The organism is Bradyrhizobium sp. 147 (genome assembly GCF_023073935.1).
Taxonomy (GTDB): Bacteria; Pseudomonadota; Alphaproteobacteria; order Rhizobiales; family Xanthobacteraceae; genus Bradyrhizobium.
In genome coordinates this window covers 1-111,453 of sequence record NZ_JADPKL010000055.1, presented here as the reverse complement: position 1 = coordinate 111,453, position 111,453 = coordinate 1, and the positions used below count along the sequence as shown (strand labels likewise).

General features: G+C 63.6%; 104 protein-coding genes and 6 pseudogenes (1 of these 110 only partly in view). 61 read left to right on the top strand and 49 right to left on the bottom strand.

Features of this window, described 5'->3' with window-relative positions:
- The 7 genes from tolB to ftsH form a co-directional block, all read left to right on the top strand.
- Positions 1 to 177, top strand: partial view of a Tol-Pal system beta propeller repeat protein TolB gene (gene tolB / locus IVA87_RS12890; RefSeq protein WP_247333758.1) — the 3' end only. 1,191 nt of this gene lie to the left of the window's left edge; the window shows 177 of its 1,368 coding nt (coding positions 1,192–1,368); the start codon falls outside the window, past its left edge; its stop codon occupies positions 175 to 177.
- A 242-nt stretch (positions 178 to 419) separates the two neighbouring features.
- The gene (locus tag IVA87_RS12885; protein WP_247333757.1) at positions 420 to 2,750 is read left to right on the top strand and encodes an EAL domain-containing protein; all 2,331 of its coding nucleotides are present in this window, start codon (positions 420 to 422) and stop codon (positions 2,748 to 2,750) included.
- A 155-nt stretch (positions 2,751 to 2,905) separates the two neighbouring features.
- Positions 2,906 to 3,640, top strand: coding sequence for a hypothetical protein (locus IVA87_RS12880; protein WP_247301624.1), 735 nt, complete (start codon positions 2,906 to 2,908; stop codon positions 3,638 to 3,640).
- A gap of 268 nt (positions 3,641 to 3,908) precedes the next feature.
- A complete protein-coding gene (gene pal / locus IVA87_RS12875; protein WP_247333756.1) occupies positions 3,909 to 4,397 on the top strand; it encodes a peptidoglycan-associated lipoprotein Pal in 489 nt (162 codons plus the stop codon).
- Between the two features lie 188 nt (positions 4,398 to 4,585).
- Positions 4,586 to 5,647 (top strand): tol-pal system protein YbgF, encoded by a 1,062-nt coding sequence (gene ybgF, locus IVA87_RS12870; protein ID WP_247301543.1) that lies wholly within the window; start codon positions 4,586 to 4,588, stop codon positions 5,645 to 5,647.
- Between the two features lie 82 nt (positions 5,648 to 5,729).
- Complete coding sequence (tilS, locus tag IVA87_RS12865) at positions 5,730 to 6,788, top strand: tRNA lysidine(34) synthetase TilS (RefSeq protein WP_247301544.1); 1,059 nt, start codon at positions 5,730 to 5,732, stop codon at positions 6,786 to 6,788.
- A gap of 291 nt (positions 6,789 to 7,079) precedes the next feature.
- Positions 7,080 to 9,002, top strand: coding sequence for an ATP-dependent zinc metalloprotease FtsH (gene ftsH, locus IVA87_RS12860; RefSeq protein ID WP_035998585.1), 1,923 nt, complete (start codon positions 7,080 to 7,082; stop codon positions 9,000 to 9,002).
- 132 nt (positions 9,003 to 9,134) lie between these two features.
- On the opposite strand, the gene IVA87_RS12855 is transcribed toward ftsH, so the two are convergent.
- Complete coding sequence (locus IVA87_RS12855; protein ID WP_247333755.1) at positions 9,135 to 9,992, bottom strand: EamA family transporter; 858 nt, start codon at positions 9,990 to 9,992, stop codon at positions 9,135 to 9,137.
- 72 nt (positions 9,993 to 10,064) lie between these two features.
- Positions 10,065 to 10,601 (bottom strand): TetR/AcrR family transcriptional regulator, encoded by a 537-nt coding sequence (locus tag IVA87_RS12850; protein ID WP_247301627.1) that lies wholly within the window; start codon positions 10,599 to 10,601, stop codon positions 10,065 to 10,067.
- Positions 10,602 to 10,836: 235 nt separating this feature from the next.
- Between IVA87_RS12850 and IVA87_RS12845 the strand changes: the two genes are divergently transcribed.
- Positions 10,837 to 11,748, top strand: a complete 912-nt coding sequence (locus tag IVA87_RS12845) for an arginase family protein (protein WP_247301546.1) — start codon at positions 10,837 to 10,839, stop codon at positions 11,746 to 11,748.
- Between the two features lie 43 nt (positions 11,749 to 11,791).
- On the opposite strand, the gene IVA87_RS12840 is transcribed toward IVA87_RS12845, so the two are convergent.
- Positions 11,792 to 13,282, bottom strand: coding sequence for a hypothetical protein (locus IVA87_RS12840; protein WP_247301547.1), 1,491 nt, complete (start codon positions 13,280 to 13,282; stop codon positions 11,792 to 11,794).
- A 390-nt stretch (positions 13,283 to 13,672) separates the two neighbouring features.
- Here IVA87_RS12840 and IVA87_RS12835 point away from each other — a divergent pair, with 390 nt between their 5' ends.
- On the top strand, positions 13,673 to 13,837 hold the full coding sequence (locus IVA87_RS12835; RefSeq protein ID WP_247280192.1) for a Flp family type IVb pilin: 165 nt from the start codon (positions 13,673 to 13,675) through the stop codon (positions 13,835 to 13,837).
- A 269-nt stretch (positions 13,838 to 14,106) separates the two neighbouring features.
- Here IVA87_RS12835 and IVA87_RS12830 read toward each other — a convergent pair whose 3' ends face one another.
- The gene (locus IVA87_RS12830; protein WP_346657747.1) at positions 14,107 to 15,876 is read right to left on the bottom strand and encodes a hypothetical protein; all 1,770 of its coding nucleotides are present in this window, start codon (positions 15,874 to 15,876) and stop codon (positions 14,107 to 14,109) included.
- On the opposite strand from IVA87_RS12830, the gene IVA87_RS12825 reads away from it, so the two are divergent.
- Entirely contained in the window at positions 15,875 to 16,555 is a 681-nt protein-coding gene (locus IVA87_RS12825) for a TetR/AcrR family transcriptional regulator (protein WP_247301549.1), read from the top strand. The genes IVA87_RS12830 and IVA87_RS12825 overlap by 2 nt on opposite strands.
- Before the next feature lie 147 nt (positions 16,556 to 16,702).
- On the opposite strand, the gene pyk is transcribed toward IVA87_RS12825, so the two are convergent.
- Together pyk and IVA87_RS12815 are read right to left on the bottom strand one after the other, a co-directional pair.
- Positions 16,703 to 18,139, bottom strand: coding sequence for a pyruvate kinase (gene pyk, locus IVA87_RS12820; protein ID WP_247301550.1), 1,437 nt, complete (start codon positions 18,137 to 18,139; stop codon positions 16,703 to 16,705).
- The gene (locus IVA87_RS12815) at positions 18,136 to 18,726 is read right to left on the bottom strand and encodes a DUF1036 domain-containing protein (RefSeq protein WP_247333754.1); all 591 of its coding nucleotides are present in this window, start codon (positions 18,724 to 18,726) and stop codon (positions 18,136 to 18,138) included. Before IVA87_RS12815 ends, pyk begins: the two co-directional genes overlap by 4 nt.
- A 190-nt stretch (positions 18,727 to 18,916) precedes the next feature.
- On the opposite strand from IVA87_RS12815, the gene IVA87_RS12810 reads away from it, so the two are divergent.
- The 3 genes from IVA87_RS12810 to IVA87_RS12800 all read left to right on the top strand — a co-directional run bounded on the left by IVA87_RS12810 (position 18,917) and on the right by IVA87_RS12800 (position 21,527).
- Positions 18,917 to 19,222: a DUF1244 domain-containing protein gene (locus IVA87_RS12810; protein ID WP_247301554.1), complete on the top strand. Its 306-nt coding sequence runs from the start codon at positions 18,917 to 18,919 to the stop codon at positions 19,220 to 19,222.
- Positions 19,223 to 19,409: 187 nt separating this feature from the next.
- Entirely contained in the window at positions 19,410 to 19,682 is a 273-nt protein-coding gene (locus IVA87_RS12805) for a DUF2312 domain-containing protein (protein WP_247301556.1), read from the top strand.
- Positions 19,683 to 19,763: 81 nt separating this feature from the next.
- Complete coding sequence (locus IVA87_RS12800; RefSeq protein WP_247301557.1) at positions 19,764 to 21,527, top strand: adenylate/guanylate cyclase domain-containing protein; 1,764 nt, start codon at positions 19,764 to 19,766, stop codon at positions 21,525 to 21,527.
- A gap of 53 nt (positions 21,528 to 21,580) precedes the next feature.
- On the opposite strand, the gene IVA87_RS12795 is transcribed toward IVA87_RS12800, so the two are convergent.
- The 3 genes from IVA87_RS12795 to IVA87_RS12785 all read right to left on the bottom strand — a co-directional run bounded on the left by IVA87_RS12795 (position 21,581) and on the right by IVA87_RS12785 (position 27,524).
- Positions 21,581 to 23,197, bottom strand: coding sequence for a DUF882 domain-containing protein (locus IVA87_RS12795; protein WP_247301558.1), 1,617 nt, complete (start codon positions 23,195 to 23,197; stop codon positions 21,581 to 21,583).
- Positions 23,198 to 23,473: 276 nt separating this feature from the next.
- Positions 23,474 to 25,681, bottom strand: coding sequence for a L,D-transpeptidase family protein (locus tag IVA87_RS12790; RefSeq protein WP_247333753.1), 2,208 nt, complete (start codon positions 25,679 to 25,681; stop codon positions 23,474 to 23,476).
- A 346-nt stretch (positions 25,682 to 26,027) separates the two neighbouring features.
- Positions 26,028 to 27,524 carry a sigma-54 dependent transcriptional regulator gene (locus IVA87_RS12785; RefSeq protein ID WP_247301562.1) on the bottom strand — a complete coding sequence of 499 codons (1,497 nt, stop codon included), beginning with the start codon at positions 27,522 to 27,524 and terminating at the stop codon, positions 26,028 to 26,030.
- Between the two features lie 127 nt (positions 27,525 to 27,651).
- Between IVA87_RS12785 and IVA87_RS12780 the strand changes: the two genes are divergently transcribed.
- The 12 genes from IVA87_RS12780 to IVA87_RS12725 all read left to right on the top strand — a co-directional run bounded on the left by IVA87_RS12780 (position 27,652) and on the right by IVA87_RS12725 (position 38,568).
- Positions 27,652 to 29,589: a M3 family oligoendopeptidase gene (locus tag IVA87_RS12780; RefSeq protein ID WP_247301564.1), complete on the top strand. Its 1,938-nt coding sequence runs from the start codon at positions 27,652 to 27,654 to the stop codon at positions 29,587 to 29,589.
- A gap of 87 nt (positions 29,590 to 29,676) precedes the next feature.
- On the top strand, positions 29,677 to 29,901 hold the full coding sequence (locus IVA87_RS12775; RefSeq protein ID WP_124162834.1) for an AbrB family transcriptional regulator: 225 nt from the start codon (positions 29,677 to 29,679) through the stop codon (positions 29,899 to 29,901).
- A 10-nt stretch (positions 29,902 to 29,911) separates the two neighbouring features.
- Positions 29,912 to 30,307: a type II toxin-antitoxin system death-on-curing family toxin gene (locus IVA87_RS12770; RefSeq protein WP_247301566.1), complete on the top strand. Its 396-nt coding sequence runs from the start codon at positions 29,912 to 29,914 to the stop codon at positions 30,305 to 30,307.
- A gap of 96 nt (positions 30,308 to 30,403) precedes the next feature.
- Positions 30,404 to 30,556 carry an aa3-type cytochrome c oxidase subunit IV gene (locus IVA87_RS12765; RefSeq protein ID WP_008136857.1) on the top strand — a complete coding sequence of 51 codons (153 nt, stop codon included), beginning with the start codon at positions 30,404 to 30,406 and terminating at the stop codon, positions 30,554 to 30,556.
- A gap of 138 nt (positions 30,557 to 30,694) precedes the next feature.
- Positions 30,695 to 31,822, top strand: coding sequence for a Re/Si-specific NAD(P)(+) transhydrogenase subunit alpha (locus IVA87_RS12760; protein WP_247301568.1), 1,128 nt, complete (start codon positions 30,695 to 30,697; stop codon positions 31,820 to 31,822).
- An 11-nt stretch (positions 31,823 to 31,833) separates the two neighbouring features.
- Positions 31,834 to 32,151 (top strand): proton-translocating transhydrogenase family protein, encoded by a 318-nt coding sequence (locus IVA87_RS12755; RefSeq protein ID WP_235543528.1) that lies wholly within the window; start codon positions 31,834 to 31,836, stop codon positions 32,149 to 32,151.
- Positions 32,152 to 32,190: 39 nt separating this feature from the next.
- The gene (locus IVA87_RS12750; protein WP_247280178.1) at positions 32,191 to 33,588 is read left to right on the top strand and encodes an NAD(P)(+) transhydrogenase (Re/Si-specific) subunit beta; all 1,398 of its coding nucleotides are present in this window, start codon (positions 32,191 to 32,193) and stop codon (positions 33,586 to 33,588) included.
- A gap of 210 nt (positions 33,589 to 33,798) precedes the next feature.
- Positions 33,799 to 34,596: an alpha/beta hydrolase gene (locus IVA87_RS12745; protein WP_247301569.1), complete on the top strand. Its 798-nt coding sequence runs from the start codon at positions 33,799 to 33,801 to the stop codon at positions 34,594 to 34,596.
- A gap of 97 nt (positions 34,597 to 34,693) precedes the next feature.
- Positions 34,694 to 36,028 (top strand): sodium:proton antiporter, encoded by a 1,335-nt coding sequence (locus IVA87_RS12740; protein WP_247301571.1) that lies wholly within the window; start codon positions 34,694 to 34,696, stop codon positions 36,026 to 36,028.
- 49 nt (positions 36,029 to 36,077) lie between these two features.
- On the top strand, positions 36,078 to 37,175 hold the full coding sequence (locus IVA87_RS12735) for an ionic transporter y4hA (protein ID WP_247333752.1): 1,098 nt from the start codon (positions 36,078 to 36,080) through the stop codon (positions 37,173 to 37,175).
- Positions 37,176 to 37,197: 22 nt separating this feature from the next.
- A complete protein-coding gene (locus IVA87_RS12730) occupies positions 37,198 to 37,482 on the top strand; it encodes a cupin domain-containing protein (protein WP_247301575.1) in 285 nt (94 codons plus the stop codon).
- A 93-nt stretch (positions 37,483 to 37,575) separates the two neighbouring features.
- The gene (locus IVA87_RS12725; protein WP_247301576.1) at positions 37,576 to 38,568 is read left to right on the top strand and encodes a hypothetical protein; all 993 of its coding nucleotides are present in this window, start codon (positions 37,576 to 37,578) and stop codon (positions 38,566 to 38,568) included.
- A 21-nt stretch (positions 38,569 to 38,589) separates the two neighbouring features.
- On the opposite strand, the gene IVA87_RS12720 is transcribed toward IVA87_RS12725, so the two are convergent.
- Both IVA87_RS12720 and rpsU read right to left on the bottom strand, forming a co-directional pair.
- On the bottom strand, positions 38,590 to 39,240 hold the full coding sequence (locus IVA87_RS12720; RefSeq protein WP_247301578.1) for a tetratricopeptide repeat protein: 651 nt from the start codon (positions 39,238 to 39,240) through the stop codon (positions 38,590 to 38,592).
- A gap of 256 nt (positions 39,241 to 39,496) precedes the next feature.
- Positions 39,497 to 39,793, bottom strand: coding sequence for a 30S ribosomal protein S21 (gene rpsU, locus IVA87_RS12715; RefSeq protein WP_008546194.1), 297 nt, complete (start codon positions 39,791 to 39,793; stop codon positions 39,497 to 39,499).
- Between the two features lie 262 nt (positions 39,794 to 40,055).
- Here rpsU and aqpZ point away from each other — a divergent pair, with 262 nt between their 5' ends.
- Positions 40,056 to 40,778: an aquaporin Z gene (gene aqpZ / locus IVA87_RS12710; protein ID WP_247301579.1), complete on the top strand. Its 723-nt coding sequence runs from the start codon at positions 40,056 to 40,058 to the stop codon at positions 40,776 to 40,778.
- A 34-nt stretch (positions 40,779 to 40,812) separates the two neighbouring features.
- Here aqpZ and IVA87_RS12705 read toward each other — a convergent pair whose 3' ends face one another.
- On the bottom strand, positions 40,813 to 41,919 hold the full coding sequence (locus IVA87_RS12705) for a 5-(carboxyamino)imidazole ribonucleotide synthase (protein ID WP_247301580.1): 1,107 nt from the start codon (positions 41,917 to 41,919) through the stop codon (positions 40,813 to 40,815).
- Entirely contained in the window at positions 41,916 to 42,404 is a 489-nt protein-coding gene (purE, locus tag IVA87_RS12700) for a 5-(carboxyamino)imidazole ribonucleotide mutase (RefSeq protein WP_247280168.1), read from the bottom strand. Before purE ends, IVA87_RS12705 begins: the two co-directional genes overlap by 4 nt.
- A gap of 141 nt (positions 42,405 to 42,545) precedes the next feature.
- Between purE and IVA87_RS12695 the strand changes: the two genes are divergently transcribed.
- The gene (locus IVA87_RS12695; protein WP_247280167.1) at positions 42,546 to 43,256 is read left to right on the top strand and encodes a GGDEF domain-containing protein; all 711 of its coding nucleotides are present in this window, start codon (positions 42,546 to 42,548) and stop codon (positions 43,254 to 43,256) included.
- Positions 43,257 to 43,258: 2 nt separating this feature from the next.
- Here IVA87_RS12695 and IVA87_RS12690 read toward each other — a convergent pair.
- The 3 genes and pseudogenes from IVA87_RS12690 to IVA87_RS12680 form a co-directional block, all read right to left on the bottom strand.
- Positions 43,259 to 43,509, bottom strand: a pseudogene (locus IVA87_RS12690) (hypothetical protein).
- A gap of 21 nt (positions 43,510 to 43,530) precedes the next feature.
- A complete protein-coding gene (locus IVA87_RS12685; protein ID WP_247280165.1) occupies positions 43,531 to 43,749 on the bottom strand; it encodes a hypothetical protein in 219 nt (72 codons plus the stop codon).
- A gap of 114 nt (positions 43,750 to 43,863) precedes the next feature.
- Positions 43,864 to 44,070, bottom strand: coding sequence for a DUF465 domain-containing protein (locus IVA87_RS12680; RefSeq protein WP_008546179.1), 207 nt, complete (start codon positions 44,068 to 44,070; stop codon positions 43,864 to 43,866).
- Positions 44,071 to 44,400: 330 nt separating this feature from the next.
- Here IVA87_RS12680 and IVA87_RS12675 point away from each other — a divergent pair, with 330 nt between their 5' ends.
- The gene (locus IVA87_RS12675; RefSeq protein WP_025034152.1) at positions 44,401 to 44,580 is read left to right on the top strand and encodes a DUF465 domain-containing protein; all 180 of its coding nucleotides are present in this window, start codon (positions 44,401 to 44,403) and stop codon (positions 44,578 to 44,580) included.
- Positions 44,581 to 44,747: 167 nt separating this feature from the next.
- On the opposite strand, the gene IVA87_RS12670 is transcribed toward IVA87_RS12675, so the two are convergent.
- Complete coding sequence (locus IVA87_RS12670; RefSeq protein WP_247301581.1) at positions 44,748 to 45,851, bottom strand: NAD(P)/FAD-dependent oxidoreductase; 1,104 nt, start codon at positions 45,849 to 45,851, stop codon at positions 44,748 to 44,750.
- 202 nt (positions 45,852 to 46,053) lie between these two features.
- Between IVA87_RS12670 and IVA87_RS12665 the strand changes: the two genes are divergently transcribed.
- From IVA87_RS12665 to IVA87_RS12645, 5 genes are read left to right on the top strand one after another with little or no spacing between them, the layout of a single operon-like run.
- Complete coding sequence (locus IVA87_RS12665) at positions 46,054 to 48,741, top strand: EAL domain-containing protein (RefSeq protein WP_247301582.1); 2,688 nt, start codon at positions 46,054 to 46,056, stop codon at positions 48,739 to 48,741.
- Positions 48,742 to 48,776: 35 nt separating this feature from the next.
- Positions 48,777 to 50,255 carry a glycerol-3-phosphate dehydrogenase gene (locus IVA87_RS12660; RefSeq protein WP_247333751.1) on the top strand — a complete coding sequence of 493 codons (1,479 nt, stop codon included), beginning with the start codon at positions 48,777 to 48,779 and terminating at the stop codon, positions 50,253 to 50,255.
- A 52-nt stretch (positions 50,256 to 50,307) separates the two neighbouring features.
- Positions 50,308 to 51,480, top strand: a complete 1,173-nt coding sequence (locus tag IVA87_RS12655) for an ABC transporter ATP-binding protein (protein ID WP_247301584.1) — start codon at positions 50,308 to 50,310, stop codon at positions 51,478 to 51,480.
- Entirely contained in the window at positions 51,477 to 52,391 is a 915-nt protein-coding gene (locus IVA87_RS12650; RefSeq protein ID WP_247333749.1) for an ABC transporter permease, read from the top strand. Before IVA87_RS12655 ends, IVA87_RS12650 begins: the two co-directional genes overlap by 4 nt.
- Before the next feature lie 4 nt (positions 52,392 to 52,395).
- A complete protein-coding gene (locus IVA87_RS12645) occupies positions 52,396 to 53,208 on the top strand; it encodes an ABC transporter permease subunit (protein WP_247301586.1) in 813 nt (270 codons plus the stop codon).
- 123 nt (positions 53,209 to 53,331) lie between these two features.
- Here IVA87_RS12645 and IVA87_RS12640 read toward each other — a convergent pair whose 3' ends face one another.
- The 4 genes and pseudogenes from IVA87_RS12640 to IVA87_RS12625 all read right to left on the bottom strand — a co-directional run bounded on the left by IVA87_RS12640 (position 53,332) and on the right by IVA87_RS12625 (position 57,942).
- On the bottom strand, positions 53,332 to 54,198 hold the full coding sequence (locus IVA87_RS12640) for a carbohydrate ABC transporter permease (protein ID WP_247301587.1): 867 nt from the start codon (positions 54,196 to 54,198) through the stop codon (positions 53,332 to 53,334).
- Positions 54,195 to 55,067 (bottom strand): sugar ABC transporter permease, encoded by an 873-nt coding sequence (locus IVA87_RS12635; protein ID WP_247280158.1) that lies wholly within the window; start codon positions 55,065 to 55,067, stop codon positions 54,195 to 54,197. Before IVA87_RS12635 ends, IVA87_RS12640 begins: the two co-directional genes overlap by 4 nt.
- Before the next feature lie 94 nt (positions 55,068 to 55,161).
- Positions 55,162 to 56,547, bottom strand: a complete 1,386-nt coding sequence (locus tag IVA87_RS12630) for an ABC transporter substrate-binding protein (protein ID WP_247333748.1) — start codon at positions 56,545 to 56,547, stop codon at positions 55,162 to 55,164.
- A 403-nt stretch (positions 56,548 to 56,950) separates the two neighbouring features.
- Positions 56,951 to 57,942, bottom strand: a pseudogene (locus IVA87_RS12625) (LysR substrate-binding domain-containing protein).
- 104 nt (positions 57,943 to 58,046) lie between these two features.
- On the opposite strand from IVA87_RS12625, the gene IVA87_RS12620 reads away from it, so the two are divergent.
- Together IVA87_RS12620 and dctA are read left to right on the top strand one after the other, a co-directional pair.
- Entirely contained in the window at positions 58,047 to 59,120 is a 1,074-nt protein-coding gene (locus IVA87_RS12620) for a 4-oxalomesaconate tautomerase (protein WP_247333747.1), read from the top strand.
- A gap of 54 nt (positions 59,121 to 59,174) precedes the next feature.
- A pseudogene (dctA, locus tag IVA87_RS12615) lies at positions 59,175 to 60,560 on the top strand (C4-dicarboxylate transporter DctA).
- A 95-nt stretch (positions 60,561 to 60,655) separates the two neighbouring features.
- Here the strand turns inward: dctA and IVA87_RS12610 are convergent.
- On the bottom strand, positions 60,656 to 62,548 hold the full coding sequence (locus tag IVA87_RS12610) for an AsmA family protein (protein WP_247333788.1): 1,893 nt from the start codon (positions 62,546 to 62,548) through the stop codon (positions 60,656 to 60,658).
- A gap of 287 nt (positions 62,549 to 62,835) precedes the next feature.
- On the opposite strand from IVA87_RS12610, the gene IVA87_RS12605 reads away from it, so the two are divergent.
- The 4 genes from IVA87_RS12605 to IVA87_RS12590 all read left to right on the top strand — a co-directional run bounded on the left by IVA87_RS12605 (position 62,836) and on the right by IVA87_RS12590 (position 66,783).
- Complete coding sequence (locus tag IVA87_RS12605) at positions 62,836 to 63,573, top strand: CoA transferase subunit A (RefSeq protein ID WP_247301594.1); 738 nt, start codon at positions 62,836 to 62,838, stop codon at positions 63,571 to 63,573.
- Entirely contained in the window at positions 63,573 to 64,223 is a 651-nt protein-coding gene (locus IVA87_RS12600) for a CoA transferase subunit B (protein ID WP_247280156.1), read from the top strand. The genes IVA87_RS12605 and IVA87_RS12600 overlap by 1 nt, the downstream gene beginning before the upstream one ends.
- A 22-nt stretch (positions 64,224 to 64,245) precedes the next feature.
- Positions 64,246 to 64,881, top strand: a complete 636-nt coding sequence (locus IVA87_RS12595) for a GNAT family N-acetyltransferase (protein ID WP_247301596.1) — start codon at positions 64,246 to 64,248, stop codon at positions 64,879 to 64,881.
- A gap of 225 nt (positions 64,882 to 65,106) precedes the next feature.
- Positions 65,107 to 66,783 (top strand): mucoidy inhibitor MuiA family protein, encoded by a 1,677-nt coding sequence (locus IVA87_RS12590; RefSeq protein WP_247333746.1) that lies wholly within the window; start codon positions 65,107 to 65,109, stop codon positions 66,781 to 66,783.
- Between the two features lie 70 nt (positions 66,784 to 66,853).
- On the opposite strand, the pseudogene IVA87_RS12585 reads toward IVA87_RS12590, so the two are convergent.
- The 4 genes and pseudogenes from IVA87_RS12585 to IVA87_RS12570 form a co-directional block, all read right to left on the bottom strand.
- Positions 66,854 to 67,656 (bottom strand): annotated as a pseudogene (locus IVA87_RS12585) (heme ABC transporter ATP-binding protein).
- The gene (locus IVA87_RS12580) at positions 67,653 to 68,738 is read right to left on the bottom strand and encodes an iron ABC transporter permease (protein WP_247333745.1); all 1,086 of its coding nucleotides are present in this window, start codon (positions 68,736 to 68,738) and stop codon (positions 67,653 to 67,655) included. The pseudogene IVA87_RS12585 and the gene IVA87_RS12580 overlap by 4 nt, the downstream one beginning before the upstream one ends.
- Positions 68,735 to 69,688, bottom strand: coding sequence for a hemin ABC transporter substrate-binding protein (locus IVA87_RS12575; RefSeq protein WP_247333744.1), 954 nt, complete (start codon positions 69,686 to 69,688; stop codon positions 68,735 to 68,737). Before IVA87_RS12575 ends, IVA87_RS12580 begins: the two co-directional genes overlap by 4 nt.
- A gap of 5 nt (positions 69,689 to 69,693) precedes the next feature.
- Positions 69,694 to 69,900: a hemin uptake protein HemP gene (locus IVA87_RS12570; protein WP_247333743.1), complete on the bottom strand. Its 207-nt coding sequence runs from the start codon at positions 69,898 to 69,900 to the stop codon at positions 69,694 to 69,696.
- 262 nt (positions 69,901 to 70,162) lie between these two features.
- Between IVA87_RS12570 and IVA87_RS12565 the strand changes: the two genes are divergently transcribed.
- From IVA87_RS12565 to IVA87_RS12540, 6 genes and pseudogenes are all read left to right on the top strand, one after another.
- Positions 70,163 to 72,514 carry a TonB-dependent hemoglobin/transferrin/lactoferrin family receptor gene (locus IVA87_RS12565; RefSeq protein ID WP_247333742.1) on the top strand — a complete coding sequence of 784 codons (2,352 nt, stop codon included), beginning with the start codon at positions 70,163 to 70,165 and terminating at the stop codon, positions 72,512 to 72,514.
- A gap of 90 nt (positions 72,515 to 72,604) precedes the next feature.
- The gene (locus tag IVA87_RS12560; protein ID WP_247333741.1) at positions 72,605 to 72,940 is read left to right on the top strand and encodes an antibiotic biosynthesis monooxygenase; all 336 of its coding nucleotides are present in this window, start codon (positions 72,605 to 72,607) and stop codon (positions 72,938 to 72,940) included.
- Between the two features lie 25 nt (positions 72,941 to 72,965).
- Positions 72,966 to 73,482 (top strand): annotated as a pseudogene (gene hutX, locus IVA87_RS12555) (heme utilization cystosolic carrier protein HutX).
- A 26-nt stretch (positions 73,483 to 73,508) separates the two neighbouring features.
- Positions 73,509 to 74,285, top strand: coding sequence for a tonB-system energizer ExbB (gene exbB, locus IVA87_RS12550; RefSeq protein ID WP_247333739.1), 777 nt, complete (start codon positions 73,509 to 73,511; stop codon positions 74,283 to 74,285).
- Between the two features lie 4 nt (positions 74,286 to 74,289).
- On the top strand, positions 74,290 to 74,736 hold the full coding sequence (gene exbD / locus IVA87_RS12545) for a TonB system transport protein ExbD (RefSeq protein WP_247301611.1): 447 nt from the start codon (positions 74,290 to 74,292) through the stop codon (positions 74,734 to 74,736).
- The gene (locus IVA87_RS12540) at positions 74,736 to 75,569 is read left to right on the top strand and encodes an energy transducer TonB (protein ID WP_247333737.1); all 834 of its coding nucleotides are present in this window, start codon (positions 74,736 to 74,738) and stop codon (positions 75,567 to 75,569) included. Before exbD ends, IVA87_RS12540 begins: the two co-directional genes overlap by 1 nt.
- Positions 75,570 to 75,698: 129 nt before the next feature.
- Here the strand turns inward: IVA87_RS12540 and IVA87_RS12535 are convergent, their stop codons facing one another.
- From IVA87_RS12535 to IVA87_RS12515, 5 genes are all read right to left on the bottom strand, one after another.
- The gene (locus tag IVA87_RS12535) at positions 75,699 to 77,054 is read right to left on the bottom strand and encodes an esterase-like activity of phytase family protein (RefSeq protein ID WP_247301614.1); all 1,356 of its coding nucleotides are present in this window, start codon (positions 77,052 to 77,054) and stop codon (positions 75,699 to 75,701) included.
- 85 nt (positions 77,055 to 77,139) lie between these two features.
- Positions 77,140 to 78,039 (bottom strand): carbohydrate ABC transporter permease, encoded by a 900-nt coding sequence (locus IVA87_RS12530; RefSeq protein WP_091888289.1) that lies wholly within the window; start codon positions 78,037 to 78,039, stop codon positions 77,140 to 77,142.
- The gene (locus tag IVA87_RS12525; RefSeq protein WP_247301616.1) at positions 78,032 to 78,988 is read right to left on the bottom strand and encodes a sugar ABC transporter permease; all 957 of its coding nucleotides are present in this window, start codon (positions 78,986 to 78,988) and stop codon (positions 78,032 to 78,034) included. The genes IVA87_RS12530 and IVA87_RS12525 overlap by 8 nt, the downstream gene beginning before the upstream one ends.
- A gap of 140 nt (positions 78,989 to 79,128) precedes the next feature.
- Positions 79,129 to 80,478: an extracellular solute-binding protein gene (locus tag IVA87_RS12520; protein ID WP_247301617.1), complete on the bottom strand. Its 1,350-nt coding sequence runs from the start codon at positions 80,476 to 80,478 to the stop codon at positions 79,129 to 79,131.
- An 84-nt stretch (positions 80,479 to 80,562) separates the two neighbouring features.
- Complete coding sequence (locus tag IVA87_RS12515; RefSeq protein WP_247301619.1) at positions 80,563 to 81,606, bottom strand: C-terminal binding protein; 1,044 nt, start codon at positions 81,604 to 81,606, stop codon at positions 80,563 to 80,565.
- Positions 81,607 to 81,838: 232 nt separating this feature from the next.
- Between IVA87_RS12515 and IVA87_RS12510 the strand changes: the two genes are divergently transcribed.
- Positions 81,839 to 83,524: a methyl-accepting chemotaxis protein gene (locus IVA87_RS12510; RefSeq protein ID WP_247333728.1), complete on the top strand. Its 1,686-nt coding sequence runs from the start codon at positions 81,839 to 81,841 to the stop codon at positions 83,522 to 83,524.
- A 177-nt stretch (positions 83,525 to 83,701) separates the two neighbouring features.
- On the opposite strand, the gene IVA87_RS12505 is transcribed toward IVA87_RS12510, so the two are convergent.
- The 3 genes from IVA87_RS12505 to IVA87_RS12495 form a co-directional block, all read right to left on the bottom strand.
- Positions 83,702 to 84,679 (bottom strand): tripartite tricarboxylate transporter substrate binding protein, encoded by a 978-nt coding sequence (locus IVA87_RS12505; RefSeq protein ID WP_247333726.1) that lies wholly within the window; start codon positions 84,677 to 84,679, stop codon positions 83,702 to 83,704.
- Positions 84,680 to 84,776: 97 nt separating this feature from the next.
- Complete coding sequence (locus IVA87_RS12500) at positions 84,777 to 85,712, bottom strand: DMT family transporter (protein ID WP_247333724.1); 936 nt, start codon at positions 85,710 to 85,712, stop codon at positions 84,777 to 84,779.
- Positions 85,713 to 85,891: 179 nt separating this feature from the next.
- Positions 85,892 to 86,824 carry a DMT family transporter gene (locus IVA87_RS12495; RefSeq protein WP_247333722.1) on the bottom strand — a complete coding sequence of 311 codons (933 nt, stop codon included), beginning with the start codon at positions 86,822 to 86,824 and terminating at the stop codon, positions 85,892 to 85,894.
- A gap of 423 nt (positions 86,825 to 87,247) precedes the next feature.
- On the opposite strand from IVA87_RS12495, the gene IVA87_RS12490 reads away from it, so the two are divergent.
- Positions 87,248 to 88,540: an adenylosuccinate synthase gene (locus IVA87_RS12490; RefSeq protein ID WP_247333720.1), complete on the top strand. Its 1,293-nt coding sequence runs from the start codon at positions 87,248 to 87,250 to the stop codon at positions 88,538 to 88,540.
- Between the two features lie 37 nt (positions 88,541 to 88,577).
- Positions 88,578 to 90,194 carry a hypothetical protein gene (locus IVA87_RS12485; protein ID WP_247333718.1) on the top strand — a complete coding sequence of 539 codons (1,617 nt, stop codon included), beginning with the start codon at positions 88,578 to 88,580 and terminating at the stop codon, positions 90,192 to 90,194.
- Between the two features lie 183 nt (positions 90,195 to 90,377).
- Here IVA87_RS12485 and IVA87_RS12480 read toward each other — a convergent pair whose 3' ends face one another.
- The 3 genes from IVA87_RS12480 to IVA87_RS12470 form a co-directional block, all read right to left on the bottom strand.
- Positions 90,378 to 90,644 carry a hypothetical protein gene (locus tag IVA87_RS12480; RefSeq protein ID WP_247333716.1) on the bottom strand — a complete coding sequence of 89 codons (267 nt, stop codon included), beginning with the start codon at positions 90,642 to 90,644 and terminating at the stop codon, positions 90,378 to 90,380.
- Positions 90,645 to 90,903: 259 nt separating this feature from the next.
- On the bottom strand, positions 90,904 to 91,128 hold the full coding sequence (locus tag IVA87_RS12475; protein WP_247333714.1) for a hypothetical protein: 225 nt from the start codon (positions 91,126 to 91,128) through the stop codon (positions 90,904 to 90,906).
- A 31-nt stretch (positions 91,129 to 91,159) separates the two neighbouring features.
- Positions 91,160 to 91,402: a hypothetical protein gene (locus IVA87_RS12470; protein ID WP_247280132.1), complete on the bottom strand. Its 243-nt coding sequence runs from the start codon at positions 91,400 to 91,402 to the stop codon at positions 91,160 to 91,162.
- 145 nt (positions 91,403 to 91,547) lie between these two features.
- Between IVA87_RS12470 and IVA87_RS12465 the strand changes: the two genes are divergently transcribed.
- Both IVA87_RS12465 and IVA87_RS12460 read left to right on the top strand, forming a co-directional pair.
- Positions 91,548 to 91,973, top strand: coding sequence for a DUF5413 family protein (locus tag IVA87_RS12465; RefSeq protein ID WP_247333713.1), 426 nt, complete (start codon positions 91,548 to 91,550; stop codon positions 91,971 to 91,973).
- A gap of 61 nt (positions 91,974 to 92,034) precedes the next feature.
- Positions 92,035 to 92,577 carry a DUF4112 domain-containing protein gene (locus tag IVA87_RS12460; protein WP_247333712.1) on the top strand — a complete coding sequence of 181 codons (543 nt, stop codon included), beginning with the start codon at positions 92,035 to 92,037 and terminating at the stop codon, positions 92,575 to 92,577.
- A gap of 111 nt (positions 92,578 to 92,688) precedes the next feature.
- Here IVA87_RS12460 and IVA87_RS12455 read toward each other — a convergent pair whose 3' ends face one another.
- The 5 genes from IVA87_RS12455 to IVA87_RS12435 form a co-directional block, all read right to left on the bottom strand.
- Entirely contained in the window at positions 92,689 to 92,973 is a 285-nt protein-coding gene (locus tag IVA87_RS12455) for a hypothetical protein (protein ID WP_247280129.1), read from the bottom strand.
- Between the two features lie 214 nt (positions 92,974 to 93,187).
- Complete coding sequence (locus tag IVA87_RS12450; protein WP_247298884.1) at positions 93,188 to 93,352, bottom strand: DUF3309 family protein; 165 nt, start codon at positions 93,350 to 93,352, stop codon at positions 93,188 to 93,190.
- A 100-nt stretch (positions 93,353 to 93,452) separates the two neighbouring features.
- Positions 93,453 to 93,872 carry a peptide-methionine (R)-S-oxide reductase MsrB gene (msrB, locus tag IVA87_RS12445; RefSeq protein ID WP_247298881.1) on the bottom strand — a complete coding sequence of 140 codons (420 nt, stop codon included), beginning with the start codon at positions 93,870 to 93,872 and terminating at the stop codon, positions 93,453 to 93,455.
- A 30-nt stretch (positions 93,873 to 93,902) separates the two neighbouring features.
- Positions 93,903 to 94,613 carry a peptide-methionine (S)-S-oxide reductase MsrA gene (msrA, locus tag IVA87_RS12440; RefSeq protein WP_247333711.1) on the bottom strand — a complete coding sequence of 237 codons (711 nt, stop codon included), beginning with the start codon at positions 94,611 to 94,613 and terminating at the stop codon, positions 93,903 to 93,905.
- A gap of 251 nt (positions 94,614 to 94,864) precedes the next feature.
- On the bottom strand, positions 94,865 to 95,980 hold the full coding sequence (locus tag IVA87_RS12435) for an ATP-dependent RecD-like DNA helicase (protein ID WP_247333710.1): 1,116 nt from the start codon (positions 95,978 to 95,980) through the stop codon (positions 94,865 to 94,867).
- A 171-nt stretch (positions 95,981 to 96,151) separates the two neighbouring features.
- Between IVA87_RS12435 and IVA87_RS12430 the strand changes: the two genes are divergently transcribed.
- The 7 genes from IVA87_RS12430 (at position 96,152) to IVA87_RS12400 (ending at position 101,679) form a co-directional block, all read left to right on the top strand.
- Positions 96,152 to 97,357, top strand: coding sequence for an LLM class flavin-dependent oxidoreductase (locus IVA87_RS12430; protein ID WP_247280125.1), 1,206 nt, complete (start codon positions 96,152 to 96,154; stop codon positions 97,355 to 97,357).
- Positions 97,358 to 97,568: 211 nt separating this feature from the next.
- Positions 97,569 to 98,063, top strand: coding sequence for a septal ring lytic transglycosylase RlpA family protein (locus IVA87_RS12425; protein ID WP_247466076.1), 495 nt, complete (start codon positions 97,569 to 97,571; stop codon positions 98,061 to 98,063).
- Between the two features lie 21 nt (positions 98,064 to 98,084).
- Positions 98,085 to 98,378: a hypothetical protein gene (locus IVA87_RS12420; RefSeq protein ID WP_247333708.1), complete on the top strand. Its 294-nt coding sequence runs from the start codon at positions 98,085 to 98,087 to the stop codon at positions 98,376 to 98,378.
- Between the two features lie 504 nt (positions 98,379 to 98,882).
- Positions 98,883 to 99,842 (top strand): DUF3618 domain-containing protein, encoded by a 960-nt coding sequence (locus IVA87_RS12415; RefSeq protein WP_247333707.1) that lies wholly within the window; start codon positions 98,883 to 98,885, stop codon positions 99,840 to 99,842.
- A gap of 12 nt (positions 99,843 to 99,854) precedes the next feature.
- The gene (locus IVA87_RS12410) at positions 99,855 to 100,535 is read left to right on the top strand and encodes a hypothetical protein (RefSeq protein ID WP_247280121.1); all 681 of its coding nucleotides are present in this window, start codon (positions 99,855 to 99,857) and stop codon (positions 100,533 to 100,535) included.
- Positions 100,532 to 100,948 (top strand): phage holin family protein, encoded by a 417-nt coding sequence (locus IVA87_RS12405; protein WP_247333704.1) that lies wholly within the window; start codon positions 100,532 to 100,534, stop codon positions 100,946 to 100,948. Before IVA87_RS12410 ends, IVA87_RS12405 begins: the two co-directional genes overlap by 4 nt.
- Complete coding sequence (locus IVA87_RS12400; RefSeq protein WP_247333701.1) at positions 100,945 to 101,679, top strand: hypothetical protein; 735 nt, start codon at positions 100,945 to 100,947, stop codon at positions 101,677 to 101,679. Before IVA87_RS12405 ends, IVA87_RS12400 begins: the two co-directional genes overlap by 4 nt.
- Before the next feature lie 115 nt (positions 101,680 to 101,794).
- Here the strand turns inward: IVA87_RS12400 and IVA87_RS12395 are convergent, their stop codons facing one another.
- The 4 genes from IVA87_RS12395 to IVA87_RS12380 all read right to left on the bottom strand — a co-directional run bounded on the left by IVA87_RS12395 (position 101,795) and on the right by IVA87_RS12380 (position 104,451).
- Entirely contained in the window at positions 101,795 to 102,058 is a 264-nt protein-coding gene (locus IVA87_RS12395; RefSeq protein WP_247280118.1) for a GlsB/YeaQ/YmgE family stress response membrane protein, read from the bottom strand.
- A gap of 41 nt (positions 102,059 to 102,099) precedes the next feature.
- Positions 102,100 to 102,555: a YidB family protein gene (locus tag IVA87_RS12390; RefSeq protein ID WP_247333699.1), complete on the bottom strand. Its 456-nt coding sequence runs from the start codon at positions 102,553 to 102,555 to the stop codon at positions 102,100 to 102,102.
- Between the two features lie 145 nt (positions 102,556 to 102,700).
- Positions 102,701 to 103,180, bottom strand: a complete 480-nt coding sequence (locus IVA87_RS12385; RefSeq protein ID WP_247333697.1) for a DUF2269 domain-containing protein — start codon at positions 103,178 to 103,180, stop codon at positions 102,701 to 102,703.
- Positions 103,180 to 104,451: an SDR family oxidoreductase gene (locus IVA87_RS12380; protein ID WP_247333696.1), complete on the bottom strand. Its 1,272-nt coding sequence runs from the start codon at positions 104,449 to 104,451 to the stop codon at positions 103,180 to 103,182. The genes IVA87_RS12385 and IVA87_RS12380 overlap by 1 nt, the downstream gene beginning before the upstream one ends.
- A gap of 387 nt (positions 104,452 to 104,838) precedes the next feature.
- Here IVA87_RS12380 and IVA87_RS12375 point away from each other — a divergent pair, with 387 nt between their 5' ends.
- The 4 genes from IVA87_RS12375 (at position 104,839) to IVA87_RS12360 (ending at position 108,019) form a co-directional block, all read left to right on the top strand.
- The gene (locus IVA87_RS12375; protein WP_247333695.1) at positions 104,839 to 105,192 is read left to right on the top strand and encodes a DUF2200 domain-containing protein; all 354 of its coding nucleotides are present in this window, start codon (positions 104,839 to 104,841) and stop codon (positions 105,190 to 105,192) included.
- Positions 105,193 to 105,376: 184 nt separating this feature from the next.
- Positions 105,377 to 106,153: a helix-turn-helix transcriptional regulator gene (locus IVA87_RS12370; RefSeq protein ID WP_247333694.1), complete on the top strand. Its 777-nt coding sequence runs from the start codon at positions 105,377 to 105,379 to the stop codon at positions 106,151 to 106,153.
- A 173-nt stretch (positions 106,154 to 106,326) separates the two neighbouring features.
- The gene (locus IVA87_RS12365) at positions 106,327 to 106,695 is read left to right on the top strand and encodes a hypothetical protein (RefSeq protein WP_247333693.1); all 369 of its coding nucleotides are present in this window, start codon (positions 106,327 to 106,329) and stop codon (positions 106,693 to 106,695) included.
- A gap of 1,099 nt (positions 106,696 to 107,794) precedes the next feature.
- Positions 107,795 to 108,019, top strand: coding sequence for a hypothetical protein (locus IVA87_RS12360; protein WP_247333692.1), 225 nt, complete (start codon positions 107,795 to 107,797; stop codon positions 108,017 to 108,019).
- A gap of 703 nt (positions 108,020 to 108,722) precedes the next feature.
- Here IVA87_RS12360 and IVA87_RS12355 read toward each other — a convergent pair.
- The 3 genes and pseudogenes from IVA87_RS12355 to IVA87_RS12345 all read right to left on the bottom strand — a co-directional run.
- On the bottom strand, positions 108,723 to 109,469 hold the full coding sequence (locus IVA87_RS12355; protein WP_247333691.1) for a C13 family peptidase: 747 nt from the start codon (positions 109,467 to 109,469) through the stop codon (positions 108,723 to 108,725).
- 292 nt (positions 109,470 to 109,761) lie between these two features.
- A complete protein-coding gene (locus IVA87_RS12350) occupies positions 109,762 to 110,889 on the bottom strand; it encodes a beta-propeller fold lactonase family protein (RefSeq protein WP_247333690.1) in 1,128 nt (375 codons plus the stop codon).
- Between the two features lie 139 nt (positions 110,890 to 111,028).
- Positions 111,029 to 111,372 (bottom strand): annotated as a pseudogene (locus IVA87_RS12345) (integrase); the annotation flags it as partial.
- Between the last annotated feature and the right edge of the window lie 81 nt (positions 111,373 to 111,453).

Sequence of the window (111,453 nt, the reverse complement as noted above, 5' to 3'; positions counted from 1 at the left end):
CCGACCTTCTCGCCGAACGGCCGCGTGCTGATGTTCTTTCGCGACCCGGGCGGCAACAGCGGACCGTCGCTGTACAGCGTCGACATTTCGGGGCGCAACGAGCTGAAGGTGCCGACGCCAGGCTTCGCCTCAGACCCGGCGTGGTCGCCGCTATTGTCTTCGACGGCGGGCCAATAAAGAATTACGCGGTTAGACGCGCAACGTTGTCGAAAAGGCGCGCAGATTTTTTCGGCTTCGCTGAGGAAAGCAAGCTTTCCTTCACCTTGCGCTCGGCAAGGCTTGCCTAGTCGCTTGAAATATCAGTAGAAATAGGTTCGCCATTGCCGCAAAACAAGTCGACTTTAACGATGTTCCCTCAGAAAGGCTTCATCTGGGTTGAGTAAAACTACGCGCCAAACAGGACGCGCGTACAAACACCAATGCAGTTCGCAAGCCAGAGCGGAGAACCTGAGGAGCAGGCCTCGCCGACGATTTCGGCGGCACTGACCGATTCGCTGTTCGAGGCTCCTGGCACGGTGCTTACCGGCATCATCTTCTCGGCGTTCGCGGCATCCTTGACAGCGCTGAAGACGGGACAGACGCTGATTTGGGGGTTTGTTCCTCTTCTCGTTCTCGCAGGAGCTATACGGGCCTTCGATTTGAGCCGGTACCAGGCTCGAAAATCGGTCCTGAGCGCGGAACAAGCAGCCAGTCTGCAAATGCGCTACCAAGTCGGCGCGCTCATCCAGGCCGTCGTGATTGGTCTATGGTGCTCCACGACGCTGCTGAGCAATGACGACGCCATCGCTCACATGATTGCCCTCTCGGTCACCACCGGAATCGTGGCGGGAGGAGCGGGGAGAGCTTACGGACGGCAGTCGATATTTCGTCTGCAAGCCACGTTGATATTCGGCCCGGCTGTGGTCGCGCTGGCGCTGCGCGGCACGCCCTATTACGTGGCAATGTCCGTCGTGTGCGCCGCGTTCCTCCTCTCGGTCATGCGGCTCTCCGGCAATCTGCACAAGATATTCCTGCGCGCGGTTATCGCACGCGAGCGCGAGGCTGCGCTCGCCGGCCAGTTCGACACGGCCCTCAACAACATGCCGCACGGGCTCTGCATGTTTCGCATCGACGGCCAACTCGCGGTGATGAACCACCGCTTTGGCGCGATGATGGACCTGCCCGACAATCTCGCCCAGAACGGCACGAGCGTGCGCGGCGTCATCGCAGCATGCGTCGAAGCGGGATCGATATCGGCCGCGAGCGGCGACCTGATCATTGCCGACATCGAAACCGCGCAGGCGAAGGAAATCATCACCACCGACCCCGATCCGCGAAGGAACCGTTCGCTGTCATGGACCGTCCAACCGATGGCTGATGGCGGCGCGGTGGTACTGCTCGAGGACATCACCGAGCGGCGCAACGCCGAGGCCAGGATCAGCCATCTGGCCCGCTACGATGATCTCACGGCGCTGCCGAACCGTGTCAATTTTCGCGACGAGATCGAGCGGTTGCTCGCCGTCGCGCGGGATTCAGCGCGTCTATCCGCTCTGCTCTTCGTTGATCTTGACCAGTTCAAGCAAGTCAATGACACGCTGGGCCATCCCTGCGGTGACCAGCTCCTGTGCGCGGTGGCCAACCGTCTGCGCGAGATGCTGCGCCCCGAGGATTTCGTCGCCCGTTTCGGCGGCGACGAGTTCGTCGTGTTTCAGCAGAACCTCTCTTCGCCCGAGGACGCAGCTGCGCTGGCCCGCCGCATCGTCGAGCGGCTGAGCGAGCGCTATCGCATCGACAACCATCTGGTCGAGATCGGCGCCAGCGTCGGCATCGCACTGACCTCGCCGGATGGCACCAGCGCCGATACGCTGCTCAAGAACGCCGACATGGCGCTGTACCGCGCCAAGGCCGACGGCCGCGGCACCTTCTGCTTCTTCCGCGACGAGATGGCGGCGACGGTCGAAGCCCGCCGCATTCTCGAGCTCGACCTGCGCAAGGCGCTCGCTCACGAGGAGTTCGAGCTGTTCTATCAGCCGCTGGTCAATCTGAAATCCGGCAAGATCACCACCTGCGAGGCGCTGCTGCGCTGGAATCATCCGGTGCGCGGCACGGTCTCGCCGGTCGACATCATCCCGGTTGCCGAAGACATGGGCCTGATCGTCGATCTCGGCCGCTGGATCCTGCGCCGCGCCTGCATGGAATGCGCGAAGTGGCCGGAGGGCGTCAGCGTCGCCGTCAACTTCTCGCCGCAGCAATTCCACCAGCGGGACGTGCTGAGCGAAATCCGCTACGCGCTCGAAGTGTCGGGCCTGCCGGCGCATCGGCTGGAGATCGAGATCACCGAGTCCTCGCTGCTGCGCAACACCCAGCTCACGCACGACATCCTGTCGCAACTGCATGCGCTCGGCGTGCGCATCTCGCTCGACGATTTCGGCACCGGCTACTCCAGCCTCAGCTATCTGCACAATTTCCCGATGCAGAAGGTGAAGATCGACCGCTCCTTCCTGGAGGGCATCGACACCGACCGGCCGCTGACGCTTTTGCGCGGCGTGGCGAGACTGTCGGCGGACCTCGGCATGTCCGTCGTGGTCGAGGGAATCGAGACCAACGAGCAGCTCGAGCTGATTAGTGCCGACGGTACGGTGACCGAGGGACAGGGTTATCTGTTCAGCCGGCCGGTACCGGCGGTGCGGGTGCGCCAATTGCTCAATGCCTCGCACGGCATTCGCGGCGGCAAGGATCAGGTGGTCGCCGTATCGCGATCGATCGCCTGATTTCCAGTTCTCAAGATTTCCCTTCGTTTCAGCTCGCTCAGGCATCACCGTAGTCGTACGGGGTTAACCGTATCCGATTCAAGTCTTTGCAATTCCGTTAAGGAACCATTAATCTCTACCTACTCGCAGAGGTTGTCGGAGCGTAGAGATTGCAGATGAAGTCAGGGGCCGAACCGCAGACGGCGCTCCTTCCGCGCGGAGCCGCGCTGTTCGATCGCATCGACTATCGCCTCCTCGAAACGCCGGAGGACAATGAAGCGCTGTATCGGATGCGCTACCGCGCCTATCTGCAAGCAGGACTGATCCCACCGTCCGAGTCCCAGCGGGTAACTGATCGCTTCGATAGCGCGCCCAACGTTTGGAATTTCGGCGTCTACGTCGCAGACGAACTTTGCGCTGCCGTGCGCATCCACGTTCTGACCTCCGACTGGCGGATGTCCTACACCACGGAGGTGTTCGGCGACGTCCTGCATCCTCGCCTGGACCGGGGCGAGGTTTTTGTCGATCCGTGTCGATTTGTTGCCGATCCCGAAATGCAGCAGAGGTTCCCTGAACTGCCCTATCTGACGGTGCGGCTGCCTTTCGTAGCTTGCGAGCATTTCAATGCCGATGTCGGACTTTCGATGGTGCGGACCGATCATCAGGCGTTCTACCGCCGCGTGTTCCTGTCCGAGACTCTCACTGAGCCGCGTTCATTTCCGGGCTGGCCGACGAAGAAAGCCGTCCTGATGGCCTCGAATTATCCCGAGGTCCGGGAAAAGATCCTGACGCGTTTCCCGATCATGCGCTCGAGCGCGTTTGAGCGGCGGATGCTATTTGAACGGGGCACCCACCGGATCGCCGCATCCAGGCCGGTTCTTGTTGCCGGCGCTGTGGCCGCCCAAGCCTGATCCCTCCAGCTCGTTTGTGGTTTCATGTGGTTTCAGCCGCTGGCAGCCGGGTTCTATCCTGGTGCAAGCGCGCGTTCTGGCCATGAGCACCGCTTGCCTTCACCCTTGCGCCACATTTACAACCCATTAACCATAATGGGTGCTTTTCGCTGGTTGGGGGCATTTGATCGGCTGAGGCAAGGTTCCGTCAAGGTTGACGGAACGTTCGCTTAACCAACCCCCTGTAGACCGGACGGCAGTGGACTAACGCGAGCGTGGAGGCTCCGGAATGAAACATCCTATGCGTATCCTCCAGGGATTGAAGCTGGTCGCGGTGCTTGCCGTCGCGCTGTCGATGGGCGCCTGCGCCAACAAGAATGCTGCGACGGATGCGATGGCCAACGCGGCGACGCCGGGCAGTCAGCAGGACTTCGTCGTCAACGTGGGCGACCGCGTGTTCTTCGAAAGCGACCAGACCGATCTGAGCCCGCAGGCGATCGTGACCCTGGAGAAGCAGGCGCAGTGGCTGCAGACCTATCCGCGCTACAGCTTCACCATCGAAGGCCATGCCGACGAGCGCGGCACCCGCGAATACAACATCGCGCTCGGCGCCCGGAGAGCCCAGTCGGTGCGTTCGTTCCTCGCCTCACGCGGCATCGATCCGAACCGCATGCGCACGATCTCCTACGGCAAGGAGCGGCCGGTGGCCGTCTGTAACGACATCTCCTGCTGGTCGCAGAACCGGCGCGCCGTCACCGTCTTGAACGCGAGCTCCTGACGCTTCAGTCAGGTGCCGTTCAGCTTCAGAACTCGATTATGCCGGCGCCCTCTCGGGCGCCGGTTTCGTTTCAGCATTCTGTGACAGAAACCCCTTGGTACCAGTCACATTTTTGGCGTACTCCACTTCAATGTGTGGCGCGTCGAATGTTCCGTTGCAGGCCATTTCGCTTTTGTCGTCAGGGCAAGATGTCATCCAGATTTAAGGTCTTTACCGGCACCGCGGCGATTGCCGCGCTGCTCTCTTTGTGCTCGCCCGCACTTGCGCAGTCGGTCTTCGCGCAATCGGATGATGCCGACCCCGAGATGCGGATCGAGCGGCTGGAGAACCAGCTGCGCCAGCTCACCGGCCAGAACGAGCAGCTGCAATATCGCAACCGCCAGCTCGAGGAGCGGCTGCGGGCGCTGGAAGGCGGCGCGCAAGCCGCGCCCGGACAGGCGCCCAGCGTCGCGGCGATGCCGCCTGCCCAGATCGCACCGAGCCAGGTCGCGCCGGGCTATCGCCAGCAGCAGCCGCAACAACAGGCCGTGCAGCCGAATTACGAGCAGCCGCAGATCGCTGCTCCCGCGCCGATCGTTCAGGAGCAGCCGGCGCCTGGCGCACCGGGCACGCGCCGCCGCGGCGATGCCTTCGATCCGAACCAGAACCCGACCGCGCCCGGTGCGCCACGTGCGCTCGGCGGCGGGCAGCAGCCGATGCCGGCAGGGGCACCCGGCGGACGCGGTGCCGGCGAACCGCTCGATCTTGCCAACACGAGCCCCCGTTATCAGGCCGCTCCCCCGGCCGCCCAGCCCGGCTATCCGCCGGCCCAATCCGGCTATCCCCCGCCATCAGGCGGCGCTGGCCTGACGACGCTGCCGCCCTCGGCAACGCCGCGCGACGAGTTCGACCTCGGCATCGGCTACATGCAGCGCAAGGACTATGCGCTCGCCGAGCAGACCATGAAGAATTTCGCGCAGAAATATCCGAGCGACCCGCTGCTCGGCGATGCGCAATACTGGCTCGGGGAGAGCTACTTCCAGCGCCAGCAATATCGCGATTCCGCGGAAGCCTTCCTCGCCGTCACCACCAAATACGAAAAATCGGCCAAAGCGCCGGATGCCCTGCTGCGGCTCGGCCAGTCCCTCGCCGCGCTGAAGGAGAAGGAGGCCGCCTGCGCCGCCTTCGGCGAGGTCGGCCGCAAATATCCGCGCGCCTCGGCCGGTGTCAAAGCCGCGGTCGATCGCGAGCAGAAGCGGGTGAAGTGCTGACATCTGGCGTTTGAGTCCTGACAATGCGGATGGTGCTGCGCTAAACATCGCAATCATCCGCTGACGATTGCTGGGCCGCGTCATGTCAGACGACGACAATTCTCCGATCTCGGCACGCGAGGCGAGGCGGCTGTTCGCCGGCCTCAAAACTGCGCCGGCGCTGGTGCTCGCGGTCTCGGGCGGGCCCGACTCGGTCGCGCTGATGTGGCTCGCGGCCCGCTGGCGGCGCAGTCTTGCGCGCGGCCCGCAACTCACCGTCGTCACCGTCGATCACGGCCTGCGCCCGGAAGCGGCCCGCGAGGCGCGCGAGGTCAGGCGTCTCGCCGCCGACCTGGGATTGCCGCACCGGACTTTGCGCTGGCGCGGTGCAAAGCCGAAGACGGGACTGCCTGCCGCGGCGCGCGAGGCCCGCTACCGTCTGCTCGCACAGGCCGCACGCGCCGTCGGCGCAAGTCATGTGCTGACCGCCCACACCCGCGACGATCAGGCCGAGACCCTGTTGATGCGAATGCTCCGCGGCAGCGGACTTGCCGGGCTCTCGGCGATGGCTGGCGTCAGCGAGCGCGATGGCATCGTGCTGGCGCGTCCGCTGCTCGACGTCCCGAAGGCGCAGCTGATCGCGACCTTGAAGCGGGCGAAAGTCGGCTTTGCCGATGACCCCTCCAACCGCGACACCGCCTTCACCCGGCCGCGGCTGCGCGCGCTGCTGCCACAGCTCGCGGCCGAGGGCGGCGATGCCCGCACGCTGGTGCGGCTCGCGTCAAGGCTGGCGCGCGCCAATGCGGCGGTCGAGGTGCTCGCCGACGGCGCCGAGCGCTTCCTCCGCTTGCGGGATCGCGACGTTGCGCCGCAGGCGGGTGTTCGGAGCTTCGAGGCCTTGGCATTTGCCGCCCTTCCGGACGAGGTCCGGCTGCGGCTTCTGCTGCGGGCCATCGACGCGCTCGGGCACGAGGGGCCGGCGGAACTCGGCAAGGTCGAAAGCCTGCTGGCCGTGCTCGATCGGGCCATCGCCGCAGCTCCCCGTGCCGCCGCAAATGGCCGGCCGGTTCTGAAGCAAACGCTCGCGGGAGCCTTGATCAGCCTCGCCGGCGGGCGTATCCGCATCGCGCCGGCGCCGCCGCGGCGGCGCAAGGGCGCCTGATAGTGTGTATGAAGGCTGCATGAGGTCGGGATCATGACACCGGCCGGTTCGGCTCTGCGCCCTCAGGCGACCTTAACCAGGCGGGAAAAACCCCGGCTCGGGCGCCATTATTTCAGCCGGAATCGCACTAAGATGGGATAAATAGTCCCATCTCGTTCCCTTGGCAGCGACCGGGGCGGCACCTAAATTGTATGCGTCTAACCGAGAGGATTCCTTGGGATTTCCTCGCATTGACCAAAGTAACTGCCCAAGGATCACGGCCGCGATCCGCGCGACCACGAAGGAAGATCGATGAACGCCAATCTGCGCAATTTCGCCCTCTGGGTCATCATTGTCTTGCTGCTGTTGGCGTTGTTTACGCTCTTCCAGAATCCGGGTCAGCGCGCTTCCTCGCAGGACATCGCCTTCTCCCAGCTGCTGAGCGAGGTTGACCGCGGCAATGTGCGCGACGTCGTGATCCAGGGTCCCGACATCCACGGCACCTTCACCAACGGCTCCAGCTTCCAGACCTATGCGCCGAACGACCCGACGCTGGTGAAGCGCCTCTATGATAGCAAGGTGCAGATCACGGCGAAGCCGCCCGGCGACAACGTGCCGTGGTTCGTCTCGCTGCTGGTCTCCTGGCTGCCGTTCATCGCGCTGATCGGCGTCTGGATCTTCCTGTCGCGGCAGATGCAGGGCGGCGCCGGCAAGGCGATGGGTTTTGGCAAGTCGCGTGCGAAGATGCTGACCGAAGCGCATGGCCGCGTCACCTTCGAGGACGTCGCCGGCGTCGACGAGGCCAAGCAGGACCTCCAGGAGATCGTCGAGTTCCTGCGCGACCCCGGCAAATTCCAGCGCCTCGGCGGCCGTATCCCGCGCGGCGTGCTGCTGGTCGGCCCGCCCGGCACCGGCAAGACCCTGATCGCGCGTGCGGTCGCAGGTGAAGCCAACGTGCCGTTCTTCACCATTTCCGGTTCCGACTTCGTCGAGATGTTCGTCGGCGTCGGTGCTTCCCGCGTACGCGACATGTTCGAGCAGGCCAAGAAGAACGCGCCCTGCATCATCTTCATCGACGAAATCGACGCCGTCGGTCGTCACCGTGGCGCCGGTCTCGGCGGCGGCAATGACGAGCGCGAGCAGACGCTGAACCAGTTGCTGGTCGAGATGGACGGGTTCGAGGCCAACGAGGGCGTGATCCTCATTGCCGCGACCAACCGTCCCGACGTGCTCGATCCCGCGCTGCTGCGTCCCGGCCGCTTCGACCGCCAGGTCGTGGTGCCCAATCCTGACGTCGTCGGCCGCGAGCAGATCCTCAAGGTGCATGTTCGTAAAGTTCCGCTGGCGCCGGACATCAACCTCAAGACCATCGCGCGCGGCACCCCCGGCTTCTCCGGCGCCGACCTCATGAACCTCGTCAACGAAGCCGCCTTGACCGCCGCCCGCCGCAACAAGCGGATGGTGACGCAGGCCGAGTTCGAGGAGGCGAAGGACAAGGTGATGATGGGCGCTGAGCGCAAGTCGCTCGTCATGACCGAGGAAGAGAAGCTGCTCACGGCCTATCACGAGGGCGGCCACGCCATCGTCGGCCTCAACGTGCCTGCGACCGATCCGATCCACAAGGCGACCATCATCCCGCGTGGCCGTGCGCTCGGCATGGTCATGCAGCTGCCGGAGCGCGACAAGCTGTCGATGTCGCTGGAGCAGATGACCTCGCGCCTCGCCATCATGATGGGTGGCCGCGTCGCCGAAGAGCTGATCTTCGGCCGCGAGAAGGTGACCTCCGGTGCGGCCTCCGATATCGAGCAGGCGACGCGCCTTGCCCGCATGATGGTGACGCGCTGGGGCCTGTCGGAAGAGCTCGGCACCGTCTCCTACGGCGAAAACCAGGACGAGGTGTTCCTCGGCATGTCGGTGTCGCGCACGCAGAACGCCTCCGAGGCGACGGTCCAGAAGATCGATTCCGAGATCAAGCGCCTGGTCGAGGAAGGCTACAAGGAAGCAACCCGCATCCTCACCGAGAAGCGCGCCGACCTCGAGACACTTGCCAAGGGCCTGCTCGAGTTCGAGACGCTGACCGGCGATGAAATCGTCGACCTGCTCAAGGGCAAGAAGCCGAACCGCGAATCCGTGCTCGAGCCGACCACGCCGCGCGCCTCCGCGGTGCCTCCGGCCGGCAAGCCGCGCCCGCGCCCCGATCCGGATCCCGGCTTGGAGCCGCAGCCGCAGGCGTAAGCTGCGAACGACAGATCAACTCGAAAAACGCGGCGGCAACGCCGCGTTTTTTGTTAGTCGAGCGCGCGTTCGCGAGCGGACATTCTTGCCCGTCATTGCGAGTTGGGGCGGGCATAGAGGACGCGTCCGGGCTCAAACGCGGCGCGCGCTCCGCCTGAGCGTCATCGCCACGCCGGAAATCGCGAGCAGCCCGCCGACGATCAATTTTGGCGTCATGCGCTCGCCAAGGATCAACACGCTCGACATCAAGGCGAACACCGGAAGCAGCAGGCCGAAGGGGGCGACGCGACCCATGGAGCAACGTCCGATCAGCCAGAACCAAAGGCCGAACCCGACGATTCCTCCGATGAAGATCGTGTAGGCGAGGGCCAGCCAACCACGTCCATCCGCCGTGGCGAGGCTCGCCATTTGTCCATATTCGAGCAGCAGCGACATCAACATCACTTGCGGCACGGTGAACAGCGATGACCATCCCATCAGCATCAGGGGATCAAAAGGGCCGTAGCGTTTCGTCAGGACGTTAGACACGGCGAATGCGAAGGCTGCCCCGACCACGAGCAGCAGAGAAAGCCAATTGGTGGACAGGCCGGGCTCCGCCGCCAGCACGACCACGCCGACGAAGGCCAGCAGAACTCCGGCGGAGGTGGTGAGAGACGGCCGCTCGCTGAGCAGCGGCCACGCCAACAGCACCGTGAAAGGCGTGGCGAGCTGATAGGCAACGGCCGACATACTTCCCGAGCCGAGCCCAAGGCCGACATAGAAGAGGCCGAAGTTCAAAGCGCCAAGGAAAATCGAAATGCCCGCGATAGGACGGAGCTGCTCGCGCGTGGGTTTTTTGACGAACGGAACGAGCACCAGCGTGATCGCCAGAAAGCGCAGCGCGAGGAAGAAGAGCGGCGGAAACTCCGCGACGCCGACCTTGATCGCCACGAACTGATAGCCCCAGAGCAGGGGGACCGCTACCGCGCAGACGATCTGGATGGCAGACATGGCGTGCTTTCTTTCAAGACCGATTGGTCCAAATATAGGCGCATCAATTGCGGTGCGTGCCTGAAGGGTCGTCTATCTGATGAAACGGTCGAGAAGAGCGTCAGCGATGGCTTGCGACGTGGTCCGTGCCGGCGCGGTCTTACCAACGACGCGCAGCCCCTCGACGAAACAGACGAGAATCTTGGCGGCACTCGAGGGATCGACATCTTCCGCCAGCTGGCCTGCTGTCTTTGCGCGGGATAGTGCGCTCGTCACCCTGGCCTCCATCGCCCTAAAGAAGCCCGCGACGCGGCGGTTTACTTCGGAATCCTGCCCGGCTAACTCCATGGCCGTGGCCACCAGCAGGCACCCGCGCCGGCCATTGGCACCGCTGGTGCGCTCGACGTAGCCGGCCAGAAGGGTTCGCAGGCCGTCGATCGGCCCCTTGCGAGGGCTGAGCTCGACATCCATCCGTGCCACGGCATCGGCAATGTAGCGATCGAGCGCGCGAAGGAACAGCGAGTGCTTGTCGCCAAACGCGGCGTAAAGGCTACCACGCGACAATTTCGTGGCACGAAGCAGGTCCGGCAGCGCGGTGGCGTGATAGCCGCGCGACCAGAACGCGTTCATCGCGCGTTCGACGACGGCGTCCACGTCGAAGCTTCGCGGGCGGCCGCGAGGCAATTGCGTTAGGGGCTGGCGGCTCATGGGTGATATATAGACCGATCAGTCCTCAAATTACAAGTGGCGGCTGGCAGGCTCCAGCTCAGGAATCCGAGGCGTCGCCTCGCCTTTTGGGAACACGGCCGGACAACTTACGTTGGAGATCATAGCTTATCGCGGGATAATCGGAGTGCGTCCCGACATGGCGACCTTTTTGGGCGTTGAGGCCTGCGACTTGGCCGCCGCGCTTCCGGCTGCCGACGTGATCTTGTTTGGCGCTTCAGATGCCACGCCTCATCTTGCAGGTCAGACGAGCCATGCCGCTAAGGCGCCGGATGTCATTCGTCGTGCCCTGCGCCACTATGAGAGCGATCTCACGCGTTGGGATTTTGATCAAGACGCCGAGTTGCTCGAATCAGCAAGCATGAAGGTCCTCGACGGTGGGAACCTGCTGACGGACCCAACAACACCCGAGAGCAATCGAGACGCGATCAGAGCAGCCACACAAGCAATACTTTCCGTCGGAGCTGTCCCGATCCTGCTGGGCGGTGATGATTCGGTTCCGATACCCTTCTTCGAGGCATTCCATAAGGCCAAAGACCTGACGATTCTGCAAATTGACGCCCATCTCGATTGGCGCGATCAGCGAGACGGATCAGGCTATACGTTCTCCAGCACAATGCGGCGAGCCAGCGAATTATCTTGGGTGAAGCGCATCGTCCAAGTCGGTTTGAGGGGCATTGGCGGCTCTGGTCGCGCTGAATTTGACGATGCGAAGGCATGGGGCGCGAAGATTTTCACTGCCAGAGAGCTCCGACGTCACGGAATCGCTAGCGTTCTCGAAGAAATAGAAGACGACGCTAAGTGCCTCATCACCATCGATTGTGACGGTCTTGATCCGTCAGTCGTCCCGGCTGTGCTCATCCCTCAGCCGGGCGGTCTGCACTATTTCGACGTTATTGAACTGCTGCAAGGTATTGCGTCAAAGTCTACAATCGTCGGATTAGACCTGGTCGAGTTCGTTCCGCATCGCGATTTGCAAAATATTGGAGCAACTACTGTCGCGCGAATTCTTTGCAATGCGATAGGTTGCATGCGGAAACGGGCGGTGTAGCTGCTAGCCAGCCACCTGCGCCGGACGCCATCGGCTTACGTCTTCACTTCGTCAGCACCGCCGCCGAACCTTCGGCATTCTCCCGCACATGGATCACCGCGATATCATCGGTGTAGATCCGCTTCCAGCCCTTGAGCTGGTCGAGAATCTGCGGGCCCGGCGCATCGGCGACCAATAGCGTTGCGTCGATCTTGTGCTCGTCGAGCAGACGCGGCAGCAGCTCCGGCTTCTTGCCCTCCGTCGCCTTGAAGAAGTCCATGACGAATTTCTCGCCATAGAGCTCGGCGCGGCCGTCGACGAAGACGGGGATGTCGCGCGAGATCAGATAGCCGCCGAACTGATAGGCGTTGAAGATGCGCTGCACCTTGCGCTGTTCGAGCAGGTCGACCGCTGCAACCGGCGTCTGCGTCATCGTGAAGCTGAAGCGGTGATGCCCCATGTAGATCGAGGTTGAGCTCCAGCTTGCGGCCACGATCATCAGCGCGCCTGTTACGGTGATGTAGCGGGCCGGCCAGCGGTCGCCATCAGTGGCGTCGATCTGCGGGCGCGAAAACATCTCGCCGAGCGGCTTTGCCAGCACCAGCGGCACCAGAAAGGCAAAGGCATCGATGCTGCGGACATGGGTCAGCGCGCTCCAGGTCAGGAACAGGATCAAGAAGATCCTTGGCGCCGAGAGCACGAGGCCGCGATAGTAACCGAGCGCGATCAGGCCGAGCAGCGCGCCTTCGAACGAGGTGAACGTGGCGAAATTCGCCGGCATCCATTCGAAGATCAGTGACAGCAGTTCGCCGAGGCTGAGGATGTTGGTAGCACCCATCAAGGTCTGCCAGCCGTAAGGGGTGCAGCAGCTCGCGATCAGGGCGCCGATGCCGAACAGCACCCAGCGCAGGAACAGTTGGAGTCGTCGTCCCTTCTCGGCATGCTCGACCGCCTCGAGTGAGATCGGGCCGATCAGCGCCAGGCCCAGCACGAAGCCGCCGTGCAAATTCGCCCAGAGCGCCATCAGCGGCAACCAGGCCCAGGACGGCGCGCTTCTGCGGTCGGCAGCGGCCATCAAGAGGCCGACCCACGCCACCATGACGGGCAACGCCAGGACGTGCGGACGCGCCAGCACGTGATGCAGCGACAACAGCAGCGCCAGCATCGCGAACAGCACCGCGCGCGGTGCCTCGATCCGGGCGTCGAGCAGATAGACGAAGATCGCGGCCGAGAGCGCGACCCCGACCGCGGTGAGGATCACGGGCCCGGCCCAGCCCCACTGCGCATAGGAGAACGCGAACATCACCTGCGACAGCCACGACGTCGAAATCCAGGGCGCGCCCGTCCGCGTGAAGGAATAGAAGTCGGTGGTGGGCATGGCGCCGTGATCGAGGATCCATTGCCCGATCTTGATCTGCCAGAACGAGTCGGAGTCCTGAAGCAGCGTGTCGCCGACGAAGAGGAAGAAGAGATAGGCGCCGGCACCGACGCAGAGCGGCGTCAGGACTCGTGCGCGGCCCTGCACCGCGATGCCGTTGGCAAAGGAAAGGGACATGCCGCCTCGTCGTCCTGTTGTTTCTTGTCGGTCCGAGCATGATCCGCAAAAGTGTGTAGCAGTTTTCCGGGAAGATCATGCTCGAACAATAACTTGAAGCGCGCTGAACGATTCATCTCGTCGCGCTTCAGTCCGAGCGGGCGGCATTGGACCACGGCGGTGATAACTTCGGGTAAACCGGCGCCGGTCAGTCTCATCTCCCGACGATTTAACCGATTGTTTTCAATTTCGGTTTACCATCGGCCAATACACGCAAACCGCTCCGTGTTTGCGCAGTCGAATTAACTGCGGCGAAATTCTTTGCCCCTAAGTTGGGTTTCATGGTCGGGCGGCGCTGGGAAGCCGAAAAGACCAGATCAGTTATAGCCCGTATACTCTTTGGAGCAGTCTATGAAGAACCTCGTTTCGCGTTTCGTGAAGGACGAATCCGGCGCCACCGCCATCGAATACGGCCTAATCGCCGCCGGCATCGCGCTCGCGATCATCACCGTCGTCACCAACCTCGGCAGCACGCTGAACGGCAAGTTCGGCTCGATCTCGACCAGCCTGAAGTAAGTAAGACTGGACGACTTAAGAATTTCGAGAGCCCCGTCCCCGATGGGGCTCTTTTCTTTTGGGCGATGCAGCTGCAGTCGGACGACGCCTAAGGTGTATGGTTCAAGTCGCCCGCTTGGCAGGCGCCTCACCATGCGGCTCAATATCCCGCCGCAAACCACCTGAGAGTCCGCCGCAGACGCACGCCTCGAAGGAGAGCTGAAGGCAAGCTTTCCGCCATGGTCTTCTTCTTACGCGCAAGGTCGCGAGAGCCAGCGGCCTTGTTTGGCTCACCGTGATGCGGAAGGTAGCTGCGCCGGTGCGTCATCGCGGACGTGAACCACGACGATGTCATCCGCATAGAGCCGCTTCCACCCCGGCAAATGGTCCATAATTCTCGCGGCGGGAATGCTGGTGTTCAGCAACGTCGCGTCGATCCGGTAGGTCTCGAGCAGACGCAGCAGAGTCTCGACGTTCTTGCCCTCAACGGCATCGAAGTAGTCGAGCACAAACTGCTCTCCATACAGCTCGGCACGGCCATCGATGAAGCTCTTGATGTTGCGGGTGATCAGATAGCCTCCGATCGGAGCGGTGCTAAAGATCCGCTGCGCGTGCCGCCGTTCGAGCAGGTCGACCGCAGCCGCGGGACTCTGATTGGCAATAAAAGCATACCGGTGCGGCGTCGCATAGGACCGGGTGATGCTCCAGCCGGCGACGACGATCACGAGCGCCGCAATTGCGGTGATTGTAAAGGACAACCGCGGTTCTTGCGCCACAGCTCTCGTCAGTCCCAATTGTTCGGCGAACGGCTTTGCGACCACGAGCGGGGTCAACAGGGCAAAGACCTCGATGTTTCTGACGTGGGTGAGTGCCGCCCAGGTCAGGCCTAGCAGCAGAAGGATGCGGGTCCACCGCAGCGTCAGTCCGCTGCAATAGCCGATAGCGATCAAACCGAGCAGGGCGGCTTCAAACGGGCTGAACGAGCTGAAGTCGGCCGGCATCCACTCCCAGATCAACGAGAGCAGCTTACCGAGGCTGAGGATTTTCGTGGCGCCGAGAAGCGTGTCCCAGCCGTAGGGCGTGCAACAGCTCGCGGCAAGCGCAGCAAGCCCGAACAAGGCCCAGCGCGCCGCCACTGCAAACCGGTCGTTGCGATCGGCGGCTACGATTGCATCGAGGCCAATGGGTCCAATCAGGACCAGCCCCATGACGAAACCGCCGTGAAGATTGGCCCACAACGCCATCAAGGGCAGCAACAGCCAGGAGGGCGCAGTGCGCCGATCGGCGGCCGCCAGCAACCCGCCGACAAAGGCAAGCATGACAGGCAAGGCCAGCATGTGCGGGCGGGCGAGAAAGTGGCCGACCGACATCGCGAGCAGCGGAGTGAGGAGCAGAAAGGCGCGCGCAGGTTCCAGATAGGGCTCGAGCAGGTAGACGAAAATCGCCGCAGTCACACCGATCGCGAGCGATGTCAGGATCACTGCGCCCGACCAGTTCGATGGTTCGTAAACAAGCGCGAACAGCACTTGTGACAGCCAGGAACTCGAGATCCAGGCCTCGCCGGCCCGGGTAAACGAATAAATATCGTTGTAGGGCAGCGCGCGGTGTTCGAGGATCCACTGCCCGATCTTGATCTGCCACAGCGTATCGGAGTCGCGCAGCATGACGTCGCCGATGCCTAGAAAGAACACGTAGACAATGGCGCCAATGCAGAACGGCATGAGCCAGCGCGCAACGCCGCGGAGGGGAACGCTGCTCGTGATGGAGATCGACATTGCACTCTCGGAGTTGAATGACCACGCACAACAGCGCGTCAGCACCTGAACATGATCGCTTTTAAGTTGAGGTAAACTGGACCGGCTTGCCGCGGCCCAGCGGTGCAAGGATGCCTTTACTACTTGCTTGCAGCTCAGAGCTGCGTGGCGTTCGTATGCCCATTTGTACCTTGTCATCCACCCTGAATAGTTGTTCAGTCCTTGCGGGGCGATTTGCATCTTTCGACGTGACGAAGCGTTCGGCCGCGGGGCGTGGCTGGCGCGTGGGGACAGGAAGCGCGCCATGGTTTATCGGCGGACGCATCAAGTGGTGAAGCGCCTTGCGGCCCGGCGCAGTGCGATATTGGCGGCGGCGCGGGAGGCTGCGGCCGAAGGCGGGATGGCGGCTGTGCAGATCGCGCCAGTCGCGCTCCGCGCCAATGTTGCGGCGGGGACGGTCTACCGCTACTTCCCGTCCAAGGCCGAGCTGATTTCCGAATTGATTGCCGAGGTTTCGCGCGACGAACTGGCGGCCATCCGGCGGGCGGCCGACGGCGCGCCGGGGCCGTCCTCGGCGCTGGCGGCCGCGGTCACTACCGTGGCGGTCCATACGCTGTCGCAGCGCAGGCTGGCCTGGGGCATCTTGGCCGAGCCCGTTGACGTCGATGTCAGTGCCTCGCGCCTCGCCAGCCGCCGCGAGATCGCCGGCGAGATCGCGTCCCGGATCGACGCCGCCGTGCGCGCCGGCCATCTGCCGGCGCAGGATACCGCGCTCGCTGCCACCGCGCTGCTCGGCGCGCTGCATGAATCCCTGGTCGGGCCGCTCGCGCCCGACAATCTCGAGGATCCCGTCAAGATGCGCGACGCGGTGCAGACGGTGACGCTGCTTGCGCTGCGTGCGGTAGGCGTCATGGACGCCCGGGCCAGGGGGCTGGTGGTGCAGCAGACGCTGCTGCCGACCACGAAGGCGCTGGTTGGGGCGTAAAATCCGCCGCGCCATCCGGGCGGAGGCCTGATTGCGCTCAGGCCGTTGCTCGCACAGGGCTTTTCGAAAAACCGCAGCACGGGCGCCGGACCGGCCTTCTACTGTGCATGGGGTTGTTTTCGTAGTTTTTGTTTGAGCAGCCGGATATCAGATATGGGCGTCGTCCTCGGGGCCGACCGAGGCGATGCGCACCATGTTGGTGGTGCCGGGGATGCCGAGCGGCACGCCGGCGACAATGATGACGCGCTGGCCGGCCCGGACGAAGCCGTCCCGGAACGCGATCTGGCCGGCGCGGCCGACCATGTCGTCCTGGTCGCGGGCATCCTCGGCCACGACGCAGTGCACGCCCCAGACGACGGCGAGGCGGCGGCCGGCCGTGATGTTCGGTGTAATCGCCACGATCGGCGGCTTCGGCCGCTCACGTGCGACGCGCACGGCGGTTGAGCCCGAGCTGGTCCAGCAGATCAAGGCGGGCAGGTCGAGCGTCTCGGCGATCTGGCGCGCGGCGTCGGCGATGGCATCACCGGCGGTAGATTCCGGCGCGGGGCGCTGCGCCATGATCACCGACCGATAGGTCGGGTCGCGCTCGACCTCCTCGCCGATGCGGTTCATGGTCGAGACCGCCTCGACCGGGAACTTGCCGGCCGCCGATTCCGCCGACAGCATGATGGCGTCGGCACCCTCGTAGACGGCGGTAGCGACGTCGGAGACTTCGGCCCGGGTCGGCACCGGCGACTGGATCATCGATTCCAACATCTGGGTCGCGATCACCACCGGCTTGCCGGCGCGGCGCGCCATCCGCGTCATCTGCTTCTGCAGGCTCGGCACCCGCTCCAGCGGCAGCTCGACGCCGAGATCGCCGCGCGCCACCATCAGCGCATCGGAGGCCTCGATGATGTCGGCGAGGCGGTCGATCGCCTGTGGCTTCTCGATCTTGGCCATCACGGCGGCGCGGCCACGGATCATCTTCTTGGCTTCGAGCACGTCGTCGGCCCGCTGCACGAAGGAGAGTGCGATCCAGTCGACGCCGGTGACGAGCGCCGCCTCGAGGTCGGCGCGGTCCTTCGGAGTCATCGCCGAGACCGGCAGGTCGGTGTCGGGCAGGCTGACGCCCTTGCGGTCGCTCATCTTGCCGCCGACCACGACACGCGTCACCGCGTGCTGCTTCGTGGTCTCCTCCGCGATCAGCCGCACCTTGCCGTCGTCGAGCAGCAGCGCATGGCCGGGCCGCAGCGCGGCCAGGATCTCCGGATGCGGCAGGTGGACGCGCGTGGTATCGCCTGGCGCCTTGTCGGAATCGAGGGTGAAGGTCTGGCCGTTCTGGAGCTGGACCGCGCCGTCAGTGAAGGCGCCGAGCCTGAGCTTCGGGCCCTGGAGGTCGACCAGAATGCCGATCGGCCGGCCGTAGCTCGATTCGACGTTGCGGATCGTTGCCACCAGCTCCCGCATCTTGTCATGCGGGGTGTGGCTCATGTTGATGCGAAACAGGTCGGCGCCGGCCTCGAACAGGCGGCGGATCATCGCGAGGTCCGACGAGGCAGGTCCCAGGGTCGCGAGAATCTTGATACGGCGAAGGCGCCTCATTGCTTACTTCCAGACGGGGGCGAGGGCGCTGGCGGGAGGCCAGTCGGGGGCGGCGTACCACCGGGCGGGCTGTTGGGCAAACCGGGAACCCCGCCCGGGCCAACCGTGCCGGGCAGGCCAGGTACGCGCTGCTGCGCCGGTTGTTCGTGGGCGTCGGTGAGCTGGACCGTCCAAGCCCGCTGCTCGCCGGTATCGACCTCGAAATAGCCGGTGCGATCGTAGCCGCGCGCTAGGCAATCCTCGGTGCCGCGGATGGTGAACTCCTTGTCGCGCGAGCACATGAAGGCTTGGCCCGACCATTCACCGCCACGGTCGTAGTCGATGGCGTAGATGTAATAATAGCGGGCGACCAGCGTTCCCCGCAGCAGCGTCTCGCAGGAGCGGGACGAGATGTTCCACCAGCCCTCGGTGGTCCAGCCTTCGGCGTCCTTGTAGCCGAGCGCGATTCCCACCCGGCTCGACGTGTTATTGCAGAGGCGGAAATCGGCGGACGCCGGGCTGGTCCAGAGGCATAGCAGCGCGACCGCCAGCACCGGGACCAACCGGGCGAGCACGCAAAGGGGGGAGCGGGGAGATTCGGCGATCATTGTCGCGGAAGCTATATCAGATCATTGACGATTTGGCGTGGCGCCGCAGAACCGCCCCAAGGAGCGGTAAGGCCGGCTGCCGGCTCGTTTGCGCCGTGATATAGCAAAATCTGTGACAGGACCCACCTGATCCCGTAAGGGTGACCGCCATCGGGCGGCAGGGCACAATTCAGGGCCAAGGAATCCAGCTATGGCAATCGACGACAAAACCAGAACGGAGCTCGAGGCGGCCGCTTTCCGCCGTCTGGTCGATCATTTGAGGACGCGCACGGACGTCCAGAACATCGACCTGATGAACCTCGCCGGCTTCTGCCGCAACTGCCTGTCCAACTGGCTCAAGGACGCCGCCGACGCTCAAGGCGTCGCCTTGAGCAAGGAGGAGAGCCGGGAGGCCGTCTACGGCATGCCCTACGAGACCTGGAAGTCGAAATACCAGGGCACGGCCACGCCGGAGCAGATCGAGGCGATGAAGAAAGTCCATCCCCGCGGGCACTGAACGACGGCCTGCTGAGTCGGGTCACACAACAGCTTTCTTCAAGCAGCCGCAGGAAGGTGTGGGCGCACTGTGGACGAGCGCGATGCTGCCTTGAACGCCGGGAGCACCAACCCTAAGGGTCTACCCAGCACGCGCGGTGAGGATGCCGGCGTCACCTCGTTTTGCCAGTTCCATTGGGAGTACCAAGATGGCCATCTCCGCCGCCGTCCGCGACGACGAGCCCGCGACGAAATTTGCCAAGGACCAGCTCAAATCCATCATCGAGCGCATCGAGCGGCTGGAGGAAGAGAAAAAGGCGATCTCGGACGACATCCGCGACGTCTATGCCGAGAGCAAGGGCAACGGCTACGACGTCAAGGCGCTGCGCACCATCGTGCGCCTGCGCAAGCAGGACCCTAACGAGCGCGCCGAGGCCGAGACCATTCTCGAGACCTACATGCAGGCGCTGGGGATGATCTGAGGCGCCCGGGGGGCGTTGCAGCGCACGAAGCTTGGGCGAAATCCCTTCATCTGCTAGAGTGCCCGGTGAAGGGACCGAGCGATGGATGTGCCGGGACCAGAGCGCAGGCTTGCCGCGGTCCTCGCCGCCGACATGGTCGGCTTTAGCCGGCTGATGGAAGTCGACGAGGCGGGTACCCTTGCGCGCCTGAAGACCCATCGGGTCGAGCTCATCGATCCGGCCATTGCCAAGAATCGCGGCACCATCATCAAGACGACGGGTGACGGCATGCTCGCCGAATTCCACAGCGTCGTCGATGCCGTGCTTTGTGCCGCCGAGGTTCAGCGCCGCATGGCGCGACGCAATGCCGATGTCCCGCCGCCGCGATGGATACAATTCCGCATCGGCATCAATCTTGGCGATGTCATCGTCGATCAGAACGACATTTTCGGTGACGGCGTCAACGTCGCAGCACGACTGGAGGCGCTGGCCGAACCTGGAGGGATCTGCGTTTCAGGCGCGGTGCGCGATCAGGTGGGCGACCGGCTCGACGGAGTTCAATTCGACGATCTCGGCGAGCAGAACGTCAAGAACATCGCTCGCCCGATCCGCATCTTCCGCATTCGGCTGGCGGAAGGGCCTGCAAGCCTGCCAGAGGCGACGAAGGCTGTTACGTCACCAATTGTCTCAAAGAAGCCGTCCATCGCCGTGCTGCCGTTCGCCAACATGAGCGGCGATCCGGAACAGGAATTCTTCGCCGACGGTCTCACGGAAGATATCATCACCGAGCTCTCGCGCTTCCACGACCTGCTCGTCATCTCGCGAAACTCGACCTTCGTCTACAAGGGCAAGGCCGTAAAGGTCCAGGACATCGGCCGCGAGTTCGGGGTCGACTATGTCATCGAGGGCAGCGTGCGAAAAGCCGGCGGGCGTGTCCGCGTCACCGTGCAGCTGATCGACGCGGAAACCGATCGCCACATCTGGGCTGAACGTTACGATCGCGAGCTCGAGGATATTTTCGCCATCCAGGACGAGATGACCCGCGCGATCGTCGCGACGTTGCCTGGTCGCGTCGAAGCGGCAGCGCATGACCGCACCAAGCGCAAGCCGACCGAGAACATGCGCGCCTACGAATGCGTGCTGGCTGCAAAGCTCCTGCATCACCGTTCAACACGCGAGGACAACGCGCAGGCGCAGATACTGCTCAACCGGGCGCTGGCGATGGATCCGAATTACGCCCACGCCCACGCCTGGAAGGCGTGTGTGCTCGGCCAGTGCTGGATCTATGGCTGGTGCGCTGACCGCGACGCGACTTTCGAGCAGGTGGCTGCAGAACTCGAAATCGCGTTGGCACTCGACGAAAACGATGCAGACGTGCACCGCATCCTCGCCGCGCTCAACCTGACGCGCCACGACTATGAAAAAGCCACTTATCATCAGGAGCGTGCGCTGGCCCTCAACCCGAACTACGATCTGGTTGTCGTGCAGCAGGGAGAGCTCCTGACCTGGCTGGGCTTGCCTGAGGAGGGAATCGACTGGATCAGGAAAGCGATGCGGCTCAACCCTCATCATCCCGAGCGATTCTGGAGCCATCTCGGTCGCGCGTATTATTGCGCGGAGAAATACGCCGAGGCTGCCGAGGCGTTTTCAAGGATCACGCGGCCCGACTATACCCATCACGCGTTCCTTGCAGCGATATTCGCGCAGATGAACAATGCCGTCGCGGCTGGCGCTCACGCCGCGGAGGTCCTGAAGCGCGAACCCGGGTTCTCGGTGGCAGCCTATCTTGCAACCCTGCACTACAAGCGCGAGATCGATCGCGAGCGTCACGAATCCGGGCTCCTCAGAGCTGGCCTGCCGGCATGATCGATACGCGCAGCAAGAACAGGGCAGGCGAGAGGTTGGCTGGGCCGCGGCTCTCAGCGCAGCGCGGCAGTGCGCATGACGAAGGACGTCGTCTCGAGCTTGGCGGTGGCGCTACCCGAGAAACTGTCGCAGGACAGGCCCTGCATCGGGTCCTCGACAAAACCCATCGCGATCACAGCGTGCGGCTTGACGAAATAGCGGCGCAGCGCCGCGGTATCGAGCTCGCCCATCAGCGTCACCGACATCGCACGGCTGGCGCTCGGTGAGAGCATCACGATCTTGAGCCAGATGCTGTCGCCCTTGGCCGCGGAGAGCCGGGTCGCGGTTGCGATCCTTCCATCGATGCTCTTACCGACCACCGTGTTGATCTCGGCCTGAGCGAGGCTGCGCGTCGTGGAAGCGGTACGAGCGGAGCGCGGGATCGGGGCAGAGGCGGCGACGACATTGGCGCGGTCGACCGGCGAGGCGGATGCGGGGGCAAAGGCCAGCGCCTGATAGGCCGCGCTGGAGACGCTCGCGGTGGCTTGCGGATCGCTGGCGGGGGCGAGTGCCTGGCGCGCCTTCAACGCTGCGACCTGTGCCGGCGTCGCCTGCTGCGGCGCGGCCGGGATATCATCCCAGAAACCGCGGGCATTGATGATGTCGGCCGGGGTCTCGGGCTTGGCATCGGCAGATTTGGCGGTCGCCAGCTTGTCAGCCACGGGCTTCGGCTTAGGTGGCGCAACGATCTGCGCGTCGGCCGAGGCGAGCTGGAGCGTTGCAGCGATCTGCGGCTTGGCGCGCGGCGTCGGCACCGGCTCGGCGGACTTGGCCGCGGCGGCGACCACGGTCGGCGTCGCCGGTTTCGCGGCCGGCGCCGGTGCACCCTCGTCATCCTCGTCGCTGCTGGCGGCCGGAGCCGCCGACCTGCCCTTGAACAAGGCGGCGAAGAAATTGGTCTTGCTGCCGGAATCGTCGCCGCTGCCGCGTCGCTCGATCTCGGCCTTGGCGAGCTCATAACCCTTCAGCGGAACGCCGTCGGTCGGCAGATGCACTGTTTTTCCGTCCGGGAAGACGCGGGCGAGCTGGTCATGCGTCATGCGCGGCCAGTGCCGGATGCTGCCGGTGTCGAGGTGCACGAAGGGCGAGCCGGAGGTCGGATAGAAGCCGACGCCGCCACGCTGGAGGCGCAGGCCGGCGAAGCGAATCTGCTCCAGCGGCACGCCGGGGATATAGAAGTCCATCGCGTGGCCCAGCATATGCTGGCTGAAGCGCGCCACACCGGAGGAGCGGCGGCGGAGCATGGCGTTGGTAGCGGGGGAGCGGTAGGAGGAGATGATCTGGATCGGCTGCTTGCCGTCGACGTCGCGATAGACTTCCCAGAGGATGTCGAACAGGCGTCGGTCCATGACCGTCTCATCCTGGGTGCGCCAGTCGCGCAGAAAGTGGTTGAGCTGCTTCAGCGCGGCTTCGTCATACCGGCCGTCGCGCTTGAAGGTGACGGTGAGGTCTTCGCCGGAATGGGTGTGATGAAAGGAGAGCGTCTTGGTTTCGTTCAGCGCGGCGGCATCATGAACCGAACCTGCGGCAGCAAGCAGCAGTGCAGCAGCGAGGCCGATCCTGGATCCGGCCTTCACTCCCGCATGGGACAACGACAGCACAGCGAATTGGCGTGCGAGACCAGTCAGCACGTATGAGCCCACCCAGTCGACGAGCGTTCAAAATGGACTCTCCCGCCAACCCCGTAGCAGCGCGAAAGAGGATGAACGCTTTCTTAAAGCGAGAAGGTTAATTCGAGGTTGACCTTCCCGCCCCCAAACCAAGTCAGAATACAATCCTAAACGGTTGACTGTGGCAAAAAAACGCCCGCTGTCCGGGCCGAGGTTGAGGGTGGTTAACGTTAAGCGACGCCGTCCAAGGACGGGGTCGCTGATTTTATTGCAGAATTTTATAGAGGGAGCTGAGCCTCAGCGGGTGAATACCCGCTGCTGCGGTCGGCGGCCCACCGGTGCGGGCGGCGCCGGCGGGGTCGGCGCCCCGAACAGCCGTTCGAAGAAATTCGGGCCGGATGAGCCAAAGCCGCCGCCATTGTTGGCCACCGCCACCCCTGACGGCAGCGTCGTTGCCGGGCGCGAATAGCTCGGCTGCGAATGCGCTACGACGGCCTCGAGGTCCTTGCCGCGGTTGTTCTTCAGGATGTTGATCATGGTCGCGTCGCGGCCATAGATGTCCTTGCGGAACTGGAGCTTGCCGGCGTCATCCACGAACGCGGTCTGATAGGTGATGTTGACCGGGATCGGGGTCGGGAATTTCAGGTCGATCTCGCCCTTGCCGTACATGCTGCGGACGCGCTCGGGCGTATACTTGTCGTTCGGCATGGTGATATTGAGCAGCACGGACGCGTACTGATCCGGATTCTGCACACGCATGCAGCCGTGGCTGAAGGCGCGCTCGTCCCGGGCGAACAAATGCTTGTCCGGCGTGTCGTGCTGATAGACCAGGAACTTGTTCGGGAAATTGAAGCGGATGCGGCCGAGCGCGTTGGCTTCACCCGGCGGCTGCGAGATGTGCACCGAGCCGTCGCGGTTCTGCTCGAGCTTGAGGCCCATGCGCTGAAGCACGGTCGGGTCCTGCTGAAGCGCCGGCAGATATTCGTTGTAGACGATCGACGGGGGCACATTCCAGGTCGGATTGACCGTGATGTACTTCATCGTCTCGGTGAGCAGCGGCGTCGCATGCGTGCCCGGTTTGCCGGTGACGACGCGGGTGCTCCAGACCTGCTGGCCGCGCTGCATCACCTTCAGCGTATAGTCGGGAATGTTGAGGATGACATAGGCATCGCCGAGTGAGGACGCCCCGAGGTCGCGCGGCAGCCAGCGCCAGCGCTCCATGTTCACCAGCACCACGTCGATCTGCTTGTCGCGCTTGGGGGTGTTAAGCGCCTTGACAGTCTTGTCGTCGAGGATGCCGGTCGCCTTGATCTCGGCGCCGCTCTGGAATCTGCGCACGGCGTCGGCGACCGCCGCGTCATAGCGGGTGTCATTCGCGTTCTCGGTGATGCCGAGCTTGGCGCGCAGCTGCGGCACGCGCGGATCTTCCACGACGATCTCGGCCTGCTTCTTGCCGGCCGGGGTGTATTTCAGCGCCGGACCGTCGGCGATCTCGATCAACGGGCCGCTGCCGTGGCCGCGGAGCTCCGCGAGCTTGGCCTTCAGCTCCTTGTAGAGCTTGTGCGGCGGGTTGTAGCTGTCGAGCGCCGCGGACGCATCCGTCGCGGTCGTGACCTTGGCAAGCACTTCGTTCGGGTCGACCGGGTGCTCGGGATAGAGGATGTCGCCGCTGACCTGCGACCAGTGCATGCGGCCACTCTGAGCGTGCCGCGCATAGTCGAACATGCTGGCGGTGAGTTTCAGCTCGGCATCGGCGAGCGTATCGGGCGTGGTCGCGGCGGCGAAATCCGGCACCGGATAGTCGGCCGGATTGAGGCCGTCGGAGGCCGCGTCCTTCAGCCGCGCGATCACACCCTTGGCTGCAGCGGTCAGGCTGCCGCCTTGCGTCCAGACCGGCGCAAAGTCGCGCGCACCGTAAAACTTCTCGATCGCCGCGCGTTCGTTCTTGCGGTCGAAATGGCGCGACGTCTTGGCGCCGATGATGTCCTTGAGCCTGTCGGCGACCGGCTGGTCGGCAGCGGGAACGTTGCTCGCGGCCTTCACCGGCTCGGCGGCCGGAGCCGGGGCCACAGGCGCGGCTGGCGTTGCCGTCGCCGTGTCTGCCTTGGTGTGTTCAGATGCGGCAGGCTCGGTCTTCGCGGATTCGGTCTTCGCAGGTTCGCTCTTGGCCGTCTCGCTCGTCGGCGCCTCAGTGGCGGGCGAGGTGGCGACATCGGAAGGCCTGGTCTCGACCTTGTCGGGCGCCGGTGCGACTTCGGCCTTCACGGGCTCCTTCGCAGTGGCCTGAACGGTGGCGGTGGTATCGAGCTTGATGTCGGAGGCGGTTGGAGGCGGGACGTTGGCCGGCTCGGGGCGCGGGATCGCGGCCTCGATTGCGAGCTCGGCGGCGCTGCTGCGCGTCTGATCCTGCGCCAGGGCTGAGCTGGCCGACACCGTGAGGAAGGTTGCCGCGACCGTCATCAAGACACGGTCAAAGCCTGCACGGTGGTTCAAACAGTCACGCATTGTGTCACACCCCTCGGGTGAACTGTCCCTCGTGGAACAGCTTCGTTATCGTCGCTAAATCTTCGGCTAAACGCGCCGGCCTCTCGAAAGTCGCACGCCTGCACGCAACGATTCATACGCAGACGATATACGGGCCCCGTTTTTGCGGCCAGCGCTACCCGGGACAACTCACGACAAACTGACGTCAAGGCAGCCTTCTTGGCAACGAATTATGCGCATGCCCCACGCGCTTTTCCCTGTGTCTGTCACTTCCAGGTCACGGTTCACGTCGCGGCCAAATTTCACCGTGATGCGAAGGGCTTGCGGCCTCTTCGCGGCAACAGGCAATCCGCTGTGCAGATACGGCTCAGTGCGTCTCCTCGTCGCTTTTCCCGCCATGGCCGGGCACCCCTGCTTCGTCGAGTTTGCGGTAGAGCGTGGACCGGCCGATTTTGAGGCGGCGGGCGACTTCGGACATCTGCCCGCGGTAATGCGAGATCGCGAAGCGGATGATTTCGTTCTCCATGTCCTCCAGCGCGCGGACATCTCCGCTCGCGGTCAGCATGCAGAGAGTTCCCGCCGACGGGAGGGGAGCAATCGGTATTTCGTTACCCGATACCAAGGAAGGCGCCGCAATCGGCTCGAGCATCAGTGGCGCAGTCGGAATCTCGGTTGCGGGATGCGGCTGCGAGGCGAGCAGGGGAAAATCGCCGAGGCCAAGCTGGTCGCCGTCGCTCATCACCACCGCGCGGTAGACCGCGTTTTCGAGTTGGCGGATGTTGCCGGGCCAGTCGAGCTGGGCGAGGTGCGCCACCGCTTCGCCGCTGATGCCGGTGATGGTGCGGTTCTCCTCGGCGGCAAAGCGCGCCAGGAAATGCCGCAGCAGATGCGGAATGTCCTCGCGCCGGGCGCGCAGCGAGGGGATCGTCAGCGGCAGCACGTGCAGGCGATAAAACAGATCTTCGCGGAAGTGCCCCTGTTTGACCCGCTCCAGGAGCTTGCGATTGGTCGCGGAGATGATGCGCACGTCGACCTTGACGGGCTTGCGGCCGCCGACCGCCTCGACCGCGCCTTCCTGGAGCGCGCGCAAGAGCTTGACCTGCGCCGTCAGCGGCAACTCGCTGATCTCGTCCAGGAACAGCGTGCCGCCATGAGCCTCGACGAACTTGCCCATGTGCCGCTCGGTGGCGCCGGTGAAGGCGCCCTTCTCATGGCCGAACAGGATGGACTCGACGAGGTTGTCGGGAATCGCGCCGCAATTCACGGCGACAAAGGGTTTTGCCTTACGCTCGCCGCTGCCATGAATGGCGCGCGCGAACATCTCCTTGCCGACGCCGGACTCGCCCTCGATCAGCACGGGAATCGAGGAGTTCGCCGCCTTCTGCGCGGCGCGCATCACGCCTGCCATCGCCTCGGAGCGGGTGATGATGTCGGAGAAGCTCAGGCGGCCCTCGCGGCTGTGACGGATGCGCTGCAATTCGCCCTTCAGTGCGGAGGCGTTCAGCGCGTTGCGCAATGAAACCTGAAGCCGCTCCAAGCCGACCGGCTTGACGACGAAATCGGCCGCGCCGGCGCGCATCGCCGAGATCACGTTGTCGATGCCGCCATGCGCGGTCTGCACGATGACGGGGATGCTGAGGCCCGCTTCGCGGATTTTCGCCAACACACCCATGCCGTCGAGGCCGGGCATCACGAGATCGAGGATGACGCCGTCGATGGTCGGGGCGTCGGGAGCGGTGAGGGCAGCGATCGCGGCGTCGCCAGAATCCACGACGACCGTCTCGTAGCCGCATTTCTGCACCATGTTTTCGACCAGCCGGCGGGCTACAGCGTCGTCGTCGGCGATCAAAATACTGGCAGCCATGGTGTTCCCTGCACGCTACAACTATCTGTCTCGAATCGGGGCACTCTGGCCGAAGCCGATTAACGCACTCTTAAACCTTGATGCCCACGCCCGCCGTCGCGACGGTTGAACACAGGTTTCCCACACAATGAATTCGCGCTCCAAGCTCGCTCTCAAGAAGTCTGCTCTCAAGAAGCCCGCTTCCAGCAAGTCCGCTCCCCGCAAGCCGAGCACCAGGAAATCCGCCGCCAAAGCAAAGTCCTCCAGGCCTTCACCGATAAAGTCTCCGCCTGCAAAGCCTGCAAGCAAGACCGGCAAGCTTCCGGAGTGGAACCTGGCCGATCTCTATTCGGGGATCGAGGCGCCGGAAGTGGCGCGCGACCTCGACAAGATGGATGCCGATTGCGTCGCGTTCGAGACGGACTACAAGGGCAAGCTCGCGACAGGGACAGCAAACGAAGATGGCGGAAAATGGCTCGCTGAAGCCGTGCGACGCTATGAGGCGATCGACGACCTCGCCGGCCGTCTCGGCTCCTATGCCGGCCTGGTCCACGCCGGCGACAGCGTGGACCCTGCGATTTCAAAGTTTTACGGCGACGTGTCCGAGCGCCTGACGGCGGCGTCGACACATCTTCTGTTCTTCGCGCTCGAGCTCAATCGGATCGATGACGACATTTTGAACCGCGCGATGCAGACACCGGAGCTGGCACACTATCGCCCCTGGATCGAGGATTTGCGCAAGGAGAAGCCGTATCAGCTCGACGATAAGCTCGAGCAGCTCTTCCTGGAGAAGGCGCAGACCAGCTATTCCGCCTTCAACAGGCTGTTCGACCAGACCATCTCGGGCCTGCGCTTCAAGGTGGGCGCAAAAGAGCTCGCGATCGAGCCGACGCTCAATCTGTTGCAGGACCGAGACGGCGCAAAGCGCAAGGCCGCCGCCGAAGCCCTGGCGAAGACCTTCAAGGCCAATGAGCGCACTTTTGCGCTGATCACCAACACGCTCGCGAAGGACAAGGACATTTCCGACCGCTGGCGCGGCTTTCAGGATGTTGCGGATTCCCGGCACCTCAACAACCGCGTCGAGCGCGAGGTGGTGGATGCGCTGGTCGCCTCGGTGCGCGCGGCCTATCCAAAATTATCGCATCGCTACTACGCACTGAAGGCGAAGTGGTTCGGCAAGAAGCGGCTCGCTTATTGGGACCGTAACGCGCCGCTGCCCTTTGCCGCGACCGATGTCATCGGCTGGCCCGATGCGCGGAACATGGTGTTGACGGCCTATCGCGGCTTCTCACCCAAGATGGCCGACATTGCGGAGCGCTTCTTCACCGATCGCTGGATCGACGCGCCGGTGCGTCCGGGCAAGGCGCCCGGCGCGTTCTCGCATCCGACCACGCCGTCGGCGCACCCTTACGTGCTGATGAACTACCAGGGCAAGCCGCGCGACGTGATGACGCTCGCGCACGAGCTCGGCCATGGCGTGCATCAGGTGCTCGCCGCGAAGAACGGCGCGCTGATGGCGCCGACGCCGCTGACGCTGGCGGAGACCGCGAGCGTGTTCGGCGAGATGCTGACCTTCCGGCGGCTGCTGGCGCAGACCAAGAGCGCAAAACAGCGCCAGGCGCTGCTCGCCGGCAAGGTCGAGGACATGATCAATACCGTGGTGCGGCAGATCGCGTTCTATTCGTTCGAACGCGCGGTTCATACCGAGCGCAAGAACGGCGAGCTCACCGCGACGCGGCTCGGCGAGATCTGGCTGTCGGTGCAGGGCGAGAGCCTGGGGCCTGCGATCGAGATCAAGGCGGGCTATGAGAATTACTGGATGTACATTCCGCACTTCATCCACTCGCCGTTCTACGTCTACGCCTACGCCTTCGGCGATTGCCTCGTGAACTCGCTCTATGCGGTCTACGAGAATGCGGCCGAGGGCTTCGCCGAACGCTATCTCGACATGCTCGCCGCCGGCGGGACCAAGCATTATTCCGAGCTGCTGCGGCCGTTCGGGCTGGATGCCAAGGACCCGAAGTTCTGGGATGGCGGGCTCAGCGTCATCGCCGGCATGATCGACGAGCTGGAGAAGATGGCCTGAGTGGCTGGCTTCTCACGGGGCGTAAAACGTCTGTTGAACCAAGACTCCAGCAATGTTATACACCCGTATAACCGCTGGAGGTTAGCCATGAAGATCGAGATCAAGAAGATCGGCAATTCGGACGGGTTGTTGCTGCCCCGCGAGCTTATGCAGCGGCTCGATCTCAAACGCGGGCAGCAATTGCATGTCGTGGAATTGCCCGGTGGGGGTTTTCAATTGCTGCCTTACGACCCCGACTTCGAGCGGACGATGGAAATCGCCGATGAGGTGATGGATAAGTATCGCGATACGCTCGCCGCGCTGGCAAAATAGCGGCCGGCGCATGAGTGATCCTCAGGAGCCATTCTGGGTCACCTACGAGCAGGCTGTCGCAATTCATAGCCGACAGCTCCGGCGCTTCGGTGGCGCGCCCGGATTGCGCGACGAGGGCATGCTGCGTTCGGCGCTGGAGCGTCCGATCAACAAATGGCGCTATGAACAGGCGCCAATGGAAGAACTCGCTGCAGCATACGCGTTCGGCCTCGCGAAGAACCATGCATTTGCCGATGGAAACAAGCGCATCGCCTTCATGGCGATGATGGTCTTCCTTCACAAGAACGGCGTCGCCTTCAGTCCCGCTCCCGCGGAAGCGACAACGATGATTCTCTCGCTCGCCGCCGGCGAAGTCAGCGAGCAGAGCCTGGCGCGCTGGATCCGCGACAATTGGAATTCCAAATGACCTCATTTGCGGGAAAACCGCGCCCGCGTGCCGTTGCCCTGCCCGAAAGTTTGCGGTATCCCAGCCAAGAATTCGACTTTCGACTGGGGACAATCCATGGCTGACCATAGCGAAGTGGCGTACACCACCGCCGACGGCAACGACTACGTTGCGCACGAGCAGACCTACGAGGGCTTCATCAAGCTGGTGAAGTACGGCACGGCCTCGGTCGCGCTCATCGTGATCCTGATGGCGATCTTCCTCACCTGATCGATCGGCAGCTGCACACGCCAGCGGCAGCAGCTGCCCAGAAAATTTGCATACAAACCGGTCCCAGAACCGGTATCGAACGCCGCGGGAGTAACGCTTTAGTTTGCGCGCGCGCTGTCCTGCGCCGCCGGAGGCCTCATGAAGATTGCCGTTGCCAAGGAAATCGATCCGTCCGAGCCGCGGGTCGCCGCTTCGCCTGATACGGTGAAGAAATTCAAGGCGCTGGGCGCCGAGATCGCCGTCGAGCCGGGCGCCGGCCTCAAGTCGGGCCTGCCGGATTCCGAATTCACCGCCGTGGGCGCCACCATCAGCACTGATGCGCTTGTTGACGCCGACATCATCATCAAGGTGAAGCGCCCCGAGGCGTCGGAGCTCTCGCAATACAAGCGCGGCGCGCTCGTCATCGCCATCATGGATCCCTATGGCAACGAGGCGGCGCTGAAGGCGATGGCCGATGCCGGCGTCTCCGCCTTCGCGATGGAATTGATGCCGCGCATCACCCGTGCGCAGGTGATGGACGTGCTGTCCTCGCAAGCCAATCTTGCCGGCTATCGTGCCGTGATCGAGGGCGCCGAGGCCTTCGGCCGCGCCTTCCCGATGATGATGACGGCGGCCGGCACTATACCCGCGGCCAAGGTGTTCGTGATGGGCGTCGGCGTTGCCGGTCTCCAGGCGATCGCGACGGCGCGCCGTCTCGGCGCCGTCGTGACCGCCACCGACGTGCGTCCCGCCACCAAGGAGCAAGTGGAATCGCTCGGTGCGAAATTCCTTGCCGTCGAGGACGAGGAGTTCAAGAACGCGCAGACCGCCGGCGGCTACGCCAAGGAAATGTCGAAAGAGTACCAGGCCAAGCAGGCCGCGCTCACGGCCGAGCACATCAAGAAGCAGGACATCGTGATCACGACCGCGCTGATTCCGGGCCGACCGGCGCCGAAGCTCGTCAGTGCCGAGATGGTCAAGTCGATGAAGCCGGGCTCGGTGCTGGTCGATCTCGCCGTCGAGCGCGGCGGCAATGTCGAGGGCGCCAGGGCCGGCGAGGTCGTTGACCTCGATGGCATCAAGATCGTCGGCTACACCAACGTCGCCGGCCGCGTCGCGGCCTCTGCCTCCAGCCTCTACGCACGCAATCTGTTCTCCTTCATCGAGACCATGGTCGACAAGACAGAGAAGAAGCTCGCCGTCAACTGGGACGATGAACTCGTCAAGGCCACTGCGCTCACGAAAGACGGCGCCGTCATCCACCCGAACTTCCAGCCGAAGGTTTAAGGAGAGTCGCCATGGAGCATGCTGCACAGGTCGTCGACCCCTTCATCTTCCGGCTGTCGATCTTCGTTCTCGCCGTCTTCGTCGGCTATTTCGTGGTGTGGTCGGTGACGCCGGCGCTGCACACCCCGCTGATGAGCGTGACCAACGCGATCTCGTCGGTGATCGTGGTCGGTGCGCTGCTCGCGGTCGGCGTCGGCATGATCTCGAGCGGCTCGGGCTGGGCGCGCGGCTTCGGCTTCGTCGCGCTCATCTTTGCCTGCGTGAACATCTTTGGCGGCTTCCTTGTCACGCAGCGCATGCTCGCGATGTACAAGAAGAAGTCGAAGTAAGCGGCCACCTCGGGCTGAAGGGACAGATGGGGACCTGAGATGAACGCCAATCTCTCTGCATTCTTGTATCTCGTGGCGGGGGTGCTGTTCATCCTGTCGCTGCGCGGGCTGTCGAGCCCGGCGACGTCGCGCCAGGGCAATTTGTTCGGCATGATCGGCATGGGCATCGCGGTTGCGACCACCCTCGCCAGCCATCCGCCAGCGGACGGCGTCGCCTGGATCCTCGTGATCCTCGGTATCGCCATCGGTGGCGCGATCGGCGCCGTGATCGCCCGCCGCGTGCCGATGACCTCGATGCCGGAACTGGTCGCCGCCTTCCACTCGCTGGTCGGCATGGCCGCGGTGCTGGTCGCCGCCGGCGCGTTCTACGCGCCCGAGGCCTTCGACATCGGCACTCCCGGCAACATCCATCCGCAGAGCCTGGTCGAGATGTCGCTCGGCGTCGCCATCGGCGCGCTGACCTTCACCGGTTCGGTGATCGCCTTCCTGAAGCTCTCCGCACGCATGAGCGGCGCGCCAATTATCCTGCCGTTCCGCCACGTCATCAACATCGCGCTCGCCGTGGCGCTGGTGTTCTTTATCGTCGGCCTCGTGCTGACCGGCAGCGCGCTCGACTTCTGGCTGATCGTCATCCTCGCCCTGGTGCTCGGCGTGCTCATGATCATCCCGATCGGCGGCGCCGACATGCCGGTCGTGATCTCGATGCTGAACTCCTACTCCGGCTGGGCCGCTGCCGGCATCGGTTTCACGCTCGGCAATTCCGCGCTGATCATCACCGGCGCGCTGGTCGGCTCCTCGGGCGCGATCCTGTCCTACATCATGTGCCACGCGATGAATCGGTCCTTCATCTCGGTCATCCTCGGCGGCTTCGGCGGCGAGACCGCTGCGGCCGGCGGCGGTACGGGCGAGCAGAAGCCCGCCAAGCTCGGCTCGGCCGACGATGCGGCCTTCATCATGAAGAACGCCTCCAAGGTCATCATCGTGCCCGGCTACGGCATGGCGGTGGCGCAGGCCCAGCACGCGCTGCGCGAGATGGCCGACATCCTGAAGAAGGAAGGTGTCGAGGTGAAATATGCCATTCACCCGGTCGCCGGCCGCATGCCCGGCCACATGAACGTGCTGCTCGCCGAAGCCAACGTGCCCTATGATGAGGTGTTCGAGCTCGAGGACATCAACTCCGAATTCGCGCAGGCCGACATCGCCTTCGTGATCGGCGCGAACGACGTCACCAACCCGGCCGCCGAAGAGGACAAGACCTCACCAATCTACGGCATGCCCGTGCTCCAGGTCTGGAAGGCCGGCACCGTGATGTTCATCAAGCGCTCGCTCGCCTCCGGCTATGCCGGTATCGACAATCCGCTGTTCTACCGCGACAACACCATGATGCTGCTCGGCGACGCCAAGAAGGTCACCGAGAACATCGTCAAGGCGATGTAGCGCGGAAGCAAACGGACCGTGGCCATCACAAAGGAATGGCACCGGTCCTATCGCATGGCTCCCAAAGCGACGCGCGCGCAGCGCGCAGCCGGCAAGCCGCCCGTAAGGCGGCGTGCCGCTGCCGCGATGTTCCGGCCAGCCTCCGGCCCCATGTCATGAAATTGCTGCGGAGCCGTCGCAAGCCGTGAGCCGAAAGGCCGGCCGCGTATCATGACCATCGTCAAGTGGATCGCCATCCTGCTCGCGGCCGTCTATTGCGCCGGTCTCCTCGTGCTGTATGTCCGCCAGCGCGAGATGATGTTTCCGATCCCGCCCGCCGGTCGCACCGCACCCGATGCTGCGGGCCTTCCCGAGGCGGAAGAGCATGTCCTGACCACGTCGGACGGCGAGAAGGTCATCGTCTGGCACGTGCCGGCGAAGCGTGGCCGTCGCGTGATCCTGTATTTTCCGGGCAATGGCGATTTTCTCGCCGGTCGCGTCAGCCGCTTCAGGGCGATGACGGCCGACGGCACCGGCCTCGTCGCGCTATCCTATCGCGGCTATGCCGGCTCCAGCGGTGCGCCGAGTGAGGAGGGTTTGCTGCGCGATGCCGCAGCTGCCTACGATTTCACGTCGGGGCGCTATGCCGCGGAACGGATCGTCGCCTGGGGCTTTTCGCTCGGCACCGGCGTGGCCGTCGCGCTCGCATCCGAGCATCCGATCGGCAAGCTGATCCTGGAGGCGCCCTATACCTCGGCGGTCGATATCGCCGCATCAGCGTTCCGGTTCGTGCCGGTGCGCCTCCTGATGCGCGACCCGTTTCGCTCCGACGAGCGGATCGCGCGCGTCACGGTGCCGCTGCTGATCATGCATGGCACCAATGACCTTGTCATTTCGATCGTATTCGGAGAGCGTCTGTTTGCGCTCGCCCGCGGACCCAAGCAGTTCGTTCGCTTCGCGGGCGGCGGACACGACAATCTCGATGCTTTCGGTGCGATCGAAACGGCAAGGCGCTTCATTGAATCCTAAGCAGTTCGTTACGTGGCCCTGGCGCCTGGCCTTCGCCGCGATCCTCGCGTTATCGCCGCAACACGCATGGGCAGCGACCGGGCTCGATGGTGCTGCCATGCGCTGGCCCTATGCGCTGCCCTTTGCCGGCCTGTTGCTGTCGATCGCATTGGGTCCGCTGCTGTTTCCAAAAATCTGGCATCATCACTACGGCAAGATCGCCGCGGCCTGGTCGCTGCTGGCACTCGCCGCGCTCGTCATCTTTGCCGGGAGCATGGCAACGCTGGCGGCGCTCGTTCACGCCATGCTCGCCGAATATCTCGGCTTCATCGTGCTGCTGTTCTCGCTCTATGTCGTGGCCGGCGGCATCCTCATCACCGGCGACATCAAGGCCACGCCGGCGACCAATTTCGGCATCCTCGCGCTCGGCACATTGGGGGCGAGCATTGTCGGCACCACGGGGGCCGCGATGATCCTGATACGTCCCTTGATCCGCGCCAACCGGCTGCGGCGCCACAATACCCATGTCGTCATCTTCTTCGTCATCCTGGTTGCCAATGTCGGCGGCGCGCTGAGCCCGCTCGGCGATCCCCCGCTGTTCGTCGGTTTCCTGCATGGCGTCGATTTCTTCTGGACCACGCGTACCATCTGGTTGCAGACCGCAATCGTGGCCGGACTGCTGCTCGCTATCTTCGTCGCCATCGATGTCTGGCGCTTCCGCAGCGAGTCGCCGCCCGGCGACACAGGCTGCGGGGAGCCGCTGCGCATCCGCGGCCTTGTCAATTTGGTGCTGATCGCTGCCATCGTCGCGAGCCTGCTGGCATCGGCGATGTGGAAGTCCGGCATTGCCTTCGACATTCTCGGCACCAAGCTGCAATTGGAGGACGTCGTCCGCAATTTGGTGCTGCTGGCCATTGCGGCCTTGTCGGTTTGGCTGACGCCGGACGAGCACAGACTGGCCAACGGCTTCACCTGGGAGCCGATCCGCGAGGTCGCGAAACTGTTCGCCGGCATCTTCGTCGCGATCATTCCCGTCATTGCCATGCTCAATGCGGGCCATCACGGTGCCTTCGCCTGGCTGTTGTCGGCGGTGACGGCGCCGGACGGTGCGCCGCGCGAAGTCGCCTATTTCTGGTTCACCGGCCTGATGTCGGCGTTCCTCGACAATGCGCCGACCTATCTGTTGTTCTTCGAACTCGCCGGCGGCGACCCGCAAGTGCTGATGCATGAACTCTCGGGGACGCTCGCCTCGATCTCCATGGGCGCGGTCTACATGGGTGCGCTCACCTACATCGGCAATGCGCCGAACTTCATGGTGAGCAGCATTGCCAGCGAGAACGGCATCGAGATGCCGAGCTTCTTCGGCTATATGTTGCGCGCCGGCGCCGTGCTCATTCCGCTGTTCCTGCTGCTGACGCTGCTGCCGATCGCGCCGATCCTGCACTGGCATTGAATCTCACGCCTGATTTGCTACTGCTCATGGCAGCAAATGGAAGCGGTGGATGAGCGCACATAACCCGATGCCCCGGTCGGCCTGGATCTTCCCGGCGCTGGCCGTGCTGTTGTTCGCGGCTGTTAGCGCGACGAACTACGTGTTCACGCTGTCGCTCGGCGGGCTCGTCTTCGCCATTGTCCTTTTGATCATCCTGTTCGGCACCGTATTTGCCGCGGTTCATCATGCCGAAGTGATCGCTGAGCGGGTCGGCGAACCCTATGGCACGCTCGTGCTGACGCTCTCGGTGACCATCATCGAAGTGGCGCTGATCACCACGATCATGCTGGGCGACAAGCCCGCCCCGGCGCTCGCGCGCGACACCGTGTTCGCCGTGGTCATGATCGTCTGCAATGGCCTCGTCGGGCTCTGCATCTTCATCGGCGGCCTGCGTTATCGCGAGCAGGGTTTCCAGCTCTCCGGGGCCAACGTCTATCTCAGCGTCTTGTTTGCGCTTGCCACCATCACGCTGATCATGCCGAACTACACCACCACCACGCCCGGACCGGTCTATTCGGCGGTTCAGCTCGGTTTCGTCGACGTGGTCACGCTCGCGCTTTATGCGGTGTTTCTCTACACGCAGACCGTCCTGCACAAGGATTACTTCGTTCATGAACGGGCGCAGGGCGAGGGCGGGGAGGTGCACCTGTCAAGTGGGGCGCTCGCACTCACCGTGGCGCTGCTCTTGGTCTCACTTCTGGCGGTCGTGCTGCTCGCCAAGAAATTCTCGCTGGTGGTCGATGCCGTGGGCGCCAGGATCGGCGCGCCGCCGGCCTTCGCCGGTCTCCTGGTCGCGCTCCTGATCCTGCTGCCCGAGGGCGTCGCGGCCATCGCGGCTGCCCGCAAGAACGACCTCCAGAAGAGCATTAACCTCGCGCTCGGATCGTCACTCGCGACCATCGGGCTGACCATCCCGGCCGTCGGCGTCGCCACCTACGCGCTCGATAAGGAGCTCGAACTCGGCCTCAACGCCCAGGGCAGCGTGCTCTTGCTCCTGACCTTCTTCTTGAGCATGCTGACCTTCGGCACCGGGAGGACCAATGTCCTGTTCGGCCTGGTCCACATGGTGGTATTTGCCATCTACGTGTTCATGGTCTTCGTGCCCTGAAGCGCGACATGGAGAGTTCCCGATGCTTGCCGCCCAGTCCGAGGTTCAGGTCGACAACGCGCAGGTTCGCGTGACCGAGTGGCGACTTGGGCCGGGGAGCGCCACCGGGCATCACACGCACGGAATGGACTACGTGATTGTACCCGTGGTGGCGGGGGAGATGACCATCGTGGCGCCCAGCGGCGAGAGATCCAAGGCGCAGCTTGCGGCCGGGAAATCCTATTTCCGCAAGGCTGGCGTCCAGCATGACGTACTTAACGAAACCTCAACCGAGATCGTGTTCCTTGAAGTCGAGCTAAAACCGTAGGTTGGCGTTGCCGATTGCCATCGATCCGTCGCAGTTGATCCCTCACAATGCCCCAAAGTTCCCGCATCAGGTCGCGCGGGGAGTGGCCGAGAAATGCTGAAATACCTCGCTAAAATCTCGATGGATATTTTCCCCTCGGTGCTCGCGACGATCATCGGGGCTTACATCGTTAATCACTATATCAATGCCAAGCCCGCACCCGATACTCCTGCGGCCGTAGCGGTGCCTGCCCAGGCTGGCAGTGAGGGCAAGCCGGCAGACACCACCAGCCTTCCCGGGGCCGGCGTCAAGGCCAAGGGTGTCTCCGACAAGAGTGTCTCTGAGAAGAGTGTCTCCGAGAAGAGCGTTTCCGAGAAGAATGCTGCGGACAAGTCGGCGGCCGAGAAGCCTGCCGATCATCAACCTGCTGCCGAGACCAAGGCCGCAGACGTTGCTCCCGCCGAGACCAGCCCGCGCGGCCGCACCGCCGCGCGCGAAAAGGCGGCTGCCAAGTCTGCTCCGGCTGCTGCGGTTCCCGCCACCGCCCCGGTGGTGGAGGCCAATTCGGCGCCGGCTGCGGCTTCCCCGGCCGCGGCCCCCGACGCCAACGATCTCGTGCGTGCCGCGATCGAGCGTCTGCGCAAGTCGCCTGAGGGCAAGGCCGCTGAGGCCAAATCAATCGAGAGCAAGTCTTCCGAGACCAAGTCTTCCGAGACCAAGCCGGCTGAAAGGCCGGCGGAGCCTGCGGTACGGGAAGCCGCCCGTACCCCGGAGGCGCCGCGTGTGATCACCGCGGAGCCGTCCACGGTGCGTCCGCTGCCGCCGCCGATTACTGTGTCGACGCCGTCACCCGAGGCCTATGGTAATAGCGGCTCGTCGCCGCTCAACCCGCCTTACACAGCCTCGGTCGGAAATGACGACCCGAATCGGATCACGCCGCCGGCTGACATTCCCGTGCCGGTGATCGCACCGCCGCTCGATCTGCGCGCCGACGCCGCGGCGACCACGACCATGCGGCGGCCGAAGACCAATGTCGCCGATGAGATGCTGTCAGGCGTGAAGTCGATGTTCCACGCCGTTCTGCCAAAACCCGCCACCCCCGATTAGGACGGCATCTGAGCCGCGCTGTCAGCCGCCGACCCGGGCGAGGCCGCTGCGGGCGGCATCGTCGCGTGGGCGAAGCGAGACCGCCTTGGTGTAGGACGCCGCTGCCTTGGCCCTGTCGCCCAGCCGCTCATAGGCCTGTCCGCGGGTGGTCCAGACCTGGGCGTTGTGCGGATCGGACTCGGAGGCCTCGTCCAGATCGGCTGCGGCTTCCTTGATCTTGCCGAGCGCGAGATAGCTGGTGGCGCGGCCGAGCAGTGGCTCGACCTTCTGCGGGTTGAGCCCGCTCGCAGCGCTGAAATCGGCGATTGCGAAATCGTGCTGGTTATTGCCCTGATAGATCAAGGCACGGCCATAGAGCGCCTGTGCGTTGTAGGGATCGAGCCCGACCGCGCGATTGAATTCGTCGAGCGCAGCTGCGGCCTCACCTGACTTCGCCAGGGATTGGGCCTTTGCCGTGTGGGCCTGAGCTTCGCTGACGTTGCCGGCGCTGACCGCGCTTTCGGCGGTCGCGATCGCCTTCGGCGCCTCCTGAGGCTTCTCCTTCTCCGGCATCAGCGATCCCAGATCGAAAGAGCAGCTGCACAGCGCAATCCCCATCAAAGCCAACACGAACGGTTGCTGCCAGATCTGGCGTAGCCGCGCCAAGCTGCGCTCGGGGAAAGGGGAGGCCATCTACGGTTCGCTCGCGCTAGAGCATGGTCCGAAAAAATGTGAAGCGGTTTCTGTCTCGCGACAAACGCGGAAATGCGTTTGCGCGGAGATCATGCTCAAACAACAAACCAAAGCGCGATGACGTTCAAATCCAATCTCATCGCGCTTTGGTGCCGCATCGGTGGCGCCCCTGTCCCAGAATAGGCACCGCTCAAAACAATAACGCGGGCCAGGGGCCCGCGTTATCGAAAACTGAAGTCTTGCAAGATCCGGTAGATCAGCGCGGTCCGCGCGGACCTGCACCCGGGCCGCCACGACCGCCACGATCACCGCCGGGACCTGCGCCGAACACCGGCTTCGGCTTCATCGGCAGCAGGCCTTCGCGCTGCAGCTTCTTGCGGGCCAGCTTGCGTGCGCGGCGCACGGCTTCGGCCTTTTCGCGGGCCTTCTTCTCGGACGGCTTCTCGTAATGACCGCGGAGCTTCATCTCGCGGAAAATTCCCTCGCGCTGCATCTTCTTCTTCAGCGCCTTGAGGGCTTGATCGACATTGTTATCGCGGACGAGAACCTGCACGCGGCATCCTCTTCAGGTGGATCGGATTTGAATTCTGGTAAGAATTAAGGGGATGGCAAAACGCGCAAGCCCTTAACCTTGAGCGCGCGGATGTATCAGACAAAACTGCGGATGTCCACCGGCCATGCGGGGTTTCGGGCCAATTTCGGCCATTAAATGCGGCGAAAATACCTCTGTGCGGCCCCGATTTGGGCGATTTGACGCCCATGGCGGGGTCGTTTCCGGAGCTTTGTTCCGGAAACTTGAAATCAGGGGACGACACATGGACATGAAAAAATACGCCGCCGAAGCCATCGGCACTTTCTGGCTCACATTCGCAGGCTGCGGCAGCGCCGTCATTGCCGCCGGCTTTCCCCAGGTCGGCATTGGACTGGTCGGTGTGTCCCTGGCGTTCGGGCTGAGCGTCGTCACAATGGCCTATGCGATCGGCCACATCTCGGGTTGCCACCTCAATCCGGCCGTCACGGTCGGCCTCGCCGCAGGTGGCCGTTTTCCGGCCGGCCAGATCCTGCCCTATGTGATCGCACAGGTGGCGGGCGCCATCGTTGCCGCGTGGCTGCTCTACGTCATCGCGAGCGGGGCGCCCGGATTTGACGTCGCCAAGGGCTTCGCGTCGAACGGCTATGACGCGCATTCGCCCGGCCAGTATAGCATGATCGTGTGCTTCCTCACCGAGGTGGTGATGACCATGATGTTCCTGTTCATCATCATGGGCGCCACCCATGGCCGTGCGCCCGCGGGCTTCGCGCCGCTCGCGATCGGGCTCGCGCTGGTGATGATCCATCTCGTCAGTATCCCCGTCACCAACACCTCGGTGAACCCGGCGCGCAGCACCGGCCCCGCGCTGTTCGTCGGCGGATGGGCGCTGTCGCAGCTCTGGCTGTTCTGGGTCGCGCCATTGATCGGCGGCGCGTTAGGCGGGGTGATCTACCGCTGGCTCAGCGAGGAGCCGACAGGCGTCGTCGCCGGCGCAAAGACGGCGTGATCGCAAGGGGATCGCAGCGATTGCTGCGGTCCTCTCATTTGGCTTTTGTCGGCGTGACTTCGGTGACATGTCCCATCTTGCGGCCGGGGCGCGGCGCGCCCTTGCCATAGATGTGCACCGTGGCGCCAGGGACGGTCAGCCACTTGTCGTAGTCATTGATCTCGTCGCCAATCAGATTGGTCATGGTGACGCATTCGCCGTGGCGCACGGGCTTGCCGAGGGGCCAGCCGGCGATGGCGCGGATGTGCTGCTCGAATTGCGACACGGACGCGCCGTCCAGCGTCCAGTGTCCGGAATTGTGCACGCGCGGAGCGATCTCGTTGACCAGCACCTTCGGTCCGGTGCCATTGGTGAGCACGAACATCTCGACGGCGAGCACGCCGACATAGTCGAGCGCGCTGGCGATCTTGCTGGCGATGCTGCGCGCTTCTTCGGCGAGCGAGTCCGCGATCGGTGCGGGCGCGCGCGATATCTTGAGAATGTGGTCGCGGTGCTCGTTCTCGGTGACGTCGAAGCACTCGACCTGACCCGTCGCCGCGCGGGCGGCGATCACGGAAATCTCGCGCTCGTAGGGCACGAATGCCTCCAGGATCGCCGATTTGGTGGCGAGACTGGTCCACACCTTGGCGATATCGTCGCCCTCGCGGATGATGGCTTGGCCCTTGCCGTCATAACCGAAGCGGCGGGTTTTAAGCACGGCTGGAAGGCCGATCCTGACGATCGCCTCGCGCAACGAAGCCACCGAGGTGACGTCGGCGTAAGCGGCGGTGCCGATGCTGAGCCGGGTGACAAAATCCTTCTCGGCCAGTCGGTCCTGGGTGGTCTCGAGGATCTTGCGGTTGGGCAGCACCGGGCGGCGCGCATCCAGCACCATCGCGGCGGCCGCCGGCACGTTCTCGAATTCGTAGGTGATGACGTCGACGTCGTTTGCGAACAGCTCGAGCGCCTCGACATCGGCGTATTCGGCGCAGGTCGCATTGAGGACAACGTCGAAGGCCGGCGAATCCGGATCGGGCGAGAATACCTGGCAGCGCAGCCCGAGCCGCGCCGCAGCCATCGCCAGCATCCTGCCCAATTGTCCGCCGCCGAGGATTCCGATGGTGTCGCCCGGCTTCAGCGTCACCTGCTTTGCGTCAGTCACGCCTTGTCCTCCGGGCGCTCGGCAACTGCCTCGGTCTGCGCCTTGCGCCAGGCGGCAAGCCGACCGGACAGGGCGGGGTCGGACAGCGCCAGCACGGAAGCTGCCAGCAGCGCGGCGTTGATCGCACCGGCCTTGCCGATGGCCAGGGTGCCCACCGGGATACCCGCGGGCATCTGAACGATCGAATACAGCGAATCGAGGCCTTTGAGCGTCTTCGATTCGACGGGCACGCCGAACACCGGCAGCTCCGTCAGCGCCGCCGCCATGCCGGGCAGATGCGCGGCGCCGCCAGCGCCGGCGATGATGACCTTGTATCCCGCCGCCTTGGCGCCTTTGGCGAAGGCAAACAGGCGATCGGGCGTGCGATGGGCCGAAACGATGCGGGTGTCGGCGGCGACGCCGAGCGCGGCAAGCGTGTCGGCGGCATGCCGCATCGTGTCCCAATCCGACTGGCTTCCCATGATGATGGCGATCGGCGCGGTCATGACGTCAATTGTGCCCGGAAAACAGAAAGATAGGCCAGATTAAAGGTTCCGGCCGGCGGCTCGCAAGGCGGTGGCAAGGAGAAGGGAATGCACTATCCTGTCTTGGTGAATCCCCGCAAGCCTTCATTGAGCAGGATGCCCATGAAGAAACCAAAAAGGGCGAGTGCTGCGAAGGCCGAAAAGGGCCGGAAGACCAGCGCCAGCCGTTCCAAAGCCGCTGCCAAGCCTCCGGCCAGGCCGTCGCGGCGCCGAACGCAGGCCAATGGCGCCACGGAGAGCATCAAGGCGACCATCCGCGGCTTGCGGAGCAAGCTCAAGGCGGCGGAGCGGCGGGTCGCGGAGCTCGAAGCGGCCGCTGACACCGATTTCCTGCTCGAGATTCCGAACCGGCGCGGCTTCGAGCGCGAGCTCAACCGCGCCATCGCCTACATGAAGCGCTACCGCGCCAGCGGCGCGCTGATCGTGCTCGACGTCGATCGGCTGAAGCCGATCAACGATTCCTTCGGACACGCGGCCGGCGACGAAGTGCTCAAGGCGATTGCCGCGACGCTGACGCGGCAGGTCCGCGCCTCGGACGTGGTCGGCCGCCTTGGCGGCGACGAGTTCGCGCTGCTGCTGTGGAATCTCAGCGAGACCGACGCCAAAGCGAAGGCCGCCTCGTTCGAGCAGGCGATCGACGAACTGTCCTTCACCTTTCGGGGCCAGCATGTGGCTGCGGGCGCCTCCGCCGGCGTCGCGTTGCTGGGGGCGCAGTCCGACGCAGGCCGCGCCCTCGAGGAAGCCGACGCCGCCATGTATGTGCGCAAGGCGTGCCGGCGGCACGAGCCGCGGACCAGGCTGGCCGGGAGCTAATTCTAAAGCGCGGCGAGATCTTGCGGCACATTGCCGAAATGCGCAGCAATGTGGCGTCGCCGAATTCGCCGGTCATGGGATCGCCGCTGCGGCTAAACGCGATCGCGCCGATGTGACCAGCGCCGCGCGATAGGATTTCGGCGCGCCGCAAGGCGGCCGTCGAGCTCTGGCACTCCTCTGCGGCGCCCGCGACGAGCGATCCGTCAGCATCGATCAGGAAGGGCATTGCAACGTAGTAGGTTACATCCGACATGGCGTTGCTCCGATGTTGAACTCAGGCGGCGCTGCTCTTGCTTCGCATCTTGCCGGGCGAGATCTCCGGAACGCACCCGGCGGAAATCGCCGCCTGCAATTCCTCCAGCTCGGCTTCCAGATATTCATTGGCCATGATCAGCGCCTTGATGGTGCTGCGCAGATTGCCGTCGCACATCGCGATCGCCTGATCGCAGGCTTGTTCATAATGGCTGTTGTCGAGAAGGGCGGTTGCCGACATCTGCGTTGTCCTTGGCGTTTCCTGGGGCGTTGGAAGTCAGAATGTTCCTATTTTGTTCTCTTTGAGTCAAGCGGATTCACGCACCCGCAAGCCGCCGCAAGGCCGCCTTGCGGATCAGGCGATGATGTCGGGCGTGATCTGGTCTTCGATGAAGGCGATGCGGTCGCGCAACAACAGCTTGCGCTTCTTCAACCGTTGTAAACGCAACAGGTCGGGGGCGGGCGACTGATGCAGTGCATCGATCGCCGCATCGAGGTCTCGGTGTTCCTGCTGCAACCGGGTGAGCTCGGCTTCGAGCTCACGCTCGTCTTCATTGGTCATGTCTGCGGTGGCCGAAAACCGATAGCCGTGAGATCTGGGCTGTGGATGCCCTGTGGAAATTATCGTCCTTGCGCGTCGTGACCGCAAGCGATCTGCGGCCGTCGCCCGCCGATCTCCCGTCACATATTTCTGCGGGTCGCCCCGGCGCTGTGCAAGCGCATTGATATCATGGATTTTTCCTGCGTGGTTCCCTTACTCACGCTTCGTTACATATGAATTTTCAAAAATGACGGCGCAACCACGGATACCCATCGACAGAACGAATCGGTGATGTAGACTTCCCTCGTCCGGATCGAATCCTGAGGTTCAACCCTACCGAGGAGGTTTCGAATGACAATTCAGGCACATCTTGTTGAATTGGAACGGAAGCACAAACTTCTCGAAAACGAATTGCACGAAGCTCTCGTGCACCTTTCAACAGACGACCTGCAAATTGTTGAGTTGAAGCGCCGGAAGTTGATGGTCAAGGACCAGATCGAGCGTCTGAAGCAAGGCGACACGCTCCACTAGTGACCCCCGCAACAGCGTAGAGTTGATCGTACTCCTTAGGCAGGGATGAGCGCCTTTGCGCTCATCCCTGCTGCAAGGAGCGCGCGTCGTGCAAATTGTGCGGCGTCAGCCTTTTGCTTCGACGCATTTTCTTGACGCAAACCGGTATCCGCTTTGCTCGAAACGCTCTAGATGTCCGCGAGCTCAGCGACGTGATCTGCGATTGCGAGCGACGACGTCAGTCCCGGCGATTCGATGCCGAACAGGTTGATCAAGCCTGCCACGCCGTGATCGCGCGGGCCCTGCATCAGAAAATCCTGCGTCGCCACCGCCGGCGGCACGATCTTCGGGCGAATGCCTGAATAGCTCGGCATCAACGCCCCGTCGGGCAGCGTCGGCCAGTATTTGCGGATCGCGGGATAGAAGCGCTCGGCGCGTGCCGGATCGACCTCGTAATTGATGGTCTCGATCCATTCGACGTCGGGGCCGAAGCGGGCCTGCCCCGCCATGTCCAGCGTCAGGTGCACCCCCAACCCGCCAGGCTCGGGCACCGGGTAGATCAGGCGCGAGAACGGCGCCCTGGCACTGCAGCTGAAGTAATTTCCCTTGGCGAGATAGGCCGGCGGAATCCGGTCCAGGGGCATGCCGTCGATATTACGCGCCACATTCGTCGCCGAGAGCCCCGCGGCGTTGACGAGAAGGCTGCATTGCAGCGTCATCGGCGCCTCACCGCCGGCCTCGATCTCGATGCCGTCGGCGGCAGCCTTGGCACGGACCAGCGGCGTGTGGAACGCGAAGGCCGCGCCGGCCTCCTCGGCTTCGCCGCGTAGCGAGAGCATGTAGGCGTGACTGTCGATGATGCCGGTCGACGGCGACAGCAGCGCGGCGTCGCAGGCGAGCGCCGGCTCCAGCGCGCGTGCGGCTTCGCCCGAAAGCAGTTGCATGTCGAGCACGCCGTTGGCTTCGGCATGCGCCTTGATCGATTGCAGCTTCTCGGTCTCTTTTGCGTTGGTGGCGACGATCAGCTTGCCACAATTCTTGTGCGGGATACCGCGCTCGGCGCAGTAGCGGTACAGCGCCTGCTTGCCGCCGACGCACATGCGCGCCATCCAGCTCCCGGCGCGGTAGTAGATGCCGGCATGGATCACCTCGCTGTTGCGCGAGGAGGTGACGGTGCCGATGGCCTCGGCTTCCTCGAGCACGACGACCTCGCGCCCGGTCTGAGCGAGCCTTCGAGCCACCGCGAGGCCGATGACGCCGGCTCCGATGACGACGCAATCGACCCTATCCATGGTCGTGCAGGACGTCAGTTGGAAAGGCCGGTGGCAGTGGGGCTTGAAGCGACGGCGCGCGGCCGTTTTCCATTAAGGAAGCATTTATCATGTCAGGGCAATTGCCGTGTTTCGCGTCACATTTTTCCGTTGCGCGTACAGGCGTTTACCCGATCCAAACCCGCGAAGCCAGACAATCCGGCGTTGAAATCGCGGGTGGCGGATGGCTGAGAAAAACTGGCACGTGGGCAGTGCGCTTCCGATTGCTGTGCAGGCTGTCGTGTGCCTGGCCGGCGCGGTCGGCCCTGCGCGCGCCTTTGCGCTGTCGGACAGCTTCACCGCTCCGGGCGATCTCGCCAAGCTCGATCCCAACGTGATCTGGGAAGGCCTGATCGCGAGCATCGTCGTCTGCTCGTTCCTCGCCGCGATCGCGCTATGGATCCATTCCTCGCTGCGGCGGACCAGGCGTTCGCAGATGCGGCGCAATGCCTTCGTCTCCTCGGCAATGAACAATCTCAACCAGGGCGTGGTGATGACGGATGCGCAGCGGCGCGTCATCTTCTGCAACGACCGCTATCTCGAGATCTATGGCCTGACGCGGTCGGATATCCGGGCCAACATGAACGGCTCCGAACTCCTCGAGCTGCGACGCAAGCGCGGGGTGCTCGGCGGCGCCTCCGTTGACGAGTTCTACGAGAAGGCGGCAAGCAGCAACGGTTTGATCACCGAACTGCCGGGTGGACGGGCCATCCTGGTGAAATTTTACGTGCTGCCGAACGGCGGCTCGGTGGCGACGCATCTCGACGTCAGCGAACAGCGCCGGCTTTCACAACAGCTCGCCTCCACCAAGCAGTTCCTGGAAACCGTGCTGGACAATGTGCCGGCCTGTGTTGCCGCGAAGAGCATCGAGGACGGCCGCTACATCTTCGCGAACACCGCCTATGAGCGCTTCTGGGGCTTCTCGCGGGATCACGTGGTCGGCAAGAATGCGCGTGAATTGTTTTCGCCCGCCTCGGCGGCCACGATCGAGGCGACCGACCAGGCCGCGCTCAACTCGCCGGACGGGCAATTCCGCAACGACTTCGAGGTCGAGCGAGGCGGGGAGCAGCGCATGGTCGCCTCGATCCGGATCGCGGTCCGCAATGAAAGCAACAGGCCCGGATTCCTGCTGCTGGTATTCGAGGACATCACCGACCGCCGCTCGCTGTCGCAGGAACTGGAGAGCACCAAGAAGTTCCTCGAGCTCGTGGTCGACAACATCCCGGTGGCGCTGATCGTCGAGCAAGTCAAGGACGGCCGCTATTTGCTCGCCAACCGCAGCGCCGAGACGATTCTCAACCGCAGGCGCGAGGAAGCCACGGGCCTGACTGCCGCGGATATCTTCAATCCCAAGGAAGCCAAGCTGATCATCGCGCGCGACGAGGCCGCAATCAAGAAGCGCGGGATGATCACCGAAGAGCATCCGATCTCCACCAAGGACGGCTTGCGCCTGTTCCTAACACGCCGCGCCACCGTGTTGAGCGATGCCGGCGAGCCGCAATATCTGATCAAGACCCATGAGGACGTCACCGATCGCCGGCAGACCGAGTCGCGCATGGCGCACATGGCCTATCACGACGGCCTCACCGATCTGCCGAACCGCGCCGCCTTCCTCCAGGCGCTGACCCAGATGATCGAGGCCTGCCAAGGCACGGTCGAGGAGTTTGCCGTCCTGTGCGTGGACCTCGACGGCCTCAAGGAGGTCAACGATGTCTTCGGCCATGCGCTCGGCGACAAGCTCCTGATCGAGGTGGCCCAGCGGCTCCAGGACTCCGCGCGCGGCGGCGTGGTGGCGCGTCTGTCGGGCGACGAATTTGGTCTCATCATCGACGGCAAGCAGCCGGACGCCGGAATGGCGCTGGCGCAGCAGATCGGCGAAGCCGTCGCCCGGGAATTCCAGATCGATGGCCGGCCGGTTCGCGCCGGTATCACCACTGGCATGTCGGTCTTCCCGCACAATGGCGCCGACGGCGCCTCGCTGCTTGCCAATGCCGGCGCGGCGCTGTTCCGCGCCAAGCAGAAGTCGCGCGGCACGATCAGCCTCTACCAGCCGGAGATGGACCAGCAGATCCGCGATCGCCGCGTGCTGCACCAGGACCTGTCGATGGCGATCAAGAATGGCGAGCTCTCGCTCGCCTTCCAGCCGCAGGGCGCCGCCGGCGACAGCGTCGCCGAGAGCGAGATCATCGGCTTCGAGGCATTGGCGCGCTGGCAGCATCCGGTGCGTGGTCAGGTCTCGCCGGCCGAATTCATCCCGATCGCGGAAGAGAGCGGCCTGATCGTCGAAATGGGCGAGTGGATCCTGCGCGAGGCCTGCCGTGAGGCGGCGTCCTGGCCAAAACCGCTCCAGGTCGCCGTCAATCTGTCGCCGGCGCAGTTCATGCACGGTGACGTGGTTGGCCTCGTCCATTCGATCCTGATCGAGACCGGCCTTGCACCCGGCCGGCTCGAGCTGGAGATCACCGAGGGCGTGCTGATCGAGGACTTTGATCGAGGCCTTGCGTTGCTGCGCCGGCTGAAGGCGCTCGGCGTGCGCATCTCCATGGACGATTTCGGCAGCGGCTATTCCTCCCTGAGCTATCTCCAGGCGTTCCCGTTCGACAAGATCAAGATCGACCGCGCCTTCATCATCAATCTTGGCCGCAACCCGCAATCGGCGGCAATCGTGCGCGCCGTGATCGATCTCGGCCACGGCCTCGAAATGTCGATCATCGCCGAGGGCGTCGAGACCACCGACCAGCTCGCCTTCCTTGCCAAGGAGGGGTGCGACGGCGTGCAGGGCTATCTGCTCGGCAAGCCGCTGCCGATCGGGAAATATGCCGGCCTCGTCGGCCGCGCTGAGGTCATGGAGCTTGCGCTCAAGACCGGCTAATGATGATGGGGCGCTTCGCTCCTTCTCGTCGGCTCATGGCGGATTACGACCTTGCGATCATCGGCGGCGGCCTGAACGGTGTCAGCCTCGCGCGCGATGCGGCTGGCCGCGGTCTGCGGGTCGTCCTGTTCGAGCAGGGCGATCTCGGCGCCGGGGCGTCGTCGGCGACGCCGCGGCTGATCCATGGCGATCTGTCGGTTCTGGAACGGCGCGGCTTCTGGCGGGTGCGCCGGGCGCTGATGGAGCGGCGGACTTGGCTCAGGATCGCGCCGCATCTGGTCCGGCCGATGCAGTTCGTCATTCCCGCCCATTCGCACGAACGTCCGCCATGGCTGCTGCGCGCCGGCCTATTCCTTTATGACAGCCTCTCCAGCCGGAGCGGACTGCCCGTCGCGACAACCCTCGACATCACGCATCATCCGGTGGGCAACGCGCTGAAGCGTCCGTTCGGCACGGCGTTCGAATATTCGGATTGCGTCGTCGATGATTCCCGCCTGGTGGTGGTCACGGCGCTCGATGCCGCCGAGCGTGGCGCGGTGATCCGGACCGGCGCGCGTTGCGTCCGCGCCGATCGAACCGACACCTGGCGGCTTGCGGTGGTCGATCGGGGCCACCGCCGCACGATCACGGCCCGGGCGCTGGCCAACGCGACCGGGGCCTGGACGTCCATGGTGGCGGAGACTGTGCTGCGGCAGCCGTTGCTCACCATGGCCGCCGTGCAGATGAGCCAGATCATCGTGCCGCGGCTGTTCGAATCCGATCACGTCTACGTCTTGCAGAACAACGATGGACGGCTGATCTTTGCCCGGCCCTTCGAGCGCGACTTCACCCTGATCGGCACGGTCACGCGTGAGTTCACCGGCGATCCCGCGATCGTGGCGATGCCTGGGGCCGATGTCAGCTATCTCTGCGAGGCGGTCAGCCGCTATTTCCGCGAGCGCGTTACCCCGTCGGACGTGGTCCGGGCGGTCTCCGGCGTCAACCTGACGCTGGCGTCCGCACGCGGATGTGATGGCACGACGCTGTTCCACGCGAGCAGGCGGAAGGCGCCGTTGATCACGATGTTCGGCGGCGACATTACGACGTCGCGCCTGCGCGCGGAGAGGGCGGTGACGAAGTTGGCGCGGTTCTATCCGATGTCGCCGCGCTGGACCGCCGGCGCAGCGCTGCCCGGTGGGGATTTTGCCTGGAATCGTTTTGATACCGAGGTCGATCTCGCGCGCGACCGCTGGCGCTTTCTTTCGGAGCCGCAGGCCCAGCGGCTGGTTGCCGCCTACGGCTCGCGGTTAGCGGCGGTGCTCGGCGAGGCCAAGAGCCGTGAAGAGCTCGGCCCCGCCTTCGGTCCCGAGCTGACCGCGGCCGAGGTGCGCTATCTCATGACCCACGAATGGGCGCGCTTCCCAGAGGACATCCTGTGGCGCCGTTCCAAGCTTGGGCTGACCATGTCCGCGGCGGATCGCGACGCGCTGGCCGCGTTCATGGCGGGTGTGAACGATTCATACCGAACCGGTTGAGCTAGGCACGATCGGCCGCTAGCGTGCGGCGGAATCGGGGTTGGCAGGGAACATGACGGACGAGTTGCCCAGACCAGACGCCGCGGCCAATGCGGCCAGCGGAGATCAACATCCGGTGGCCGGGCAGCCGTTGCTGCGCATTGAGAGCGTCACCAAGAACTTCGGGACGTTCCGTGCCGTGGACGGCGTGTCGCTCGACATCAGGGCCGGCGAGTTTTTCGCGCTGCTTGGTCCGAGCGGCTGCGGCAAGACCACGCTCCTGCGCATGCTCGCCGGTTTCGAGGCGCCGGACGAGGGGCGCATCCTGCTCGGGGGCAAGGATATCGCGCAGGCCTTGCCGCACGAGCGTCCGATCAACATGATGTTCCAGAGCTACGCGCTGTTTCCGCATCTGTCGGTGCGCGACAACATCGCGTTCGGCCTGAAGCGCGCCGGTATGGCGCGCGCCGACATTGCCGCGCGCGTTGCGGAGATGGTCGCGCTGGTGAAGCTCGAGGGGCTGGAGAAACGCAAGCCGGACCAGCTCTCCGGTGGCCAGCGCCAGCGCGTCGCGCTCGCCCGTGCGCTGGCCCGCCGACCGCAGCTTTTGCTGCTCGACGAGCCCCTCGCCGCGCTTGACAAGAAGCTGCGCGAGAGCACGCAAGCCGAGCTGATGGAGCTGCAGCGCCGGCTCGGCATGACCTTCATCATGGTCACCCACGACCAAGAAGAGGCGATGACGATGGCGAGCCGGATCGGTGTAATGAACGCCGGCAAGCTCGCGCAGGTCGCGACCCCGCGCGAGCTTTACGAGGCGCCGCGCTCGCGCTGGATCGCCGAGTTCGTCGGCGACATCAATTTGTTCGACGGCGAGTTCAGGCTGCGCGACGGGCATCGCCTGGTGATCGCCACCCGTGAAGCGGGCACGCTGGTGGCGGCCGAGCCGCGCGAGCCGGTGGGCAAGACGAAACTGTCGGTCGCAATCCGGCCCGAGAAGGTCAAGCTCGCACGCCGCGGGCCGGTGTTTGAGGCCGGCCGTGAAACGGCGATCAACAGTCTGGACGGCGTGATCGCCGACATCAGCTATCTCGGGGGCACCACCACCTATAAGGTGAAGCTCGACGACGGCGGAATGGTGCAAGCTTCAGTCGTCAACAGCGCGCGCCTCGACGTCGATGCCTACAGTGTGAACCAGAGAGTCATCGCCTGGTTCACGCCCGACGACTGCGTGGTGCTGCCGTCATGAGCTCCCGCCGCATCTTCGCGCGGCCGGCGCGTTTTGCTGCCATCGCGCCTTACGTCTGGATGGCGCTGTTCTTCCTGGTGCCGTTCGCCTTCGTGCTGAAGATCAGCCTGTCGCAGACCGCGATTGCTCAGCCACCTTACGAGCCCGTGTTCGACGTGACGGCGGGATGGGAAGCGCTGAAGACAGCCCTTGCTGCGTTGTCGATTGACAATTTCAGGCTGCTGATCTCCGACGACATCTACGTATTCGCTTATGTGCGCAGTCTCATCGTCGCGGTCACGGCGACCGCGCTCCTGCTCCTGATCGGTTACCCCATCGCCTATGGCATGGCGCGGCTGCCGAAGCGCTGGCAGGCGGTGGCGATGGTGCTGGTGATCGTGCCGTTCTGGACCTCGTTCCTGATACGCATCTATGCCTGGATCAACATCCTCCAGCACGATGGCCTGCTCAATCAGATCCTGCTGGCACTGCATCTAGTCAGCCAGCCCGTGGTGTGGCTCTCCACGGACAGCGCGATGTATATCGGCATCGTCTATTCCTATTTGCCGTTCATGATCCTGCCGCTCTATGCCACGCTCGCGAAGATGGAGCGGGCGCTGGAGGAGGCGGCCGGCGATCTCGGCGCGCCGCCGTGGCAGGTGTTCTGGCTCGTCACATTCCCGCTGTCGCTGCCCGGCGTCGGCGCCGGCGTGCTCTTGTGCTTCATCCCGATTGTCGGCGAATTCGTCATCCCGGATCTCCTGGCCGGGTCCAACTCGCTGATGATCGGCCAGACCCTCTGGCTCGAATTCTTCACCAACAAGGACTGGCCGGTCGCGTCCGCGGCGGCCATCGTGCTGCTGGTGATGCTGCTGCTACCGCTGCTGCTGTATGAGCGGCTCCAGAAGCGGCAGCTGGAACAATGGCGGTGAGGCGATGCGCAAGCTCTCCCGTCTCTCCCGCTTCAACATCGCCTCGCTGGCGCTCGGGCTGGCGTTCCTTTACCTGCCGATCCTCATCCTCGTCATCTATTCCTTCAACGCCTCGCGTCTGGTGACGGTGTGGGGTGGGTGGTCGCTGCGCTGGTATCACGAGTTCTTCAATGACCGCGCCATGATCGAGGCGGCCTGGATGAGCCTGCGGGTTGCGGTCTCGTCCGCGACCATTGCCACGCTGCTCGGCACGCTCGCCGCGGTCGCACTGTCGCGTGGTGAACGCTTCCGCGGACGTACGCTGTTCTCCGGCATGCTCTATGCGCCGCTGGTGATGCCGGAGGTGATCACCGGATTGTCGCTGCTGCTGCTGTTCGTCGCGCTCAACGCCGAGCGCGGCTTCTGGACGGTGACGATCGCCCACACCACGCTGACGATGTGCTTCGTCGCCGTGGTGGTGCAGTCCCGCCTCGGCTCGCTCGATCGCTCGCTGGAGGAGGCCGCAATGGATCTCGGCTGCGACCCCGTCCGCGCGTTCGCGGCCGTCACGCTGCCGCTGATCGCGCCGGCGATCGTTGCCGGCTGGATGCTGGCGTTCACGCTGTCGCTCGATGATCTCGTGATCGCGAGCTTCACCACCGGCCCCGGCTCGGCGACCTTGCCGATCCGCATCTATTCGGAGGTGCGGCTCGGGGTGAAGCCGGAGATCAACGCGATCTGCACGCTGGTGATCGCCCTGATCGCAGTGGTCATCGTCATCGCCTCGCTCGCCTCGAAACTGTCGAGCTCACAGGGCGAGAGCGCGGCGCCGCTGTGAGCCGATCGTCATTCCGGGGGGCGATGCGAAGCATCGAACTCAGGTGCGCAATTGCGCACCTGAGAATCTCGAGATTCCGGGTCCGGTGCTGAAGCACCGTCCCGGAATGACGAACGTGCACGCTTACGACTTCACCGCACCCGCCGTGAGTCCGCCCACCATGTAGCGGCGGAAGGCGTAATAGACCGCGGCCGGTGGCAGCGCGTAGATGAAGCCGGTCGTCATCAACAGTTCCCAAGGCGAATCGTCGGCGGCGAGGAAATTGCCGAGCGCGACGGGCAGGGTGATCTCACGGTCGTTGGAGAGCAGCAGGAACGCGTAGAGATATTCGTTCCACGCGAGCAGCACCGCGTAGGTGCCGATCGCGACCAGCGAAGGCATCATCAGCGGCAGGTAGACCAGGCGGAAGATCTGCAGCGTCGTCGCGCCGTCCATCACGGCGGCCTCGTCCAGCTCGACCGGCAGCTTGTCGGAAGCCTGCTTGAGCACCCAGATCGCGTAGGGGCTGGCGATCGTCACCATAGCCAGGATCAGCGACCAGTGATTGTTGAGCAGGCCGTAATTGCCCATGGTGCGGTACATCGGCACGGCGAGAAACGCCGCTGGGATGAAATAGGTGAACAGCGCGAGGTTCAGCACGGCGCGTCCGCCCGGCACCTTCAGCCGTGAGATCGAGAACGCCGCCGCGGTCGCGATGAACAGCGTCAGCACACCGACGGAGACGGCGATCACCGTCGAATTCCAGAACTGAACGTAGAAGTCGCGCAGAAAGTAATGCTGCTGCTTGAACACGATCTCGAAGTTATGCAGCGTCGGATGATCCGGCCACAGCTTGCCCGAGAACGCGTCCTCCTTCGGGGAGATCGCGAACAGGAACATGTGATAGATCGGGATCATCGTCCACAGGAAGACGGGGATGCCGATCAGCAGCAGCCGCGCTTCGGTCGCGACGTCACGCCAAGAAAATTCGCTTACGCCGGGGAGCTTCATCGCGACAACCGTTTCATCATGAAGTACACGAGCGGCAGGACGAACGGCATCGCACAGACGATCGACGCCATCGCCAGCGAGAGCTGGTCGAGCCGGAGATAGCGGATGCCGAGCGTCGACAGCACGTGCGTGAGGTCGGCCGGGCCACCGCCGGTGAGCAGATAGACGCTGTTGAAATCGCCGAGCGTCCAAATCATCGAGAGCAGCGTGCAGGTGACGTACAGCGTCTGCATCGACGGCCAGGTGATGTAGCGGAATTTCTGCCACCAGCTCGCGCCGTCGACCTCGGCGGCCTCGAACAGATCGTGCGAGATCGCAAGCCGGCCGGTGATCAGGATCAGCGTCCAGAACGGCAGCGACTTCCAGATGTGCACGGCGATCGCCATGCTCAGCGCCACGGTCGGATCGTTCAGCCAGTTCGGGCCGTCATCGCCGGTGAAGGAGAAGATGAGGTGGTTGATCATGCCCCATTCCGGATTGAGCATGAAGCGTACCGACAGGATGGTCGGGATCGACGGCACCGCCCAGGGCAGGATGAAGATCACCGAGAGCCATTTGATCCAGGTGCGCTGCTGGGCGAAGAAGCCGGACAAGAACAGCGCGATCAGCATCTTGATATTGATGCCGATGACCAGGAAGATCAGCGTGTTGACCGCGGCGCGGGCGAAGATCGGGTCGTTGTACAGCGCGACGTAGTTCGCCGGAGCGCGCGCCAGCCACAGCCCGTAACAGACGGGATAGACAACGAAGGCGAGAAAAACGAGCAGGTAGGGCGCGAGCAGCACGATGCCCCAGACCTGCGCCGGGGTCAGCCGCGACGACAGAGGCGGGCCGGGAATTGCCTGATCGCCAGAAAGCGTGATCGCCATTCTTTTCGAACTCTTCAAAGAGAAGCCGGCCGCGAAACGCGGCCGGTGTTGTTCTTATACCTTTCCCCGCAACGCGGGGAGAGGGGCGGATGACTTAACCCGCGACCTGCTTGATGCGGGCAATCAGTTCGTCGACGGCCTTATCGACCGGAACCTTCTCGCTTACTACCCGGTTCATCGCCTTGGCCCACACGTTCTCGTTGTTGAGAATCGTGAACTTCCAGTTCTTGGTGAAGTCGAACGCGGCGGTGCCGCCTTTGAACTGCGTGTAGACTGCCTTGCGGTGCTTGTCAGCCTGCCAGAACGGGCTTTCCTGGCTTTCCTTCGTCACTGGGAACCAGCGGCCGAGCGCGCCCTCGATATAGGGACGGACGTTCTCTTCCTGGAGCAGGAAGCTGATGAACTGCTTGGCCTCGGCCTTGTTCTTGGCCGCGGTGAAGATCAGCCCGGTCTTGACGTCGGAGCGGTAGCGGATGGTCGAACCATCCGGCGCCTTGGGGAAGGACGCCGTGATGATGTCCTGCTCATAGGCCTTCTTGCCGGCGTCGCGCTGTTCCTGGGTGAGGGCCTGGTTCTGCGAGTCCTCGAACCACTTCGCCGCGATCGAGATCGTGAAGTTGTGGGTCATCACGATCGTCTTGTTGTGGAAGGCAACGTTGTTGTCAGGATCCTTCCACGTCGTCGAGGACGGCGGCGTGCAGCCCTTGATGTACGTGTCGGTGTAGTCCTTCATCGCCTTGATCAGGTTCTCGCGGACCTTGGGATCATCGACCAGCAGCTTGCCGTCGTCGTCGACCAGCTTGACGTGGTAGGCGTCCATGAAGGTGTAGAACGACTGGAAGGCATCGGTGGATTCCACGCCCATCGGCTGGCCTACGGCATAGATGCGCTGGCCGGTCGCCTTGCGGATCGCCGGCTGCACCTTGTCGCACCAGAACGACCAATAGCCCGTCCAATCGGTCGGAATGTCGCTCTGCTTGAAGCCGGCCTTTTCCAGCATGTCGTTCCAGATCTGGACATGCATGCTCTGCTGCTTCAGTGGGAAGCCGTAATAGGCCTTCTTCTTGGTCACATCGTTGTAGAGGATCGACGCGTCCAGCGTGTTCTGCACGAACCGGCCCTTGATCGGCTCCATGACATCCGTGAGGTCCTCGAGCTTGCCCTCGTATGCCCACTTGCCCTGCGCCTGCACGTCATAGGAGTCGGAGTAGGCAACATCGGGCACGGTGCCGGCATCGAGCGCCGCGACGGTCTTCGGAATCATGTCCTGGATCGCGTATTGCGACAATTCGACCTTGATGCCGGTCTTGGCTTCGAACTTCTTGATCGTCTCGATCAGCGCGTCGTCTTCGGAGCGATAGAAGCCCTTGCCCCACCAGACCGTAATCGTCTTCTGCTGCGCAAAGGCGGGTGCAGTGGCGGCGAAAAGCCCAACCGCAGCGACCGCCAATGATACTGCGCCAATAAACTTGGATCTCACGTTTTTCTCCCTCAAACGACCGGTGTTTTTAGCCGGTCGTATAAAACACTAGCGCATGGCGGAAGTCTGATCTAGCGCCATGTTGTCAGACCAATGTCGTGGGATAGAGCCTCGCGGAGATGCTTAACCCGCGTATCGATCCAATCGCCGCATCAATTCGCAGCGATCAATTCGCCTTGTGCGTTCTGGCTTGGCCTGCCCATGCGCAGCTCCACACACCCGCTCGCCGCCAGCGAAAGTCTCAGCTGTTGTAAGCGGTATGAGGACTGAACGCAACGCAGCCGGCTTGCAACGCCGCGGCGCTCCGGCTGCGGGAGCCAAAATGTCTCTGAAGGATACGGGCGGCTGATCCACGAGCTCAGGTTCGTCGGGGAACGGACTTGCACCGCTTAGCGGCAAACTGTCAGCGTTTCCCCTTCAGCCCTGTTGAAATGGCATGCGAACTTGCCTCAGCGGATCGGGATCGCGCCTTGCCTTGCCCGCTGGTCCGGGAAGGCGAACGCCATGCCTCGAGCAGCATCTTGAGAAATTGGCTGGCATGAGGGGTAGTGTCGCCCCGCGCCTGCGCACGATTCCGATCGTCCGCGACACTTCCGGCTCGATCAACCGAATGGTGTGAATGATCGGATGATCGGCAGCGGGAGTCGCGAGCTTCGGTAGCACGGCAATGCCCAGTCCCGCTTCGACCAGGCCAAGCGAACCTGAGAGATGAGCGACTTCATAGGACCAGTTCAGCTGCAGACCGTGTCGCGCCAGCGCATTGTCGATCAATGCGCGATTGCCGCTGTTGCGACCGACGGTGATCACCCGGTGCGGCACAATTTCCGACCAGCTTACCTGCTTGCGTGACGCCAGCGGATGGTCATGACGGCAGGCCAGGACGAAAGGATCCTCAACCAGTTTTTCAAAGTCAATCTCGGCATGCGAAGCACCAATGAAATTGATGCCGAAATCGGCTTCTCCGCGCGCGACCGCTTCCAGTCCCTCATTGGCACCGATGTCCAGAATCCGGATGCGAATGCGCGGATAGGCTTCGGCAAACCGGCCGATCGCACGCGGCAGAAAATAGAATACTGCTGTCGGCACCGCAGCCACCGAGACTAGGCCTGAACTTCGCGCGCCGATATCATGGATGGCGAGCACCGAGGTCTCAAACTCGTCGATGAGGCGGCGCACCTTCGCCAGGAAGTCACGGCCCGTCATGGTGAGATTGACGTGGCGCGTCGACCGCTCGAGCTACGGCGCACCGAGGCTTTCTTCCAGCTTCTGAATGCGTCGGCTGAGCGCCGGCTGAGACAGGTTCAGCGCCTTGGCAGTGCGAACAAAGCTTCCCGTCTCCGCGACCGTGATGAACGCCTTGAGGTCGAGCAGTTCTGCGTTCATGGCAGCCTCCATTATATCGATATGCGGAATAATACATCGGATATTTGCATTTCACAAAAGAGTTCAGAGGGAGGATGTTCTGGTCGAGCGAAGACGTCGCCGAACGGAAGAGGTCCATGAACGATCAGATTGCCATCCCCTGTGTGGTAATGCGTGGGGGTACCTCGCGCGGGCCGTTCTTCCTCGCCCGCGATCTTCCGGCCGATCCCAGGTTACGCGACGCGATCCTGTTGTCCGTGATGGGAGGTGGGCACGATCTTGGAATCGATGGAATCGGCGGCGGCAATGCCGTTATCAACAAGGTCGCGATCATTGGGCCGGCCTCGGTACCCGGCGCCGATGTTGACCACCTGTTTGCGCAGGTCCGTGTTCGTGAAGGGGTCGTCGACACCTCGCCGAACTGCGGAAATATGCTGGCGGCGGTGGGGCCGTTCGCAATCGAAGCCGGGTTGGTCGCCGCTACTGCGGATCGCACCCATGTGCGTGTCCACAATGTCAACACCGGCAAGCTGATTGATGCGACCGTTGCCACCCCCGGCGGGCGGGTGACTTACGAGGGCGAGGCGCGGATCGACGGCGTACCGGGAACGGCCGCGCCCATCGAACTGTCCTTCCCCAACGCCGCCGGCGCACGCACCGGTCGCCTGCTGCCGACGGGACGTCCGGTCGACTGCATCGAAGGGATCGACGTGACCTGCATCGACGCGGCGATGCCGGTCATGCTGGTCGGCGCGGCGGATCTGGGCTGCACCGGCCGTGAGGCGCCCTCGGGCTTCACCGACAGCGGCTTCCGCGCGTGTCTAGAGAACTTGCGCATCGAGGCGGGACGCCGGATGGGTTTTCCGAACTCCGCGACAATGGTGATCCCGAAGCCGGTTCTGATGGCGCCTGCGGGCGAGGCGGCGTTGAACATCCGGTACTTCATGCCGCATGACTGCCATAGCGCGCTGTCGGTGACCGGCGCTGTCGCGATCGCGACTGCTTGCGTGACGCCCGGAACGATCGCCGCAGAGATGGTCGGGCCGCTGGCGCTGCCGGTGCCGATCACGCTCGCCCATCCCTCGGGCCAGCTCGTCGTTCGGCTGGAGCCCGGCCCAATTGCCCGGGTGCAGCGGACGGCCCGGCGAATTTTCGAGGGCCATGTCTTCGCCCGTCGATCGCACGTGCCTCATTCGGTGCTGGCGGCCTGAAGCCCGCCGCCTTCGAAGCCATCAAGAAAAATCAGAGCCATGGGAGAAACGAGAATGCACAAGCAAGCGCTGGTCGGGCACCCGAACACGCCGGCGGGGAAGCCATTCTACCGGATTCTCTATGTCCAGGTGCTGATTGGCCTGATGCTGGGTGTCCTCACGGGCCATCTGTGGCCTGAGTTTGGTGCCGCGCTGAAGCCGCTTGGCGACGGCTTCGTCAAGCTGGTCAAGATGATGATCGCGCCGATCGTGTTCTGCACTATCGTCAGCGGCATCAACAGCATCAGCGATTCCCGCGAGATCGGCCGCACGCTGGTGAAATCCATGGCGCTGTTCTACCTGCTGACTGTGCTGGCGCTGCTGGCCGGGTTACTCGCTGTATCGCTGATCCAGCCGGGTGTCGGCATGCATGTGGCCGTCAGTACGCTGGATCCGTCGGTGGCTGCGAAATTCATCAAGCAGGCAGGTGCGACCGGATTCGCGGAGTTCGTGCTGCACATCATCCCACATCCGTTTTTTGGAGCGTTTGCGGATGGCGAAGTGCTGCCGGTGCTACTGATTTCTGTCCTGATCGCTTTTGGCCTAAGCCGTGCCGGCGATGGCGGTGTGGTGGTGACAAAGGCAGTCGACTCGTTCTCACAGGTGCTGTTTGTGTCCTTCGGCTTCATCATGAAGCTCGCTCCGCTCGGCGCCTTTGGAGCCATGGCGTTCACGGTGGGGCGCTACGGCATCCATTCGATTGGTTCGCTCGGACTGCTGATCCTGACGTTCTAGATCGCCTGCTCCGTCTTCGTGGTCGTCGTGCTTGGCACGCTGGCGCGGCTTAACGGCTTCAGCCTGTGGAAGACTGTCCGCTACTTCAAGGAAGAACTGCTGATCGTGCTCGGCACGTCGTCGTCGGAGCCGGCGTTGCCTGGTGCGCTGCGCAAGCTGGAGCAACTCGGATGCCGGAAAGGCGTATCGGGGCTCGTGTTGCCGATGGGCTACTCTTTCAATCTGGACGGCAGCGCCATTTATCTCACCCTGGCTTCCATCTTCATTGCGCAAGCCTGCGACATTCACCTGTCATGGGGGCAGATTGCGGCAATGCTCGGACTGATGCTGCTGACTTCCAAAGGGGCGGCAGGCGTCACCGGCAGCGGCTTCGTCGCGCTTGTCGCGACCCTTTCGGTCATGCCGGATTTGCCGGTGACCGGCGTGGCGCTGCTTGTCGGCATCGACCGCTTCATGTCGGAGGCGCGGGCGCTGACCAGCATGATCAGCAACTGTGTCGCATCCATCACCATTTCGCTGTGGGAGGACGCCTGTGACCGCGAGGTGCTGGCCCGTGAACTGGGACAGAGTGGCACTATCAAGGTTGCGGCCGGGACGAAGATCGACGGGGCAACAAGGGTGCACGAGGACAAGAGCTGGATCTCGACGACGCAATCGGCCGCTTGACGCCGCGTTGCATGAAATCCGTCGCAGTATTGGATTTGGCAAATCGAGCCTGTCGCGCGCGGGCTGCCAAACCTAACAGAGCGAGGTTGATCACTCTAGTTGGACTTGGCGCCCTCCTTCGCGTTCTCCGCCGTCGGCGATCCGTCCTGCGCCGGGCGCTTTCCGCCCCCGGTAATGCGCTGCTTCAGGAGATCGAGGAAGGGAGAGGCCGCAGGCGACTGCCGGATCAGGCTTTCGGGGTCGGGGAAAATCAGGGGATCGTCCCAGGGCCCCTGCACCATGAAGGGCAATTGAAAGCCTGACGCCGTGTTGAGGCTCGCGACGCCCTTCATGTCGTATTCGCGTGTCGGTACGGAGGCGGTGCCGGTCAGCGTGATCTTCGCCGCGGGTCCTTCGATGCGGATGTCCTCGGCGGTGGCGATCCCGTCGGAGAATTTCACTGCGATGGTGAGCTTGTCGTAGGGGGTCGAGCCGTTGCGGAAATTGCCGCCGCCCGACAGCGGCCGCCGCTCCAACCGCTTGAGCAACTGCTCGGCATTGAAGCCCGAGATCGCGCCGTCATGCCCGGTGACGGTGGCGCTGCCGTCGAGCGACTGCACGAGGCCGAACGGGCTCGAGCCGGAGGCGAAGAGCGAAACGTTGATGTTGCCGCGGCCGGACAGTTTGTTGAGGCCGAACAGTTCGGAGGCGCAAGCCTGGAGGTCGACGTCGGTGAACTGGAATTGCGCCTTGATGTCGGCGACGCTGTCGGCGCGCGCGATGCCGAACGAACCCTTGGCGATGCCGCCATAGACCTGGGCCTCGCCGACCGAGAGCGCCAGCGTGCCGTTGCGCAAATTGGCGCCGATCGCAGTGCGGCCGAGCTTCGACGGGCCGACCGTCAGCTTTGCCGCCGACAGGCGCATGTCGAGGTCAGTGGTCGACAGCCCGTTAAGATCGAACAGCTGCCTGTTCCAGTCGCGCGCGCCGCTCGCGAGCAGGCGGAAGGTCGAGATATAGGGTGTGAAGTCGAGCGCGTCAGCGGCGAGCGTCGCCTGCAGGGTCTGCCGGCCGTTATTGGCGTAGGTCATCACGCCTTCAGCGGCATTGCCGTCGAGCTCGACATTGACGTTGGTGAGCGCGATCGAGGCACCCACGACGTTGGCGCGCGCCTTCAGCGCGAAACGGCCGAAGCCGCCGCTGGCGGGCTGCGGCTGGCCGGTCCAGCGTAGCGCATTGCGCAAGGACGGGCTGTCGATGGTGAGCGTGCCTTCCATCATCGGGCTGGTGCGGTTGGCGACGGTGCCGTCGAAGGCGAGCTTGAGCGGCGCGCTCGCGATCCGCGCCTTCAATCCTGAGCGCTCGCCGGAGAGGGCGGCGACGAAATCGGAAAAGCTGATCGAGCCATCGACGCGCTCGCCCCGCCAGTCGAACTGTCCGGTCGCGGCGAAGGAGCGCGAGATCGAGGGCCAGGCCAGCGACAGGTCAATGTCCTCTAGCTTCTCGGTGGCGCGCGTGGCAACGTCCTCGTAATTGAGCACGCCGTCCTGGATCCTGATCTCGGAGAACGACACCTGATTGTCGGCCCCGGGCTTCATGGTGCGCGCAATGGTCTGGATGAAGGGCGTCCAGTTGCTCTCGCCGTCCGGCTTCAGGCTGACATGAATGCGCGGCCGCAGCAGCGTCAGGTCGGCGATCTCGAACCGTTGCAACAGCAGCGGCAGCAGCCGCAAATTGGCGGTGAGGACGTCGACATGAAGCGCGGGATCGTAGGCGCCGCCGCCCTTGAGACCGACGTCGCGGAAGGAGATATAGCTCGCCGGCAGGACCGAAATGTCGATGTTGCCTGCGACACTGAGCTCGAGCCCGGTCACGTCGCGGATCTGCGCTTCCACCGCCTTGCGCAGCGCGTCACGGTTAATGAGCCAGGAGGTCGCGATCAGGGCGATCAGCGCCACGCCGAGCAGCGCCGCGATCGGGGTCCCGAGGCGCTTCATTCCTTGGGCCATGGTCAATGGCATGTCCTGATCGGGTTGGTCGTTGGAGCCAGAAGGACGGGTCGGGAAACCTGCGTGCCCATGCCCAAGCCCTATTATGTTAAGTCCCGCAACTTGATGGGTTTTCTTGTCGCTTTCAAGGCCGCGGACGATTCTGCCCACGGCGTGGGCAGCTTCTATCACCCGGCCACGGATCGGAGAACCCCGTATCATTGACGGCTTCGGAGAATTTCGCCTAATAATCGCCGCCAATAAGGCGCGACGCCCGCAAGCCGAACGTTCAGTCGAAGGTCATTTGCATGAACAAGGTCTATCCCGACGCCAAGTCGGCTCTGTCAGGCATTCTCAAAGACAACATGATGATCATGTCGGGCGGCTTCGGCCTCTGTGGCATCGCCGAGGAGCTGTCGGACGCGATCCGCGAGTCCGGCGTCAAGGGCTTGACGGTGGTCTCCAACAATGCCGGCGTCGACGGTATCGGGCTCAGCCGGCTGCTGCAAACCCGGCAGATCAAGAAGATGATCTCGTCCTATGTTGGCGAGAACAAGCTGTTCGCCCAGCAATTCCTCGCCGGCGAGCTGGAACTCGAATTCAATCCGCAGGGCACGCTGGCCGAGCGCATTCGCGCCGGCGGCGCCGGCATCCCGGCCTTTTACACCAAGACCGGCGTCGGCACGCTGATCGCCGAAGGCAAGGAAGTGAAGGAATTCGACGGCGAGAAATATCTGATGGAGCGTGGCCTGTTCGCCGATCTCGCCATCGTGCATGCCTGGAAGGGCGACACCGCCGGCAACCTCATCTACCGGAAGACCGCGCGCAACTTTAACCCGATGATGGCGACCGCCGCCAAGATCACGGTGGCCGAGGTCGAGCATCTGGTTCCGGCCGGTGAACTCAATCCCGACCACATCCACACGCCCGGCATCTTCGTGAAGCGCATCGTCGAGGTCGGCACGGCCAAGAAGCGCATCGAATTCCGCAACACCCGCCCGCGTCCGACGGCGGCGCAGGCGGCCGGCACTGGAGTAGAAATCTGATGGCCTGGACCCGTGAACAGATGGCCGCGCGCGCCGCGAAGGAACTGCGCGACGGCTATTACGTCAATCTCGGCATCGGCATCCCGACGCTGGTCTCGAACTACATACCCGATGGCATTGACGTCAGCCTCCAGAGCGAGAACGGCATGCTCGGCATGGGCCCGTTCCCCTATGAAGACGAGGTGGACGCGGACCTGATCAACGCCGGCAAGCAGACCGTGAGCGAACTGCCCTCGACGTCTTATTTCTCGAGCGCCGATTCCTTCGGCATGATCCGCGGTGGTCACATGGATCTGTCGATCCTCGGCGCCATGCAGGTGGCCCAGAACGGCGACCTCGCCAACTGGATGATCCCCGGCAAGATGGTCAAGGGCATGGGCGGCGCGATGGACCTCGTCGCCGGCGTCAAGCGCGTCGTCGTGGTGATGGAGCATTCCGCCAAGGACGGTCCGAAGCTCCTGAAGCAGTGCAACCTGCCGCTCACCGGCGAGCGCGTGGTCGACATGGTCGTCACCGATCTCGCCGTCTTCACTATCGACAAGCACGGCGACGGCGGCATGGCCCTGATCGAGCTCGCCGACGGCGTCTCGCTCGAGGAGGTCAAGGCCAAGACCGAAGCCGAATTCCGCGTTGCGCTGAAGAATACGTAAGGCCGTCGCAATGGAGGCGCGCATGACGATACGGTCAGCGCGTCCCGACGACGCCGGTTTTGTCGCACGAACCATTTTGACATCGCAGCGCGGCTACCGCACGCGTGGCTGGTTCGACGTCGCGCTCGGCTGCCCCGAAGCGCAGTGCCTCGATTTCATCGCGCGCATCACCGTCGCAGACGCGGTGTCGATGTGGCACGTCTCGCAATTCCTGATCGCCGAGATCGATGGCATGCCTGCCGCCGCGCTATCCGCGCTGCCGGCGGCCGGCACCGGACCTTCGGCCTGGCGCGCGATCGAGGAAGTCGCCGGTGCAACCGGGCTCGCCGCGCTGGAGCTGGAAGCCATCCGTCGACGCGGCGCCTATACGCGCGCCTGCTGGGTTCAGGGCGGCGAGGGCGACTGGATGATAGAATATATCGCATCCGATCCCGCCTATCGCGGTCGCAGCCTGGTGCAGGCGCTGATCGGGCACGCGCTGGATAAAGGGCGGGCGGCTGGATTTGGCCGGGCGACGATATCGTTTCTGATCGGTAACGAGCCCGCCGAACGTGCCTATAGCAAGGCCGGATTCGTGTTCGCGGAGGAGAAGCGCGATCCCGATTTCGAGGCGCTGATCGGCGCGCCCGGCTTTCGCATGTTCGTGCGGACAATCTAGCCCGCTGCGGCGCGGCCGACTTATCGGAAAGCTGTTCCGCGCCCGCGACATGGTCGATTGGATCGATGCTGCCGTTGACGAGTTCGCGCCAGCCCGGCGCGACCGCAGCGCCCCACCGAAACCCCAATCGAACCGGTTCCTTCCCTGCCGCGTCTCATCACGATGGCGAGTCATCTTTTCGCGCGTCCGGCTGGTGACGCGTCGATATCGGCAGGGAGGAAATTCATGCGTACCATCGCAAAATATCTGGCGACGACGAGTCTGGTCCTAGTGGCTTCGGCGGCGGCGTTGCCGTCATGGGCCGCCGACGTGGACGCCACATCGGCTATCGACACCGTCACCGTCTATCCCGATGGTGCCACCGTGACCCGTGTCATCGCGCTGGATCTGGCCTCCGGTGACAGTACGTTGGTCGCGAAGGACTTTCCGCTCTCGCTCGATCCGTCCTCCCTCCGCGTCGAGGGCGAGGCGGGCGCCAAGCTGACTATCGGCACCATCGACGCGCGACCGCCGCGTGCGGCGCCGCCGGTCAACCTGTCCGAGCTCGACAAGCGCATCGAAACGCTCAAGGACGAACGCTCCGATTTGCAAGGAGCAATCGATGCGGCGGTCGCGCGGCGCAAATTCGCTCAGCGCTTTGCCGAAGTCTCTCCTGCCGGTTTCGGCGACAAGGGCGAGGCGCGGCCGATCACCGAGTGGCGCGCGGCCTTTGCCGCCGTCGCCGACGAGATCGCGACCGCCGACACTGCGATCCGAGAGGCCACGCGAAAACAGCGCGAGATCGATCGGCAGATCGCGCAGCTCGAGGCCGAGCGTTCGGCCAAGCCGCCGAGCAAGCTGGAGGTGCGGATCGACGTCGCCTCGGCAGCCGCGACCAAGGCGACGCTGCGGGTGACCTATACCGTGCGCAATGCGCGCTGGCTGCCGCTCTATGACGCGCGCCTCGACACTGGCGCCAAGGACCGCATGCCGCAGCTCGAGCTGGTCCGCCGCGCTGAAGTCACGCAATCAACCGGCGAGGATTGGTCCAACGTGACGCTCGGCGTCTCCACCGTTCGCATTAGCCGCGGCGGCAGCGCCCCGGAGCTGAATTCGCTGGTCGCGCAATATCCGCAGGTGGCGAAACCGCTGGCTGCAGGAACGGTCTCCGATCTGGCGCGGCCCGCGCCGGTCGCACGTCAGATGCAGCCCCATCTTTCGAAAATGGCCGAATCGGCCGAGCCGCGTGAACGCGCCGACGAGCAGCAGGCGGTTGCCGAGATCGGGGACTTCCAGGCTACCTTCAAGATTCCCGGGCGGGTCAGCCTCGGCGCCGCCGAAGGCGCCAAGAGCCTCCGTATTGCTTCGGTGAATGTGCCCGCCGATCTGGCGGTGCGTGCCGCCCCGGTGATGGACCCGACCGCCTTCCTCGAAGCCAGCTTCAGGCAGACCGACGAGGCGACTCTATTGCCGGGCAAGGTCGCGATCTACCGCGACGGCGTCTTCGTCGGCCGCGGCAAGATCATGGCGTCGGCCAAGGACGACATCGTGCGGCTCGGCTTCGGCGCCGACGACAAGGTTAAGATCGAGCGCGCGGTGCTCAAGCGCAACGAGGGGTCGGCGGGTCTCCTTGTCACGACGTCGAAGACCGACGAGCGCGCGTTCAAGACGACGATCCGCAATGGACACGACTTCCCGATCAAGATTGCGATCGAGGATCAGCTGCCGGTCAGCGAGAACGAGGACATCGTGGTCGAGATGCTGCCCGCAAGCACGCCGCCCACCGCGAGCAACATCCGCGACAAGCGTGGCGTGATGGAATGGTCGTTCGACGCCAAGCCCGGCGAGTCCAAGGACATCAACTTCGCCTGGCGCATCCGCTGGCCGAAGGACAAGAGCATGGTGATCGCACCGGCCGGCTGACGGTGTCTCTTCACCTCTCCCGTAGGGACAGGTGAAGTGCGCCGCAAGCTCTGCGCAAATCAACTGGGCATCATCGCGTAGGCCCAGTCGCTCGCATCGATTGCGGCAGCACGTACGGTACGCCGTCGCCGCCTTGGTGCACGGCGGCATCGATCTCGAAGATGTCGCGGATGATCTCGCGCGTGACGACATCGGCCCGCGGCCGTCGACTGCGAGCTTACCGCGGTTCAGCACGATCAGTCGGTCGGCGAAGCGGATCGCGAGGTTGAGGTCGTGCAGGATTGCGACCACCGCCGTGCCACCTGCCGCGCGGCGGCGCGCGGCTTCGACGAGGTCGATCTGGTGGCGCAGGTCGAGGCTCGAGGTCGGCTCGTCCAGCAGCAGAAGTCCCGGGCCGTGTTCGGCCTCGCCGCAGGCGAGTTGCACCAGCACGCGGGCGAAATGGGCTCGCTGCTGCTCGCCGCCGGACAGTGTCGGCAATTGCCGGTCTCTGAAATGGGCGAGGCCAACCTCGTCCAGTGCGGCATCGACGAGCGCGCTCGCCTCGCGCGAGCTGCGATCGCCTGCGCCCATCAGCACGATCTCCTCGACCGTGAAGGGAAAGGTGACGTTGATGTGCTGGGACAGCATGGCGCGGCGCACGGCGAGCTCGCGCGGCGTGAAGCTGCTGATGTCGCGCTGCTTCAGCCGCACCTCGCCCTCGCTCGGGCGGAGATCGCCGGAGAGCAGCCGCAGCATCGTCGACTTGCCGGCGCCGTTCGGGCCAATGATGGCGACCGTCTCGCCGACCGCGACATGCAAGCCAACCCCATCGAGCAGTGTCGCGCGGCCGGCGTGCTTGCTTAAGGATCGCGCCTCGATCACGGCGCTCATAGCGAGGCGAGCCCACGCTGCCGCAGCAGGATGGCCAGGAAGACCGGCGCACCGACGGCGGCGGTCAAAATGCCGATCGGCATCTCCGCAGGCGCCACGATGGTGCGCGCCAGCGTGTCGGCGCCGACCATCAGAATAGCGCCAAGCAGCACCGAGGCGGGCAGCAGCAGGCGATGCGCCGGTCCGACGACCAGACGGAGCAGATGCGGCACGACGATGCCGATGACACCGCTGATCGACACCGCAACGCCGGTCATGGCGGAAACCATGACGATCGAGATCCGTTTCAGGCGCTCGACGTTGACTCCGCCGTGAAAAGCGTCGGCTTCGCCGAGCACCAGGAGGTCGAGCCCGCGCGCGATGAAGGTGCAGGCCGCAAGCCCGACGGCCAGGATCGGCGTGAGCAGGGCGGCCTTGGTCCAGGTCGTGCCGCTCATCGAGCCCAGCAGCCAGAAGGTGATGTCGCGGAGCTGGCGGTCATCGGCGACGAACACCAGCAACCCGATGCCGGCATTGGCAATGGCGGTGATGGCGACGCCGGCGAGCAGGAAGATCGCGATGGAGGTTCGCCCGGCACGGCTGGAGATGCCGTAGAGGATCGCGGTCGTCGTCAGCGAACCTATAAAGGCCGCGAGCGGCAACAGCTCGGTCTGGAGGAAGCGCAGCGCTTCGCCGAAGCGTGAATCGGTGAAGACGATCGCACTCGCCGCCGCGAGCGCGCCGCCGCTGGAAACGCCGACCAGCGCGGGATCGGCGAGCGGGTTGCGAAACAGTCCCTGCATGATCGCGCCGGCCGCGGCGAGCAAGCCGCCGACCATCGCGGTCGCTGCGATCCGGGGAATGCGGATCGACCACAGCACGAGCTGGTCACGCGCCGTCATCGCGTCGGCAATCGTATTGCCGGCAAAGCCGAGCGCAGCAGGCAGTCGCGAGAGAGGAATACCGGCCGCACCAACCGTCAGCGCAACGATGGCGGTGAGCACGAGTAGCACAACCAGAAGGGGAAGCGCGAACGATGCGGCACGTCCTCGTGCGGCGCGTCGTCGCCGGCCTTGCGCATCCGTCCCGACCGCCACATTCATTGCCGGCAATTCGCGGCCGACAGGGCCGACGTGAACGCGCCGCCCTGTTCGGCCAGCGTCGGATAGAGCTTGACGGAGAGATCGCGAGCGGCCGCGGCCGTGCGCGGCCCGAACCCGAGCAGGTAGAGCCCGTCCATGGTGATGAAACTCTTGTTGGACGCAACCGGCGTCAGCGCAAAGCCGGGATGGGCATATACCGCTTCGGCCTGGAGCGAATCCTTGCCGCGCTCGATCGACAGCACGACATCGGGTTTGGCTGCCACGATCGCCTCGTCGCCGATGATCTTGTAACCATCATAATCGTCGACGGCGTTGGCGGCGCCGGCGAGCTGGATGATCTCGTCCGCCGCGGTCTTGCGGCCGGCGACCATGGCGCGTCCGTTCTGGAGCGACATCACGAACATCACGCGCGCCGGCTTCGTCACCTTGGCACGCAGCGCGCGGAGCTGCGCGAGATCGGTGCCGACCGCAGTGCTCAGGCATTCGGCGCGCGCATCGACGCCCATGGCATGGCCGACCAGCTTGATCTTCTCGATCAGGCCTTCCTCGGAGAAGGTCTCGGGCACCAGCACCAGCGGTACCTTCGCCCCCTCCAGGATGTCCATGGTCTCGCGCGGGCCCGATCCCTGGATCGCCAGGATCAGCGTCGGGTTGAGGCCCAGCACACCTTCGGCGGAAATCTGGCGCATGTAGCCGACATTGGGTTTGTCGTGCAGCGCCGCCGCCGGATAGAGGCTCGTCGTGTCGACGCCGACCAGCCGGCTCTCCAGGCCGAGTGCATAGAGGATTTCGGTGATGACGCCGCCGATCGAGACCGTGCGCGCGAAATCGGTGATGGCGATGTCGCGATTGCGCGCGTCGTGCACGGTGATACCGGCGGCGTGCGCGCCGGACACGAGCGCGAACGTGCCGGAGAGCAGGAGGCTTGCAATCGTGCGACAAAATGTCATTGCGTTCACTTCGTCAGGATCAGCTTGTTCTGCGAGGTCAGGCGCAGGCGATAGTTGTCCTCGCCATGCGCAATGATGATCTCGCGCTCGGCCGCAAACAGCTCCCGGCTGTCGATCCGGCTTCCTCGCATCGTGAGGGTTCTCGTTGCTGCAGAAGGGCCTCCTGCCGACCCCGCCGCGCCGCTGCTGCTGTCTCCTGATGTTGCTGACATTGTCGGTGTGATGCGCTTTCGAAATTCAGATACGTCTTGCTTTGTATAAGGGGCGCGAGGCGCATTCCAACGGCAGCAATTTACAATCGATATAAACTGTAACCCGATGTCATTGACGGTCAGAGTGTTGCCACGTAACCAATTATGGCAGCGGGGAGTGCCCCGCGTGCTTTCGAAAGACAGCCAGCCAGTCGTTCGCGTTGCGAACGCACGCCAGCCAAATAAACTCCAAAACTAAAGTGAAGTGCAGGCTGGGGCTGATATGGCTGACGGGGCTAGGTATTCGCGCGCCCTGATCTTGGGCGCGTCGGTGGTTTCAATCGCGGCAATGACGGCGGAGAGGGGGCTTGCACAGGCCGCCCAGCCGCAGGCCGAAAGTGCGTCCTCGGAATGGCCGAAGCAAGCGAAGCGCAGGCCGGTGAAGCCGCCAGTTGCGCAGCAGGCAGCGCCCGACGTCATGAACGCCCGCGCCCAGGCTGGAGGCGCCGCGCCTGTTCAGACGCTCGACACGATTACGGTCGCTGCGACCAAGACACCGGAGCGGACGATCGATGCGCTCGCGCCAGTCAGCTCGATTTCGCTCGACCAGATCCAGGGGCTTCAGCCCAACCGTTTGTCGGGCATCTTCTATGCCGGGCCCGGCGTGTCGTTCCAGGAGCGTGGCGACGATCCCGCAACCGTCATCAACATCCGCGGCTTGCAGGATTTCGGCCGCGTCGCGGTCGTGGTCGACGGTGCGCGGCAGAACTACCAGCGCACCGGCCACAATGCCAACGGCTCCTTCTTCCTCGACCCTGAATTGATCGGCGGGGTCGATGTCGTGCGGGGACCGACTGCCAATATCTACGGTTCCGGTGCGATTGGCGGCTTGGTCTCCTTCCGCACCAAGGACATCAACGACGTGTTACGCCCCGGCGAGCGCTGGGGCGTCGATCTCTCCGGCTCCTACGGCTCCAATAACAATCGCGGCCTCGCTTCGGTCTTCGGCGGCGTGCGCGCCACGCCCGATGTCGATGTCTTCGGCGGCGCGGTCTATCGCACGCAGGGCAATTACAAGGACGGCAATGGCACCGAGATCGGCAACACCGGTAACCAGGTCGAAAGCGGGCTGATGAAGCTCACGGTGCGGCCGGCCCTCGGTCACGAGGTCAAGTTCGGTGCCATCTTCCAAGATTATCAGTACGATATTGGTCAGTTCAACCGGGGCCCGGTGGTAACTGCGGCGCAGCGCGCGCTTTATCAGGGCTCCTCGGTTTACGCTTCCGACGCCAAGAATTACACCGGCACGATTACCTGGAACTATTCGCTGCCGAGCGACAATCTGTTCGATTGGCACATGTCGGTCTACGGCAACCGCGTCGACAACGACCAGACCAAGACCTATCACTATTCAACCGGAGGCGCCGCCTATTGCGGCGCGGGCAATTTCGGCAACAACATCTCGGGCTGCGTCGGCGACAAACGCGGCTATGTCCTCAACACCTACGGCATCGACGTCAACAACACCACGCGCTTCAACGTCGGCGACTGGCGCAACGCCGTCACCTGGGGCGTCGACGCGTTTCAGGACGACGTCATCACGAGCGACAGCCGCGGCAACTCCAACATCACCACGCCGAGCGGCATCCGTACCGTGTCGGGCGGTTTCGTTCAGTTGAAGCAGAACTACGGCACCTGGTTCGAGGCGGTGAGCGCGATCCGCTATGACCGCTACGACCTCGATTCCGGCAGGACCAGTGCCGGTGGCGACCGCTTCTCACCCAAGATCACCTTGGGCGTCACGCCTATCGCGGGCTTCCAGCCTTATGTCAGCTATGCCGAAGGCTATCGCGCCCCGTCGATCACCGAGACCGTGATTTCCGGCGCGCACGCGACCGGCGGCGGACCGGCGTTCTTTCCTTGCCCCGACGGCACCGTCGGCCTGTTCTGCTTCCTGCCCAACCCGAATCTCCGTCCTGAGGTCGGCAAGAACAAGGAAGTCGGTATCAACCTGAAGTATGACAACATCTTCAGCGCGTCCGACTCGTTCAGGGGAAAGATCAACCTGTTCCGCAACGATGTCAGCGACTATATCGACCTCGTCGCTTCGGCGCCGGTCCTGGTGCCGCCATTCGGCTCGTTCAGCCAACACTACCAGTATCAGAACATCGCCAATGCCCGCATCCAGGGCTTCGAGGCGGAGACGATGTACGATGCGGGCAGCTGGTTCATCGGCCTCGCCGGTCACTACATCCAGGGCAAGAACGTCGCCACCAATATCGGGCTTGCGACCATCAGCCCAACCAAGGTCGTCACCACCGGCGGTGTCCGCCTGCTTGATCGCACCCTGATCGTGTCGGCGCAGTGGGCTTCGTTCGGTCCGAATAACGACGTGCCGGCCAACTATATTCGCTCGACCGGCTACGATCTCGTCAATCTGTATCTGACCTACAATGCGACCAGGGACATCGTGTTCTCGGCCTCGATCGACAATCTCCTAAACCAGTATTACCGGCCTTATGCCATTCCCGGCAGCTCCACCGATGGCACCTCGCAGAACGACGTGCTGTGGACGAGCCCGGGACCGGGCAGGGTCTACAAGGCCGGCCTGAAGATCCACTTTGGGGGTGCGTGAGCCGCAGGGCACCACAGCTTCCGCCGGGCCGCGCTGATGCTCCAGCGCGGCTTCGGCGCGTTTTCGTCTGGATCAGAAGAGGAGACTTTCATGTTCATCGCTATGAATCGTTTTCAGGTGAAGCTCGGCTCGGAAGCCGCGTTCGAGACCGTCTGGCGCAGCCGGGAGTCCTATCTCGGCAGCATGCCCGGTTTCGTCGAATTTCATTTGCTCAAAGGACCGGCGCTGGAGGACCACACGCTGTATTCCTCGCACACGGTGTGGGTCGACAAGGCCGCTTTCGAGGCCTGGACTCGCTCCGAGGAATTCCGCCGCGCACATGCGCGTGCCGACAACAAGACCGGCGAAAGCCTCTATCTCGGCCATCCCAGGTTCGAGGGGTTCGAGGTCATCATGACTGAGCGCAAGGCGAACGCGGCCGCCTGAGGCGGCCGATCATGAAGGGCTGGACATGTTGAGCACCGATCTCGCCGATCTCAAGGCGTATATGGCCGACAATCCGGGCGCCGTGATCGAGGATATTGCGCGCGAGCCGCAAGGTCACCCCGCGCGCTGTGATCGAGGCGCTGCCGCCGTCCATGGTGCGCATGGGCGGCAGTGAGCATTTCGCCGCCGCCATGCAGGATATTGCCGAATGGGGCGAGGTCACGCTGATCGTGCACACGGACGATGCGATCTTCGAGTTCACCGGGCCGCTTCCCGCGGGGGAGATCGGCCGCGGGTACTTCAACCTGATGCAGCCGAAGGGATTGCACGGCCATCTCCGTCACGAGCGATGCGCGGCCGTCGTCTTCGTCGAGCGTCCCTTCATGGGCAAGACGTCCGCCTTCGTCGCCTTCGTCAATGCCGATGGCGGCATCATGTTCAAGGTCTTCGTCGGCCGCGACGAGACCCGTGCGCTGCGTGCGGACCAACTGGCGCGGTTCAGGCAGCTCGCGGACCGGATCGCGCCGCAGCCAACCGCGTAGCTTCGTCTGTCTGACGGGAGATCAGGATGCAAAGCAATTCCAGGCTTCGGCACATGATCGTAACATCCGTGCTGGCGCTCGCGCCGACACCGGCCTTCGCGATCGACGAAGCGCTGTTACCGCGCAATCTGTCGCCCTGGGGCATGTTCGTCAGCGCCGACATCATCGTGAAGACGGTGATGGTCGGCCTCGCCGTGGCTTCGCTGGTGACATGGACGGTGTGGCTTGCGAAGACCATCGAGCTGCGCCGCAAGGACGCGCTGGCTTTGCGCCGGACGCGCGCGCTCGAAGGCAACATGACGCTGGCCGAGGCCGCGGCACGGGCCGGCGATGCGCATGATGCGGTCGCCCAGCTTATCCAGTCCTGCGCCAAGGAGGCGGAGCTCTCCGGCGGCGTGCTCGATAACGGCCTCCAGGAGCGGGTGGCGCTGCGGTTGGAGCGGGTCGAGGCGGCCATGTCCCGGCAGATCGCGCGCGGCACCGGCGTGCTGGCGACCATCGGCGCCACCGCGCCGTTCGTCGGCTTGTTCGGCACGGTCTGGGGCATCATGAATTCCTTCATCGGCATCTCCGAGAGCCACACCACGAGTCTTGCGGTGGTCGCGCCCGGCATCGCGGAGGCATTGCTTGCCACCGCGCTCGGCCTCGTCGCCGCGATCCCGGCGGTCGTGATTTACAATCATCTCGTTCGCGGCATCGCCAATTACCGCGCGCTGCTCAGCGATGCCTCGGTACAGCTTATGCTGCTGGTGAGCCGCCAGCGCGACCACGGAGAATTCCGCCTGGCGCGGGCGGCGGAGTAGGGCCATGTCCGCAAAGCTTGGCGCACGTTCGGGATCGCCGCTCAAGCGTGGTGATCCCAACGATCTCGACGTCACCCATGAGATCAACGTCACGCCATTCATCGACGTGATGCTGGTGCTTCTGATCATTTTCATGGTGGCGGCGCCACTTGCCACCGTCGACATCGGGGTCGATCTGCCGGCGAGCGCCGCCGAGCCCGCGCCGCGGCCGGACAAGCCGATCTTCGTCACCGTGAAGCCGGATCTTTCGATTGCCGTCGGTGAGGATCTTGTGTCCCGCGATGCGCTCGGCACCTCGCTCGCTGCCGCCACCAAGGGCCGCAAGGACGAGCGCATTTATCTGCGCGCCGACAAGGCGGTCTCCTATGGCGACCTGATGGAGGTGATGAACAGCTTGCGCAATGCCGGCTACCTGAAGGTCGCCCTGGTCGGCCTCGACGGGCGCAGCTGATGGCCTCCGCAAACGCGTTTGCCCTGCACGAGCCGCTCGGCGAAAGGGAAACCACGCGCTGGGGCCTATCGGCGGGCGTGATCGCGGCGCTTCACATGGCCGCGGCACTGCTTGCGATGAGCTGGCTCAAGGCGATGCCCGAGAAAGGTGTGAGCCTGCCGGCGATCATGATCGACATGGCAGCGGTGACATCTGCGCCGCAATCGATGCAGGACGATGTCGCGCCAGGGCCGGCGATGCAGGAGGCCGACGCTTCGCCGCCGCAGCCCGTGCAGCAGCAGATGGCCGAGGAGACGATCGCGCCGACGCCGCCGCAGGAAAAGCCGGACGTTGTAGCGCCACCCGAGCAGAGATTGGAGCCGACCCCGGCCAAGCCCGAGCCGGCGAAGATCGTCCCGGTCGAAAAGCCGGCGCCGGCGAAGCCTAAGGTGGCTCGCCGCGAGGCGAAAAAGCCGTCGGAAGCGCCGCCGGCGCCGCGCACCAGCGCAGCCCCGCGCGCCGAGCGCGAGGCGGCGATGGCATCGGCCCAGAACGCCGGCGCGGTGGCCTCCGTGATCGCATCCTACAATCAGCGCGTCCGCGCGCATCTGATGCGCTTCCACCAATATCCGTCCTCTGGCGGCGGTCAGCGCGGCATCGCGAGGCTGAGCTTTACGATTGCTCGTAGCGGGCAGGTCACTTCCAGCCGCCTCAGTGGTTCGTCCGGCGTCGCCGCTTTCGACGCTCAGGCCATGGCGATGATCCGCCAGGCCTCGCCGTTTCCACCGATCCCGGACGAGGTCAAGAACGGCGCGATGAGCTTTACGATTCCGGTGGAGTTTACGGTGCGATAAGTCTCCGTTGTCACGCCCCGCGAAGGCGGAGCATCAAGTACGCCGCGGCATTTCCGTATGACGCCGCCGCCGCGGCGTACTGGATCGCCCGATCGAGCCCGGCGATGACCGTATCGAGAGAGCGTCGCCTCACTTCGCCTTCAGGAAATCCGCGACTTCGAGCAGCATGAACTCGTTATCGTCGGCCTTGTTGGGGTCGCGGCTGGACGAGAACGGCAGATTGTTGTCGTTGCCGACGATAATGCGAGTGTCGTCGACGCGATCGACGTTCTCGATGGTGAAGAACGGGAAGGTGTAGACGCCGTCATTGAGCGGCGTCCTCGCCTTCTTGTCGGGATCCCTGATCTTCAAGAGGTCGATATAGCCGATCTTGCGCACGGGCTTGCCGACATTGGCATCGGCGAGCTCGATCTTGTAGATGCGCTTGAATTTGGCGAGGTCAGGAAAGCAGTTCTCGCCGCGGGTGCCTTGCGGGCAAGACTTGTCGGCCGTGCCTTCGCCGTTATCGCGCTCGATGACGAGGCCGCTGGTCGGGTCGACCATGTTGAAGTCGCCGATGGCATTGCCGTTCTGTTCGAACACATACTGCCAATAGCGTCCGGTGAATTTCTCGGCAGCGACGTCGAATTCGAGGATGCGGGAGGCTTCCTTGCCGTCGACCTTCTCCCAGTCCTTCTTGTCGGCGTCCCACAGCGGTCCTTCGAGCAGGCCGTAGAGGAATTTGCCGTCCTTGGACGATGCAAAGCCCTCAAAACCCTTGGAACGGCGGAGGTTGACATTCGTGTAGGTCGCGCCCGGCGCGGCCGGCGTTCCCACTGCCCAATTGTCCGGCGAGCGCACCGGCTTGCCATCGGCGACCGTCTCGAACACGGCCAGGATCTTGCCGGTTTTGTCGGCCTTCAGGATATAGGGGCCGAACTCGTCGCCGATCCAGAAGCTGTCGGCGATGATCTGGAAGCCCTCGGTGTCGAAGTCCGAGCCGGTGAGATAGCGCTTCTGGGTATCCTCATGAACGATGCGGAACGGCACGCGTCTGTCGGGATCGTGCGGGAAGATGGTCTCCAGCCGCTCGATCTTGCCGCTGGTCCAATCCATCTTGTAGTGGTTCAGGTATAGCATCGAATCCGGCGAGTTGGCACGCGCGCCCATGCCGTTGTCGGTGATGACCCAGAACGTGCCGTCCGGCATGGTCTTGATGCCGGAATGACCCTGCAGCGGCTGGCCCCTAAACGGCAGCGACACGCCCGTCGCCCGCTCATAGGACTTGCCCATCACGGTGCCGAGCGCGTCGACGCGCTTGCCCGTCGTATATTTGCCCGAGGTCTTGAGATCGGCTGGCGCATCGGCGGGTGCGTCGATGAACGATTCGGCCGGCATCACCACGTGGCCGACGAGTTTGGCGGGGAATTCACCTTCGCTCTGCGCGAGCGCGGCGCTCGCGGTGAGAATGATCGTTGCGACGGTGCCGAGAAAAGTCGCGCGCATGTGCGTCTCCGGTTGGCGGACGCACGCCTTATGCGGACGGCACATTGCAGTTTTGTGAAGCCGGGCCAAACGCCGCAGTGGCCATCTACTCCTTTACCGCGCCCGTCAGCGACGACACGTAATAATCTACGAACAGGGAGTAGAAGATCGCAACCGGCAGCGAGCCGAGCAGCGAGCCGGCCATCAGCGCACCCCACTGATAGACGTCGCCGGTGACGAGCTCGGTCAGGATCGCGACCGGCACGGTCTTGTTGGCGCCGCTCTGGATGAACGCAAGCGCATAGATGAACTCGTTCCAGGACAGCGTGAAGGAGAAGATGCCGGCCGAGATCAGGCCCGGTACCGCCAGCGGCAGCGTGATCCGCCTCAGGATCTGCAGCCGCGTGGCGCCGTCGACCAGCGCGCATTCCTCGAGCTCGTAGGGAATCGACTTGAAATAGCCGATCAGGAGCCAGGTGCAGAACGGCACCAGGAAGGTCGGATAGACCAGGATCAGGGCAAGCGGTGAGTCGAACAGGCCGAACTGCACGACGACGGTGGCGAGCGGAATGAACAGGATCGACGGCGGCACGAGATAAGCGAGATAAATGCCGAGGCCGACATAAGGGCTGCCGCGGAAGCGCAGGCGTTCAATGGCGTAAGCGGCAAGCGTGCTCGCGATCAGCGACAGCGTGGTCGAGCCGATCGCGACCAGCATCGTCGTCCACAGCCAATGTGGATAGGCAGTGTTGAACAAGAGGTGCTTGATGTGCGCCAGCGTCGGCGACGAGATCCAGAACGGATTGTGCTCCTTGTAATTCATCAGCTCCGCGTTCGGCTTGAACGAGGTGATCGCCATCCAGTAGAACGGGAACAGCAGGATAAGTACGAAGCAGCCGAGCGGCAGATAGATCATCATCAGCCGCCGCAGCCCGGAGTCCCAGGCCATCGTGTCGGGCGCTGCCTTCGCGTCGGCGACAGCCGGTTGGGCGACTGTATCAGTCATTGCTCTCTCCCTGCTGCCATTTGCGGCGCGCCAGTCCGAAATAGGAGAACAGCGTCGCGAACACCAGGAACGGGATCATCGACACGGCGATCGCGGCACCCTCGCCGAGCTCGCCACCGGCGATGCCGCGCTGGAAGGCCAGCGTTGCCAGCAGATGGGTCGAGTTGCCGGGCCCGCCACGGGTGATGGCGTAGACCAGCTGGAAGTCGGTGAAGGTGAAGATGATCGAGAAGGTCATGACGATGGCGAGGATCGGCATCATCATCGGGAAGGTGATGTAGCGGAAACGCTGCCAGGCGCTGGCGCCGTCGAGCATCGCAGCCTCGTAGAGCGAGGGCGAGATGGTCTGGAGCCCAGCCAGCAGCGAGATCGCGACGAAGGGAATGCCGCGCCAGATATTGGCGGCGATCAGCGAGAAGCGGGCCGGCCAGGCCGAGCCGAGGAAGTCGATGTTGCTGGAGCGCCAATGCAGCACGTCGACCAGCAGATACGAGATGATTGAGAATTGCGGATCGTAGATCCACCAGAACGCCAGCGCCGACAGCACGGTCGGCACGATCCAGGGCAGCAGGATGATCGCACGCAGCACGCTCTTGAACGGAAAATGGTTGTTGAGCAGCAGCGCGAGCCAGAAGCCGAGTGCGAACTTTCCGAAGGTCGCGACCGCCGTGTAGACCACGCTGTAGAACACCGCGTTCCACCAAAGAGAATCGGTGAGGAGATACTGGAAATTTTCGAAGCCGACGTAGATGCCGCGCCGGCCGATCGTGGTGTCGGTGAAGGCGAGCCAGATGCCCAGGCCGAGTGGATAAGTCAGGAAGACCGCGAGCAGCCCGATCGCAGGCGCCAGACACATCGCGATCAGGAACGGCTTGTAGTCGAACAGGCGCACAATCCAGTTCGGCTGCCGCTGTGCGAGAACGGGGGAGGAGAAGGTGGTCACGGACATCGGTTCGGCGTCCTGTCTTGGGCTGTCGCTACCGCAGTCATTGCGAGCGAAGCGAGGCAATCCAGCCTGTCTGCGCGGTTCCGGTCTGGATTGCGTCGTCGCCTCGCTCTTCGCAATGACGGCTGCCTTGTCGTGAGTTTTTACCGGCCCTGCCGCCGGAAGTACCGCTTGCACCGCTGCTCGGCTTCTGCGGCAGCCGCCTCCGGCGTGGCAGCACCGGTCGCAACGGACGCGAACATCTGGATCAGCACGTAGTCGGCGCTGACGGCTCCCGTCGCTGTCGAGATCGGGCCTTTGTAGCCGTCGTAATAGGTGCTGTTCATCGTGTCCTTGAACAGCTTCACCTTGGGATCCTGCGACCACACGGCTGCTTCGGCGTAGGCGGCCAGCGGCTGAGACCAGTAGCCCGAATTGGCATTGAGCCACGGCTCGTACTGGTCCTTTTCCAGCATGTATTGCAGGAATGCCTTCGCCGCGTTGGGGTACTGGCTGTGCTTGAACACCATGGCGTTCAGCGTCAGGCCCGCCATCGGAGAGACCTTGGCCAGACCCTTCGGCAGCAGCTGATGCTCGCTGTCCTCGGCGATCGCCTTGGTGGCCGGATCGTTCTTCAGCGAGAAGTACAGCGAAACGCCGTTGGCGGTCAGGGAGATCTCCTGCGAGGAATAGGCCCGGTTGTTGCTGACGTCGTTCCACGACGTCGTGCCGGCGATGAAGGTCGGGTAGAGCTGCTTGACCCAGTTCAACGCGGCGATGGTCTCCTTGCTGTTGATCGTGACGTTGCCCTCTTCATCGAGCAGGGATCCGTTGTGCGACCACAGCGCCCAGCTCGCAAAACCGTTGCCATCGCCCTTGGCATTGCCGAGCGCGAAGCCGGCCGGCTTGCCGGCCTTGTGCAGCTTCTGGCACAGGTCGAGGACGCCGGCATGATCCTCCGGCACCTTGTCGAAGCCGACCGATTGCAGGACCGACTTGCGGTAGATCAGGGGGCCGGCCGTGGCGCCGAACGGCAGCCCGATCCAGGTATCGCTCTTGTTCTTCTTGCCGTAGCGCTGCGCCAGCGGCAGCCAGCCGCCATAACGCTTGCCGAGATAGTCGGCGACATCGGTCAGCTCGATCAACTTGTCGATATAGATGTGCGGAGCATCGGAGAAGCCGATGATGATGTCGGGGCCGGCGCCGGAATTGGCGGTCACTGCGGTCTGCTGATTGATATCTTCCCAGCCGACGAAGTCGACCTTGACCTCGACCCCGGTATCCTTCGTGAACTTTGCCGCGTTGGCGCGGAACACGTCCTCGTCGGCCTGGACGAAGCGTACCGGGCGCAGCATGCGCAAGGACGCGCCCTTCTCAATCGCGAGTTTCGGTGCCGCCACGTCGGCAGCCTTGATCGTTGATGGCGTTGTTTGCGCTGCAGCACCGGTGGCCGCGAGCGTTGCAGCAGACAGGCCCAGCGCCAAGGCATCACGACGCGTGATGTCGTTCCTCATCAGTTCCTCCCTTGATGTCTCCCTTCCCGGCGTTGATCGCCGGTGAAGGGCCGTTCCGGTTTCCGGCGCCTTTGCGCCGGCCGCCTAGCTGTTCGGCCCGCGATCCATGCTGACCGGTTGCCAGCGGCGGAGCGCGGTGCTTTGCAGCACCGACGGATTGACGCAGCTTACTGGCCACATGCCCTGAAGCACCAGTGACAATTCGTAGCCCACGCGGCGCTTGCGCGCCTCGTCGAACCGTGCCGAGGCCGAAGCGACGTGGGCGGTCAGGGTCACGTTCTCCATACCGAGCAGGGGATTGTTGTGCGAGGGCGGTTCTTTCTCCAGCACGTCAAGAGCGGCATGCGCGATCCAGCCCTCCTGGAGCGCCTTGATCAGGCTCTCCTCGTCCACCGTGGCACCGCGCCCGGTGTTGATGAAAATCGAGCCCTTCTTCATCTGCCGGAAGTGCTTCTCGGTCAGCATGTGATGGACCTCGGGCCGGGCGGGGGCGTGCATCGAGACGAAGTCGGATTGCGACAGCACCTCGTTCAGCGTCGCCGGGATCACGCCGTGGTCGTACATCAGCGTTTCCTGGATGAAGGGATCATAGGCCATCATGCGCAGGCCGAAGGGCGCTGCGCGTTTCGCAACCGCGCGCGCGACGCGGCCGAACGAGATGAAGCCGAGCGTCTGGCCCATCAGCCGCGGGATCTTGAGCAGCGCCGGCCGGCCCTCGGCCCAGCGGCCGTCGCGCACCATGCGATCCTGCTCGACCAGGCGACGGAAGCCCGCGAGCAACAGCATCATGGCGTGGTCGGCGACCTCCTCGATGAAGGTGTCGGGGATGTTGGTGACGGGAATTCCGCGGGCGGTGGCGGCCTTGACGTCGACGCTGTCGACGCCGACCGAGCCGAGCGTAATGACCTTGCAGTTTTCTAAGCTGTCGATGATGCTCTTGGTGATCGGGATACCCTTGGCATAGATGGCGTCGGCGTTTTTCGCGGCGGCGATGAACCCGGCCTCGTCGGCCGGCGCCTCGACGATCTCGGCATCGATCGGATCGAGCGCCTCGCGCTCATAGGAGTAATCGCTGCCCGCGACCGTGAAGCTCGCGCCCTTCGGCGTCACCACCCTGTATTTCGGCATTTTCTGCTCCCGATTTGGTTTCTTGTTGTGGCCTGCCTTCGTGGCTGACCTTTGCGTCTTTTACGCGAAATCGACGCGGCCGCGTGCGGAGATAAATTGCCGGTTTGTGCGGCTGCGTCCGGGCTTCTACGGATGACCGTAAGTAACTTGATAAGGGCTCACACATAAAAGTTGATTCGATTTTGATCGAACTGGTCGCGTGCCCGTATCCCGTCATTGCCGGAGCCATCCCGTGAAATTGAGCAATCTGAAGATCGCCCCGAAGCTCGGCATTCTTGTCGGTGTCACCTTGTTGGGCCTGTGCATCTCCGGTGTCCTTGCCGGCTACCTGATGAAGCAGGAGATGGTGAATGCACGCATCGATCAGGCCAAGGCTATCGTCGAGCTGGCACGCAACTACGCGGGCGCTCTGAAGAAGCGCGTCGATGCCGGCGAGCTGACCAAGGATGCGGCCCTGGCCGAACTTCGCCGCTACGGTAACGCGATGACCTATGACAACGGCGCGGGCTACCTGTTCGGCACGTCGTATGACGGCATCACCCAGCTTGCGCCCGATCCGAAGCAGATCGGCACCAACCGCATGGACGTCGTGACCAACGGCCGCAAGCTGTCGCTCGAGCTGATGGACGGCGTCAAGGCGAAGGGTTCGATCCTGCTGTATTATGAATATGTGAAGCCCGGCCAGGAGAAGCCGATCCGCAAGATCGGATATGCAGTCGCCGTGCCTGGCTTCGACATGTATCTCGGCACCGGCGCCTATCTCGACGACATCGACGCCAGGATGGGCCCGGTCTATTGGCTGCTCGGCCTGGCCATGCTTGGCATCGTCATCGTTGCGGGCAGCGTCGCCTGGCTGATCGGCCGCGGCATCAGCCGTCCGCTGGCGCTGCTCGGCGCTCGTATGAAGGACCTCGCCGATGGCAAGCTCGAGGGCGACATTCCCGGCGTCGGCCGCGGCGACGAAGTCGGCGCGATGGCCTCCACCGTGCAGATCTTCAAGGACAATGCGGTCCGCATCCGCGACATCGAGAAGACCGAGGCGGATGCCAAGGAGCGTGCCGCGGCGGAACGTCGCAGCGCGATGGAAGACATCGCCAACGACTTCGAACGCAGCGTCAACGGCATCGTCCGCTCGGTCTCCTCGGCCGCCGCCGGCATGCAGAGCACGGCGCAGTCGATGACTGCGACCGCGACCGATGCCTCCTCGCGTGCCGCAACGGTCGGCGCTGCCTCGCAAAAGGCCTCTGGCAATGTCGGCACGGTTGCCGCTGCCGCCGAAGAGCTGTCGAGCTCGGTTGCCGAAATCTCCCGCCAGGTCACCCGCTCGACCGAAGTCGCCAGCCGCGCCGTCAGCGATGCCGAGCGGACCAACGCCACCGTGCAGGTGCTCTCGACCGGCGCCGAGAAGATCGGCGAGGTCGTCAAGCTGATCCATTCGATCGCGGCCCAGACCAACCTGCTCGCGCTCAATGCCACCATCGAGGCGGCACGCGCCGGCGAATCCGGCCGCGGATTTGCGGTCGTCGCCTCCGAGGTCAAGGCGCTCGCCAACCAGACTGCGAAGGCGACCGAGGAGATCTCCGCGCAGGTCGCGGCGATGCAGACCTCGACCAGCGACGCGGTCACCGCCATCACCGGCATCACCCAGACGATCGCCGAGATGAGCGAGATCACCGCCGGCATTTCCGCATCGATCGAGCAGCAGGGCGAAGCGACCCGCGAGATCGCCCGCAACATCCAGTCGGTTGCGGCGGGCTCGAGCGAGATCAACGCCCATATCGGCAGCGTCACGTCGGCCGCGGAAGCGACCGGCAGTGCAGCCAGCGACGTGCTCACCAACGCCCGCGAGCTGGACAACCAGTCCGGCGCGCTGCGCAGCGCCGTGGACAGCTTCCTCGCCAAGGTGCGCGCGGCGTAAGCCCGTGCGCTGAATTCGTAGAGTGGGCCAAGACGCAAAGCGTCCTGCCCACCCTTTTCTCTCGACTGTCATGCCCCGCGAAGGCGGGGCATGAAGTACGCCGCGGCCTCGTTTCAAATACAGCCGCCTCTGGAATACTGGATCTCCGCGGACGATGACATTGTCCGAGGAGCCCGCCTACTGCTTCTCGATTTTCGCGTTCGTGATCAGCTTCTCCCACAACACGAGCTGCTCGTTCACGAAGGTGCCAAGCTGCTCCGGCGTGCCCGAGAAGGCGTCCATGCCGAGGGTGGCGAGCTTGGCCTTGATCTCCGGATTCTCGACGATCTTTCTGATCTCGGTATTGAGCCGCGTTACGATTTCCTTGGGCATGCCGGCCGGGCCGAAATAGCCCTGCCATGACGAGATGTCGAAGTCCGGCACGCCGGCCTCCTGCATCGAGGGCAGATGCGGCACCAGCGGCGAGCGCTCCTTGGTGGTGACCGCGAGCGCGCGCAGCGCGTTGCCGTTGACATGCGGCAGGCCGGTCAGGATGTCGACGAACATCATCGAGACGCGGCCACCCATGACGTCGTTGAGCGCCGGCGGCGAGCTCTTGTAGGGCACGTGCAACAGGTCGAGCCCGGCATTGTGGGCAAAGGTCGCGCCGGACACGATCGCCGAGGACGAGCCTGAAGCGTAGCTCAGCTTGCCTGGGTTTGCCTTGCCATAGGCGACCAGCTCGCCAACGGTCTTGGCCGGCACTTCCGGGTTGACGACCAGCATGAACGGCAGGTCGCCGGTGCGCGCGATCGGCGTGAAATCCTTGACCGGATCGTAAGTGAGGCTCTTGAGCAGATAGGGATTGGCCGAATGCGTGGTGTTGGTCGTCACCAGCAGCGTGTAACCGTCGGGAGCGGCCTTCGCGACGTAGGTTGCGGCGAGCATACCGTTGGCGCCTGCCTTGTTCTCGATCACGATGCCGACGCCGAGCGCCTGCGACAGATGCTGCGAGATCAGCCGCGTCGTGGTGTCGGTGCCGCTGCCGGCCGCGAACGGCAACACCAGCGTGATGTTGCGGCTCGGATAATTGTCGGCCTCGGCCGTGGATGCGGCGGCGAGGCACAATGCGGCCGCGCCGATGGCACGCAGGTTTCGAGTCAACACTGAAATCATGTCTGGACGTTCCCTCTTTGTCGTTAGCGGGGAACCTAGCGTCTCCTCATTGAAATCGGAAGCGGTGAGTTTGCCGCCGTGTCTCCGCGCCGCGGAATTACTTCGCCGCCGAACCCTGGCGCGAGGCGATCACGACCCCGGCGAGCACCAGCGCGTAGCCGATCAGGTGGAACGGCTGCAGCTTTTCGCCGAGCAGCAGGATCGCCATCGCCGAGCCGAACACCGGCACCAGATGGAAGAACGGCGCGGCGCGGTTCGGGCCGATCAGCGCGACGCCGCGGTTGAAGAAGAGATAGGCCAGCGTCGAGGGGAAGATCAGGATGTAGCCGAGGGTTGCCAGCGTCGTGCCGTCGAACTGCAGCACGCGGCCGCTTAGGGCCTCCCAGATCGCGGTCGGCAGCAGCATCGTCGCGCCGCAGCAGGTGGTGAAGGACAGGAAGGAGAGCTGGTGAATTTTTGGCCGGCGCGGGATGAAGGCCGAATAGAGACCGAACGCCACCAGCGAGGAGGCGAACATGATGTCGCCTCTGTTGAAGCTGATGCTCGCGAGTGCGGCGAGATCACCGCGCAGGATGATGATCAGCACGCCGAGAAGCGAGATCGCAATGCCGGCGAACTGCGCACCGGTCAGCCGCACCCCGAACAGCACCAGCGACCACAGCGCCACGAACAGCGGACCTGCCGACTGGATCAGCAACGCGTTCAGCGCCTCCGTGTATTGCATTGCCCAGTACGAGATCGCGTTGTTGAAGGCAAATCCCACCAGCGACAGGAACAGCATCAGGGACAGGCTGTTGCGCAAGGCAGGCCAGTCGCGCTTCAGATGCGGCCAGGCGAACGGCAACAGGATCAGGAACACGCCGAACCAGCGGATTGTGGTCACGGTCAGCGGCGGCACATGCGCGCCGACATGACGCGCGAGCACGATGTTGCCGGCCCAGAACAACGAGCTCAGGCTCAGCAGCAGATAAGGCTGGTTGTTGAGCCAACTGGCCGTATTGGAGGCCGGTGGCGCGGGCGAAGCGATCGTCATTGGCGTCGGAGACGAGCTTGCGCCGGATTGCCGTCATGACACAAGTCACGCGGCCGCAATGCTACAATGCACGCATGACCCGAGGAGGCGTCATTGGCGGTTAATATGTTGGACGCAATGTGCTCTTCCGCTCTCCCGCAAGAGGAGAGGTGATGGCAGCAGTCCGCTTGGATACGCTGCTAACTCGCCTGCTTCCGTGACGCCACGAACACGCCCGCCAGCACCAGCGCGAAGCCGAGGAAATGGAAGGCCTGCGGGTGCTCGCCCAGGAACACGATCGCCATGATCGAGCCGAACACTGGCACGACATGGAAGAACGGCGCGGCGCGGTTGGCGCCGATCAGGCGGACGCCGCGATTGAAGCAGAGATAGGCGAGCGCCGAGGGGAACACTGCGACGTAGAATAGAGTCAGCAGGTTCGGCCCGTCGAGCTTCATCACGGGGCGCGCGAACAATTCCCAGATCTCCAGCGGAATGAGGCAGGCGGCGCCGCAGCCGAAGGTGAAGGCGAGGAACGACAGGCCGTGCATCGGCGGACGCTTCAGGGTCAGTACCGAATAGAGCGCGAAAATGACCAGCGCGACGATGAAGATGAGGTCGCCCTTGTTGAACTCGATGTTCGACAGCGTGGTGAAGTCGCCATGCAGCAGGATCGTGAGCACGCCGCACATCGACAGCAGCACGCCGAATGCCTGCGCCGCGGTGAGCCTGATCCCCAGAATGGCCAGCGACCACAGCGCCACGATCAGCGGGGCGGCAGACTGGAGCAGCAGCGTGTTCAGCGCCTGGGTATGCTCCAGCGCCCAATATTGCAGCGTGTTGAAGGCGCCGATGCCGGTGATCGAGAGCGTGATCATCAGGCCGAGCCGGCCGCGGATCGCGGGCCAGTCCTGCGCAAGATGTTTCCAGGCGAACGGCAGCACCAGCAGGAAGGCGAAGAACCAGCGCAGGAATGACAGCGTCACGGGCGGGATGTGACCGGCGGCGAGTCGACCGACGATGGCGTTGCCGGCCCAGCACAGCGCGGTGATGCTGAGCAACAGATAAGGCTGGTTGGCAATCCAGGTTTGGCCGGCGGTTTCGGCGCCTGTGCTCTGGCCCGTGGCAGACATTGTGATTGCTATGGCCCCGCGTCATGCGCCGAGGCTTCCGGCCCGGCGAGATCCGGGCCGGTTCATAGCCCGGCGCCGTTCAAAGACACGGAAATCGGGGTTGCATCAATGGGGGACGGATGCATCGCGACCATGCAGCGGCCGAGATCGCGTCTAGCGCTTTGGTCGAGGCTTTGGCTCGGCTCTGGAAGGTCTCTGGATTTTCGGGGGATATCAAAGGCTTGGATGGCCTTCCGAGCCCCGAAAAAGCCCCGTTCTTGCTTGCCTAGAGGGGCTGCTTCCTTTATCCGGTTGGCTGCCTTGCGTGCGGGCGGCTCCGGCCGCCGATTGGGCTGGGCGCAGGCATGATCCCGGAAGAGTGGGCACCGGTTTTCCGCGAGGATCATGCCTCCTAGAGACAGATTGAACAGGGATTACCCGCGAATGGCCAATGTTGTCGTCGTCGGCGCCCAGTGGGGCGACGAAGGGAAGGGCAAGATCGTCGACTGGTTGTCGGAGCAGGCGGACATCGTCGTCCGCTTCCAGGGCGGCCATAACGCCGGCCACACGCTCGTGATCAACGGCAAGACCTACAAGCTCGCGCTGCTGCCCTCCGGCGTACTGCGCGAGGGCAAGCTGTCCGTGATCGGCAACGGCGTGGTGTTCGATCCCGCCGCCTTCCTCGACGAGGTCGCCAAGCTCAGGGCGCAGGGGGTCGATGTCAGCCCTGACAATCTGCGCGTGGCGGAAAACGTCACGCTGATCCTGCCGCTGCACCGCGAGCTTGATGCGCACCGCGAATCCGCCAGCGCAGCGACCGCGATCGGCACCACGCGCCGCGGCATTGGACCTGCCTATGAGGACAAGGTCGGCCGCCGCGCCATCCGCCTGATGGATCTTGCCGATCATCAGACGCTGCCGCACAAGATCGATCGCCTGCTGGCGCATCACAACGCGCTGCGCCGCGGCCTCAACCTGCCGGAATTCGACAGCGCGGTGATCCTGAAAGAGCTGATGGCGATGGCGCCGCAGCTGCTGCCCTATGCCGAGACGGTCTGGCGGCTGCTCGACATCAAGCGGCGCGAAGGCAAGCGCATGCTGTTCGAGGGCGCGCAAGGCGCGCTGCTCGACGTCGATCACGGCACTTATCCCTACGTCACCTCGTCCAACACGGTGGCGGCGCAGGCGGCGACCGGCGCCGGCCTCGGGCCGGGCGCGGTCGGTTACGTGCTTGGCCTGTGCAAGGCCTATACGACCCGTGTCGGCCAGGGCCCGTTCCCGACCGAGCAGGACAACGAGACCGGCCGCAAGATCGGCGAGCGCGGCCGCGAGTTCGGCACCAACACCGGTCGGCCCCGCCGTTGCGGTTGGTTCGACGCCGTGCTGGTCCGCCAGGCGGTCCGGACCTGCGGCATCAACGGCCTGGCGCTGACCAAGCTCGACATCCTCGACGGCTTCGACACGATCGAGGTCTGCACCGGCTACAAGCTCGACGGCAAGGAGATCGACCATTTCCCCGCCGGTGAGGGCGCGCAAAGCCGGGTCGAGCCGATCTACGAGACGATCGAGGGCTGGAAGGAGCCGACCGCCAGCGCACGGTCCTGGGCCGACCTGCCGGCCCAGGCCATCAAATATGTCCGCCGGATCGAGGAATTGGTGGGGTGCCCGGTCGCGCTGCTTTCCACCAGCCCCGAACGCGAAGATACTATCCTGGTGCAAAATCCGTTTGAAGCTTAACGATATCTTACCAGGACGCGCGTATAGTTGAGTTGAAATGGCTGATTACTATCCGCTGATCGCCCGCGCTATTGCCGCCCTGGACCCCAACGCTCCCGGCGAGAGCCGTCGCGCGCTCTATGAGCGGGCGCGCACGGCGCTGATCGCGCAGCTCCGCAGCGTGCAGCCGCCGCTCTCCGAATCCGAGATCACCCGCGAACGGCTGTCGCTGGAAGAGGCCGTCCGCAAGGTCGAATCGGAGGCCGCCCAGCGCGCCCGCGAGGCCTCGCGCCCCGGTGGGGGCACTCGCCCGGGCGGCAGCGGCGATGCCTTCCGCCGGGCCAGCGCCCGCGCGGCCGAGGCCAACGCTCCCGCATCTCAGCCGGCCCCGCCGCGCACGCGTCCGGCCCCGACGCCGCCGCGCGCCGACCGCCCATCCTTTGGTGCTGACGATCAGGGCGACGCGCCGCGGCCGCCGCGTGCGCCGCGTTTTGACGCCCCGCGCCAGCCCGGCCCGTCCGCTCCGCCGCCGCTGCCGGAGCCGCAGACGCCTCCACCGGCCGGACGCGATCGCGCGGGTGCGCGCCGCCCGCCGGACATGGGCCCGCCGCCACCGTTACCACCCGCACCGGGCGTGCGCGGCTTCCGCGACATCACGGCCGATGCCAACGATCTCGGCGGCGCCGCCGCGCAGGCGAGCCGCGCCGCGCGCCGCACCTACGCCAACGTGCCCTCGCCCTCACCGGAGTTCGACCGGCTGGAGCCGAGCCTGGAAAACCGCACCGGCGAGTCCGAGGCGCCCTATTCCTACGACGAGTCGGTCGAGGAGGCCGAGCGCTACACGCCGCAGCCGCCGTCGCAGCGTGCGCGCATTGCAGCCGAGCGCGACGCCAAGAAGCGCGTCCGCACCGGCTCCGCCTTCCCGTTCAAGAGCGCGATCGCCGTCGGCATCGTGCTGATCCTGGTTGGGGCCGGCATCCTCTGGGGCAAGCAGCTGGTCCAGATCGTCAACGGCTTTCTCAAGCCGTCCGCGACCCAGGTGGTGGAGGCGCCGAATCCGGCCCAGCCGCAGAGCAAGCCGAAGATCCCGGATCGGGTCGGCCAGCCTTCGGCGAGCGACCAGCCGGTCGCGCCGGTGGCGCAGAAGGTCGTGCTCTATGACGAGGATCCGTCCGATCCGAAGGGCAAGCAATATGTCGGCTCGGTGGTGTGGCGGCTGGAGCCGATCAAGGCGTCCGGCAACCAGAAGGCCGACATCGCCGTGCGCGCCGACATCGAGATCCCCGACCGCAAGTTCAAGATGACGATGTCGTTCCGCCGCAACACCGATTCCTCGCTGCCGGCGAGCCACACCGCGGAATTGACTTTCATCCTTCCGCAGGACTTTCCGGGCGGCAGCGTCTCCAACGTGCCCGGCATCCTGATGAAGTCGAACGAGCAGGCGCGCGGTACGCCGCTCGCCGGCCTCGCCGTCAAGGTCACCGATGGCTTCTTCCTGGTCGGCCTCTCCAATGTCGACGCCGACCGTGCCCGCAACGTCCAGCTCCTGAAGGAGCGCTCCTGGTTCGACGTGCCGCTGGTCTACGCCAATCAGCGCCGCGCCATCATCGCGATCGAGAAGGGCGCCCCCGGCGAGCGCGTCTTCAACGACGCGTTCGCGCAGTGGGGCGATTGAGCTCTTCACCTCTCCCCAGCGGGGGAGATCTCGGATTGCAGCAATCCGGGTGAGCGGCCGCGCCATCTTGTGAGACTGCAACCACTCACCCGGATCGCACCTGCGATGCGCTTCGACCTCGCTCTACGGGAGAGGTGAAGCAAGCTCTCTCGCGGTCAGCGGTGCAACCGAAATTGAACGGCCTTACTGCGCGGCGGCTTCCCGCTTGCGCGATGCGGCGTGCTCGCGATCCATCACGGCGCGGCAGCCGGGACTGACATGTGCCTTGTTCCGCACCATGCAGGCCCTGATCCTGGGGATGTCGGGAATTTCACTGGAGCACAGCCGCATCGCATCGCCCGAGCACATCTGCTGCGCTTCGGACGAGAAGGCGAGACCAGGTGATGTCTGGAATGCGATGGCGGTGGCGGCGACGGCGAAGAGAGTTGCGATCGTCTGATAGCGTGTCATGCGGAATGGGTCCCCGAGTTCGTGGGCTTGAGCCACTTGATTTTGGGGCGCCGCACGCGGCTTGATCTGCCGCATGTCACAGCCTTCACGTCGGGAACTTTGGTCCCGCATGTGGTCGCTCGATTACTTGATGTTCGAATCGAAAGTGCTGCGCCGCCCGAGCGAAGTATGCGCCATTGTCACGGAGCTGCAATGGTCTGCGTGAAGGAATTTGCAATTGTTGCGCGCGAGTCACGCAAAGCCGGCGCGCGCGGCCAGATCAACCGATCGGGCGATGGCTCGCTTGCGCCGCATCGCTCGTGCCGAGTGATGCGGCGTGTTCTTCGACCGCGGTCACGCCCTTGGCCGTGAGTTCGAACAGATCGCCGTCCTTCATCACATAACCATCGGCGATCAGTTCGCCGATCTTGCCGTGGCGATCGTCGGCGAAGGCAACGGACTGGCTGATGTCCCGCAGGATCGAGAGTTGTTCATCGCGCAGCATGGCTTCACACTCCGTTCGCGGGTTCCGGTCCTCACATCCCGTGACTCTGAAACACCTTGCTACAAGACTTCGACAGCTTGGCTCGGTTGGCTTGCAGGCAACTCTGAACCGCACCGTCATTGCCGAGGTCCTTGCGGCACAGGCGCGATGCATCCCGCGAGCAGGCCTTCTGCTCCTGCGGCGTGCCCATGTGGCCTTGGGCGAGAGCAGGTGCATTCGACAGACCGGTCAGGGCTGCCAGCGCGAATGTCGCCAGAACAAGTCTACGGGGCATCGGGGCTCCAATCTGACAGGGACAAATTCAGGTCCTGCATGAACTCGTCGCTTTGCCACTTGTTCCCTTCAGGCGGGGCCTGCGCCCCGCTATTCAAGGTTCCCGCCGCGCTGCTATAAGGCTGTCGAAGTTAAGAGGGTGCTCGATGAAACGCTATCTGGTGTTTGCGCTGGTCGGTCCGTTTGTCGGCGGGTTCCTGCTGCTGCTGACGACGACCTATCAGTCCGGCTATTGGACCCAGACCAGCCTCAGCGAGGTCGGCAAGCTATTCGCAGTGTTCTTCAAGACCCTGCAATACAGCTATCTGTTCGGCTTCCTGCCCTCGCTGATGATCGGCGCGGTCGACGACATCCTGATCCACATCAGACGGATCGGCCCGGTCCTGCGGATGCTGCTGGTCGGCCTGTTCGCCTTCGTGCTGGCCTCGATGACCTACAGCTCGCGCGGGCCGGATTCGGGCGCGGTGCAGTTCATCCTGTACGGCCTCGTCGGGTTCGTGCCGGCAGTGATTTCATCCTGGCTCGTGCATAGATATGTCGAGGAGCCGCAGGCAATGACCGCACCGACCTGAGTGCGCGACCTTCGGGCGCGGCCCAGCAACCTCCGTCGCCGCGGCGCGTTCATTGGAAGCCATGTCCATGTCCGACGACGACATCCTTGCTCCGCGCCGATCCCGTTCGGGAAGCGGCTCGCATGCGCCCTTTGCGGGTAAGGAAGCGGCCGGGCCGATCATCGACCAGGAGGGTCACGAGATCCGCCCTGAGACGCTGGAGCAGGGATTCCGCGAGTTTCGCTTCGAATTCGGGCAAGGCAATCCGTTCGGCAATCTGACGCGCGAGCAGCGGATCGCGCGGCTCGAGGTGATCGCAAAGCTGCTCGACGTTGCCTTCATCCTGCCCGGCACCAATATCCGCTACGGCATCGACGGGCTGATCGGGCTGATCCCGGTCGTCGGCGACATCATCACCACCGCGATCTCGTTGTGGCTGGTGCGTGAGGCGAGGGCGTTGGGCGCGCCCTGGTACATCACGGCGCGCATGCTCGGCAATGTCGCGGTTGACGGCGTGGTCGGCCTGGTCCCGTTCGCGGGCGACGCCTTCGACGTCATGTTCCGCGCCAACATGCGCAACGTGCGCCTGCTCCGCCGCTGGCTGGAGAAGCAGCCGCGGATTTAAGCGTCGCGCGCATTCTTCGCCGATCCCCGAAAGCGCGGGGAGAAACGCAAAAAGCGCGACGGCCCTTCGGCCATCGCGCTTTCAGCGCACATCACAGGGCTTTGCGAAAGCTTACGCTGCGTCTGCGTCGGTCTCAGCCGGCTTGCGGCGGCGAGGCAACGGGAACGCCTCGCTCTCATAGAGCGAGCGGATGCCGTTCTGGTCGAAGCGCGCTTCTTCGACCTGGAGATAGGCGCCGTTCAGTGAATCCGTCGGCAACTGCTCCATCGCGAACTGCACGGCTTCGGCCGCGGTGCCGAACCGGCGATAGGTGAAGCCCGCCCGCTTCTTCTTGCGGATCGCGGCGGGGAAGAGTTCGGCGGAGGTGTTGAAGTTGAACGGACGCAGTGGACGCATGGTCAAAGACCTCGTGATCTTCTCTGGGGCTTTAAGCGCGTGGGGTTGGGGAGGGCAGAGGCCGCAATCGAGCGGGCCCGCCGCACATGGCATTTTCGTCCACTAATATAGGCCGATTTGACAAAAATGCGACCCCCGCGATGCGAGATGATGAATCCGCGCATGGCAGCCCCGCGCGAGCGATAAACCGTGCAATTTCAAAACGTTGCATGATTTACAGTTTGCCAAGAAGCATCAGCACGACCAGCACCACGAGCACGACGCCGCCGATCCCCATGCCGGAATGGCCGAGGCCATAGCCATAACCGCCGATCCGGCCGGACAGCCCGCCCAGCAGGTAGATGATCACCAGGATGATCAGGATGGTCCCGAGTGACATGGCATTCTCCCTGGCGGGCGCCAAATGCCATGGCCGCACCGCCAGGAAAAAAAAAGCACACTTCGCCGCCGGGTTCCGGGACGGAACCCGGCGGCCAAGTTTATTTCGGCTCGAGCTTCAGCGCGGCGGAGTTGATGCAGTAACGCAGGCCGGTCGGCCCAGGGCCGTCGGGGAAGACATGGCCGAGATGGCCGCTGCACTTGGCGCACAGCACCTCGGTGCGGATCATGCCGTGGCTGGTGTCGCGCTCCTCGTCGATATGGCTCTCGACGGCGGGCTGGGTGAAGCTCGGCCAGCCGCAGCCGGAATCGAACTTGGCATCGGAGGAGAACAGCACGTTGCCGCAGCCGGCGCAGACATAGGTGCCGGCGCGCTCGTCGTGCTCATATTCGCCGGAGAAGGGACGCTCGGTCGCCTTCTCGCGCAGCACCGCGTACTGCATCGGCGTCAGCTCGCGCCGCCACTGCTCTTCGCTCTTGATGAGCTTGTCGTCCGTTGTTTTCGTCCTGGGATCGGGCATGGGTCTCCCGTTTCTCTCGTCATGTCGTGATCAGTTGGTGGCCTTGCCGGCATTCACCAGCGTCGGCTTTTCAATGTAATTATCCGCGAACAGTTTTTTCAGGTTCTCGACCTTGGGGATGTCGTTATAGGCGATGTAAGGCTGGTTCGGGTGCAGCGTCAGATAGTCCTGGTGATAGGCCTCCGCCGGATAGAACGCCTCCAGCGCGCCGACCTTGGTCACGATCGGCTTGTTGAAGACCCGGGCCGCGTTGAGCTGGGCGATATAGGCCTCGGCCACCTTCTTCTGCTCGTCGGAGGTGGTGAAGATCGCCGAGCGGTATTGCGGGCCCACGTCAGGGCCCTGCCGGTTGAGCTGGGTCGGATCGTGCACCACCGAGAAGTAGATCTGGAGAATCTTTCCGTACGTAATCTTCTTCGGGTCGTACTTGATCTCGACGGACTCGGCGTGACCGGTGCGGCCACTCGAGACGGTCTGGTAGTCGGCAGTCGCCTTGGTGCCGCCGGCATAGCCGGAGACGGCGTTGACGACGCCAGCGGTGTGCTGGAAGACGCCCTGAACGCCCCAGAAGCAGCCGCCGGCGACGACGGCGGTCTGGATTTCGCTCGCGGGCGCTGCATCCATGGCGGGCGCGGGGATCACGACCGCATCCTCCGCGGCCATCGATGGCGCGGTGAACGAAAACGCCAATGCGGCGGTCGCGGCAAACAGGGACAGGGCACGGAAAGGAATTCGGCTCATGGCGCATCCTCGTTCGAAGGCGTTAGTGTAGGGCGATCGGCGTCAGGCGAACAGCCCGCTTGGCGGCAGTTCGTTACCTGAGATACGGGCCGGCCGGGCCATTATTACTTAATGCCGGACACGAGTCCGTGAAGTGAGCAACTCGTCATTCCGGCGGTGGGTCGAGATACTCAGGAGCGCAAGTGCGCACCATAGTTCGAGCTGTGCATCGCCTCGGAATGGCCAGTGTCACGACTCTTCGGCCCCGAACCTTAAACCACAATAGAGAGCCGCTTCGCCGCGCGCGTGATCCCGGTATATAGCCAACGTGACCTGGAGTCCTGGAACGCAAAGCTCTCGTCGAACAGCACGACGTCGTCCCATTGCGAGCCTTGCGACTTGTGCACCGTGAGCACGTAGCCGTAGTCGAACTCGTCATAGGGCTTGCGCTGCTCCCAGGCGATCTGCTCGACGCCGCCCTCGAAGCAGTCGGCGCGCACCGAGACCTTCGTCACCTTGTGGCCGAAATCCTCGTCCGGCGACAGCCGCATGCTGAGAATGCGCGATTTCGAGCGCGAGGTGTTGCGCGACTTCACGCGCCACAGGCCGCCGTTGAACAGGCCCTTCTTGCGGTTGTTGCGCAGGCACACCAGCTTGTCGCCGGCGACCGGAAAGGCGTCCTCGATGTTCTGGCGCTGGCGCACCCGCATGTTGTAGGCGCGTCGGGTGTTGTTGCGGCCGACCAGCACCTGGTCGGCGCCCATGACCCGGTCGGGATCGAGCTCCTTGCGCGACACCACCTCGCTCTCGCCGTAACGGCCGATGTCGAGCTCGCGGCCTTCGCGCACATCCATCGACATCCGCACGATCGGATCGTCCTGGGCCTGGCGATGTACCTCGGTCAGCATCGCGTCGGGCTCCGAATTGGTGAAGAAGCCGCCGCCCTGGATCGGAGGAAGCTGCGCGGGATCGCCCAGCACCAGCAGCGGGCAATCGAACGAGATCAGGTCCCGCCCCAATTCGGCGTCGACCATCGAGCATTCGTCGATCACGATCAGCTTGGCTTTTGAGGCCGGCGCGTCGTCCCACAGCTCGAAGCTCGGCTGCTCCTCGCCGGATTCGCGGGCGCGATAGATCAGGGAGTGAATGGTGGAGGCATCGTCGCAACCCTTGTTGCGCATCACCAGCGCCGCCTTGCCGGTGAAAGCGGCAAACTTCACCTCACCGTCGACGCCCTCGGCGATGTGCCGCGCCAGCGTGGTCTTGCCGGTGCCGGCAAAGCCGAACAGGCGGAACACCGGCGGCGTGCCGCCGCGGCCGGGTTTTGCTTTCAGCCAATCGCCAACGGCCTTGAGCGCGGCGTCTTGATGCGGGGTGAATGTCGGCATGGCTTTCCAGGAAGAACGGGCGCCACACTTAAATGAGTCGCCACTGGCAAACTAACCGTTCGTTCGCTGCAATCAAGTCATTCTCCCGCACGGCGGAATTGCTGCTCCGTAGACAGCGTTGCCTCACGCACTAAGATGAGGCCAACAAGAACAATGTGGGAGAGCGACGCCATGAAGTTCGGCATCTTCTACGAGCTGCAATTGCCGCGGCCCTGGGTGGCCGGTGACGAGCTCAGGCTCTACCAGAACGCGCTCTCGCAGATGGAGCTCGCCGACAGGCTCGGCTACGACCATGCCTGGGTGGTCGAGCATCACTTCCTCGAGGAATATTCGCACTCGCCCTCGCCGGAATCCTTCCTGGCCGCTGCAAGCCAACGCACGCAGAAGATCAGGCTCGGCCATGGCATCCTTCAGCTCACCACCAACCACCCGGCACGCGTCGCCGAGCGCGTCGCGGTGCTCGACCTGCTCAGCAACGGCCGCTGCGAATTCGGCATGGGCGAGAGCGCGTCGATCACCGAGCTCGAGCCGTTCGGGCGCGACATGGAAAGCAAGAAGGAGGTGTTCGACGAGGCCGTGGCCGCGATCTTCCCGATGTTCAAAGACGGCGGCAGCGAGCATCACGGCAAGTACTTCGACATCCCCTTGCGCAACGTCGTCCCGAAGCCGGTGCAGAAGCCGCATCCGCCGCTGTGGATGGCATGCTCGCAACTGCCGACCATCGAGCGCGCCGGCCGCCACGGCTTCGGCGCGCTCGGCTTTCAGTTCGTCAGCGCCGATGCCGCCCACGCCTGGGTGCACGCCTACTACAATGCGATGACTAAGCGGCTCACCAAGCTTGCCGATTACGAGATCAACCCGAACATGGCGCTGGTCTCGTTCTTCATGTGCGCCAAGACCGACGAGGAGGCGCGTGCCCGCGCCGACGGCGCCACCTTCTTCCAGTTCGCGCTGCGCTTCTACGGCGCCGCGCAGAACCGCCAGCGGCCCGCGCCCGGCACGGTCAACATGTGGGACGAGTACAACAAGTGGAAGCGCGACAATCCGCAAGCCCAGGAGGCGGCGTTGCGCGGCGGCCTGATCGGCTCGCCCGAGACCATCCGCAGGAAGCTGAAGCGATTCCAGTCTTCGCATATCGATCAGGTCATCCTGCTCAATCAGGCCGGCAAGAACAGCCACGAGCACATCTGCGAATCGCTCGAGCTGTTCGGCCGCGAGGTGATGCCGGAGTTCCAGAACGATCCGGCGCAGGCGGCCTGGAAGCAGGGCGTCATGAGCGGCGAGATCAAGCTGGAGGAAATCGACACGCAGGCCTTCACCGACCGCTACGGCAAGCTCGCGATCAACGTCGCCCCGGTGAGGGCCGCGGCGGGCTAGGCTGTAAGTCATGCTGCTGACGCAATCTCTGTCTTAGTCGGCGACAACCTAAAACACTGCGTGGGAACCGCTCTGGTTCCCCACGACGGTTCCATAGCCAAGGGTTTGGCACGAATCCGCAAAACATCGGCGCAAGCTTCATGAACGCTTCCGCGTTCGCTTGCTCTGTTTGCGGTGCCGGGAACCGGCGATCGAAAAAATCATAGGAGTTATGATGCTGTTCCGCTCGAGCGCCGCACTTTGCGGCGCCCTGGTTGCGCTTGCCGTTTCTGTTACCGTTGCTCGTGGTGAAACGCGGGGAGTTCACTCAAGCACCGTCGTCGATGCTAGCTCCGAGAATGCGCTCGTCGGCGCTGCCTCCATGTACAATCCCTTTAAGCCCGGCAAGGAGGAGGGCGGTCCGCGCACAGCCTCCGGCGAGCGTTATGATCCCTCTGCCTGGACGGCTGCCATCAAGACGAGTTTGCGTCGGAGATTTGGCGGGGTCCCATTTGGCGTGAGGCCAAAGTTTGCCCTCGTCGAGGCCGTCGGCAAGAAGGTCATCGTCAAGATAAATGACGTCGGACCACTCAGGCCCGGCCGCATCATTGACTTCAACGAGCGGACGATGCGCCATTTCGATCCAAGCCTGGAGCTCGGAGTCATTAAGGACGTAAAAGTTAGTCCGCTTTCAGGGGACAATTGGACACTGGGACCGGTGGGCTGAGAATCCAAGTTGGAAGAGGCAGTGCACGTCCCGGGATGGCGGGGCCGCCTTGACGGTCTAAAGTCTACGCATATCGACCAGATCACCCTGCTCAAGCAGGCCGGCAAGATGAGCCACGAGCACATCTGCCAATCGCTCGAGCTGTTCGGCCGCGAGGTGATGCCGGAGCTCCAGAACGTCCGGCGCAGGCGGCGTGGAAACAGGCCGCAAGGAACGGCGAGATCAAGCTGGAGGAAGTCGATACGCAGGTCCTTCACCGGCCGCTGCGGCAAGCTCGCGATCAACGTCGCGGCGGGGAAGGCGGCGGCGGGTTAGCGGGCCTGTGCAGCTGAACCGGTATGCGGTGATCAGTGCACAAGCGCGGCGTTTTGACCCGGAGCAGACCTCGCAGCCCGTTTCGTATCCAATCATGGCTAGATGGCGATCATTGCAACTTTGTCCCCTTTGGGTTGTTGCGGAAATGGCGATGCCCACTGCGGCGCCTGACGCAATCGGCCCGTCAGACGGCCGCGATCAGCTTCGCGAGCCAACGCGCTGCCTCTAGCGGCGAGCTCGGTTGGCGCACGTCATCCTTGTTTAGCAATTCGAGCGTCGGCCGATATCGGCGCGCGTGGCGCGTGCTGTCGATCGAGAGCAAAGCGGCACGCACGAGCGCCTAGCCCTAACGCAATGCGCGTCTCCGACGGTCAACGTCGCTCCTTATCGCGCTGGTCTCCCCGCTCTCGTCGTGACCAGCAAGCGCCAGGCAGCGCGAGGAACGATTCAACAAAGCGTGAGTTCGACCCTAAATCCAAGAAATAAAGCAAGAGGGTAAAGGCGATGACACGATCTGTGGAGGAGTTGAGACGCGAGTCCGAGCGCAACCGTGCAGAACTGGCGGCTACGGTAGGGCGACTAAAGGAGCAGATATCGGACACCGCCGACGACATTCGCCACAAGGTCTCGCCGCAGCACATCAAATCCGAAGTCACCGAATACGTCAGCCACAAGACCCAGAGTTGGGTCGAAGGGCTCAAGCAACAGATTATGGACAATCCGATGCGCGCAGTGGCCGCGGGCGCCGCAGTGGGAGTTCCGTTGCTGCGGTTGGCGCGAGGTGTGCCGTTGCCACTTCTGATGATCGGCGCCGGGCTTGCCCTGACTTCGAAGACAGTGCGGGATCGCGCTGCAGACGCCGCCGGTCCGGTCATGGATAATGCGGGGCGAATGCTAGAGGAGGTGACGGAGGGCGCCCGGGCCATGCAGGGCGATGCCAAGGAGACGCTATCCTCCGCTCAAAGCCGAGCCGCCGAGATGGCTGGTGACGCGCAGGACAAGGCCGCTGGAATTGCCGCTGATCTGCGGGCGGGCGCGGCTCGGGCCGCCAGTTTCGCGGGTGAAAAGCTCAAGAGCGGCATGGATGCAACCAAGGATGCCGCTGCCAGCGCGCCTGACCAGGCCCGTCAGACCATTGGCGACAATGCCGCCCTCATCGGAGGCTTGGGGATCGCGATCGGCGCCATCATTGCTGCGGCTCTTCCCGAGACCAGGGCTGAAGCCAAGGTCATGGGGAGAGCAAGCGACGGAGTGAAGCAGGCCGCGGCGGCTGCGGCGCAATCCGGATTCGAGGCAGCGAAAGACGCGACCACATCGGCAGCCGATGTTGCGGCGCAAAAGGTCGGCGAGGCTGATCTCGGCGCCCACGCCAGCCGTATGACGCAGAACATGGCGGACACATTGAAAGAGGCTGCCGGCGACGTGGTCAAAGCTGCCTTTAGTCCCTCTCAAACCAACACTTGAAGGAAAACCATCATGAGCGATTTGGACCCGCACAACGTAACGCAGTTCGCAAAGGACCAGGACAAAGGCACCGCGAAGGATCTGAAAGGACAGATCGGCGATGCCGGAGCGGAGATGAAGCAGCGCGCCGGTGATGCTCTCCAGGCATCGGCTGATCTTGCGCGTGACAAATTCAGTGAGGCCGCGGATGCAGCAAAGGGGGTCGCGGAGGGAACCGTGGACCAGATCCAGAGCCAGGCCCGTGAGCAGCAGCGGTCCGGCGCCGATTTCATCGAGCGCCTGGCGGGCAATATCCGCGAAGCCGGCCGAGCTTTCGAGACCGACGTACCGTTCGCGGCACGTGGCATCGATTCCGCTGCCGACTATGTCGAGGACGCCGCCCAGAAGATCCGGGAAGGGAGCTTCCGGGATCTCGTCGAAGGCGCAACCGACTTCGCCAAACGTCAGCCTGCGGCCTTCCTCGGAATATCGGTGCTGGCAGGCTTTGCGGCCGTCCGCTTCCTGAAGGCATCGGGCGGACACTCGTCATCCCCAGGGCAGCGCGACACGACGAACAGATCGTCGCCGGGAAGCGGTCAGAAGCCGGGCGGGACCTCGTTTTCGGCGGGAGAACAGACCTGGTCTCAGGGGTCCGTGCGGCGTGGCCCTAATCCCCAACAAACCTCATCCACGCAGGGCAACACAGTACCATGAGCATCGAGCGCGATATCAAAACCAGTCAAAGCGAGTTCAGGGCGATCTCGACCCTGCTCGGCGATGCCATGTCGCAGTTCGCCAAGCTCTTCCAGAACGAGATAGAGCTGGCAAAGGCGGAGGTTGGCGAAAAGCTTCAGAAGATCGGCAGCGCGCTAGGCTTGATCGTAGGCGGCGCCGTTCTGGTGATCCCGGCGATCGTCATGGCACTGTTCGCCCTGTCCGCCGCATTGATCTCCGCGGGATGGTCGCAGCCGGTCTCTTATCTGACGTCGGCAATTATCGCGGCGGCCATCGCCGCCGTGCTGGTCGCCGTTGGCATCAACCGGCTTGATGCGCGTCATCTGGCCCCCAGGGAAACGATCGGCCAGCTCGAAAAGGATAAGGACACTGTCAAGGGAATGGTGCGATGAGCAGCACAAAAACCAGCTTTATGGACAATTTGGTGGCCGCTGCCCGGGAAAACCCGCTTGCCGCCGCGCTGATCGGAGGTGGAGCCCTCTGGCTGTTGGCCGGCGACCGGCAGCTTAAGACTGCGGCGCGTTCGGCTGCGGATGCCGTCGCGCCGGTCGTCGACCTTGGGACGAGTGGTCTCAGGTCGGCGGCATCCGCGATCAAGCAGACCGAGGCTCCCCCAACCGCACCTGAAATGGACAACGATCGGTCGACGGGCGTCGGAGAAACCTTGGGAGGCGCGACCGCTGCCGCTTCCGATGCGGTCTCGGGAGCGGCCGACAACGTCCGAGATCGTTTCGACGAGGGCGTTGCCTTCGCGCAGGAGAAATTCAGCAGGCTCGGCAATGCGTTTCCGGACAGGGAGGCCATAAACAACGCGAAGTCATCACTCGCCAATATGCTCGAACGGCAGCCGCTCGTGCTTGGGCTCGTGGGCATCGCGATCGGTGCGGCGGTTGCAGGCGCGTTTCGCGCCTCCGAGATCGAGAACAAGTATATCGGCGACGTCAGCGACGATGTGAAGGCCGACCTGAACCGGCGCGCCGGTGCGGTCTCGCAGGCCGTGCGTGAAGCCTCGGACACGGTTGTCGCAGAAATCAGCGACACCAGCGCCGAAGTTGTGGACCGAGTTAAGCAGGCCGGCACGGACGCTGCGGCAGCTGCCCGTGCCGAGGTGAAGTCTCTTTGATGAGACCAGAAAGGGGGCGCGCTGGCCGTCAACGGCGCGCGCCCTTTGCTCGAGCTTGATCAGGCAGGATGCTTCGCACGCAGGTCGCTGCGAGAAAAGCCCGGCCTTCTGTTCTTCAAATCGTGCGCCGTTGTCGTCCGGCGATGAGGCCATACACAAAGAGCACGATGATGGCGCCGACCACGGCGCCGATGAGTCCGGCACCCTCTCCAGGACGGTACCAGCCAAGGGCTTGGCCGAGGTAGGTGGCCACGAAGGCGCCAACGATCCCGAGGATGGTCGTAAGGATGAACCCGGAGGGTTCGTTGTCACCTGGCATGATGAACTTTGCGATCACCCCCGCGATAAAGCCGATAATGATGGTCCAAATAATGCTCATTCTCCACTCCTCCTGAATAAACGACGACGGCAGTGCGAAGGCTATGAGGTGGGTAAACGCCCCTCAGGCGTGTACTTGTCGATTGCCTGGGGAAGCTCGCGCGATAACCTTGCGAGGATCTCCTCGTGAGACAGCCCGGTTTCCCGCTCCAGTTTGTCCAGCACGTCGGGGCCGATCGCTTCCCGCAATTGCGAGGGCGAGATGTCCTTGTTGGGCCCTGAACTGACCCAAGACCGAGCCGCGTCCCCGTGGCCGCTTTGGTCGAATTTCTCCAGCAGCTCGCCAATTCCTCCCTGCAGTAATCCTCCGACACCCGCCCCGCTCAGCATGCCTGTGAGATTGCCGAGCAGGCCGCCCAGCGGCTGGCGGGTGTTGGCGGGCTCAAGCGAGCCAGATCCCGGTCCTCTGAGCAACTCCGCCAGCTTGTCGCGGTTCTGATACCCGGCGATGGCTAGCAGTCCGAGCAGTGCGGTCATGGACGGCATTCCGCGGCTCATCTTGTAACTCCGTGACAAGGTTAGACAGCTCGAACTCGGCCAGTCCGGTTCTGTTCCTAGGCGTGCATTCGCAGCTCGCCGGAGCCGGTGCAGGCGAAACAGAAGCGGGCGTGATGAGCGGCCAACGAGCGGGCGCCGCGTCAGTTCAATCCCAATATGGAATAGCCGGGCGGGCGATCATCAGCCAAAAGATAGCCAGCACGGCTGCGAACGCCGGAAATCCAAAGGCGAACCACCACCGGAAGAGACGGTCATACTCTGCAGGCAGCTTGGCGTCGGTCTCGACCGCACGCACGGCGAGATCGCGCATTCGCATCTGCATCCACACCACCGGCAGCCAGAAAGCGCCGGTCACCACATAGAGTGCGATGGACGCCGCAATCCACCCGTCGCGAAGGGAATACCCGCTCGACCAAGCGAGCCATGTGCCGGTGATCGGCTGCAGGATCACGGCGCTCGCCGTGAACAGGAAATCGGCCAGCACGACCGTCCGCGCCACCCCCGCGATCTCGCGCGGGTCGCCGCGCAGATGCGCCACCAGCATGAAGAAAGCGATGCCGGCACCCGTGCCGAGCAGGACCGCAGCACCGATGATGTGCACCATCTTGATCAGAAAATAGAGCATCAGCGATCCTCTCGGATCGCCATGGCGACCAGATTGAGCATCAGCACCGGCCAGATCTTCAGCATCGGTCCGAGCGGATCGGCCCACAGCCGCGGCACCAGCGCCGTACCGATCACGACATAGGTCAGCGAGATGATCAGTGCTGCCCGGAGCCCGTAAAGGTTAGCCGGCCGCCACAGAATGGCGAGACCGATGACGATGTCGGCGAGGGCTCCCGCAATGACGGTGAGGGCAGCGAACCTTTCTCCCAATCCGCCTTCCCGGACGTACGACATTCCGATCTCCCAGCCCGGTCCCAGGGAGACGATGCCGGTGACGATCCAGAACAGACCGAAAACGCCGAATATCAGCGGCTTCAGCGCATACAGCCGCGCAAACCAACGCTCCTGCACCGAGGCGGGCTCGCTTGCGAGCGCGGCTGCAAGGTCACGCGGCACGATGCCCGTGGCCTGACGCCAGGGCTCGGGATCGCCGGTCGCGCCGCGCCGCATCTCGGCCTGCGCCGTCGAATTGACGGGCGTTGCCCAGCCCAGCATCTGGGCAACGTCCCCGGCGCGGTAAGCTGCCGAAGCCGCCCAGGAAGGCAGGTGCAGGCGGTAAGCGGGCCTCCAGCGCAGCCACGAGCGAAACAGCGCGACCGCGTCGCTGAAGGCCATCCGCTGCGGACCGGCCAGATCGAGTGCGAGACGAGAAGGCGCGCCGGGTTGCAGGAAGAACAGGACCGTGTCGACGACGTCGTCGAGATGCACAGGTTGAATAGCTGCCGTATCGGGCATGATCGGTAGGACCGGCAGGGAGGCCAGTCCTCGCAACAATGCGCTGCCACCATAGGCGGGCCGCCCTACAACGACTGAAGGCCGCAGCACGACCCAATCGAGGTCCCGCGCCATCAAGGCAGCTTCGCCGTCGCGTTTGGTGCGCGAAAAATCGGTCCGGGCATCGCGATTGCTGCCGATCGCCGAGAACAGGATGACACGGCGGACGCCGGCGCTTTCACACGCCGTATAAAGCGCCGCGCTGCCGGCGACATGAACGCCTTGCATGTCCTGCCCCTGCAGGGCACCCGCCGCATTGATGACGGCATCGACGCCCGCAAGAATGCCCTTCCACTTCGAAGCGTCGGTGGTCCGGGCAACATCGAGGGTGATGTGGTGCGCATTGGGTGCCGCCGGATGACGCGACACCAATACGCATTCATGCCCGTCGGCGGAGAGCCTGGCGTGGATTGCCGATCCAATAAGCCCCGTCCCCCCAACGAGCAGGATGCGCATCGACTGGTCCCTCGGTTGGCAGCCCAGACTCCGCAAACCGCTTCAAACGTGATGACACGGACGAATAAAGCAGGGCCGATGTAATGGTTCCTCGCGGCGGAACAGGTGAGTTTGGTGAAGGCAATTGTCGCGACGGCCCCTTGCCGCAATGTTGCGTCGCCATCGATATTGATGGGAGGGTCGCCGCGCCGACGCTAGACTACCGGACGCGGCGGCGGCGCAGGACGTGTACGGAGAGCGGGAAGGTGGCGGTTCTCGAGCTGAAATAAAAATGTGCATCGCCGGAATTGCGTTTCTTGACCCAAGCCTCCGTATGACCTGGGGCGCCGCCGAGCACCTGATCGTCTCGAGTCTCAGTCCTGCAACAAGCGAACTCCTGGAATGGCCATGGCAAAACATCGTATCTACACAACGAGCTTCGCAAGCGTTTACCCACTCTACGTTGCGAAAGCAGAGAAGAAAGGACGCAGCAAAGCCGAGGTCGATCAGATCATCTCCTGGCTGACGGGCTATGGTCAGAAGGAGCTGGAAGCTGAACTGGAAAAACAGACGGACTTCGAGACCTTCTTTGCAAAGGCCCCCAAGATCAATCCTTCCCGATCACTGATCAAAGGCGTGATTTGCGGCGTCCGAGTGGAGGATATCAAAGAACCAACGATGCGAGAGATCCGGTATCTCGATAAGCTGGTCGATGAGCTGGCCCGGGGAAAAACGATGGACAAGATTTTGCGAAAGGAGTGATTCTCGAGCAGCTGATTGAGCTCTTTGCGAACCCATCGACCCAGCGGGCCGACACCGCTCGATCTGATCGCGAGGATGAGGCAGCAGCTGCTGGTGCAATACCGGCCGTGTTCCGCTCTCCAACTTCCAGCGAAATCCCGTTCCTGCTATCCTCTCGCAAAACAACGGCTTGCGGAGGAAGACGATGCGGTCTCAGCCGGTGCCCGCATATCCAGCGGCTGGCGATGCCACGTCGGCGGTGCTCGCCATCGGACGCCCCGATTTCCCAAATGTCCTGATCGATACGCTGCGGCGGCAGGCCGGTGTCGGCCATTGCATGGTGTTTGCGCTGACCCGTGCCGGCGCTGCGCGCTGCCTGCTCGATGCCGGCAACATCCCGATCGGCGGCGATCTCGGCGCGGCCTATGCCGGACAGTTCCACGAATCCGATCCCAACCGCGATGCGCTGTTCGAGCGCGAGGGCGGCGCGCCGATCATGCTGCCTGCGTTCGCGCCGCGCATGTATGGCGCGCGCTACCGGAAAATCTTCTTCCAAGATTCCGGCATCGTCGACAAATGCGCGACCGCAATCTGGACTGGCGACACCTGCTTCTACGTCAACTTCTACCGCATCGCCGCGCAAGGTCGCTTCAGCGCCCTGCAGCGAGAGCGCCTTGAGGCGATCGCGCCGGCGATTGCCGCGAGCGTTGGCCGCCATTTTCAGCAGACCGCAACGCCAGACCGGACGCTCGCCGGGTTGCTCGCGAGCTGCGCGCCGCTCGCCGCGCTCACGCCGCGCGAGCAGGAGGTCTGCCGGCGCATCCTCGCCGGCTTCAGCTCCGAGGCGATCTCGAAAGACCTCGGCGTCAGCCTGCATTCGACCCTGACCTATCGCAAGCGTGCCTATGAGCGGCTCGGCATCTCCTCGCAGAGCGAGCTGTTTGCGATCGTCCTGCGCCTGCTAACGTGCAGTCTGAACTAAGGCGCGGACTCGGGGTCCGCGATATCTGCTTGCGAGGTAAAGCGGATACGCGGTCCCGGCTCCGGGACCGTCGCCTCGCGAGCCGCAGTCGACAACACTCCTCCGCCCCCGGCGAGCCGCATTGAACTCGCCAGCTCCGCTCGCCATGTGTGGGAGACAGCTTGGAGCAAACAATGAAGCAGCTTTTCACCTGTGTGGCGACCGTGGGCTGCCTGGTCGCCTTCCACTCCGTCGCGCAAGCCCGCTCTGCATTCGACGGATCCTGGGACCTCAATTTCGTGACGCAAAGAGGACCTTGCGATCCGACCTATAATTTCACCGTCAACATCACCGACGGAATAGTTACACATCCGAATCTAGTCAGATTCAGAGGCCACGTGGCGCGTTCCGGCGCGGTTCGGGCCTCGGTGACAGTTCAGGACAAATTCGCCTCCGGCTCAGGTAGACTCTCGAGCAATGTTGGCCGCGGGACGTGGAGCGGCCATTCAGGAAACGCGCGCTGTTCAGGCTACTGGACCGCACAGCGCAATTGGGCGCGCTGAGCCAATGTCGGAGTGGCCCGCAGGGAGCAGAGAACGCTCGCTGATTGCCTATGGCCCGGGTAGAATCAATCGACGGTATGGTTGACAAGTTTGCGAAGCTCCCTGCGACGCCAACGTGCGCGGACGTACCTGTGGAATAGAGGACTGACTCGCTCTCGCTATCAGTCTCAAGACGGCCAAAGCACTTGGGTGTGATCATTCCGCGACCGCTGGACAGCCGCGCGCACGAAGTATCGGCTGAGATCTGGTGTTGGCCAGAATGCGAATTCCGGACGCAACGTTCAAAGGTCCGCTCATCAGGGAAAACCGGAAATGCACCGGCCCGAGCGGCGTCACTCTTCCCTGAGGAAGCCAGAACTGGCTAATCGCCATCCACTATCGTCGATGTCATCATCCATTGCAGGCGGTCATCTGCGACGATCAGACTTTGGCTGAGACGTGCAGGTCTGTTGTGTAGAGTGCCATCCGTCAATGCATTCACGCTGGTCTAATCCGTCTAGTCAATAAAGTCCCGTCGGTCCTGGGCGGCCGGGCATGCATTCTGTCATGGATCCCCGTTTCTGAAGGCGACAATCCCAATAGGACTCGAGCATCATTGCGACCACCAGCAAAGCGATTGTCATCAAAAGTAGCGCAGCGATGCGACTGCTGCTCATTGAGATCCCTTTCTAGAGGCAGGCTTATCGCGAGACGGGGTGGCAATCTATGCTTGTTAACCTGCTTGTACTCGCGTATCTCTTGCCTATGGTTGCCATCAGGTTGACACTCATATGAGGTCCGCTTCTGGCCCGTAGCTGCCTCGCCCAACCATCCAACGACCGTCTGCTTTCAGGTGGAGAGCGGATTAGGGCCGTGAAGTCTCTTCGCTTCAGCATGTGACCCCAAACCCGAAGTCGGCCCCTGGGGAGTGGTGCGCTTGCGGAGGCGAAGATCGGTAACTCGAGATAAACGATCTCTGAACTGCCCGTTCGGCCGGCGTTCATATCATCCCTTTAGGATCTCCACACAGTAGTGAACCCCTGCCGTAGTTTGCAGCCGTGGAACCGAATCACGCGCTCGATAATTTGCGCAGGGACATACTCACAATGGAGGAGACACAATGAAGAAGCTTCTCATTTCGGCTGCTGCCGCTGCAATCATGACCGGCGCTGCCTACGCTCAGACGGAATTTTATGTAGTGCAAGACACCTCCACGAAGAAATGCACGATCATGGACAAGAAGCCGACCACCACAACCGCCGTCATCGTTGGCGACGGCAAGGTGTTCAAGACACGCACTGAAGCTGAGACCGGGATGAAGACCATCAAGGTCTGCGCGCACTAAGGGAGCGGTGGCGAGAAGCGATGACTCCCACTCCGTCCGCTCCCATCGACAAGAGAGAGGCCGCCGAAGTGGCCCCCCTCTATTCACCGGAACATACCAACTGGAGGATCAGCCATGTTGAAAGGAATGCGCAAGTATGCATTCAGCGCCGCAGCGGCAACTGCGTTTTTTGTAATCCCGATCTCGGCCTTTTCCCAATCCTTTGAGATTGGACCGGGAGGCGTCCGAGGGTACGACCGTCGAGGCGGCGGGCAATGCGAGCAATTGCGGCTTGCCTGCGAAAACAAGGACGCGCTAGGGGAACGGGGCGAAGGAAATTGCCGCAGGTACCGGGAGACCTGCCAAAGACCAGTACGCAGGGATGTGTGCGCCGAATTGAGACAGGCCTGCCTCTACAAGAACGAGCTGGGCGAACAAGGCGCAGGAAATTGCCGCAGGTACCGCGAGACTTGTCGGGGGCGCCTGTAAAGGTCTCGCCAATTTTCAGGGTGGCGGAGTGGTCCGGCATCGCTTGGCACTGCCCCGCGCACTCGTCATCGCGAAGGCCGCCTCAGTTGGCGGCCTCGTTCATATCAGGCCACCCGCGCCATGTCGCCTACTGGCCCGAATGCGAAGTCCAAGCGCCAAACAGTCTGCTTGTCGGGGGTGACCGGAAACGGCGATGCGCCCGCGAGCAATAGCCTTTGCGCTCGCGGCCGGTTGTTCAAGGACGTCCGACAAGCAATGGCAGCACGTCTGCACCGCCCGCCATGAGCGGATTCGACGGCTCGAAATGTTCCCGCAATTCTCGCTTCCGGACGAGTGAGCGCGCGTCGAGAAACGCATCCTTCAGGCTGACGGCTTTCCGGAGCGCGACGTTGAAAAAAGCGTCGCCAAAATAGGTCCACTTGGCCTTGTCCTGGCAGCCGAACGACGAATGCTTGTCATCGGCCGCGGTGATGACCAGCACATCGGGAGTCGCCAGGCGCGGGATAAAAACCCCGGAATAACAAGCCGAGATCACCACCACCTTGTGTCGCACACCTGTCTTCGCGAGCATGTCGCGGAGATGAGATGGTGTGAGCGTTTGTGTGAGCCGCCCCGCCTTGATTGCAAGGCCATCAGGAGAGCCATGCGAGGTGAGAATCAAAAAGAGAACATCTTTCTCGGCATCCAAGCGGTTGGCTGCCGTCTGCAACGACTTGGCCAGAGCTTCGATCGTTGCATTTCCCCCTTTCTTGGAATTGTACTCCACGTTGATCGGTCCCGTCTCGAAACGGCCGGCCACGACCTGAGCCGCGCCGGTCGCCTCGGATCTAAACACGCCTTGATCCCCGTACAGGCCAAAGGACACCACGCCAACCTTTCCAGCGTCCGCAATCGCATGGACCGGAGGAACCAACGGCCAGATGGTCAGAAAAAAAGCAACGAGCGGCGCGCCGAGCTGCCTGATCGAAGACCTGGAGGTCATCGCGAACCTCGTTTCGAGATCGCCGCTACAGAACTGCGGCTCAACACAAAATAGCGGAAATCCAGTGAATTTCCATCCTTCGGAATGGCACGTGCAAGGGTCCGGATATGGCCCATTGCATCCTTTGACGCGGTGTAGCTAGGAGTCCGTTCACAGAGACAGGCCGGGCGTTCGCGTCCGAGGGCCGGATCGTGGGTCGACCGCAAACTGCCCAGCTCAACAGCTAATTACTATCGCCAACGAAACCTGAAGGCCCACGATGAGCGGGCCCTCGACGGATGGACGAAGGCTTTTACGGTCCCATCCTCGCCGAAGCGGGATGTCCGGGCACCTGGAAGCGCTTGCCTGTGTCCGTGATGTTACTGCCATCGACCTTCAGAATCGAGAAGTCCTGCGTCAGATAGTTGCCGATGAGAAGGTACTTGCCGTCGGGCGTGAAGACTGCAGCCTCGGGCAAGCCGCCGACCTCAATGTCTGCGGTCTTGCTCACTTTCTTGCCGTCGATCTTGAGAACCGAGATGCTACCGTTCTTTTCGTAGAAGTATGCGTTCTTCATGTTGGAGCCGCGCAGAATGACCGCAACCGCGACGTCGCCCTTGGGGCTGATTGCAAGCCCCTCGGGGCCGTCGCCCACCACCACCCGATCGATGATGCGTGGCGGATCGGCCTCCAAATCGATGACGCTCGTGGTATCCACACTTCCATCGGAAGCACCTGCGTTGCCGTTATCCGAGGTCAGGGCGATTTTCCCGCCGGGTGCGGCCGCGACATTGTAGGGCCACTGGCCGGCCGGCAGGTCGATCTTGTTGTACGTCACCTTATCGCCCGCGATGTCCAGCATGGAGACTTTGTGAGCAGGGAAGCGGGCGACCAGGGCTCGCTTGCCATCAGGGGTGAACGTCACGTGCGACGGACTGTCCGGCATCGCAACGGTTTCCGTGATCTTCACGTCAGTGCCGTTCACGGAGAGGACGCTGATCGAATTGTCTCCGCGATTGGCGACCAGTGCCATCTTGCCATCTGGACTGAAGCTGAGCCCGGAAGGTTGTTTCCCGCCAGTGAGCGTTGCAGCCAGCTTGGGCGGATTGGCCTGCAGGTCGACGACGTAAATCTTGTTGTCCAGCACCTGTTTCAGCGTGTCGCCCTCCTTGACGACGTCGACCGAGTCGGCGACCAGCGCCACGGTTCCGCTGGGATCGATCGCAACGTTCACGGGCGGTCCGACCACTGAGTTCTTCAGCGGCAGGGCACCGATGATCTTGGGGGTTTCAGGAGAGGCGAGATCAACGATGAGAACCTGATCCTTACCAGGTGCAGACAGAACGGGCTTGCCGCTTTCGTCCCACAGAAGCTTCTCATCGAGGCCGACGATCAAGAGCGGCTTCGCGTGCCCAGTGTTAAAGCTCGTACTGAGCAGCATGACGGCCGCAAATGATAATCCTATGGCACGGTTACGCCACATCTTGGCATCCTCCCGAAAATGACGCCCGCCTCTGCAGGGCTGGTCTTAGCAGTTTACGAGGTGAGGCATTCGTTCGCTAGTGGTGCCTCGTCTGATCTCCTGGCTTCTCGCCTGTCGCCCTCAGATGGTCATCGAGGGCTTGGCGGGTCGCCTCGGTAAGCTCGAATTTGACGGGACGACCGGTCTTCTTCTGGCGGACACTGGCTCGATCGGCCGCATAGCCGCTGGGTGCGATATCATCGACTTTGGGGCGACAACGTCGCAACCACGAAGTTTGCTATCGATAGCGACGTTGAACAGCGCCAGATCGCGAATCCGACCTTCGACCTGGAGCTTTGTTCGAATGGACCAGACGTGCTTGGGACGGAGTGGCGGCTTCGCGCCAACGATCTTTCCCTTGTTCCACGGTACCCGCTTGGCGACGCTTTCAATTACCCACATTTAGCCGAGGGGGCTGAGGGAGCGCACCAACTATTGCATCGCAGGAATCGACCGTGATTCCTTGTCTGGCACCGATTCGCA

Excerpts from the sequence above, each read along its gene's own strand:
- IVA87_RS12775 (WP_124162834.1), top strand. The coding sequence starts at position 29,677 with ATGAAGATCGAGATCAAGAAGATCGGCAATTCGGACGGGTTGTTGCTG.
- IVA87_RS12790 (WP_247333753.1), bottom strand. The coding sequence starts at position 25,681 with ATGCGTGACTGTTTGAACCACCGTGCAGGCTTTGACCGTGTCTTGATG.
- IVA87_RS12605 (WP_247301594.1), top strand. The coding sequence starts at position 62,836 with ATGAACAAGGTCTATCCCGACGCCAAGTCGGCTCTGTCAGGCATTCTC.
- IVA87_RS12830 (WP_346657747.1), bottom strand. The coding sequence starts at position 15,876 with ATGGCGCGCTTCCTGTCCCCACGCGCCAGCCACGCCCCGCGGCCGAAC.
- IVA87_RS12835 (WP_247280192.1), top strand. The coding sequence starts at position 13,673 with ATGAAGAACCTCGTTTCGCGTTTCGTGAAGGACGAATCCGGCGCCACC.
- IVA87_RS12385 (WP_247333697.1), bottom strand. The coding sequence starts at position 103,180 with ATGCTCTATTTTCTGATCAAGATGGTGCACATCATCGGTGCTGCGGTC.
- IVA87_RS12465 (WP_247333713.1), top strand. The coding sequence starts at position 91,548 with ATGAAACGCTATCTGGTGTTTGCGCTGGTCGGTCCGTTTGTCGGCGGG.
- IVA87_RS12695 (WP_247280167.1), top strand. The coding sequence starts at position 42,546 with ATGAAGAAACCAAAAAGGGCGAGTGCTGCGAAGGCCGAAAAGGGCCGG.
- IVA87_RS12650 (WP_247333749.1), top strand. The coding sequence starts at position 51,477 with ATGAGCTCCCGCCGCATCTTCGCGCGGCCGGCGCGTTTTGCTGCCATC.
- IVA87_RS12600 (WP_247280156.1), top strand. The coding sequence starts at position 63,573 with ATGGCCTGGACCCGTGAACAGATGGCCGCGCGCGCCGCGAAGGAACTG.
- IVA87_RS12355 (WP_247333691.1), bottom strand. The coding sequence starts at position 109,469 with ATGACCTCCAGGTCTTCGATCAGGCAGCTCGGCGCGCCGCTCGTTGCT.
- IVA87_RS12665 (WP_247301582.1), top strand. The coding sequence starts at position 46,054 with ATGGCTGAGAAAAACTGGCACGTGGGCAGTGCGCTTCCGATTGCTGTG.
- IVA87_RS12350 (WP_247333690.1), bottom strand. The coding sequence starts at position 110,889 with ATGCTGCTCAGTACGAGCTTTAACACTGGGCACGCGAAGCCGCTCTTG.
- IVA87_RS12390 (WP_247333699.1), bottom strand. The coding sequence starts at position 102,555 with ATGAGCCGCGGAATGCCGTCCATGACCGCACTGCTCGGACTGCTAGCC.
- IVA87_RS12730 (WP_247301575.1), top strand. The coding sequence starts at position 37,198 with ATGCTTGCCGCCCAGTCCGAGGTTCAGGTCGACAACGCGCAGGTTCGC.
- IVA87_RS12590 (WP_247333746.1), top strand. The coding sequence starts at position 65,107 with ATGCGTACCATCGCAAAATATCTGGCGACGACGAGTCTGGTCCTAGTG.
- IVA87_RS12645 (WP_247301586.1), top strand. The coding sequence starts at position 52,396 with ATGCGCAAGCTCTCCCGTCTCTCCCGCTTCAACATCGCCTCGCTGGCG.
- IVA87_RS12450 (WP_247298884.1), bottom strand. The coding sequence starts at position 93,352 with ATGTCACTCGGGACCATCCTGATCATCCTGGTGATCATCTACCTGCTG.
- IVA87_RS12755 (WP_235543528.1), top strand. The coding sequence starts at position 31,834 with ATGGAGCATGCTGCACAGGTCGTCGACCCCTTCATCTTCCGGCTGTCG.
- IVA87_RS12765 (WP_008136857.1), top strand. The coding sequence starts at position 30,404 with ATGGCTGACCATAGCGAAGTGGCGTACACCACCGCCGACGGCAACGAC.
- IVA87_RS12760 (WP_247301568.1), top strand. The coding sequence starts at position 30,695 with ATGAAGATTGCCGTTGCCAAGGAAATCGATCCGTCCGAGCCGCGGGTC.
- aqpZ (WP_247301579.1), top strand. The coding sequence starts at position 40,056 with ATGGACATGAAAAAATACGCCGCCGAAGCCATCGGCACTTTCTGGCTC.
- pyk (WP_247301550.1), bottom strand. The coding sequence starts at position 18,139 with ATGAGGCGCCTTCGCCGTATCAAGATTCTCGCGACCCTGGGACCTGCC.
- IVA87_RS12480 (WP_247333716.1), bottom strand. The coding sequence starts at position 90,644 with ATGACACGCTATCAGACGATCGCAACTCTCTTCGCCGTCGCCGCCACC.
- IVA87_RS12380 (WP_247333696.1), bottom strand. The coding sequence starts at position 104,451 with ATGCGCATCCTGCTCGTTGGGGGGACGGGGCTTATTGGATCGGCAATC.
- IVA87_RS12370 (WP_247333694.1), top strand. The coding sequence starts at position 105,377 with ATGCGGTCTCAGCCGGTGCCCGCATATCCAGCGGCTGGCGATGCCACG.
- ybgF (WP_247301543.1), top strand. The coding sequence starts at position 4,586 with ATGTCATCCAGATTTAAGGTCTTTACCGGCACCGCGGCGATTGCCGCG.
- IVA87_RS12475 (WP_247333714.1), bottom strand. The coding sequence starts at position 91,128 with ATGCTGCGCGATGAACAACTCTCGATCCTGCGGGACATCAGCCAGTCC.
- IVA87_RS12500 (WP_247333724.1), bottom strand. The coding sequence starts at position 85,712 with ATGACGATCGCTTCGCCCGCGCCACCGGCCTCCAATACGGCCAGTTGG.
- IVA87_RS12535 (WP_247301614.1), bottom strand. The coding sequence starts at position 77,054 with ATGCGCGCGACTTTTCTCGGCACCGTCGCAACGATCATTCTCACCGCG.
- IVA87_RS12855 (WP_247333755.1), bottom strand. The coding sequence starts at position 9,992 with ATGTCTGCCATCCAGATCGTCTGCGCGGTAGCGGTCCCCCTGCTCTGG.
- exbD (WP_247301611.1), top strand. The coding sequence starts at position 74,290 with ATGTCCGCAAAGCTTGGCGCACGTTCGGGATCGCCGCTCAAGCGTGGT.
- ftsH (WP_035998585.1), top strand. The coding sequence starts at position 7,080 with ATGAACGCCAATCTGCGCAATTTCGCCCTCTGGGTCATCATTGTCTTG.
- IVA87_RS12360 (WP_247333692.1), top strand. The coding sequence starts at position 107,795 with ATGAAGAAGCTTCTCATTTCGGCTGCTGCCGCTGCAATCATGACCGGC.
- IVA87_RS12780 (WP_247301564.1), top strand. The coding sequence starts at position 27,652 with ATGAATTCGCGCTCCAAGCTCGCTCTCAAGAAGTCTGCTCTCAAGAAG.
- IVA87_RS12675 (WP_025034152.1), top strand. The coding sequence starts at position 44,401 with ATGACAATTCAGGCACATCTTGTTGAATTGGAACGGAAGCACAAACTT.
- IVA87_RS12530 (WP_091888289.1), bottom strand. The coding sequence starts at position 78,039 with ATGACTGATACAGTCGCCCAACCGGCTGTCGCCGACGCGAAGGCAGCG.
- IVA87_RS12610 (WP_247333788.1), bottom strand. The coding sequence starts at position 62,548 with ATGGCCCAAGGAATGAAGCGCCTCGGGACCCCGATCGCGGCGCTGCTC.
- IVA87_RS12880 (WP_247301624.1), top strand. The coding sequence starts at position 2,906 with ATGAAGTCAGGGGCCGAACCGCAGACGGCGCTCCTTCCGCGCGGAGCC.
- IVA87_RS12495 (WP_247333722.1), bottom strand. The coding sequence starts at position 86,824 with ATGTCTGCCACGGGCCAGAGCACAGGCGCCGAAACCGCCGGCCAAACC.
- IVA87_RS12750 (WP_247280178.1), top strand. The coding sequence starts at position 32,191 with ATGAACGCCAATCTCTCTGCATTCTTGTATCTCGTGGCGGGGGTGCTG.
- IVA87_RS12410 (WP_247280121.1), top strand. The coding sequence starts at position 99,855 with ATGAGCGATTTGGACCCGCACAACGTAACGCAGTTCGCAAAGGACCAG.
- IVA87_RS12680 (WP_008546179.1), bottom strand. The coding sequence starts at position 44,070 with ATGACCAATGAAGACGAGCGTGAGCTCGAAGCCGAGCTCACCCGGTTG.
- IVA87_RS12840 (WP_247301547.1), bottom strand. The coding sequence starts at position 13,282 with ATGTCCCTTTCCTTTGCCAACGGCATCGCGGTGCAGGGCCGCGCACGA.
- IVA87_RS12460 (WP_247333712.1), top strand. The coding sequence starts at position 92,035 with ATGTCCATGTCCGACGACGACATCCTTGCTCCGCGCCGATCCCGTTCG.
- msrA (WP_247333711.1), bottom strand. The coding sequence starts at position 94,613 with ATGAGCCGAATTCCTTTCCGTGCCCTGTCCCTGTTTGCCGCGACCGCC.
- IVA87_RS12490 (WP_247333720.1), top strand. The coding sequence starts at position 87,248 with ATGGCCAATGTTGTCGTCGTCGGCGCCCAGTGGGGCGACGAAGGGAAG.
- IVA87_RS12800 (WP_247301557.1), top strand. The coding sequence starts at position 19,764 with ATGGATGTGCCGGGACCAGAGCGCAGGCTTGCCGCGGTCCTCGCCGCC.
- IVA87_RS12885 (WP_247333757.1), top strand. The coding sequence starts at position 420 with ATGCAGTTCGCAAGCCAGAGCGGAGAACCTGAGGAGCAGGCCTCGCCG.
- IVA87_RS12745 (WP_247301569.1), top strand. The coding sequence starts at position 33,799 with ATGACCATCGTCAAGTGGATCGCCATCCTGCTCGCGGCCGTCTATTGC.
- IVA87_RS12525 (WP_247301616.1), bottom strand. The coding sequence starts at position 78,988 with ATGTCCGTGACCACCTTCTCCTCCCCCGTTCTCGCACAGCGGCAGCCG.
- IVA87_RS12620 (WP_247333747.1), top strand. The coding sequence starts at position 58,047 with ATGAACGATCAGATTGCCATCCCCTGTGTGGTAATGCGTGGGGGTACC.
- IVA87_RS12735 (WP_247333752.1), top strand. The coding sequence starts at position 36,078 with ATGAGCGCACATAACCCGATGCCCCGGTCGGCCTGGATCTTCCCGGCG.
- IVA87_RS12395 (WP_247280118.1), bottom strand. The coding sequence starts at position 102,058 with ATGAGCATTATTTGGACCATCATTATCGGCTTTATCGCGGGGGTGATC.
- IVA87_RS12720 (WP_247301578.1), bottom strand. The coding sequence starts at position 39,240 with ATGGCCTCCCCTTTCCCCGAGCGCAGCTTGGCGCGGCTACGCCAGATC.
- IVA87_RS12595 (WP_247301596.1), top strand. The coding sequence starts at position 64,246 with ATGACGATACGGTCAGCGCGTCCCGACGACGCCGGTTTTGTCGCACGA.
- IVA87_RS12470 (WP_247280132.1), bottom strand. The coding sequence starts at position 91,402 with ATGCCCCGTAGACTTGTTCTGGCGACATTCGCGCTGGCAGCCCTGACC.
- IVA87_RS12425 (WP_247466076.1), top strand. The coding sequence starts at position 97,569 with ATGATGCTGTTCCGCTCGAGCGCCGCACTTTGCGGCGCCCTGGTTGCG.
- IVA87_RS12565 (WP_247333742.1), top strand. The coding sequence starts at position 70,163 with ATGGCTGACGGGGCTAGGTATTCGCGCGCCCTGATCTTGGGCGCGTCG.
- purE (WP_247280168.1), bottom strand. The coding sequence starts at position 42,404 with ATGACCGCGCCGATCGCCATCATCATGGGAAGCCAGTCGGATTGGGAC.
- tilS (WP_247301544.1), top strand. The coding sequence starts at position 5,730 with ATGTCAGACGACGACAATTCTCCGATCTCGGCACGCGAGGCGAGGCGG.
- IVA87_RS12810 (WP_247301554.1), top strand. The coding sequence starts at position 18,917 with ATGGCAATCGACGACAAAACCAGAACGGAGCTCGAGGCGGCCGCTTTC.
- IVA87_RS12520 (WP_247301617.1), bottom strand. The coding sequence starts at position 80,478 with ATGAGGAACGACATCACGCGTCGTGATGCCTTGGCGCTGGGCCTGTCT.
- IVA87_RS12825 (WP_247301549.1), top strand. The coding sequence starts at position 15,875 with ATGGTTTATCGGCGGACGCATCAAGTGGTGAAGCGCCTTGCGGCCCGG.
- IVA87_RS12570 (WP_247333743.1), bottom strand. The coding sequence starts at position 69,900 with ATGTCAGCAACATCAGGAGACAGCAGCAGCGGCGCGGCGGGGTCGGCA.
- IVA87_RS12815 (WP_247333754.1), bottom strand. The coding sequence starts at position 18,726 with ATGATCGCCGAATCTCCCCGCTCCCCCCTTTGCGTGCTCGCCCGGTTG.
- IVA87_RS12770 (WP_247301566.1), top strand. The coding sequence starts at position 29,912 with ATGAGTGATCCTCAGGAGCCATTCTGGGTCACCTACGAGCAGGCTGTC.
- IVA87_RS12540 (WP_247333737.1), top strand. The coding sequence starts at position 74,736 with ATGGCCTCCGCAAACGCGTTTGCCCTGCACGAGCCGCTCGGCGAAAGG.
- IVA87_RS12415 (WP_247333707.1), top strand. The coding sequence starts at position 98,883 with ATGACACGATCTGTGGAGGAGTTGAGACGCGAGTCCGAGCGCAACCGT.
- IVA87_RS12655 (WP_247301584.1), top strand. The coding sequence starts at position 50,308 with ATGACGGACGAGTTGCCCAGACCAGACGCCGCGGCCAATGCGGCCAGC.
- IVA87_RS12560 (WP_247333741.1), top strand. The coding sequence starts at position 72,605 with ATGTTCATCGCTATGAATCGTTTTCAGGTGAAGCTCGGCTCGGAAGCC.
- IVA87_RS12580 (WP_247333745.1), bottom strand. The coding sequence starts at position 68,738 with ATGAATGTGGCGGTCGGGACGGATGCGCAAGGCCGGCGACGACGCGCC.
- IVA87_RS12400 (WP_247333701.1), top strand. The coding sequence starts at position 100,945 with ATGAGCAGCACAAAAACCAGCTTTATGGACAATTTGGTGGCCGCTGCC.
- exbB (WP_247333739.1), top strand. The coding sequence starts at position 73,509 with ATGCAAAGCAATTCCAGGCTTCGGCACATGATCGTAACATCCGTGCTG.
- IVA87_RS12685 (WP_247280165.1), bottom strand. The coding sequence starts at position 43,749 with ATGTCGGCAACCGCCCTTCTCGACAACAGCCATTATGAACAAGCCTGC.
- IVA87_RS12845 (WP_247301546.1), top strand. The coding sequence starts at position 10,837 with ATGGCGACCTTTTTGGGCGTTGAGGCCTGCGACTTGGCCGCCGCGCTT.
- IVA87_RS12575 (WP_247333744.1), bottom strand. The coding sequence starts at position 69,688 with ATGACATTTTGTCGCACGATTGCAAGCCTCCTGCTCTCCGGCACGTTC.
- pal (WP_247333756.1), top strand. The coding sequence starts at position 3,909 with ATGAAACATCCTATGCGTATCCTCCAGGGATTGAAGCTGGTCGCGGTG.
- IVA87_RS12740 (WP_247301571.1), top strand. The coding sequence starts at position 34,694 with ATGCGCTGGCCCTATGCGCTGCCCTTTGCCGGCCTGTTGCTGTCGATC.
- IVA87_RS12430 (WP_247280125.1), top strand. The coding sequence starts at position 96,152 with ATGAAGTTCGGCATCTTCTACGAGCTGCAATTGCCGCGGCCCTGGGTG.
- IVA87_RS12435 (WP_247333710.1), bottom strand. The coding sequence starts at position 95,980 with ATGCCGACATTCACCCCGCATCAAGACGCCGCGCTCAAGGCCGTTGGC.
- IVA87_RS12850 (WP_247301627.1), bottom strand. The coding sequence starts at position 10,601 with ATGAACGCGTTCTGGTCGCGCGGCTATCACGCCACCGCGCTGCCGGAC.
- IVA87_RS12485 (WP_247333718.1), top strand. The coding sequence starts at position 88,578 with ATGGCTGATTACTATCCGCTGATCGCCCGCGCTATTGCCGCCCTGGAC.
- IVA87_RS12670 (WP_247301581.1), bottom strand. The coding sequence starts at position 45,851 with ATGGATAGGGTCGATTGCGTCGTCATCGGAGCCGGCGTCATCGGCCTC.
- msrB (WP_247298881.1), bottom strand. The coding sequence starts at position 93,872 with ATGCCCGATCCCAGGACGAAAACAACGGACGACAAGCTCATCAAGAGC.
- IVA87_RS12660 (WP_247333751.1), top strand. The coding sequence starts at position 48,777 with ATGGCGGATTACGACCTTGCGATCATCGGCGGCGGCCTGAACGGTGTC.
- IVA87_RS12375 (WP_247333695.1), top strand. The coding sequence starts at position 104,839 with ATGGCAAAACATCGTATCTACACAACGAGCTTCGCAAGCGTTTACCCA.
- IVA87_RS12635 (WP_247280158.1), bottom strand. The coding sequence starts at position 55,067 with ATGGCGATCACGCTTTCTGGCGATCAGGCAATTCCCGGCCCGCCTCTG.
- IVA87_RS12405 (WP_247333704.1), top strand. The coding sequence starts at position 100,532 with ATGAGCATCGAGCGCGATATCAAAACCAGTCAAAGCGAGTTCAGGGCG.
- IVA87_RS12505 (WP_247333726.1), bottom strand. The coding sequence starts at position 84,679 with ATGATTTCAGTGTTGACTCGAAACCTGCGTGCCATCGGCGCGGCCGCA.
- IVA87_RS12365 (WP_247333693.1), top strand. The coding sequence starts at position 106,327 with ATGAAGCAGCTTTTCACCTGTGTGGCGACCGTGGGCTGCCTGGTCGCC.
- IVA87_RS12805 (WP_247301556.1), top strand. The coding sequence starts at position 19,410 with ATGGCCATCTCCGCCGCCGTCCGCGACGACGAGCCCGCGACGAAATTT.
- IVA87_RS12515 (WP_247301619.1), bottom strand. The coding sequence starts at position 81,606 with ATGCCGAAATACAGGGTGGTGACGCCGAAGGGCGCGAGCTTCACGGTC.
- IVA87_RS12640 (WP_247301587.1), bottom strand. The coding sequence starts at position 54,198 with ATGAAGCTCCCCGGCGTAAGCGAATTTTCTTGGCGTGACGTCGCGACC.
- IVA87_RS12725 (WP_247301576.1), top strand. The coding sequence starts at position 37,576 with ATGCTGAAATACCTCGCTAAAATCTCGATGGATATTTTCCCCTCGGTG.
- IVA87_RS12785 (WP_247301562.1), bottom strand. The coding sequence starts at position 27,524 with ATGGCTGCCAGTATTTTGATCGCCGACGACGACGCTGTAGCCCGCCGG.
- IVA87_RS12455 (WP_247280129.1), bottom strand. The coding sequence starts at position 92,973 with ATGCGTCCACTGCGTCCGTTCAACTTCAACACCTCCGCCGAACTCTTC.